The following is a 114,797-nucleotide window of genomic DNA, read 5'->3' as shown; positions in this document are numbered from 1 at the left end:
TGCCGAAGCACGCCGTCGCTTCAACAGCGACAACGCGAGCTGGAAGGGGCTGAGCCCCAAATACCTGGCCAACAAGCAATCCCACGTCGCCCAGCCGGTGGTGAGCAAGCCTGCTCCGGCCAAGCCGGCTGTGGTGGCCAAGAATACACCGCCCAAGGCGGCGCCGATCCCGGCGGCACCCAAGGCAACGGCTCCAGCCCCCGAGGTGAAGGAGACCGCCAAGGCGGCTGTCTCCACCCCCGTGGTGGTGAGCGCTGCTGCGAGCAGCGCCGCCAGCACGGCGCCGGCGCCCCTGCCCGCCACTGCGGTGGGCAAACCCTCTACCGAGATGGCGCTGGCCCTGGAAGATGCCAACGCCCAGCTCGGCCAGGTCACCGAGATGAACCACAGGCTCAAGCTGCGCCTGCAAGCCCTGACCGAAGAGGTGGAGACCCTCAAGGCCCAGTTGCAGGATCAGACCGCCCTGCAAAAAGAGGTGGCGGAACTCAAGGCCAATCCGACGCCTCCCGTGGTGGCGCCGGTGCCCAAACAGAGCTGGCTGATGGAGCTGCTCTCTTCGCCGCTCAATCTCGCCATGATCATCCTGCTGCCGGTACTCCTGGTGCTTGCCCTGGTCACGCTCTGGCTGCGTGCTCGTGCCCGCCGCGAGCTGGAAGAGCAGGAGAAGAGCCTCTCCGAGTCGACCTCCATGGTCATGGGAGACGAGAACAGCGAGTTTGATCAGTTGATGACGGTGGGCATCGCGGATGACGAGCCCCTCCATGGCATGCCGGATCTCAACGAGCCGGAAGTGAGCAGGAAGCAAGATGGTGCCAGTGCTGCCGCCGATGTCATCTTCCGGGATGACGAGACGGCGCTCTCCGCTTTTGATGTGGAGCCTGCGGTGACGACGGCGAACCGGGATCCGGATCTGGTGCCCGAGCTGGATCTGGCCCACGAGGGGGACTTCGATCTGCCCGTGGTGCCGGAACTCGATCTCTCCGACGAGCCCACCTCCTCTGCTCGTGGTCATGACGAGATCATGACCGAGGAAGAGCTGCAGGCCGCCCTGTTTGCCGAGCTGGACGCGGATCTGGAAGCGGATCTGGCCCAGGCCCAGGAGGAGAGCCGCAGCCAGCGTGACGAGACACTGGCCAACTTCGATCTGAGCGATCTAGAGACCGGGTTTGGCGAGCCGACCGACGATGAGCTTGCCGCCAAGGCGCCGCACATCGACGAGACGGGGTTTGGCAAGGACGATGTGGACGACATGCTGGCCGAGCTCGGGCTGGAGCCCACCAAGCCGGCGGCGTCCGAGTGGGATCCCAGCGAGCTGGCCCTGGCTGACTTCGAGGATGCCTTCGCCGAGGTGGAGTCCCATCAGGGGGAGGTGAAACCCCGCGAGCAGGTGCAAGACAGCGACTTCGTTGAAATCGACAAGCTGCTGGCCGATGCCGATGCCAGCAGCACGGAGCAGGAACCCTATCAGGGCTTCTCCCTGGATGTGGGGCTGGACGGTTTCCCCGAGGTGCTGCCGGAGTCCAACGGCTTTGATGTGGATGCCGATGACGGCGGGGTGGGGGCCAAGCTGGATCTGGCCCGGGCTTACCTCGAGATCGACGACAAGGAGAGCGCCCGCGAGCTGCTGGAAGAGGCGGTGGCCCAGGGCAGCGAGCACCAGCGCAGCGAGGCGCAGAAGCTGCTCAAACGCCTGGGCTAGGCAGGCGCTTGTCATCCATGCACCAGAGAGGGCAGCCCACGGGCTGCCCTCTCTCTTTGGGGGCCACGCACCGCGGCCTCGCCCGGTCTGGGACTTTTGAGCCCAAGCGCGTATAATCCGCCCCGTTTCTTTCACTGCATCCTTTCATCAGAAGACACCGTTACCCATGCGAATTGCCCTTGGTATTGAATATGACGGCAGCCGGTACTTCGGCTGGCAGCGCCAGCGCGAAGTGATCAGCGTCCAGGAGGAGCTGGAAAAAGCCCTCAGCCGCATCGCCAACCACCCCGTCTCCATCCAGTGTGCCGGTCGCACCGATGCGGGGGTGCATGCCACTGGCCAGGTGATCCACTTCGATACCGAGTCGAACCGCGCAGAAGGCGCCTGGACCCTGGGGCTCAACTCCAACCTGCCCCCTGACATCGCCGTGCGCTGGGTCAGGGAGGTGGACGAGCATTTCCATGCCCGCTTCAGCGCCACCGCCCGTCGCTACCGTTACGTCATCTACAACCACAACTACCGCCCGGCGATCCTGGGCCAAGGCGTCAGCCACTACCACGAAGCCATCGATGCGACGCTGATGCATCAGGCCGGTCAGAGCCTGCTGGGGGAGCACGACTTCAGCACCTTCCGGGCTGTCGCCTGTCAGTCCAACACCCCCTGGCGCAATGTGACCCACCTGTGTGTCAGCCGTTCCGGCCCCTACATCGTGCTCGACATCAAGGCCAACGCCTTCCTGCATCACATGGTGCGCAACATCACCGGCTCCCTGCTGCTGGTGGGGCAGGGGCTTCAACCGGTGGAGTGGATTGCCGAGGTGCTGGCGGCGAAGGATCGCAACCTGGCGGGCCCGACCGCCAAGGCGGGCGGCCTCTATCTGGTGGATGTGGATTACCCGGCCGAATTCGGGTTGCCCCGGCCGCCTCTCGGTCCGCTGTGGCTGCCGGACTCGGCACCGGGTACGACCAGTTTTTAGTAACTGGGCCCGAAAATTTGTGGTTTAATGATCCGTCGTTTATTGCCATCGAGCCGTTAAGTCATTGAACAATCAAGGCTCGATGTGTTTTGTCAGGCACAAATGCATTAAGGAATTCCATGAGCTGGCTTGAGAAGATCCTTCCCAAGAGCAAGATCACCACACCGCGTCGTCACAACATTCCGGAAGGGGTGTGGACCAAGTGTACTGCTTGCGAACAGGTGCTCTACCGGGCAGAGCTGGAGCGCAATCTCGAAGTGTGCCCCAAGTGTGACCATCATATGCGCATCAGCGCACGTGCCCGTCTCGAGAGCTTCCTCGACGCCGAGGGACGCAGCGAAGTCGCGGCCGAGCTGGAGCCGCAAGACATCCTGAAATTCAAGGATTCCAAGCGCTACAAGGATCGTTTGTCTGCCGCCCAGAAAGAGACGGGCGAGAAGGATGCGCTGGTGGTGATGAAGGGGACCCTCAAGGGGGTACCGGTCGTCGCCTGTTCATTCGAGTTCTCCTTCATCGGGGGCTCCATGTCCTCCGTGGTCGGTGCCCGCTTCGTGCGCGCCGTCGAGGAGAGCATCAAGGAGGGCCGCGGTCTGGTCTGCTTCTCCACCTCCGGTGGTGCGCGGATGCAGGAAGCCCTGTTCTCCCTGATGCAGATGGCGAAGACCAGTGCGGCCCTAGATCGCCTCACCAAGGCGGGCCTGCCCTTCATCTCCGTGCTGACCGACCCCACCATGGGTGGCGTCTCCGCGAGTCTGGCCATGCTGGGTGACATCAACGTAGGCGAACCCAAGGCGTTGATCGGCTTTGCCGGCCCCCGCGTCATCGAGCAGACCGTGCGCGAGAAACTGCCGGAAGGCTTCCAGCGCTCCGAGTTCCTGCTGGAGAAGGGCGCCATCGATCTCATCATCGACAGGCGCGAAATGCGCAACCGTCTGGCCGGTCTGCTGGCCAAGCTGATGAACACTCAGGTTATCGAAGACTGAAGATGAGTTCACACATGCAACAATCCCAAAGCCGGTCGCTGGTCGACTGGCTTTCTTATTTGGAGCAGATCCACCCAGCCAACATCGACATGGGGCTGGAGCGGGTCGGCACGGTTGCCCGCCGCATGGGCCTCACCGAACTGCCGTTCAAGGTGATCACGGTGGCGGGCACCAACGGCAAGGGCTCCTCCTGCGCCATGGCGGCCAGCATCCTGATGGCCGCCGGCTACCGGGTCGGTGTCTACTCCTCCCCCCATCTGCTGCGCTTTACCGAGCGCGTGCGCGTCAATGGCCAGGAGCTGGCCGATGGCGATCACTGCGCGGCCTTTGCCGAGGTAGAAGCCGCCCGGGGCGACATCGCCCTCACCTTCTTCGAGTTCGCCACCCTGGCGGGTCTGTGGCTGTTTCGCCGCGCCGCGCCCGATGTGCTCTTGCTGGAAGTGGGGCTGGGGGGGCGGCTTGATGCCACCAATGTGGTGGAATCGGACGTCGCCCTGATCACCTCCATTGCCCTGGATCACTGCGACTGGCTCGGAGATACCCGGGAGGCGGTGGCGGTGGAGAAGGCTGGCGTCTATCGCAAAGGTAAACCCGCCATCAGCGGGGAGCCCAATCCGCCATCGACCATCGCAAGCGAAGCGGCGCGCCTTGGCGCCTGCCTGCGTCAGGTCGGCATCGATTTTCGTGGTGATGAGCATGGCGTCGACTGGGATTATCACGGCCTGCACCACTGGTCGGGATTGCCCAAACCGGCCCTGCCGCTGATGAATGCGGTCACCGTGCTGGCGGCCCTGGAGTCCCTCGGTTTGCCATTGTCGGAGTCCGCCATCCGCGACGGCCTGGCCAATGTCCGCCTGGCTGGCCGGATGCAGCAGTTGCAAACCTCGCCGCTGGTCATCGTCGACGTGGCCCACAATCCCCACTCTGCCGCCTATCTCGCCAGCCAGTTGCGCCAGCTCCCCGGCAAGGGCAAGCGCCGCGCCGTGGTTGGCATGCTCAAGGACAAGGACATGGCGGGGTCGCTGGCCGAGCTTGACGGTCTGATTGACAAGTGGTTCCTGGCAAGCCTCCACGGCCCGCGCGCGGCCACGGCCGACCAGTTGGCGACGGCCCTTGGCAGCGGCCGGGGCGCGGCGCTCACCTTTGCCTGCGTGGGGGATGCCTACGGCGCCGCCTTGGCCGCATCGAGTCCTGACGATATGGTCATTGTGTTCGGCTCGTTTTACACTGTCGCCGACGTGCTGGCTCTGGGCGCGGTCTGAGCCGTTCGCTCCCCTGGCTCCGTCATCGTGACGACGGGCCGGGTTTTGCACTGGATAATCCCCTTTCAGGCCAAGTGGGTGGCGAGGGACCCGGCTTCGCCAGCCGGCGTGAGGGGAGGCGTTCTTTGCGAAGTGTGCAAGATTGCAATGGATCCTAAGTAACATGGGTGGAAATTAACTTGGCTTCGAAGTTTCAAAACAGATTGGTGGGGACCGTCATCCTGGTCGCCCTGGTGGTCATCTTTCTGCCGGACCTGATGGACGGCAACAAGCTGGAGCAGAAGGACGAGGCCTTCGCCAAGATCCCCCTGCGTCCGGAGCTCGAGCCCGCCAAACCTGCGCTTCAGGTCTCGGCGGCGAGCACCCTGCCGGCCGAGCATCTGGCGAGTCAGCAGCAGGCCTCTGCCGCGACCCAGTGGCAGGTAGAGGAGATTGGCGATACCGTGACCCTGGCCAATCAGGGGGGAGCCAATCCAGCGGGAGCCAGTCAGGCCCCCATCACCCAGCAGCAGCCGGTACAGGCCGTGGCGCAACCCAAGCCCCAGCCCAAACCCGAGCCCAAGCCGGAAGTGATCGCCAAGAAACCGGTGGAGCAGCCCAAACCCAAGCCGGTGCCAACCAAGCCGGTAGAGGTGCAAAAACCGGTGGAGGCCAAGCCACAGGCGGGCCAGATCAAGACCATGGATGATCTCATCGCGAGCAAGATGGCCCAGCCGACTACGGCACCGGCAGCAGCCCCGGCTCAGGGGAGCTGGATCCTGCAGCTTGGCGCCTTCAAGAATGCAGACAGCGTCAATGCCCTGGTGAGCAAGCTGAGGGCGGCGGGCTACTCGGCCCAGACGTCGCCGAGAACTCCGGTGCAGGGGCAGATCAACCGGGTCTTCATCGGGCCGGATGTCTCCAAGGCCAAGTTGCAGGGCATGCAGAGCCGGATCAGCCAGATGACGGGCTTGAGCGGCTCCGTGGTGGCCTACACCCCCTGACAGCATGATGAAATGAAAAGACCGCGCCTCATGGCAACATGGGCGCGGTCTTTTTTTGTGTCCAACACGGGGGAGGCCGTGTGGCTATCGGGCTGCAGAGAAGGCCTAGATGCACTTCACCGGCTTGGGGAGGCCTGCGATCTTGGTGGCTTGCTTGGCGGGGCCTTCCGGGAACAACTTGTAGAGGTAGCGGCTGTTGCCCTTCTCTGGGCCGTACTGCTTTTCCATCGCCTTGACCAGGGCGCGGATGGCGGGGGAGGTGTTGAACTCCAGATAGAAGGCCCGTACGAAACGCACCACTTCCCAGTGCGGATCCTCCAGCACAATCCCCTCTTTCTCGGCCAGCATCAGGGCCAGCGCCTCGCTCCATTGCTCGCTGTGGCGCAGATAGCCCTGGGCATCGGTCTCGATGAGTTGGCCGTTGAACTGCAAATGGTGTGGCTCGGACATGACGCTTCCTCGAAAAGGCTATCTCAATGGGGCGGGCATGGTAGCGCCTTGCGTCCCGTCCGGCAACCGGGGCGGCGCTTGGCGCCTGCCTCGGGCGGGACTGGCCCGGCGGCTATGGCTGGCTAGGTCCGGCCCTGACCTGTCAGCAACTGGCCATCGTTGGCGAGCATCAGCAGTTCGTCTGCCAACTGGCTGATGAGGGTGAGCTGCTGGCTCAGCATCAGTTGCTCCTCGCTGCTCTCCGGAGCGATGGCCGGACAGGCTCCCGCGAGCGGCGTCGGCATCTCCCCCGCCAGGTGACCGGCGGCCTGCTCCAGGGTCTGGCTGATGTGGCGGCTTATCTCCTCCAGCCCCTCGATGGGCTCGAGTTTGTCGCGATGAGCCCCGAGTGCCGAGATATAGGAGAGCAGGGCATGGTTGCGCCAGGTGAGAGTGAAACAGAGATCCAGGAAGCGGCGGCGCTTGCTCGGCTCCACCAGCATGCTCTGCCAGGCCATGGCCAGCTCGCTGTCGGCGAGGTGGGCACACTTGCGGGCAACCCGGTAGTCCAGGGATTCATCCCGTTGGCGATGCAGGCTGGCGAGTACCGCCGAGAGGTACTTCGCATTGGCGGACAGGGAGTTGGCGATAAGGGTTGGCAACCGCTTGTATTGCCAGTCGGGCCAGAGCCAGGCCACCAGGGCGTAGGAGAGCAGGCAGCCGAGCAGGGTATCGAGCAGGCGGGGTCCGAGGATGGCGAAGCCGATGCCATCCAGCAGGTTGAACGCCATCAGCACGTAGAGGGTGATGAAGCAGACGGCGGCGCTGTAGTTGCTGCGCACCTGGGTGAAAAACAGGAAGGCGGCCAGCCCCATGATCCCCAGTTGCAGGTGCAGCTCGGGGAAGAACCAGAGTACGGGCACGCCGATGAGGATACCGGCGAAGGTGCCGAGCATCCGCTGCACCAGACGACGGCGGGTGGCGCTGTAGCTCGGCTGGCAGACGAACAATACGGTGAGCAGGATCCAGTACCCCTTGTCCAGGTGAAACGCCTGCAGAATGCCATAGCCCACTACCAGCCCGAGGGAGAGCCGCAGGGCATGGCGAAACACCATGGAGTTCGGGGTCAGGTGCTGCCTGAGCAATGCCAGCAGGGGCAGGGCGACCGGCTGTGCCAGGGGAGGCAGGCTGGTGGGCGGCGCGGCGGGGTTTTGCAGCTCTTCGGCGCTTTGCAGCAACTGGTTGATGCTGGCCAGGTTGCGACGCAGGAACTTCATCGGTGTCAGCAGGGTCTTGGGGTAGTGCTGCTTGAGGTGGGTGAACTCCAGCTGATCGCCGAGGGCCTCCAGGGTCCAGTGAATGCGTTTGTGGTGGGTGTAGGGCTTGTGCACCAGGATGGCGTAGCCGAGCTGCTGACAGGCGTCGGCAAGCTGTGACAGCACCTCCTGGAAGCCGTCGAGGACGATACCCTGCTTGAGCTCTGCTTCCAGCTTGCTGTAGGGGTAGTGGCTGGAGGTGGCCCGCTCCTGGATCTCCAGGGCAAGCAGGTAGAGGCGCAGCAGGCCCGCGAGCTCGGGGGCAACCCCGTGGCGGCCGGGGGCATGAAGACGGGCATTGAGCGCCGTCTTGGCCTGGTTCAGGGCATTGACCAGGTTGATGTTGAGCTGGGCCAGATTGTGGCGGATGGCCTGGGCGCCGTGTTCGTCGGCCGGGAAGAAGCGGGATTTCTCCTGCAAGTAGCGGGCGAGGGCGAAGTAGCTCTGGGCCAGTTGCTCGTGCAGGGTCTTGTAGGGCAGCAGCCAGAGCCAGACCAGGGACACCAGGCCGTACCAGAGGGCCCCGGCGCACAGGGCCAGCGGCTGATAGAAGAGATCCGGCGCCTTGGCGGCCCCCAGCATGGTGTAGATGGCAATCAGCAGGGAACCGAAGCTGATGGTGGCGTAGCGTTGGCCGAGGGCGCCCACCATGACGAAGATAAAGGTGGAGCCCGCGAGTCCGATGGCAAAGAGCCAGGGAGTGGGGAAGAGATACTGCACGCACAATGAGGCAAACAGGAAGCAGAGCAGGGTCATGGCGAGGTTCTTGACCCGGCCCCAGAGGCTGTCGTCGGTCTCGGCGATGGCGCCGGCCACCACCCCGAGGGAGAGCAGCACGGTGAGCTGGATGTCACCGGTAGCCAGCGCGAAGGCGAGCAGCCCCGCGATGGCGAGCAGGACCTTGAGGGCGAAATAGATGTGGCTGTCTGTCAGCAGCCGGCGCAGCAGGCCGGAGAAATCCATCGGCATGCTAGGCACCACCCTTGAACGAGGTGAAATCGATGTGGCAGTCGGTCAGCAGACGGCGCAATAAACCTGAGAAGTCCATGGGCATGGGATGAAGGCAACCCTTGAGCGAAACGAAAGCGACAGCATAACCCGTCGATAACGAAACGGCCCTGATTTGGATCAGGGCCACTTCGCTTCATATCCTTGATTTGCAACTTATCCTGACAGAAATGGGCGCCAATAAAAACCCCGCCGAAGCGGGGTCTTGTGCATCTTAAGCATCCATCAGTTGCGGCTGCCGCCAAGCAGGCTCAGCAGGCTCAGGAAGATGTTGTAGATGGAGACATACAGGGTGACGGTGGCAGAGATGTAGTTGGTCTCGCCGCCGCGCACGATCTGCTGGGTGGTCAGCAGGATGGCGCCGGAGGAGAAGAGCATGAACATGGCGGACAGGGCCAGGCTCAGGGCGCTCATCTGCAGGAAGATGTTGGCGACCATGGCTACCAGCAGTACCCAGAACCCGACGAACAGCATGCCGCCGAGGAAGGAGAGGTCCCGCTTGGTGGTCAGGGCATAGGCAGACAGGCCGAAGAAGGTGAGCGCAGTACCGCCCAGCGCCGTCATCACGATCTCGCCGCCGCCGTTGTTCATGTACATGTTGATGATGGGGCCGAGGCTATAGCCCAGCAGGCCGGTCAGGGCGAAGGTGAACACCAGCCCCATGCCGTTGTCACGGTTCTTCTCGGTCAGGAACATCAGGCCGTAGACACCGATGAGGAACACGGCCCAGTGCAGGGGCGGCATGTCCATGACGGTCGCTACCCCGGCTACCACGGCTGAGAAGCCAAGAGTGAGGGAGAGCAGCATGTAGGTGTTGCGCAGCACCTTGTTGGTGTCGCGCACGGCACCCTGGGTGCCAGTGTAGATAGAACGGGTATCCATCTTGATGTCCTCTTGATTTCCGGGGTGAAGCGACCAAGTGTGCTTCGTTAACGCATTGTATGCACTGAATGTGTGGATGACGAGCGCTGATTTCAAGCGCCACCCCACCTGCGTGGTGCCTACTATCCCAGAGCAAAGATGTATTGCGCATGAACAAGGAGGCTCAAGGCGTTGCAGAGGGCGCCTGTTCCTGCTCTTTACCCTGTCTGGCGATCCGCGTCGGCGAGAAGCCGAACTGCTTTCTAAACGCCGTGATGAAATTGGCCACATGGTCATAGCCGGCGTGGGCGGCGGCCCCTTGCAGAGAGAGGCTGCGCGCCTCCAGCCTGGCCCGCGCTTCTTGCAGCTTTCGCTGGCGAAGGTAGCGCTGCAGGCTCATGCCCAGCTCTTTTTTTGCGGCCCGCTGCAAGGTGGAGACGCTCATGCCGAGGGTGGCCGCGATCTCGGTCAGGGTCATCTCGTCCACTTTTTCATCCCTGAGCAGCATCTTGAGGCGCGTCGGTTGCTCGTTCTGGCGCTGGCAACAGGGGGAGGCGGCCTGCTGGAGGTTGGTCATCAGGCTCTCCCAGACACTGAGGGCAAAGGCCTTGCGCATCAGCATCTCGGAGGCGTTCTGGCTGCTGGTGAGATTGAGCGCTTCCGCAATCTGTCCAAGCGCCGCGGGCAGGGTCCAGTCGACGCGGCTCAGATGGCGGCTGAAGGTCTGTGCGAAAGCCTTGCGATGCGCCTGTGCCAGGTTGTGGGCGAGCCAGGTGTGGTCCAGGGAGAGGACGATGCTGCGGCTGCGCACCTGGGCTTTGGCCGCCCCCTGCACGATGTCGGGCTCGGTATAGAGGATGGCGGTTGCCACTATGGGGTCGGACTCATGGAAGCGGCACCCCTTGAGCCTGTGAGTGGCGCCATAGGTCATCAGGGCACGGCTCTCGAGAGGAATGGCGATGATCAACTGCGGCGGCAACTCCCGCTCGGTGGCGAAGTCTGCCTTGTGAACGATGTCCTTGTTGTGAAAGCGAAGACCCTCCTGGATCACCAGGTTCTCCACCCTGCCGGTGAAGCGGCCTCGCTGGCGTGCGCTGGTATCCCTTGCCACTGTGTCAGTCATGTGCAATTTGACCATGTCGAAGAGTGAAATGACCACACCGCAAAACTGCGGCGGAAGATGGAGTGATATATTAGCCCCCGGAAAATTAAATGAAAATGATTATCATCTCTATCTTGGGGTCACTCTTACTATGGTTGTCTTGAAGGATAAAGCGCGAAGCCCGCTGGCGCTGGCCATCTCTGCCGCTCTGGCCGTCACCGTTGCCGCCCCGGCAGGGGCACACACACCGGACATCAAGCCGGACGAAACCCTGGTTGTCTATGGCAATCCACTCTACGGGATGTCGCCGTCGGAGGAGACGGGAGGCTATGGGGTCGACTCGGCCACCGTTGGCACCAAGACGCCGGCGGCCCTCAAAGACATCCCCCAGTCGATCACCGTGTTGACCAACGACTACATCGAGGAGCGCAACTTCGTGGCGGTGGACGATCTGGCCAAGTTCACGCCGGGTCTGCGCACCCTGGTCAACGACAGCGGCCGCTCCTCCATCTTCTCCCGCGGCTATGAGTACGACGAAGTGAACCTCAACGGCCTGCCATCGCCCATGCAGAGCAAGTACGGCACCCTGCCATCGCTGGCGGCGGTGGATCGGGTGGAGATCATGCGGGGCCCCTCCGGCCTCTTCAACAGCACCAGCGAGCTGGGGGGCGTGATCAACATGGTGCTCAAGCGTCCGACCGACGCCTTCAAGGGCTCGGTCACGGCGCGCTATGGCAGCTGGGACAGGCATTACCTGGAGGCGGACATGGGGGGCGCACTCAACGACGAGGGTTCCCTGCGCGGCCGCGTCGTGGTGGCCAACGCCGACATCAAGAACCAGGTGGACTACAACAACAACGACAACGGTACCTACTACGGCACCCTGGAGTTCGATCTCTCGGATCGCACCCGCCTCTCCGTCTACGCCCTGCACCAGACCAAGGACATCCTGCCCACCAACGGCCTGCCGGCGTACAAGGACGGCTCCCTGCTCGACATCGGCCGCAGCACCTACCTGGGGTCGGCTGAAGACTTCTTCGACGCCGACACCACGGATGTGGGGGCCTCGCTGCAACACGCCTTTGCCAACGGCGGGGTGGGTCAGGTCTCGGCCCGCTACATGGATCACGACATGCGGCTGGAGCAGACCTTCACCAACGGCCCCGTGGACGCGGCGGGCAACACCGGGCTGATGTTCAACGGCCAGGGAAACCAGCAGAAGAACATGGCCTTCGATGCCAACTACAGTCAGATGTTCGATCTGTTGGGGCACAAGAGCGAGTTTGTGTTGGGCTCCGACTACAAGCGCTACGAGTCGGACATTCAGACCTACACCAACCGCAACCTCGGCAAGATCAATGTGTTCGATTTCGACCCGACCCGGGTCGCCAAGCCGGACTACAGCTACACCAAGAATGACCATGAGGAGCAGTCGGAGCTCGGTCTGTATGGCAAGGTGACCTGGCGTCTGCTGGAGCCGCTGGCGGTGATCACCGGGGCCCGCGTCTCCTGGTACGATCTGGATGCCGTCAGCACGACCCTGAGTTCCGGAGCCCAGAGCGGCGAGTCCGGTACGTTCAACGGCAAGCTCACCCCCTACGCGGGGGCCGTCTATGACCTGAGCGACGAACACGCCTGGTATGCCAGCTACTCCAAGGTGTTCAAGCCCCAGACCAGCCAGGACGAGAGCGGCAACCTGCTCAAGCCCCGGGAGGGCAGCCAGTGGGAGACCGGCATCAAGTCCTCGCTGCGTGACGGCCTGCTCAACACCCGGGCGACCCTCTTCCTGATGAAGGACGACAACATCGCGGCCCAGGCCTACGACGATCAGGGCATCGCCATCACCAACACCTACTGGGCTACCGGCAAGGTGGAGACGCAAGGGGTGGAGCTGGAGGCGAGCGGCTATCTCAGCCAGAACTGGATGGTGATGGCCGGCTATACCTTCACCGACATCGAGGAGAAGGCCGGGGATCACAACCCGAAATTCGACACCATTCCCCGTCACGCCCTCTCCCTCTGGACCGACTACCACCTGGCCGACTGGGTGCAGGGGCTGCACCTCGGGGCCGGGATGACGGCGGTGAGCGACTACGGCTTCAACCAGAAGGGGGTCGAGACCCACCAGGGGGGCTATGCCCTGTTCGATGCGGCGGTGCGTTACGAGATCAACGACAGAATGCAGGCGACCCTGAACCTCTACAACCTGCTCGACCGGGAGTACTTCTACCGGGTCGGCTCCACCAGCACCTTCAACATGTACGGCGAGCCGGCGAACCTGATGGCAGGCTTCACCTACAAGCTGTAACGACCGACGACAGCAGGGCCTGCGGGCCCTGCTACCGTCTCTGTGCGCCGCCCTACGGGGGATCCCCAAGGCTGGCGACACAATCCTGGTTCATCCCATGACAAGACTCATCATCCTGCTGCTCACCATGATCACACTCTCTTCTGCCCAGGCAGACATGCTCCACTACGCACAGCGCTTCACCCACCATTCGGCCCTGCTGGGGGAGACGCGGCAATACAGCGTCTCCCTGCCCCAGGAATATGAACGCGAGCCCGGGGCTCGGTTCCCCGTGCTCTATCTGCTCGACGGGGAGAAGAGCCTGCTGGAGGTTGTCGGCATCACCCGGGCCCTGCGGGCCGGGCTCAATCCGGCTATTCCCCCCCTCATCATCGTCGCGGTCCACAACACCGACCGGATGCGGGATTACACCCCGAGCCACACCATGACCTTGCCAAATGGGGCACCGGCGGGGCCCGGCTATGCCGTGACGGGGGGCGGGCCCCGGTTCCTGCGCTATCTGAGTGAGGAGCTGCGCCCCCTCATCGAGGAGAGGTTTCGGACCCGGGCGCCGGCCCTGCTGGTGGGCCACTCCCTCGGCGGCCTGCTGGCGCTCGATGCACAGGCGCAAGACGGCGGCCAGTTCCAGGGTGTGATCGCCATCGACGCCAGCCTCTGGTTCGATTACCCCCGCAATTACGAGCGCATCGCGTCGGAGTTGACCGGGCCGCTCAAGCACGCCTCCTCGCTGTTTATGGCGGTGGCCAACAACCCCTTCACCCCGGGATTCGGGCGCTCGGCGTTTCACCGGGATCGCCTGCAGCAGTTTGCGCGGCAGGTAGTGGGGGCACCCGGCGCAAACCTGCACGTCACCAGCCGCTACTTCGAGGAGGAGGATCATCACAGCGTCTACCACCCCGCCGTCTATCAGGGACTCCAGTGGCTGTTTCAGGGCTACCGGATGGATCTGGCGCCCGGGCACTTCAGCCGACAGGGGGTGATCGCCCGCTTTGATGCCTTGAACCGCCACCTCGGCAGCGCACTGCGCCCGGAGCTGGGGAGCCTGCGGGACATCAGGGAGAAGGCCGCGCGCTGGCCGCAGATGGCGATCTCCGTGGACGAGGCCGATGCCCTGCTGACCCACTACTACGGGTCGAAGCCGTGAAAAGCCGATATTTTTGTCTGTGTCTGGAATCGTCACAACGGCGCCGGAGACGGGTGTCGGTCCGGCGCCATCCCTGGGTACACTGCCGAAACGAGGGGCGCCGGGTCGGTGCCCCGACAGAGGCAGGGAGTGAGCGATGGCGGTTGCAGGAAAGAGGGGAGGCATGCTGGCTCTGTGGTGCGGCGCACTCCTGATGTCGGGGTGCAGTGGGTTTGCGCCTGCGCCCATTCCCGTCACCTATCTGAGTCAGGATCCACCCCCAGGCAGGCTGCCCCTTGGGGAGACCGCCTATGTGGATGACGGTCGCTGCCCACCAGGGCAGGTCAAGCGGCTCATCGGCGGGGACGCGAAGCACAATGTGCCAAGAAAGGTTGAGTGTGTGGCAAGACCGCAATGATGATGTGATTTTCACAGCCTGAAACATTCAAAAAAGAGCCCTGAGGCAGTCGCCTTGGGGCTCTTTTCGTCTGGCTGGCCTGGTCGGTGTGATGCCGCAGCGGGCTAGAAGGCATTTCCAGGGACCCGCACCCAGCCTTCCATCAGGATGCGGGCGGAGCGGGACATCACCGCCTTGGTGACCGTCCACTGTCCCGCTACCTGCTCTGCCTGGGCTCCGACTCTCAGGGTGCCGGAGGGGTGGCCGAAGCGCACCGCTTCGCGCTCGCCGCCCCCGGCGGCCAGATTGACGAGGGTGCCGGGAATGGCCGCCGCCGTGCCGATGGTCACGGCGCAGGTGCCCATCATGGCGTGGTGCAGCTTGCCCATGGAGAGGGCCCGCACCAGCAGATCGATCTCGCCGGCAATAATCTCCTTGCCGCTGGCGGTGCGGTAATCCTTGGCGGGTGCGACGAAGGCAATTTTCGGGGTGTGCTGGCGAGTGGCCGCCTCTTCGGGGCGCTTGATGAGCCCCATGCGCAGGGCACCGGCAACCCGGATCGCCTCGAAACGGGCGAGCGCTTGCGGGTCTGTGTTGATCGCCTCGCGCAGCTCGGTGCCCTCATAACCAATGTCCTCGGCGTTGACGAACACCGTGGGGATGCCGGCGCTGATCAGGGTGGCTTTCAGTACGCCGCTCTTTACAACAGACGCGGGTACCTCCAGATCGTCCACCAGATTGCCGGTGGGGAAGAGGGCGCCGCCGTCTTCACCCTCGTCGGACGGGTCGAGAAACTCCAGCACGATCTCGGCGGCGGGGAAGGTCACCCCGTCCAGCTCGAAATCGCCTGTCTCCTGCACCTGGCCGTTTGTCACCGGCACGTGGGCGAGGATGGTTTTGCCGATATTGGCCTGCCAGATGCGCACCTCACAGGTGCCGTGCTCCGGGATGCGGGACGGGTCCACCAGGCCGGCGTGGATGGCGAAGGCCCCGGCGCCGGTGGAGAGGTTGCCGCAGTTGCCGCTCCAGTCCACGAATGCCTTGTCGATGGCGACCTGGCCGTAGAGGTAGTCCACATCGTGATCGGGTTGCTGGCTTTTGGAGAGGATCACGCACTTGGCTGTGGAGGAGGTGGCCCCCCCCATGCCGTCCATGTGGGCGCCGTAGGGGTCGGGGCTGCCGATGACCCGCAGGAAGAGGGCATCCCGTGCCGGGCCCGGCTGCTGGCAGCGCTCGGGCAGGTCAGATAAGCGAAAGAAGACCCCCTTGCTGGTGCCGCCACGAAGGTAGGTGGCCGGGATTTTTACTTGTGGTATGTGGGCCATAGAGAGTGTCCTGAAAAGAGTCATAGATCCTGCTCCCTCTGGGAGAAGGTGCCCGAAGGGCGAATGAGGGGGATGTCCCCTCACCCCAACCCTCTCTCAAAGGGAGAGGGTGCTTTATGCCTTCCCCTTTTTCAAAGGGGCGGAGCGGGGTTGCGATTTAGCTTGCGGCCTTTTGCGCAGCTGACGCCAGGAAATCCTGGGCGAAGCGTTGCAGCACGCCACCTGCCTCATAGACCGAGACCTCCTCGGCGGTGTCGAGGCGGCAGGTCATGGGCACCTGGATCACTTCGCCGCTGCGACGGCGGATCACCAGAGTGAGATCGGTGCGCGGCTGGCGCTCCCCCACCACGTCATAGGTCTCGGTGCCATCGAGGCCCAGCGTGAGGCGGGTGGTGCCCGGTTTGAACTCGAGCGGCAGCACCCCCATACCGATGAGGTTGGTGCGGTGAATACGCTCGAAGCCTTCCGCCGCGATCACCTCCACCCCGGCAAGGCGCACCCCCTTGGCCGCCCAGTCCCGGGACGAGCCCTGACCGTAGTCGGCACCGGCCACGATGATGAGGGGCTGCTTGCGTGCCATGTAGGTCTCGATGGCTTCCCACATCCGCATCACTTTGCCATCCGGCTCGACGCGGGCGAGGGACCCCTTCTGCACCACGCCGTTCACCACCGCCATCTCGTTGACCAGCTGGGGGTTGGCGAAGGTGGCGCGCTGGGCGGTCAGGTGATCGCCGCGGTGGGTGGCGTAGGAGTTGAAGTCCTCCTCCGGCAGGCCCATCTTCGCCAGGTATTCCCCCGCCGCGCTGCCGGGCAGGATGGCGTTGGAAGGGGAGAGGTGGTCTGTGGTGATGTTGTCCGGCAACAGCGCCAGGGGCCGCATGCCGCGCAGGGTGCGCTCGCCCGCCAGTGCCCCCTCCCAGTAAGGCGGGCGACGGATATAGGTGCTTTGCGTACGCCAGTCGTACAGGGGCGTCACCTTGGGACCCTGATCCTCTTCCTGGGTGAACATGGGGATATAGACCTGGCGGAACTGGGACGGCTTGACCGACGCCTTGACCACGGCGTCGATCTCTTCATCAGACGGCCAGATGTCTTTGAGGCGAATTTCCTTGCCGTCCATCACCCCCAGCACATCTTTTTCAATGTCGAAGCGGATGGTGCCGGCGATGGCGTAGGCCACCACCAGGGGCGGGGAGGCGAGAAACGCCTGCTTGGCATAGGGATGGATGCGGCCGTCGAAGTTGCGGTTGCCGGACAGCACCGCCGTGGCATAGAGGTCCCGCTCGATGATCTCCTGCTGAATGGTGGGATCCAGGGCACCGGACATGCCGTTGCAGGTGGTGCAGGCAAAGGCCACGACGCCGAAGCCGAGCCGCTCAAGTTCCTCGTCCAGTCCCGCCTCTTTCAAGTAGAGGGCGACTGTCTTGGATCCGGGGGCCAGGGACGACTTGACCCAGGGCTTGCGCACCAGACCGAGCCGGTTGGCGTTGCGGGCCAACAGGCCCGCGGCAATCACGTTGCGCGGGTTGCTGGTGTTGGTGCAACTGGTGATGGCGGCGATGATGACGGCGCCATCGGGCAAGAGGCCGTCCGCCTCCTGGGCGCGAGCCTTGTCCAGATTCACCGCGATACCGCGCTCCGCCAGGGCGGAGACCGGCAGGCGGCGATGGGGGTTGGAGGGGCCCGCCAGGGTGCGCACCACGCTCGACAAGTCAAAGTGCAGCACCCGCTCGTACTGGGCGCTCGCCAGGGCATCGGCCCAGAGGCCGGCCTCCCTGGCATAGGTTTCCACCAGCCTGACCTGCTCGTCGTCACGGCCGGTGAGCTTGAGGTAGTCGAGGGTCTGCTGGTCGATGAAGAACATGGCCGCGGTAGCGCCGTATTCCGGTGCCATGTTGGAGATGGTGGCCCGATCGCCGAGGGTGAGGGCGGCGGCGCCCTCGCCACGAAACTCCAGATAGGCCCCGACTACCTTCTGCTGGCGCAGGAATTCGGTGAGCGACAGCACCAGGTCCGTGGCGGTGATGCCGGGTTGCGGCTTGCCGGAGAGCTCCACGCCGACGATCGAAGGCAGCCGCATCCAGGAGGCGCGCCCCAGCATGACGTTCTCGGCCTCTAACCCACCCACCCCCACCGCGATGACGCCCAGAGCGTCAACGTGGGGGGTGTGGCTGTCGGTGCCGACGCAGGTATCCGGGTAGGCGAGGCCGCGATCGGCGTGGATGACAGGGGACATCTTCTCCAGGTTGATCTGGTGCATGATGCCGTTGCCCGGCGGGATCACCTCGATGTTCTTGAACGCCTGCTTGGTCCAGTCGATGAAGTGGAAACGATCCTCGTTGCGGCGATCCTCGATGGCGCGGTTCTTCTCGAACGCCTGGGGGTCAAAGCCGCCGCACTCAACGGCGAGGGAATGGTCGACGATGAGCTGCACCGGCACCACAGGGTTCACCTGGGCGGGATCGCCACCCTGCTCGGCGATGGCGTCGCGAAGGCCCGCGAGGTCCACCAGGGCGGTCTGCCCCAGGATGTCGTGACACACCACCCGCGCCGGGAACCAGGGAAAGTCGCGATCGCGCTTGCCATGGACTATCTGGCCGAGGCACTCGCCGAGGATGGTCGGATCGCACCGACGCACCAGGTTCTCGGCGTGGACGCGGGCGGTGTAGGAGAGCCTGTCCCAGGCGCCGGGGGCGATGGCGTTGACCGCCTCCCTGGCATCGAAGTAGTCGAGCGCCGTGCCGGGCAGGGGCTTGCGATATTGCGTGTTGATCATCACTTGCGCTCCTGATTCTTCTCGGCGTGCACGCGGGCGGTGTAGTAGAGCCTGTCCCAGGCGCCCGGGGCGATGGCGTCGACCGCCTCCCTGGCGTCGAAGTAGTCGAGCGCCGTGCCGGGCAGGGGCTTGCGATATTGCGTGTTGATCATCACTTGCGCTCCTTGAGCGGCACGAACCTGAGATCCTCCGGGCCGACGTAGTTGGCGCTCGGGCGGATGATCTTGCCGTCGATGCGTTGCTCGATGACGTGGGCCGACCAGCCTGAGGTGCGGGCGATGACGAACAGCGGGGTGAACATGGCGGTGGGCACCCCCATCATGTGGTAGCTGACGGCGCTGAACCAGTCGAGGTTCGGGAACATCTTCTTGACCTCCCACATGGTGGATTCCAGCCGCTCGGCGATATCGAACATCTTGGTGTTGTGCTGCTCCTGGCTGAGTTCGCGCGCCACCTCCTTGATCACCTTGTTGCGGGGATCGGAGACGGTGTAGACCGGGTGGCCGAAGCCGATGACCACTTCTTTTTTCTCGACCCGAGCGCGAATGTCGGCCTCCGCCTCGTCCGGGTTCTCGTAGCGCTTCTGGATCTCGAAGGCCACCTCGTTGGCGCCTCCGTGCTTGGGCCCGCGCAGGGCACCGATGGCCCCCGTGATGCAGGAGAACATGTCCGAGCCGGTACCGGCGATGACGCGGCCGGTGAAGGTGGAGGCGTTGAACTCGTGCTCGGCGTAGAGGATGAGGGAGGTGTGCATGGCGCGAACCCAGGAGTCGCGTGGCTTGTGCCCGTGCAGCAGGTGCAGGAAGTGGCCGCCGATGGAGTCGTCGTCGGTCTCCACATGGATGCGTTTACCGTTGTGACTGAAGTGGTACCAGTAGAGCAACACGGAGCCGAGACAGGCCATCAGCTTGTCGGCGATATCCCGGGCGCCCGGGTGGTTGTGATCGTCCTTCTCCGGCGACAGGCACCCCAGCACGGAGACGGCGGTGCGCATCACGTCCATGGGGTGGGCGGAGGGAGGCAACTGCTCCAGGGCGGTCCTGACCCCGGTGGGCAGGCCGCGCAGGGCCTTGAGCTTGGCCTTGTAGGCGGCGAGCTCCGCCACATTGGGCAGGTGGCCGTGCACCAGCAGGTGGGCTATCTCTTCAAACTCGCAGCTGGTGGCCACGTCCAGGATGTCGTAGCCACGGTAGTGCAGATCGTTGCCGCTGAGGCCCACGGTGCACAGGGCGGTATTGCCGGCGGCGGTGCCGGAAAGGGCGACGGATTTCTTCGGCTTGAAGCCGGTGGTTTCGGGCAGGGCGCTCATCACATGTTTCCTCATTCAGTCCATTGATGCGCCAGCCGCCAGCATAAGGCGGCCGGTCGCCGTCTTATTCCTTGGTCGACAGATCCTGGGTGAACAGCCTGTCCAGGGTCTGCTCGTAGTGGTGGTAACCGAGAAAATCGTAGAGGGACTCCCGGGTCTGCATGGTGTCGACCACGGCGCGCTGGTGGCCGTCGCGGCGAAGCGTCTGATAGACGTTGAGGGCGGCCTGGTTGGCGGCACGGGCGGCGCTCAGGGGGTAGAGCACCATGTCCACGCCATGCAAGGCGAGCGCCTCCTTGTCAAACAGCGCGGTCTTGCCGAACTCGGTCATGTTGGCGAGGATCGGCACCCCGGCCGCCTGCCTGAAGCGATCGTACTGATCCAGCTCGGTGACCGCTTCGGCGAAGATCATGTCGGCGCCCGCCTCCACATAGGCGGCGGTGCGCTCCAGGGCCGAGCCCAGCCCTTCCACCGCCAGGGCGTCGGTGCGGGCCATGATGACGAAACTCTCGTCCTGGCGGGCATCCACCGCGGCCTTGATCCTGTCCACCATCTCGGTGACGCTGACCACGGCCTTGTTGGGCCTGTGGCCGCAACGCTTCTGGGCCACCTGATCTTCCATGTGGACGGCGGCCACACCGCCACGCTCGAAGGCGCGGATGGTGCGGGCGATGTTGAAGGCGCCCCCCCAGCCGGTGTCGATGTCCACCAGGAGTGGCACCTGTGTGGCAGCCGTGATGCGTTCGGCATCGATGAGCACGTCATTCATGGAAGTCATGCCGAGGTCCGGCAGGCCATAGGAGGCGTTCGCTACCCCGGCGCCGGAGAGATAGAGGGCCTGGAAGCCGCTGCGCTCGGCCATCAGCGCCATGTAGGCATTGATGGTGCCGACTATCTGCAGGGGCTTTTCGTTGGCCAGGGCCGTGCGAAAACGCTTGCCGGCCGAGGGGGAGAGGTGGGACATGGTGACTCCTTTCATGGGGTGCGTGTCTGCTGGATGTGTAGGGTGAACGGTATCATCTCACACTACGTTTACGTTAACGTCAATTATGCTTAGGTCCAAGGTCGTATCAAGTGTGCTCTCCCCTGACGGACCCCTGGCAACGCCAGCACCACAGACTCGTTGGAACCATTTTTTGGTGTGATGCATCGTGTGGGAGAGCGGTGAACCTGGGAAAATGCCGAGTGTTTTTTGGCCAAACCTGGGCTTTTGGGGTCAAAATCTTGCGCGGCGTCAAACAGGATGCAAATTGTGTCTCAGCCATCCTCCCCGACTGGGTCTCTGCGTTGCTTGCCCGTAGGCGTTTGGCTACGCTCAGTGGGTGATCAAACAAGGGGTGTGCGCCATGAAGAAAAGCCAGGTTCATCTCATCGACGAAGAGGTGGATTTTCCTGCCAATGAACAGCTGGTCTCCACTACGGACCTGCAGGGTGTGATCACCTACGCCAATGATCACTTCTGCCGGGTAGCGGGGTACAGCCGGGCCGAGCTCATCGGCCAGCACCACAACATGGTTCGCCACCCGGACATGCCCAAGGCCGCCTTTGCTGACCAGCTCAAGCAGGGCAAACCCTGGCGCGGCATGGTGAAAAACCGCTGCAAGGATGGGCGTTACTATTGGGTGGATGCCTATGTCACCCCTATCTTCGAGCAGGGGCGGATCAATGGCTACCAGTCGGTCCGCAGTCGCGCCGCGCCAGAGATGAAAGCCGTGGCCGGGCGCACCTATGCCAGATTGAAGAGCGTGGAGCGGGGGGAGCGAAAGGGCGGATTGAGCCTGCGCCCGATGCGCCACGGGCTGGCCATCATCGGTGTCTTGCTGATGCTGGCAGGGGGGGCCTATCTGATGGGGCCCTGGGGGCCGTTGTTCACCCTGTTGCCTCTCTTGTGGCTGGCCCTGATCTATCGTGACACCCTCATCACTACCCCCCGTTATCTGCGACAGCTCGCGGACGAATATGACAGCCTGACCCGGCTCATCTATTCGGGGGAGGATGCCAGTGCCATTGCAGACTTCCACATCAAGCTGTTGCAGGCCAGGATCCGCACCGTCCTTGGACGAGTGGACGATGCGACCCTCTCCCTGCAGGATCTCGCGGTGCATCTGAAAACAGCCTCCAGCGAGGCGAGCGCCGACATCGCCGAACAGGATGTCCAGACCCAGCAGGTGGCGACGGCCATCACCGAGATGGCGGCGACAGCCCACGAGATTGCCCGCAATATCCTGGAGACGGACAACCAGATAGCCCAGGCCAAGGCGCACTGCCAACACACCGATCAGCAACTGGAAGATACCCAGCACAGGGTGACGGAGCTGGCCACCCAGGCAGAGCATGCCTTCACGGCCGCCGTGGCACTGGCGGAGGAGTCGGACCGCATCGGTGTGCTGATGAGCGAGATCCAGGGCATTGCGGATCAGACCAATCTGCTGGCGCTCAACGCCGCCATCGAGGCGGCGCGGGCAGGGGAGCAGGGGCGAGGCTTTGCGGTGGTGGCGGACGAGGTGCGAACCCTCTCCACGCGCACCCACAAGGCGACCGAACAGATCCAGAGCAGCATAGGCCAGATCCAGCGTACCCTGAACGGCTGGAAGGGCATGATGCAGCAGAACCTGCAACAGACCCAATCCTGCGTGACCCTGACCCGCCAGGGATCAGAGAGCCTGCATCAGGTGTTGGCGGAAATAGAACGGGTGGTGGACCTCTCGGCCCAGATCTCGACGGCGGCAGAGGAGCAACAGGCGGTGGTGGAGGACATCAGCCGCAACGTCAACGCCATCTCCCAGCACTCCCACACCAACAGTAACAAGATGCAGGACATGGACGCCTCGAGCGACATCCTGCTCACCAAGGCTCGCCAGCTCAAATCCCTGGGGCAGACCTTCGGGTAAGAGCGGTCAGACTCATGCAATGCAGGAAGGCCACCCCTGGGGTGGCCTTCCTGTTTATCGGTTTCACGGGGGTATCGGATCTGTGTGCCGGGAGATGAGCAAGTCAGCCGGACTGCTCCGCCAGCGTGATGACGCGGCCACCCTTGTCACAATACATGGCCCTGTCGGCCTGGATGAGCCACTGCTCCGGGCTCCAGTCATGCTGGTAGTGGCTGACGCCGATACTGATGCCCACCTGCATCGGCTGGTCATTGACCACGAAGGGGGCCTGCATGGCCTGGCGGATCACGGCGGTGACCTCCTCTGCCTGACGGATATCGTAGCCCGGCAGCAGCAGGATGAACTCGTCCCCCGCCAAGCGGGCAAAATAGCACTGGTGGCCGATGGCGCCGTGGATCCGTCGGGCCAGCTGGCAGAGGATGGCATCCCCCTGGCTGTGGCCGAAGTTGTCGTTGATGCGCTTGAAGTCATTGAGATCGCAAAACAGCAGGCAGCCCGGATTGTCGCTTTGCACCTGGTGTTTCAACTGCTCCATCAGGCTCAGGCGATTGGGCAGCCCGGTAAGGGGATCGAGGCGGGCCAGTTGCAGTATCTCCTGCTCTCGCTGTTTGCGCAGGGCCACTTCCTGGTTGAGCCGCTTGTTGCTCATCAGAAGATAGAGGGAGAGCAGCAGGATGAGACCACCAACCCCCAGGCTCAGCAGGAACCATGGACGCCAGAAGCTCCACTGTTCTGAGGGAACCTGATAGAGAAAACGGGTCAGGGAGACCGGTTTGGCAAGGAGGCCTATCTCCACCAGCTGCTGCATGATGTGAGCGAAGCGATCCGGATTCATATACCCGATCTCCACATAGAGCGGCTGGATCATCTCCTTGCTCATCTGCAACTCGTATTCCATGTGGGCCTGACTGCGGTTGACGCCATACTCTGTGCGCAGCAGGGCGATGGCTTCCTCGGGGTGGGTGAGGGCATAGCGCCATCCCTTGAGGCTGGCTGCACGAAAACGTGCCACCCGCTCCGGATTGAGCCGCTCCTGTGCCTGGGTGGTGAAGAGAATGTCGCTGTAGAAATCGATGCCGTAGTTGCGAGGGTTGATGACGGACACCGAGATGCCGCGCTCTTCCAGATAGAAGGGCTCATTGCTCAGATAGGCGTTGAAGATGTCTATCCGGCCGGCGATCAGATCGTCGATGTTGACCGAAGTGGGGACCGGGATGAGCTGGCGCTCGTGAAGCCCCTGATAGTAGAGGGTGGCCAGCAGTTCTGCATCCTGATGACCCGGAAACATCATGATCCGTTTGCCACGCATGTCCGCAACGGTGAGAATGCCGCTGTCGCGGCGTGCCAGGAAGATGGAGGGAGAGTGCTGGTAGACGCTGGCCAGCGCCAGCAGCGGCTTGCCCTGGGCGTAGTGGGTCAGCACCTCGGTGTTGCCGACGCCAAAGTCGGCGCGTCCGGCCAGCACCTCCTGAACCGGACTTATTCCCTTGCCACCTGGCCTTATCTCGACATCCAGACCAGCGTCGGCGTAATACCCCTTGGCCTTGGCCATGTGATAGCCCACAAACTGGGGCTGATGCAGCCAGCGCAACTGCAATACCACCTTCTCCGGCAGATCACGTGTCCGTTCACTGGCCTGGAGGGGCGAGAAGCAAGTGATGCCAAGCAACAACAGCCAAAACAGGCATTTTTTCATTCGTGCGATTCTTGTGCTGAGGGTCCATGAAGATGGCCTGCAGGCCTGCATTCAAGTTGTTAACAAATAACATTCTAAAGGGTTATACATGTACCGGATACAATTGCAGCACAAAGATTTCATGGTGATCAACAAGCGTCCGGGCATTGGCATGCACGATGATGCCGGCGAGCCGGGTCTCGTCAATCGGGTCAGAATGGATACCGGTCTTGACCTCTATCCGGTCCATCGACTGGACAAGATGACCTCTGGGCTGGTGCTGCTGGCCCGCACCGCCGAAGCGAATCGCGCCCTCAGCATGGCTTTTGCGGCGCGGGAAGTGAGCAAGCAGTATCTGGCACTCTCCGATCGCAAGCCGAAGAAGAAGCAGGGCTGGGTGAAGGGTGACATGGAGAAAGGGCGAGGCGGCAGCTGGATGCTGAGCCGCACCCAGGATAACCCGGCCATTAGCTGGTTCGACTCCGTTTCGGTGCGCGAGGGGCTGCGCCTTTATCGTATCAAGCCCCGGACCGGCAAGACCCACCAGATCCGGGTGGCCTTGAAGAGCGTGGGAGCCCCCATCCTCGGAGATGAGCGTTACGGCGGCACGGCGGCGGATCGCGGTTATCTGCACGCCTGGCGCCTCGCCTTCACCCTGGCAGGTGAGAGCTTCGATCTCGTTTGTCCGCCCGATGAAGGAGCGCTGTTCCTCCTGCCCGAGTTGCATGCCGCCATCGCAGAGATCACCGAATGAGCGCAGCAACCGCGAGAGTCCCAGCCCACGGCTGGATCCTGGCCGACTTCGATGACACCCTAGCGCCGGATGACAGCCATGCGGGGTTGCTGCGTTTCATCTTGCGCCGCCGTATCTGGCCGCTGCTGCTGTGGCCACTGATGGCGTTCGGTGCCGTGATCTATCTGCTGCCAGGTCAGCGCAGTCGCGGCATTGCACTCATCTGGTGGGCCATCACCCTCGGGCTATCCCCCCTGGCCTGGCGCGCCCTGGTACGGCAGTACAGCCTGACCCGGCCCGGTCTGTATCGGGAGGCGCGAGCCCTCCTGACGGGGGAGGGGCACCGCTGCTGGGTCATCTCCGCCAGTCCCCGCGCCCTGGTCCGTGCCCAGCTCCATCGTCAACTGCCAAGGCTCCCTCACCGCATCATCGGCTCGCGGATGGGTTACCGTTTCGGCGGCCTGGTGCCGCGCTTCTATTGCCATGGCAGGCACAAGCTGCTGCCTGAGCTCCTGACCCTGGAGGCCGCACTCACCCTGAGTGACAGCCTGCACGATCTGCCCCTGCTGGCGTTGGGGGAGCAGGCCTGGCTCATCAACCCCACAAGGACTCGATTGTGGAAGATGAGGGCGGTACTGCCCCATATCGAACCCTGTTATTGGTCGTTGTAAGGCAAAGCTGACAGCCTTGCGGGACGCTAACGAGCGCAGTGCAAGGCTGGGGCTGTGATGTCACATTTCATTTACATTCTTTGGCGCGGATTCCCGCCAAACTATCTGAACGCCGCCCCTTCTCATTCCCTGCGCCCGCCACTCTAATGAAACAAGTTGTTAACAATGCCGTGCGGGCTGCCTGTCGAGCCCTTGCGGCGTGACCCGTTTCGTTATCAGTTCATCGCAAGGAGCGCATCATGACCACCCCTTCTTCCCGTACTCACACCATCAACCCCCTTGGCACCGACGGGTTTGAGTTCGTCGAGTACACGGCGCCGGATCTCAAGGGCATTGCGGCCCTCAAGGCGTTGTTCGTCTCACTGGGCTTTGCCGAAGTGGCCAAGCACAGGCACAAGCAGTGCTGGCTCTATCGCCAGGGGGACATCAACTTCGTGGTCAATGCCGAGCCCCACTCCCAGGCGGAGGAGTTTGCCCGGGCCCATGGTCCGAGCGTGTGCGGCATGGCGTTTCGGGTGAGCGATGCCGGCCGTGCCCAGCAGTACGCCATTGGCCAGGGGGCCAAGCCGTTTGTGGGCAAAATCGGCCCCATGGAACTCAACATCCCCGCCATCTACGGCATCGGCGAGAGTACCCTCTCCTTTGTCGATCGCTATGGCGAGCGCGGCTCCATCTATGACGTGGACTTTATCTTCTACCCCGACTGGCAGGCCCGCATGGCCGAGGTGGACGCAGGGCTCTATGAGATCGACCACCTGACCCACAACGTCCATCGCGGCAATATGAACCTCTGGTCGAATTTCTACGAGCGGATCGGCAACTTCCGGGAAATCCGCTACTTCGACATCGAGGGCAAGCTGACAGGACTGCACTCGCGCGCCATGACGGCCCCTTGCGGCAAAATTCGCATCCCCATCAACGAGTCGGCGGACGACAAGTCCCAGATAGAGGAGTACCTGCGCCAGTACAAGGGGGAGGGGATCCAGCACATCGCGCTCGCCTCTGCCGACATCTATCACACCATCCGCACGCTCAGAGGGCGGGGAACCGGCTTCATGCCGACGCCGGACACCTACTACGAGAAGGTGGACAGCCGGGTCGCGGGTCATCAGGAGGATCTGGCCGCGCTGAAGGCGCTGCGCATCCTCATCGACGGCTCGCCGACGAAGGACGGCATCCTGCTGCAGATCTTCACGGACACCGTCATCGGGCCCGTGTTCTTCGAGATCATCCAGCGCAAGGGCAACGAGGGCTTTGGTGAGGGCAACTTCCAGGCATTGTTCGAATCTATCGAGCTGGATCAGATCCGCCGTGGCGTGCTGGACGGATCCACGCAAGGGGAGGTGAACAGTGCCGCGCAGGGCCAGAAAAACGGAGAACCGAGCGATGCGTAACTGGATAAGCTTCCCCCATCGGGAGGGAACCCACTCCCGCCAGGCCCATGCCGATCTGCCGGAGCAGGCCATCTATGAGCGCGAGCTGGGGCGCTCGGGCTTCTTCGGTCCGGCCACCCACATGCACCACAAGCATGCTCCCACCGACTGGGTCAACTGGGAGGGGCCGCTTCGGCCACGGGCGTTTGACTTGAACGATCTGCAGGAGGAGGTGAGCTCCCTCTCCCCCTGGGTGATGCCGGATATTCTCAGCAACCCCCACTGCCGCTACCGCATCTGGCGCCTGCATGAGCCCATGCCGTTTCTGGTGCGCAACGCCGATGGCGACGAGCTCCTGTTCATTCACGAGGGGAGCGGAGAGTTCTACTGCGACTACGGACACCTCATCTTGAGAGATGGCGACTATGTGGTGATCCCCCGTGGCACCATGTGGCGCATCGAGCCCACCGCGCCCCTCTTCATCCTGATGATAGAGGCGACGGAAGACAGTTATCAGCTGCCGGACAAGGGACTGGTGGGCAATCACGCCATCTTCGATCCGGCGGCCCTGGACGTGCCCGCCATCAACGAGCGCTTCCTTGCCCAGCAGGATGAAAACCCCTGGTCGCTGCAGATCAAGCGCCACGATCAGGTCTCGGTCGTCACCTGGCCGTTCAACCCGCTGGATGCACAAGGGTGGCACGGGGACTTGTGCGTGGTGCGCCTCAACTGGCGGGATATCCGCCCGCTGATGAGCCACCGCTACCACCTGCCTCCCTCGGCCCACACCACCTTCGTGGCGAGCCGGTTCGTGGTCTGCACCTTCGTGCCGCGTCCCATCGAGAGTGACCCAGGCGCCCTGCGGGTGCCCTTCTACCACAGCAACGACGACTTCGACGAAGTGCTATTCTACCACGCCGGGGACTTCTTCAGCCGGGACAACATCAAGCGGGGCATGGTCACCTTCCACCCTGCCGGCTTCACCCATGGTCCCCATCCCAAGGCCTTTGCGGCAGGGCAGGCCCATGCCAAGACCTTCACCGACGAGGTGGCGGTGATGCTCGACACCCGGGATGCCCTGGCCGTCGGCCCGATCTGCGAAGGGGTCGAACACCCCGGTTATGTCACCAGCTGGCAGCGTCCAGAGACGCTCGGCAAATAAGGAATTCGATATGAAACTGGCAACCCTGAACAATGGCAAGCGCGACGGCGCCCTGGTGGTGGTGAGCCGCGATCTGGCGCGCGCCGTCCATGTGACGACCATCGCCCCGACCCTGCAGTCGGCCCTCGACCAGTGGGGAGAAGTGGCGCCGCAATTGGCGAAGGTTTATCAGCGACTCAACGAGGGCGCCTGCCCCGACGCCTTCCCCTTCGATGAGGAGGCGTGCCTCTCCCCGCTGCCCCGCGCCTACCAGTGGATTGACGGCAGTGCCTACGTCAATCACGTGGAGCTGGTGCGCAAGGCGCGCGGCGCCGACATGCCAGAAAGCTTCTGGCACGATCCCCTGATGTATCAGGGAGGCTCTGACAGCTTCCTGCCGCCCCGTGGCCCCATCGTGATGGGCTCCGAGGAGTGGGGGATCGACTTCGAGTCGGAAGTCGCCGTCATCACCGACGACGTGCCCATGGGCACCCGTTCGCAGGGGGCGGCGAGCCACATCAAGCTCTTGATGCTGGTCAACGACGTGAGCCTGCGCAACCTCATTCCCGGGGAGCTTGCCAAGGGCTTTGGCTTCTTCCAGTCCAAGCCCTCCAGCAGCTTCTCGCCGGTGGCTATCACCCCGGACGAGCTGGGGGATGACTGGCGCGATGGCAAGGTCCACCTGCCCCTGGTGACCCACCTCAACGGCGCCCTGTTCGGGCAACCCGACGCCGGGGTGGACATGACCTTCAACTTTGATGAGCTGATTGCCCATGCCGCCAAGACAAGGCCGCTTGGGGCGGGTTGCATCATCGGCTCGGGCACCGTCTCCAACTACGACAGAAGCCGGGGATCCTCCTGCCTTGCCGAGCGGCGGATGCTGGAAATTATCGAGTCAGGTCAAGCCACTACACCCTTTCTGCGCTTTGGTGATACAGTGTCCATCGCGATGCAGGATCGCAACGGGATGAGTCTGTTTGGCACCATTTTGCAGCGGGTCACGCAAGCAACGGCCGAGCGGGCGAGCTAGGAGAGCCCGACCCCTGGAGGGGCGGGCGACACGGCAGGTGGCAGACACCTGCCACCACAGGGACACACTATGCTGCAGTTGTTTGGATATTGGCGCTCATCGGCCAGCTTTCGCGTGCGTTTGGTACTGCAACTCAAGGGGCTCGATTATGAGCAGCACCCGGTCAACTTGCGGCAGGGTGAGCAGAAGGAGAAGGCCTACCGCCGGGTCAATCCCCAGGGACTGGTGCCGTTTCTCGTGGACGATGACGTGCATCTGGGTCAGTCGGTGGCCATCATGGAGTACCTCGACGAGACCTATCCCGCCTACCCCCTGATGCCCTCCGCGCCCATCGAACGTGCCCGGGTGCGCCAGATAGTCAACATGATCGCCTGTGACACCCACCCCCTCAACAACCTGCGCGTGCTGCACTACCTGGAGCAGGAGTTGGGGCAGAGCAAGATGGCGCGGGATGCCTGGTATCGCCACTGGATAGACGAGACCTTCACCGCGCTGGAGCAGCTTCTCATGACCACCGCCGGCATCTATTGCGTGGGCAACGAGGTCACCCTGGCGGACTGCATGCTGGTGCCCCAGGTCTACAACGCCCGCCGCTTCGACATGACCCTGGATGACTACCCCACCATTGCGCGCATCGTCGCCAACTGCGAGCAGTTGCAGGCCTTTATCAAGGCGGCCCCCGCCAATCAGCCGGATGCCCAGCCCTGAAGCTGTGCAGACCGGGCCAGCGCGTTGGCCCGGTCTGCCATCTCTTTCCTTGCCCGGGTTATCTTGCTCGCCTCAGGGCGTGCCATTGGCCCCATAGCGTCGAAACCCCGGCCGCTCTTTCAGTCGCTGGTAGTAGTCGTCCACGGCGGGTAGCGACGGGCGATCATAGGGCGTCTCCAGCCAGCGGTTGACTGACAGCCCGATGGGAATGTCTGCCAGCGAGAAGTGCGGACCGGCCACATATCCTCCGGTTGTTTGAAGCTGTCTCTCCAGGATCTCCATGCAGTGAGACCACTGCAGGCAAGCTGCGTGAAGGGCCTGATGGTCTTGATGCTGGGGGGAGCGCCTCACCAGCGACAGGAAGGCGTAGCGCCAGGCGCTGTTCAAGTCCGATGCCTGCCAGTCAATCCATTGATCGACCCGAGCCCTGGCTCTCGCCTCGGCGGGATAGAGTGCATTGGCACCATGGCGCGTCGCCAGGTAGCGGATGATGGTGTTCGACTCCCACAGCGTAAAATCCTCATCCTGAATGACGGGCACCATGGCATTGGGGTTGAGCGCCAGAAACGCCGGGGTGTCCGTGGGTTTGAAGCCGGATCCCCACTCCTCCAGCTCGAACGGGAGGGTCAGCTCAGCACAGGTCCACAGTACCTTGCGCACATTGATTGACGACGCCTTGCCCAGTATTCGCAACATCTTTTTCGTCCTTGTCCGGGGTGATGGATGGCCTGTTTGTCGCAGACATGCCACTTCCCTGTTTGCGCTTCCATCAAGGCCCTGTACTGTCACTGACCGTGCGGGGCCCTGTTTGATTGACTGGCGAGTCAGCCGTGGGTGGTCCTGGGCTGGAAATAGGCGATAAATTTGCCGAGTTTCTCCCCGTCGTAACTCTTCCCCTTCTCCAGCAGCCCGGTGTTGAAGGACTCGAGCAGCCTGCCTTTGGCATCCAGCACGTAGAAGTGGGGGACCCCCAGATACTCGGGATAGTCTTTCAGGAAGGATTCATTCTTGTTCTGCTCGCTGACGTTCACCTTGACCACCACGAAGGTGCGGTTGAGCTGGCCGGCGAGATCGGGTTCCCGGTCCAGAAAGCGGTTCATCTCCTGGCACCAACTGCACCATTCGCCCCCCACCAGCAACAGGACTTTCTTGCCCTCGGCACTGGCCTTGGCGGTAGCGGCGGCGAGATCGCGGGCCGGATCCCGCGTCTCGTCATAACCCTGGCTGTAATCGGGCAGGCTCTGACTCCAGAGGTGGTCGCCCGCGCAGGCGGCGCCATTGAAAAGGAGGGTGCCCAGTATCAGGGGCAGTAACAGTCGTTTCATGGTCTCTTCCTTGTGTCGTTATCTTTGCTTCCAGGCGCAGACAATGTGACACGAGGCGTTTCCTGCGCCAAGCCGCAAACAGGGAAGGGGAAGGCAAAAAGCGGCAATGGAATGGCAGAAAACAACAAAGCCCCTCGAGAGGGGCTTTGTATTCAGGTCAGGGGCGATCAGTAACCCTGCTGGTGGACGTCCATCACGGCGCGACCGGAGGGATCGGCCATCTCCTTGAACTTGGCATCCCATTCGAGCGCGGTCGGGGTGGAGCAGGCGACCGACTTGCCGTAGGGCACGGTGCGGGCGGCGGACTCCAGCGGGAAGTGCTCGTCGAAGATGGCGCGGTAGTAGTACGCCTCCTTGGTGAGCGGGGTGTTGACGGGGAAGCGGAAGGCGGCCGCCTCGAACATCTGATCCGTCACCTCTTCCTCGACCATGGTTTTCAGGCTGTCAATCCAGGAGTAGCCTACGCCGTCGGAGAACTGCTCCTTCTGGCGCCACGCCACTTCGTGGGGGAGCAGATCCTCGAAGGCTTCCCGCAGGATGTGCTTCTCGATCTTGCCCTTGCCGCACATCTTGTCGGCGGGATTGAGGCGCATCGCCACGTCCATGAACTCCTTGTCGAGGAAGGGCACGCGGCCTTCCACGCCCCAGGCGGCCATGGACTTGTTGGCCCGCAGGCAGTCATAGAGGTGCAGGGAGGCGAGCTTGCGCACGTTCTCTTCGTGGAACTCGCGGGCGTTGGGGGCCTTGTGGAAGTAGAGGTAGCCGCCGAACAGCTCGTCGGAGCCTTCGCCGGAGAGCACCATCTTGATCCCCATCGCCTTGATGTAGCGGGCCATCAGATACATGGGCGTGGAGGCGCGGATGGTGGTGACGTCATAGGTCTCGAGGTGATAGATGACGTCCCGCAGGGCATCCAGCCCTTCCTGCACGGTGAAGTGGATCTGGTGGTGGATGGTGCCGAGGTGATCGGCCACCTTGCGGGCGGCAGCGAGATCCGGCGACCCTTCCAGGCCGACGGCGAAGGAGTGCAGCTGGGGCCACCAGGCTTCGCTCTTGCCATCGTCTTCCACCCGGCGGGCGGCATAGAGCTTGGTGATGGCGGAGATGACGGACGAATCCAGACCACCGGAGAGCAGCACGCCGTAGGGCACGTCGCACATCAGCTGGCGCTTGACCGCCGCTTCCAGGGCCGCTTTGAGCTCGGCCTTGTCGCTGACGTTGTGCTCGACCGGCGCGTACTCCATCCAGTCCCGTTTATACCACTGTTTAAGCTCGCCATCCTTGCTCCACAGGTAGTGTCCCGGCGGGAAGGTCTCGACGCTCTTGCAGACCGGCACCAGGGCCTTCATCTCGGAGGCGACATAGAAGTTGCCGTGTTCGTCGCGGCCGGTATAGAGGGGGATGATCCCCATGTGGTCGCGACCAATCAGGTAGGCATCCTGCTCGGCGTCATAGAGGATGAAGGCGAAGATGCCGTTCAGATCGTCCAGGAACGCCGGGCCCTTCTCCTTGTAGAGGGCCAGCAGCACTTCACAGTCGGAGTGGGTCTGGAACTGGAAGTCGACCTTGAGGTTCTTCTCCAGCTCCTTGTGGTTGTAGATCTCGCCGTTGACGGCCAATACGTGCGTGCGCTCGGGATTGTAGAGAGGCTGTGCGCCGTTGCCCGGATCGACGATGGCCAGGCGCTCGTGCACCAGGATGGCCTTGTCGGAGCTGTAGACGCCGGACCAGTCAGGCCCGCGGTGACGCAGTCGCTTGGACATCTCCAGGGCCGATTTGCGCAGGGCAGTGGCGTCGGTCTTGATGTCCAGAATGCCGAAAATAGAACACATTGGCGGTAATCCTCTTGATTTTTATATGAGCCCCCCACGTTTGGGCTCGAAATTCCATTTACATTCCTCGCCAATCACAATGCCTAGCGGAAAACCCTTTTGCAAGCGGGAAAACCGCAGAAAATCATGCCGTAAGCGTCAAGTTGCGCAGGGGATGGCGGCCGTCCGGCCGCCTGAAGAGAGAGGGTCAGGGTTGACGTGCGCGTCAACTCGCGTCGGGTTCGAAGATCACATAGAGCTTGCGACAAGGGGTGAGGGTCTCCCACTGCCCGACAAAACCGGCGGGAATGACGAACTGAACCCCCGGTTTGAGGTGCAGCCGGCCGCCCTGCTCGTCGTGGATCACCGCCTCCCCTTCCAGCATCTGGCAGTATTCGTGTTCGGTATAGTGAACGGCCCAGCAGCCCGGCTCGCAAGCCCAGAAGCCCACGTGAAACTGCTGGCTCGGGTCGGAGTAGTGGTTCCATGCCGTCTGGCTCGGCGTCCCGGCCCTGATGCGCTCGGGGGCCGGCATCAGCGGGGTGGGGGAGACAGTGTGTTTGTCCAGCAGGATCCAGTCGTTCAGGCTCTTCATGGTGCGTCCTTGAGTGGCGAAGGAGCATCCTGCTCCCGTTTAGTTTGTTTAACGATTTTGCGCTTACGTTAAACGAAACGGGCCCCCTTTGCCAAGGGGGCCCGTGCAGGCTGAAGGCTACCGGAAGGGCGGCACCCGGGATCAGACGATGTCGATGTCCACCACGGAGTCAAAGATGTGGTTCGGTCGAAACGGCATGCGGTCGATGTCCGCCACCTTGCTCACCCCGGAGAGCACCAGCACCGTCTCGAGACCGGCCTGGAAGCCTGCCAGGATGTCGGTGCGCAGGTTGTCGCCGATGATGATGGTGTCGTCGGAGTGGGCCTCCATCCGGTTGAGGGCCGCGCGAATGATCCAGGCGCTCGGCTTGCCGACATAGAAGGGCTTCTTGCCGGTCATCCGCTCGATGGGGGCGCACAGGGCGCCGCAGGCCGGGTACATCAGGGGGCCGTGGGTGTCGGGGTTGGTGGCGATGAAGCGGGCCCCCTGATCCACGAACTTGGCGCCCTGCTGCATCATGGTCCAGTTGTAGTTGCGGGTCTCCCCCACCACCACGAAGTCCGGGTCGATATCGGTGATGGTGAAGCCGGCCTTGTAGAGCTCGTGGGTCAGGGCCCCTTCGCCAATCACATAGGCCTTCTTACCATCCTGGCGCTTGAGAAAGTCGGCGGTGCCCATGGCGGAGGTGTAGAAGCACTCCTCGGGCACCTCTATTCCGGCGGAGCGGAAGCGGTTTTGCAGATCTTTCTGGGTCTGGGCCGGGTAGTTGGTGAGGAACAGGAGCTTGCTGCCCTGCTCCAGCAGGCGGTGGACGAAGCGGTCGGCGCCGGGAATGAGATCGTTGTTGTGCAGGATGACGCCGTCAATGTCACAGATGACGTTTTTCTTCATGAAATCTCCTTGTAGGGCGCAAGAGCGGGGACAGGGCATCCCTCTGTTTGTCTCTTCAATCGGTTATGGTTTTTGTGCCGCCATTATAAGGCCCTTTGATGACAAGTCTCCCTCGGTGGGCCAGATGGGTGCACAATGAAGGCGAAGGGAGGGCGCCGCCCCGGTGGTGCCCGCACGGAGTCTGACGATGGAGCCGTCATCATGGAGCACTTTATTGCCGACTTGCCCAAGCTGGAACTGCACCTGCATATCGAGGGGACCCTCGAACCCGAGCTGATGTTCGCCCTCGGTCAGCGCAACGGGGTGGCGCTGCCCTGGCCCGATGTCGACAGCCTGCGCGCCGCCTATGAGTTCGACGGCCTGCAATCCTTCCTCGATCTCTACTACCTCGGCGCCAGCGTGCTCATCCACGAACAGGATTTCTTCGACCTCACCTGGGCCTATCTCGAGCGCTGCGTTGCCGATCACGTGGTGCACGTGGAGATCTTCTTCGACCCCCAGACCCACACCGCCCGCGGCGTGCCCTTTGCCACCGTGTTGGGGGGCATCGAGCGGGCGTTGCAGGCTGGGGAAGCAGCCTTTGGCATCAGCTGGCGGCTCATCATGAGCTTCCTGCGCCACCTGAGTGAAGAGGCGGCATTCGCCACCCTGGCAGAGGCCACGCCGCACCTGGCGCGCCTGCACGGGGTCGGCCTCGATTCGGGGGAGCAGGGCAACCCGCCCAGCAAGTTCGCCCGGGTCTTCGCTCGCTGCCGCGAGCTGGGGCTGCCGGTGGTGGCCCACGCGGGGGAGGAGGGGCCGGCTGACTACATCTGGCAGGCGATCCGGGAGCTCGGAGTGCAACGCATCGATCACGGGGTGCGCTGCGTCGAGGATCCCGCGCTGCTGAGCTATCTTGCCGACACCCGGCTGCCCCTCACCGTCTGCCCCCTCTCCAACGTGCGGCTCAGGGTGTTTGACCAGATGGCCCAGCACAATGTGCTGAGGCTGCTGGAGCAGGGGCTCTGCGTCACCGTGAACTCCGACGATCCCGCCTATTTCGGGGGATACCTGGGGGCCAACTTCCAGGCCCTGGCCGACGGGCTTGGCGCCAGCCAGGAGCAGCTGTGCCGCCTCAGTCTCAATGCCGTGGAGGCGAGCTGGCTGAGCCTCGCGGACAAGGTGCGTCTGACCCGGGACATTCGCCTCCATGCCGCCCTGCACGGGGTGAGCCTGCACTGAGCAGGCCGCCTTGCACACCTTGAATGGAGGAGGCCCGCCATGGCGGGCCTCTTTGTGCCATCGTTGGGCGGGTATCAATCCACTCTCACCAGATACTTTTCCCCTTGTCCCTCCTGCTTGACGCGAGTGAGAAGGGAGGGCAGGGCGTCGAAGTCGCCCACCACCAGCGGCGGCAGGGTCAGCTCGCCGCTCGCCATCTGCGCCATCATGGCGACACCGGCCGCCACCAGACGGCTCCACTGTTTGTCCGAGCCAAAGGCGTGCTGGGCGCCGAGGGCAATCTCGTGCAATGAGTGGCAATGGCTAAAGGCGGGCAGCGGGTTGCGCGCGATGCGCCCGAGCACAGTCACCATGTGGCCGTAATAGCCAAGGGCAGGCAGCAAGGCTTCTGCCTGCTGGCTGGAGACCAGATCGATGATCCCCTCGAAGGGTTCACCGCCGTTGGCGGCCTGCAACTGGGCCAGCCAGTCGGGATCCCGATAGTCCGCCACCCCCTGCACGCCTAGCTGTTTGAGCCACTGGTGATGGCGCGGGCTGGCGCTGGCAAAGACGCGGGCCCCCTTCTGGAGGGCAAGTTGCACCGCGAAGCGGCCGACACTGCTGCCAGCCCCAGTGATGAGCAGGGCCTCCCCGTGCAGGTGAGGCAGCTTGGCCAGTGCCTGCCAGGCGGTGAGGCCGGGGCAGGGGAGCGCGGCGGCCGCCTCGTCGCTCAGGGCATCGGGCACCGGCATCAGGGCGCGAGCCGGCACCAGGGTGTGGCGGGCAAAGCTGCCGCCGTGGCGCAGGTCGGTGTGATAGGCGACCCGGGTGCCGGGGCGCAGGTGGGTGACATTGGCCCCCAGTGCCACCAGGGTGCCCATGCCATCGACGCCAGGCACATGGCCTGGCTGCCAGTGGGGATGACCCTGTTCGATGAGTTTCCAGTCCACCGGATTGAAGGCGATGATCCGGTTGGCTATGAGGACCTCGTCGGGCCCGGGGGTGGGGAGCGCTTGCCGGGTGAGGGTGAGCTGGTCCGGTTCGCCGGGGGCGTGCCAGCACCAGGCCTGGGTATGGGTCATGGTGACTCCTTGGATGAGAGGGGTGGGTGCCTTGATTGACTCACATGGCGTAACAATGCCTTGAACTGCTGTTGCACTGGCAAGACAACAAGGCGAGCCCCCTGTTGGAGGGCCCGCCCGGGAAGAGGTTCGGCGCCAGCCGCCTTATGCCCGCTCTGCCCCATAGACGGGGTAGTCCGTCAGCCCTTTCTCGCCGCCGCCAAACAGGGTGGCGGGATCATGGGGGGCGAACGGATGGCCGTGGCGCAGGCGGTTCGGCAAGTCGGGGTTGGCCACGAAGGGGCGACCGAAGCCAATCATGTCGGCCCAGCCCGCCTCGATGGCGGCGCGGGCGCGCTCCCCATCGTATTTGCCGGCGTAGATGAGGGTGTTGGGGAAGGCGTCGCGCAGCCCCTGCTTGAAGCTCTCCGCCATCAGGGGGGCGTCGTCCCAGTCCGCTTCGGCGACGTGCAGATAGACCACGCCGAGCTGGCCCAGCAAGCGCGCGGCGGCCAGATAGGTCTCCTGGGGGTTGGCATCCACGGTGCCGTTGAGGGTGGTGAGTGGCGCAAGGCGTACCCCGACCCGGTCGGGACCGATCTCGTCACAGACCGCCTCGGTCACCTCTTTCAGGAAGCGCAGCCGGTTTTCGAGCGAACCGCCATAGCCGTCGGTGCGGGTATTGGACTCGGAGTCGAGGAACTGGTTGATGAGGTAGCCGTTGGCGGCGTGCAACTCGATGCCGTCAAAGCCCGCCTCCATGGCGTTGCGGGCAGCCTGGCGAAACTGCCCCACCACGGCGTCGATGTCGGCCTGGGTCATGGCGCGCGGGGTGACGGTCTCCACAAACCCCGGGGCATCGCTGCCGTTGTCGACGAATACCTTCACTCCCTTGGCCTGGATGGCGGAGGAGGAGAGGGGCTGGGCGCCGCCGATGTTGTCAGGATGGGTGACCCGGCCCACGTGCCAGAGCTGGGCGAACATGATGCCCCCCTCGGCGTGGACGGCATTGGTTACCTGCTTCCAGCCTGCCACCTGCTCGGCGCTGTGGATGCCCGGCGTCCAGGCGTAGCCCTTGCCCAGGGGATCTATCTGGGTGCCTTCGCTGATGATGAGGCCGGCCCCGGCACGCTGGGCGTAGTAGGTCGCCATCATGGCGTTGGCCACGTCCCCGGGCTGGCTGGCGCGGGAGCGGGTCATGGGGGGCATGACGATGCGGTTGGCAAGGTGCAGCTGGCCGAGGCGAAGGGGGCAGAACAGGGGATCGTGGTGCATGATGGATTCCTCAATCTTTGGGAGTGAGGTGACTCTAGAGGGGATTGTTATTGTGAAAAAGAGGGGGTATTGCAGAAGAGAATTGCCGTTATCGCAGCAATGGCCCGGGAGGGGCCTGGTTCGCGCCAGAAAAAAGAGGGCCAAGGGCCCTCTCTTGCTGTGATTGCCGCCGATGATCAAGGGGAGAGTGGGGTAACCCGTACTCGCTCGATGCGCCGCTCGCTCACGGCCATGACCTCGAAGCGGAACTGGCCGAGGTGCAACTGCTGACCGACGTCTGGCAGGCTGCCGAAGTGGGAGAGCAACATGCCCGCCAGGGTCACGTACTCGTCGCTCTCGCTCACCAGACCGTCGCAGTTCAGGGCCTGCTCCACCTGATGGATGTTGGTGGTGCCGTGGATGAGCCAGTGCTCGCCCTCGCGCACCACATCGGGGGTCTCGTCCTCGTCCGGCAGTTCGCCGACGATGGCCTCCAGCAGATCGTGGTTGGTGACCAGTCCCTGGATGACGCCAAACTCGTCCGCCACTAGGATGAGGCTGCCCCTGGCCTGGCGCAGCTCCGCCAGCAGCCGGATCACGTTGATGGTCTGGGGCACGATGACGGGCTCGTTCTGTCTGGCAAGTGCTGCCAGGGACTGCCCCTCGTTGAGGGCAAACAGCAGATCCCGTGCCTTGACCACCCCGATGATCTCGTCCAGCTTCCCGTCACAGACCGGGAACAGGCTGTGGGGGGCCCGTTGCAGCAGGGCGCGGATCTCGTCCTCGCTGTCGCTCACGTCGATCCACTCCATCTCGGAGCGCGGGGTCATGATGGTGCGAATGGAACGCTCGGCCAGCGACAGCACGCCGCTCACCATGTAACGCTCCTCTTCACCGAAACCGGGGGGCAGGGGCTGAGCCTGCACCTCTTCTTCGTCCTCCTGCGGGTGGGCTGAGCGCTTGTTCCCCCCCATCAGCTTGAAGATGGCGGCGGTGGTGCGCTCGCGCAGGGGCTGGCGAGCCTCATGGAGCAGGGCACTGCGCTGGGCGAGCTGGTTGAAGAACTCGATGAGCACCGAGAAGCCGATGGCCGCGTAGAGGTAGCCCTTCGGAATGTGGAAGCCGAAGCCCTCCGCCACCAGGCTGAAGCCGATCATCAAGAGGAAGCTCAGGCAGAGCACCACCACAGTGGGGTGGGCGTTGACGAAGCGGGTCAGGGGCTTGGAGGCGAGCACCATCACTACCATGGCGATGGTCACGGCCGCCATCATGACGCCGAGGTGATCCACCATGCCGACGGCGGTGATGATGGAGTCCAGGGAGAAGACCGCATCCAGCACCAGGATCTGGGCGATCACCACCCCGAACCCGGCATAGACGCCGGTGCCGCCTTGCTCCTCGGGCTTGGCCTCGAGTCGCTCATGCAGCTCGGAGGTGGCCTTGAACAGCAGGAAGAGGCCGCCTCCCATCAGGATGAGATCCCGACCGGAGAAGGGGTGATCCCAGATGTGCAGCAGAGGAGCCGTGAGGGTGACCAGCCATGACATGATGGTGAGCAGTCCCAGGCGCATCAGCAGGGCCAGGGAGAGACCGATGATGCGCGCCTTGTCCCGCTGGGCGGGGGGCAGTTTTTTCACCAGGATGGCGATGAAGACCAGGTTGTCTATCCCGAGAACGATTTCCAGGATGATCAGGGTAAGCAGACCGACCCAGATTGACGGGTCCAGCAAGAATTCCATGTGATTGACCTCAATGAAGACAGATGCAGTGAATCGTGGTCACGGCGTGGCCGTGGTGACGGAGACGATCGCTTCAGAGGCGTTGGTTGAGCAGGTACAGATAGGCTTTGATGGGAAAAGACGAAGGGCTACTTCGGGGATTGTCCATGATGGGCAATAAAACCTCGGGTCAAAAGTGAGCCCTGATGATAACGACTCGCCGCCATTTGGCAAGGGGGCTGTCAGGGGGGACGCGACGAAGGGATTGCCGACGGGGGAGGCAAGGGAAAGGGGCATTGATGCGCAGCCAAGTTTGACTGGAGATAAAAGAGCGACACATTGACACGATCACAAATATAGGTGCTGAACAAGGAAAATAAACGATCTGATACCAACAACCGGATTCATCAGGCTCATATATATCCATTATTTTTGTAATAATTTGTTTCAGGGGGAAATATTGCGGCTGTGTCATGGGAGAAAGAAGGAATAGAGGGGGTTATGGTGTTTGATATGGAGTTATTATTCTAAATTTAACTTGTTCGCCACCAACTAATTCACATTAATCATATATTCAGCGTATAAAAAGCAAGGAGGCCCAGGCCTCCTCGTTTGCGCTCACACGGGTTGTTTCAGGGGACGTTAACCCTGGTCGTCAGGTCAATTGCCGGTATAGGCCGCGCCCTGAACATGCCCCTTCTTGTCGCTTAGACAGGACCAGGGGGCATCGGCACCCGGCACCTTGATGGTCACGCCCACCCCTGCCTCGGAGTCCATCACATCGGTCACCTGCAACTTGCTCTGGGCCACCTTGGTCTTGGCGGAGACCGCTTGCAGGCAGGCTTTCTCGGCGAGGCTGCCCTTGTGGGCAGGGGCTGAGGCAGTGGCTGCAGCAGGGGCCGCAGAGGAGCCTGGCTGGCAGGTACCCGAGCCTTTCTTGCTGGTGTAGGAGACATCGTACTGGCCCCCGGTGTTGCTGATGGAGAGGGTGACGCCGGCGCCCTTGGCCTCGTAGAACTCCTCGCTGTACTTCTTGAGTTTGGCCTCCTTGCCATTGATATAGACGGGGCCACCTTCATCGCTGTGCATCTGGATTTGACCCGGGCACTCATAATTCAACTGGGGAATGGCGGCGCTCGCCGCACCCGCCATGGCCAGGGTTATGGCAGCGATCAGTACTTTCTTCATGGACATTACCTCAACTGTTTAATGATACGAGATTTATTATTTTATTTTTCCGGTTAACAACAATTCCATTGCCAGGCAGGAAATAGCCTTCATCCCTGATCGGAATAAATAGCGGCGGTACTTTATTTTAGCAACGAATTTTTATTATTTTTCCCTGGGATGAAAGTGAATATTGATCCGGAAGGGGTGGTAAACGTTTTCTCCTGACGGGTTGAACGGGACAGGGGGAAGGCGCGAGGAGTGAGGGGGTAAGCAGGATGGGGCCTCGACAGAGGAGGGAACTTGGCGGCGGTTGCGCCGGGAGTCATGACGCGGGGCGACTGGGCCCCGCGTTGCAGCGCAATGACGAGCGCCGGATCAGAGCCAGCGTTTCTCGCGGGTGAAGCAGACCGACAGCCAGGCGTCTCCCAGGGTGTCGCCGAGGCGGGACCAGAGCTCCTGGCGCAGGGCATCCTGGCGCTCGACGGGCCACTCCTGGCCGGGGGCCACCAGGATGTTGAGCTCGAGATCGAAGCGGCGGCCGCTTTTCGCCAGGTGGCTGTAGCATTCGATGCCATGGCGCTGGCGCAGGGCCTCGATCTCGTGTTCGACTCGCTGCTTGACCTCTCCCTTGGGGGCGATCTTCAGCACCTCCCGCAGGTTGCGACCGAGCACCTTGATGGGAATGAGGGTGGCGCACAGGGCCAGCAGGGAGACCAGCATGGGGTCTATGTAGCGGTTGTAGTGGCCGTAACCCAGGGTATCGAGCCCGATGGCGACCAGAAAGCCGATGAGCAGGGTGGCGCTGAGCAGGGTATCCACCAGCCACTCCTTGGAGTCCACCCGCACCAGCTCGGAGTTGACCCGCTCGGCCACGTCGGCCTCGATGAGATAGAGGATGCTGCAGAAGAAGGTGGAGACGACGGCATAGATGAGGGCGTGGCCGAGATCGATCTCCCGTCCGCCCGCCAGCAGGGAGGTGATGCCGCCATAGAGGGCACCGAGGCAGAGCAGCAGAATGATGGCGCCGTTGATGACGTTGGCGATGGGTTCGAAATGGGCGTAGCCGTATTGGAAACGGGCGTCGGAGGGGCGGGTAACCAGGTAGGCGGTGATGAGCCCAAGGCCCGTCATGCCCATGCTGAACAGGGTGAAGATGCCGTCCAGCATGATGGCGTTGGAACCGACGAACAGACCATAGCCGATCCCGAAAATGGCAAAGGTGATGCAACCAAACAGCGACAGGGTCAGCGCCTGTTTTTCGGTGCGAATAAGCGTACTGATAACATGGCTGTAGTGAGCCATAAAAGTCCTCCTTTCAAATGGTGAAGATTGCGCGCGCAAGCGGTTTTCTAGCTGATATACTGCCCGCTCACATGTGAGCGGACTGGTTCGGACACCCGCAAAGAGGCAGGCCCGAACGGTCGTTGTCGCCGGAATGCCGGCATCAAGCAAAGGATGGGAACAAGGATTCATGATCCCGAGACTCGATTACCAGGACAGTTTGTCACCTACAACCCTGCAGTTTCTTGAGTTGCTGGCGCGATCAGCATTTCGTGGTGATATCGAAAAGTCTTATGCAAGCCGGTTGGCGATGGCGACGGATAACAGCGTCTATCAGGTCGTACCTCAGGCGGTTCTCTATCCGCGCAGCGCGGATGACATAGCGGTGATGCTCAAGCTGGCCCAGGGGCCCGAGTACGCAACCTTGAGTTTCTTCCCTCGCGGCGGCGGTACCGGCACCAATGGCCAATCCTTGGGCGGCGGCATTATCGTCGATCTCTCGCGCCATATGAACCAGATCATGGAAATTAATCTGGAAGAGGGCTGGGTGCGGGCCCAGGCCGGGGTGGTCAAAGACCAGCTCAACGCCTATTTGAAGCCCCACGGCTACTTCTTCTCGCCGGATCTCTCCACCTCCAACCGGGCCACCCTGGGAGGCATGGTCAACACCGATGCCTCGGGGCAGGGGTCGCTGGTGTACGGCAAGACCTCGGATCATGTGCTCGGCCTCAAGGCCGTGCTGGAAAACGGCGATCTCATGGCGACCGAGCCGGTGACCGGTCAGCGTCTGGCGGACAAGCTGGCCCTCGAGAACCGGGAGGGGGAGATCTATCGCACCCTCTATCGCATCGGCCGCGAGCGGCGCGCCGACATCGAGGCCACCTTCCCCAAGCTCAACCGCTTTCTGACCGGTTACGATCTCAAGCACCTCTATCAGCCCGATACCGACACTCTGGATGTGAGCCGGGTGCTGTGCGGCTCGGAAGGCTCCTTGGGTTTTATCACCGAAGCCAGGCTCAACATCACCCCCATCCCGCGCTACCGCACGCTCGTCAACGTCAAGTACGACAGCTTCCCCTCCGCGCTCAGAAACGCCCCCTTTATGGTACAGGCCCACGCCCTGTCGGTGGAGACGGTGGACTCCCGGGTGCTGGGACTGGCTCGCGCCGACATCATCTGGCACTCGGTGAAGGATCTCATCCAGGATGTGCCCGGCAAGGATCTGCAGGGGCTCAACATCGTCGAGTTTGCCGACACCGACGAGGATGCGCACAAGGCCAAGGTGGCGGAGCTGTGCCGGCGCATCGACGGCCTGCTGGCGCGTGGTGAAGCCGGGGTCATTGGCTATCAGGTGTGCGACCACCTGCCGAGCATCGAGACCATCTATGGCATGCGCAAGAAGTCGGTGGGGCTGCTCGGCAACGCCGAGGGGCGCAAGAAGCCGGTGGCCTTCACCGAAGACACCGCCGTGCCGCCGGAATCCCTGGCGGACTTCATCATGGAGTTTCGCGCCCTGCTGGACGCTCACGGCCTTGACTACGGCATGTTCGGCCACGTCGATGCCGGGGTGCTGCACGTGCGCCCGGCGCTGGACTTGTGCGATCCCGAGCAGGAGGTGCTGCTGCGGCGCATCTCCGATCAGGTGGTGGCGCTCACCGCCAAATACGGCGGCCTGATGTGGGGGGAGCACGGCAAGGGCTTTCGCTCCGAATACAGCCCCGCCTTCTTCGGCGAGCTGTGGGAAGAGCTGCAACGGGTCAAGGGGGCGTTCGACCCGGCCAACCGCATCAACCCGGGCAAGATCTGCATGCCTTATGGCAGCGGCGCTTCGCTTGTCTCGGTGGACGGGCCCAAGCGCGGCAAGTTCGACCGCCAGATCCCGATTGCCGTGCGCGAGAGCTATACACGGGCGCTGGATTGCAACGGCAACGGTCTGTGTTTCACCTTCGAGACCGACTCCCCCATGTGCCCCTCGGTCAAGATCAGCCGCGACCGCCGTCACTCCCCCAAGGGGCGGGCTGGCCTGATGCGTGAATGGCTGCGCCAGTTGTCGGAGCAGGGCTTCGATCCCCTTGCCGAAGAGGTGGCGCTGCAAAGCGGGGGTCTACGCTTCAAGCAGATCGTCGACAAGTTCCGCAATACGGTGGCCCGCGCCCGGGGCGAGTATGACTTCTCCCATGAGGTGATGGAGGCGATGGAGGGGTGCCTTGCGTGCAAGGCATGCACCAGCCAGTGCCCCATCAAGGTGGATGTGCCCACCTTCCGCGCCCGCTTCATGCAGCTCTATCACAGCCGATATCTGCGCGGCCCCAAGGATTATTTCGTGGGCACGGTAGAAAGCTATGCGCCCCTGCTGGCCAAGGCCCCCAAGCTGGTCAACTTCTTCCTCGAAAAAGAGTGGGCCCAGAAGGCGACCGAGAAGAGCATCGGCATGGTGGATGTGCCGCTGCTCTCCGTGCCGACCCTGGCCGAGGAGCTGCGGGATCACCGCGCCCGCTATTTCGATCTGCCGGGCCTCGAGGCCATGAGCCCCGAGCAGCGCCAAAAAGTGGTGCTCATCGTGCAGGATCCCTTCACCAGCTACTACGACGCCCCCGTGGTGCGTGACCTAGTGAAGCTGGCCAGCAAGCTGGGCTATCAGCCCTACCTGCTGCCGTTCAAACCCAACGGCAAGCCTCAGCACGTGAAGGGATTCCTGCGCGCCTTCGCCCGCACTGCTGCCAGCAGCGCCCAGTTCCTCAACAAGGTGGCGGCCCTCGGCATCCCCATGGTGGGGGTCGACCCCTCTCTGGTGCTCTGCTACCGGGACGAGTACGTGAAGGCGCTCGGCCCCGCCCGCGGCGATTTCCAGGTGCTGCTGCCCCAGGAGTGGCTGCTCTCCCTGCCTGCCGAGGCGCTGCCGCTGCGGGAAGAGGCTGGCACCGACCCCTGGTATCTGTTTGCCCACTGCACCGAGAAGACCGCCAAGCCCACCACCCACGGTGACTGGAGCACCCTGTTCGGCCGCTTCGGTGCGCGTTTGCAGCCGGTGTCGGTGGGTTGCTGCGGCATGGCGGGCACCTATGGTCACGACGCCAAACAGGTGGAGAACTCCAAGGGGATCTACGGTCTGAGCTGGGCCGAGCCTCTTGAACGCCTGCCCAAGGCTCGCTGCCTGGCCACCGGATATTCGTGCCGCAGCCAGGTCAAGCGGATGGAGGGGGAGAAGCTCAAGCACCCGCTGCAGGCCTTGCTGGAACTGCTCTGATGCTCCACTTTCCCAAGGGATTCCGGGTGCCAAAGGCCTTTCGGCACCCGCATTTTCTGTTGCTCCCCACCACGCCGTCCCAGGCCGTGGTGGAGTTTGTCGCCATCCTGCGCGAGCGGGATCAGCTCCATCAGCTGTTTCGCCCGAACGATGTGTGGCCCTCCGCCAATTTCAGCCTGAGTCAGCACGAGGCCGACTTGGAGTGGCAGCACGCCGAGTTTCTGGCCAAGCGCTCCTTTGCCTATGGCCTCTGGAGCCCGGACAGGGAGCCCCGCTTCTGGGGCGGGGTTTACCTCTATCCGTCTGTGCTGCCGGAGGTGCAGGTGGAGCTCTTCTTCTGGAAGGTGGCCGAGGCGCCGCTCACTGACAGCGAACTCGAAGCCGAACTGCGCACCTGGCTCGGCAAGGTATGGCGCTGGTCCGAGCCGCGCCTGCCGGGGCGGGACGGCCCCTGGGCCGAGTGGCCAGGGGTGACCTATCCCTGGTGAGGGTCAATCTCGATGCAAGATGCCCCGGCGTGGGCATCTTTTTTTTTGCGCCTTTTTCGCCGACACTGCTGGTTTGCCGCTACAGCGCAGCGATAACCCGTTGATCACGCAAGGAGTCCGCTCACCATGAGTCAAGAAAGCAGCCCCATCTGGCGCAAACCCATGAGCCTGGAGGGGCTCAACGCCAGCTCCCGCAACACCCTGATGGCCCACCTCGACATCGTCTACAGCGCCTTTGGCCCCGACTGGCTGGAGGCCACCATGCCGGTGGATCACCGTACCCATCAACCGCTCGGGATGCTGCACGGCGGCGCCTCCGTGGTGCTGGCGGAAACGCTGGGATCGCTTGCGGCCAACATGGCGGTGGGAGCGGAGAGCTACTGCGTGGGGCTGGAGGTCAATGCCAACCACCTACGGGCCAAGCGGGAAGGGGTGGTGACGGGGCGCTGCGCGCCGCTGCATCTGGGGGCGACGACTCAGGTGTGGCAGATCGAGATTCGCGATGAACGTGGTCGTTTATTGTGCACCAGCCGATTGACCATGGCGGTGCTCAAGCACAAGCGGGACAAGGACTCTGGCGAAGCGTGATCCGCAATAACGCATCATGAGTGAAAAATAAGCAAGCCATAGTCACGAGATCCCTCTATAATTGCCAACGTCTTGAGACACCTATCACATTTTTCAAGACAGCAGAACAAAGTGGCGCTATAATCGCCGCCTTTTTGCTATTCCGCGGTGTTAGCCGCCTGCCTTAATCTGGAAGAATCTATGTCTGATACCGAACAACTGCCCCTTTTTAGTGAGCTTGGACTGGCCGCGCCCGTATTGAAAGCGCTGCAGGACGTGGGCTATGAGCGCCCGTCTCCCATCCAGGCCGCAGCAATTCCCCACCTGATGGCGGGACACGATCTGCTGGGGCAGGCACAAACCGGTACAGGGAAGACCGCTGCTTTTGCCTTGCCTCTGTTGTCTCGTCTGGAAGCTGGTAACCGCAACACTCAGATCCTGGTGCTGGCCCCGACCCGCGAGCTGGCCCTGCAGGTGGCAGAGGCGTGCCAACGCTATGCCCACCACATGCCCGATTTCCACGTGCTGCCCATCTACGGCGGCGCTTCCTACGAAACCCAGACCCGCGCTCTGCGCCGTGGTGCTCAGGTTGTCGTGGGTACCCCGGGCCGCGTGATGGACCTGATCCGTCGCAAGAACCTGGACCTCTCCGGTCTGAAAGCCCTGGTGCTGGACGAAGCGGATGAAATGCTGCGCATGGGCTTCATCGACGACGTGGACTGGATCATGGATCAGTGCCCGGCCGGTCGTCAGGTTGCCCTGTTCTCTGCCACCATGCCGGAGCAGATCCGTCGTGTTGCCCAGAAGCACCTGAAGCAGCCCAAAGAGATCAAGATCGCCTCCAAGACCGCGACCGCCACCACCATTCGTCAGCGTTACTGGCAGGTGACCGGTCTGCACAAGCTGGACGCCATGACCCGTCTGCTGGAAGTGGAATCCTACGAAGCCCTGCTGGTGTTCGTGCGTACCAAGAACGCCGCCGAAGAGCTGGCAGGCAAGCTGGCTGCCCGTGGTCACGCCTGTGAAGCGCTGCACGGTGACATCCCGCAGAAGCTGCGTGAGCGTACCGTTGACAAGCTGCGTCAAGGCCAGCTGGACATTCTGATCGCCACCGACGTGGTCGCCCGCGGTCTGGACGTTGAGCGCATCACCCACGTAGTGAACTACGACATTCCCTACGACACCGAATCCTATGTTCACCGTATCGGCCGTACCGGCCGTGCCGGTCGCAAGGGTGAAGCCATCCTGTTCGTGGCGCCGCGCGAGCGTCGCATGCTGCGTGCCATCGAGCACGCTACCCGTCAGGCCATCGAACCGATGAAGATGCCGAGCACCGAGGACATCAACCAGCACCGTCTGGCCAAGTTCAAGGAGCGCATCCGCGAAACCATGATGGGTGAAGAGCTCGAGATCTACCACAACCTGGTGAACGAGCTGATCGAAGAAGATTCTGCCGATCCGCTGGAGCTGGCTGCTGCACTGGCCAAGCTGGTACAGGGCGACCAACCGCTGCTGCTGGATGACTCCATTCCGGATCCGGTGTTCAACGCTGGCAACGATCGCGGTGGCTTCGAGCGTCGTGAGTTCAACGATCGTGGCGGTCGTGACTTCGGTGACCGTGGCGATCGTCCGGCCCGTCGCATGCCGTCCCTCGAACCGCGTCCGCTGAAAGACAACCCGGACGTGGAGATGGAGCGTTACCGTGTCGACGTGGGCGCCCATCACGGCGTCAAGCCGGGCCAGATCGTGGGTGCCATCGCCAACGAAGCGAACATCGAGAGCCGCTTCATCGGCAACATCGACATCGCCGATGACTTCTCCACCGTCGATCTGCCCAAGGGCATGAGCGCCGAGGTGCTGGAAGTGATCAAGAAGGCCCGTGTCTGTCAGCGTCCGCTGCAGATCACCCGTTACACCGAAGTGCCGGCCGGCGGCAACACTGCTCCCCGTCCGCCCCGTGGTGATCGTCCGTTCCGTGGCGACCGTCCTTTCAACAAGGATCGCCGTCCCCAGGGTGACCGTCCCTTCAACAAGGATCGCCGTGAAGGCGGTTTCGACAAGGGTCGCAAATTCGGTGGCAACAAGCGCCGCGACAGCTAAACCCTGACTGCACTGATGAGAAGGCCGCTCCATGGAGCGGCCTTTTTTGTGTCTGTTTTTCAGATGCGTAGCGAAGACTGTCACCTTTCTCCGGCCGTGGCGGGCACCCGGTTTGATGAGGAGCCAGTGAAAGAAAAATGGTGCAATCCATTTGCCTGGGGGTGGCGCCTGGTGTCATTCTTTGGGAAGCGATTGGGTACTTTTGGAAGGCGCAGAGATAGTTGCTGGTTGCAAACGACTGCGACTTTGGTCTGAAGGTGCATTCTGTTGTTTGCATATGAGTCAGCAGAGTGAGATGAATAAATAAACCGTATGACAGGGAGGTGCGTGATGGGCAAGTGGCTTGGCAAGGTGTTGCTGATATCTGGATGGCTCGTGTCGGGTATGGTGTTGGCGGAGGAGCCCTTCTTCAGAATTGCGGGGGCGGGGTGCTGCAATGGCAAGGGGGAGGTGGTGCTGACCCGTACCGAGTTTGAGGCCTTGCCGCAGACGGAAGTTAAGACGGGGACGCCCTGGACCGAGGGGGAGCACCTCTATCGCGGGGTGTTGCTGCGGGACCTGGTCAGGATCTACGGTCTCAAGAGCCAGGAGGTCAAGGCCCTCGCGGTCAATGAATACTGGGCCGCACTGCCGCTGGAAGACGGGGAGAAGTACCCGGTGCTGGTGGCCGAGAAGCAGGATGGCAAGGCTCTGACCCTGCGCAACAAGGGGCCGCTCTGGGTCATTTATCCCCTCACCGACCATCCCGAACTCAACAAGGAGCTCTATCACAGCCGGATGGTGTGGCAGCTGACGGCGCTGGAGAGCAAATAAGATGCTGCGCGGCAAGTTCTTGAGCCTGATCCTGATGGTGACCACCTTTTTGGGGGTGACCCTCTGGTCGGTCTGGAACTATGACCGCGCGTTCAATGCGGTGACGCGCTACACCCAGCTCTCCGCCTGGGCACTGGCCCAGCTCGAGCTGGAGATCCACGCCTTCGAGGAGGGCTTGCAGCTCTATCGTGCCGGTGCCGCCAGCCGGGAGGAGATGAACAAGCGCTTTGACATTGCCTGGAACCGGCTCGATGTCTTCCTGCACGGGGAGGAGGCAAAGTCGGTCAGGGCCCGATTCGGTGCGGACAAGGCGGTCGGCAAGATCCTCGCTCTCTTCGAACGCTATGAGCAGGATGTGGTGCAAGGGGAGCCGAATTCCCCTGCACTCAAGATGTTCACGGCCGCGCTCGATGACGAGATGCGCGGGGTGCGGGACGTGATGGTGAAAAACTTCACCGGGCCTTCTGCCATCGCCCAGCGCGAGCTGCTCAACGAGTCGAAAACCCAGAACTTCTTCATCCTGGGATTTCTGATGTTGGCGACCATGGTGATGTTGATGGTGCTGTTTCGCGAAGTGCGTCGCCAGCATTTTCTGGCGTGGAACGACCCTCTCACCCGTCTCCCTAACCGGGCGGCGCTCATCAAGCACCTCCAGCAGTGGACCAGCCATCCCGGTCGGCGCAGCAGCATCACCGTCTGCCTCATGGATCTGGGGCATTTCAGGGAGGTCAATGACAGTCTGGGTTACGAAGTGGGGGACGCCTTGCTCAAACGGCTTGCGGCGCGGATCAAGGCCGCCTCTGGCCAGGGGATCTTCGTTGCCCGTACCGGCAGTGACGAGTTCACCCTCATCATCACCGGCACCATGCCCACCTATCTGCGCTTCCCGTTTCTGGAGCAACTGCGCAGCGAGCTGGCGGATCTGGTGTTTGCTGCCGATCCGGCGCACCGGGTGCGGGTCTTCATGGGCACCAGCCAGTACGTGAAACCGGATCATTCACCGGAAGAGATGCTGTTGTTTGCCGATATCGCCCTCGACAGCGCCAAGCGCAAACGGCTGAATCGCAATGTGCTCTTCTCCAGCAGCATGTATCAGCACTATCAGCGCAAACGCCGGCTGTCGACCGAGCTGCGGGAGCTTATCCACTGCCCGCAATGCCCGCAACTGGCCCTTTACTATCAGCCCATCGTGCGCGGCCAGAGTGTAGTGAGGCTGGGGGCGGAGGCGCTGATCCGCTGGCATCATCCGGAATATGGCTTTATTGCCCCCCTCGACATCATCTCGCTGGCAGAAGAGAACGGGTTGGGTGAGGCGCTGGGGGGCTGGATCATCCGGCGCATGCAGATCGACCTGTCCGGCTTCCCGAAGGAGGTACTAGAACCGCTCGAGATCTCCATCAACCTCTCCAACTCCATGTTCAACATGGGGTTGGCCAGGGAGATTGAAGAGAAGATGGAAGATGGACCGTTGGGGCTGCACCAGTTGATAGTGGAGCTGACCGAAACCATCGCCCTTGATGACATCGCCCTGAGCAAGCAGATCATTCACTCCCTGCGCCAGATTGGGGTGCGGGTGGCCCTCGATGACTTCGGGACCGGCTGGTCCTCGTTCTCTTACCTGCGTGAACTCTATTTCGACAAGCTCAAGATAGACAGATCCTTTATCACCGCGATCGACAGTGACACCCGGCAGGCGCTCTTCGTCGAGACCATCACCACCCTCTCTCATCAGTTGGGGGTGCGTGTCGTGGCAGAAGGGGTGGAAAACAGCGATGAGCTCAAGGCGGTGCTCACCATAGGGGTGGATGAGATCCAGGGTTATTTCTACTCGCGTCCCTTGCCGCTGCCGGAGTTCATGCAGTTCTGTCACCGCTATTTCGCCCACAGCGCCGCCATTCAGGAAGTGGCACTGGGCTAGCCTTGGGGCAATCGAGCTCCTGTAGCCTTGTCTTCGAGTCCCTCTGTTCGATTGTTCCTGGTTGATATTTCATCCCGACACCTTTCTCCCATGGCAGGACCGCCCATGACGTGGCTTTATTGTGCCTCCTGCCAGAACGAGGGTGCGAGAGGGCATGCCCGGTGCTACCTTGTGCCACGAACAGTGCCACAGGGCAGAGGAGCCATAAATGGATCGCTTGGGGGTGATGGAGGTGTTCGTGCTGGCGGTGGAGACCGGCTCGTTTTCGGCGGTGTCCCGCCGACTGGGGATGGGGCAACCCACGGTTTCCAGATTGATTGCCCAGCTTGAGGCGCACCTTGGCAGCCGCCTGTTGCTGCGTTCGACCCGGGGGCTGGCGCCCACCGAGGCCGGAGAGGCCTACTATCTGCGGGCGAGAGAGATCCTGGCCCAGGTCCACGAGGCCGATGCCATGGTGCAGCAATGCCGGGCGGGCCTGAGCGGGCGTCTGCGGGTGAGCGCTCCCGTCACCTTCGCCCGCCTGCATATCATTCCCCATCTTGCCGGTTTTCTGGCGGCTCACCCGGGACTGGATCTGGAGATCCTGCTGGATGACGGCAATGTGGATCTCATTTCGGCGGGCATCGAGGTGGCTCTGCGGATCGGCAAACAGGCCGACTCGTCGCTGGTCGCCCGCTGTCTCGCTCGAAGCGACATGCGGGTGCTGGCGACGCCGGCCTATCTGGCCGCCAAAGGAGAGCCTGAGACCCCTCAGGCCCTGCAACAGCATGACCTGGTGCTTTACAGTCCACGGCCCGGAATGGGGCAGCAGTGGCGATTTCGCCGTGGCGTCGAGGAGAGGGTGGTTTCCGGAGAAGGCAGGCTGACGGTCTCGGCGGCCGAGGGCATGCGCGCCGCCGTGCTGGCAGGACTGGGGCTCGGTATCGCCTCGGAGTGGATGTTTACCCCCGAGCTTGCCCGCGGCGAGGTGGTGGCGGTGCTGCCCGAGTGGCAACTGCCCATGCAGGAGCTCTGGACCCTGCTCCCGGCAGGTCGCCAGCCTGGTGCCAAGGCGAGCGCCTTTCTGGCATTCGTGACCGGCCTGCCCGGCGTGGGGCATACGCCAGCGGAATAACTGTTATGGTCCCCACCGCTCTACTGGTGGCGACGCTCCCCGGGTAGGCTGTGCGCATGGGGCCCGTATCCTGGCGGGAGCCCTTCTAACACGAGGAGAAGATCATGAGTACATCGCCTTCTGCCGGAGGGGCCGCAACCCCCGGCCCCTCCCTGCTCTTCGCCATGGCCCTGTCATGCGGCCTGGCAGTTGCCAACATCTACTACAACCAGCCCATGCTGGCGGTGATGGCGCAGGACTTTCCCGGGCACTCGGGCATGCCATTGATCGCCATGCTGACCCAGCTCGGCTATGCCATGGGTCTGCTTTTGCTGGTGCCGCTTGGCGATGTGGTCGAGCGCCGCTGGCTCATTCCGGGGCAGTTTGCATTGATCGCGCTGGCTTCCCTGCTGGCGGCCACGGCCACGAGTGCCACCACCTTGATGCTGGCCTCCGTCCTGCTCGGCATCGGGGCCACGGCGGCCCAGCAGATAGTTCCGGTGGCGGCGACCCTGGCAGATCCTGCCCGCCGTGGTGCCGTGGTCGGCAGCGTGATGAGCGGCCTGCTGGCCGGGATACTGCTCAGCCGCACCGTCGCCGGCCTGGTCACCGCCTATGGCAGTTGGCGCGCCATGTTCTGGCTGGCCATTCCCCTGGCCTTGTCGGGGGCCCTGCTGATGGCCAGGATGATACCGTCCGGATTGCCGCGCTCTCCCCTCGGTTATGGCCGTCTGCTTCACTCTCTGGTCGGTCTGTGGCGCGAGGAGCCAGCCCTACGCCGCGCGACCCTGACCCAGGCCTTGCTGTTTGCCTCCTTCAGCGCCTTCTGGACCGTGCTGGCGTTCTACCTGGCCGAACCTGCCTATGGGTTGGGGGCCGACATGGCGGGTCTGTTCGGCGTCATCGGGGTGGCTGGGGTGGTGGCGGCTCCTTTGGCAGGCCGGATGGCGGATCGGTTGGGGGCCAGACCAGTGGTATTGGCCGGTGCCGTGTTGGTGGTGCTTGCCTGGATCTGCTTCGAGCTGTGGCTCTCTCTGGCCGGGCTGGCGTGCGGGGTCATCTTGCTGGATCTCGGAGTGCAGAGCGCACTCATCGCCCATCAGCAGCGCATCTATGGTCTGAGACCTGAGGCCAGGGGGCGCATCAATACCCTCTTCATGACCGGCATGTTCCTGGGGGGAACCCTCGGCTCCAGCCTGGGGATGCTGGTCTGGCAACAGGGACACTGGATCGGGGTGGGAGCAGCCGGCATGGGGTTGGCCCTGGTGGCCTGTCTCTGCGCCCTGGCCAGCAGGCGGGGGCTGCAACCGGCCATCTGAGGCATGTGCAAGACAAGAAAGGCGACCTCGGGGTCGCCTTTTGTCTGTCTGCTCGGGATGGTCTCAGAGCACCATGGCGGCAATCCAGCCGAAGATCACCAGGGGGATGTTGTAGTGGATGAAGGTTGGCACCACGCTGTCCCAGATGTGGTCGTGCTGACCGTCGGCATTGAGGCCCGATGTGGGGCCGAGCGTCGAGTCGGAGGCGGGGGAACCCGCGTCCCCCAGCGCGCCCGCGGTGCCCACCAGGGCGATGGTCGCCATGGGCGAGAAGCCGAGGTGGATGCACAGGGGCACATAGATGGTGGCGATGATGGGCACGGTGGAGAAGGAGGAGCCGATCCCCATGGTGATGAGCAGGCCCACCAGCAGCATCAGGAAGGCCGCCAGTCCTTTGTGACCTGCCATCATGCTGGAGACGGACTGCACCAGACTCTCCACCCCGTGGGTCTCCTTCATGACGGCGGCGAAGCCTGCGGCCGAGATCATGATAAAGCCGATGAGGGACATCATGCGCACACCCTGGGTGAAGGCATCCTGGCTCTCGCGGAATTTGATGACGCCGCCGCAGGTGAAGATGATGAAGCCTGCGAGCGCCCCCAGCACGATGCTGTTGGTCATCAGTTGCAGACCGAGTGCCACGGCGATGGCCAGCAGGGCGACCCAGATGTGGTTGAGATTGAGCTCGACCGTCTCGGGTTCGGCGGCCAGGATCTTCTCCAGATCATACTGACGCGGCTTGCGGTAGCTGAAGAAGACGGCGATGAGCAGGCCGAGGAACATGCCGAATACCGGGATGGCCATCGCCAGGGGCAACTGGCTGAATTCCACCGGTACGCCGTTGTCGACGAGATTCTTGGCCAGGATGTTGTTCAGGAAGATGCCGCCAAAGCCCACCGGCAGCAGCATGTAGGTAGCGGTCAGGCCGAAGGTGATGACGCAGGCCACCTGACGGCGGTCGATCTGCATCTGGGCCATGACATGCAGCAGCGGCGGGATTAGGATGGGAATGAAGGCGATGTGCACCGGGATCAGGTTCTGGGAGGAGATGGAGACCGCGAGCACCGAGGTGAGCAGCAGGCTCTTGACCCAGAGAATGCGGGTGCTGCTGGCATCCTTGCCGAGCTGGTTGATGACCTTGCGGGCCAGCAGATCGGTGATGCCGGAGCGGGAGATGGCTACCGCGAACGCCCCCAGCATGGCGTAGGAGAGGGCGATTTCTGCACCGCCGCCCAGGCCGCCGGTGAAGGTGCTGAGGGTCTGCTCGAGGGAGAGTCCGCCGAGCAGGCCACCCACGATGGCACCGATGGCGAGGGAGACCACCACATTGATCCGCAGCAGGCTGAGCACCAGCATCAGCGCCACCGCGATAACAACAGGATTCATTTGATTTCCTTATGGATTGTGTTGCTGTCAGTCGTGTGAAAGCCAGCTAGTTTGCGAAAAACAGGCTAAATGTCGAGAAAAAAATCGGCAGATCCCGGCCAAGGGACGCATCTTCTGCTGGCGGTGAACGGGAACCGGGAAAATGGCCCTTATTCCTTGCCCAGACAGGTCCCCTCATGCAGACAGGCTGCCATGGGCAGCCTGTCTGGGCAGGGGCTGGGAGTGTTCAGCCCTCGTCTTCGGTGTCCGTCGTTTCATCCGGGTTGGCCAGAGGCCAGCCTCCCAGGCTCTTCCAGCGATTGACGATGTGGCAGAAGAGCTCTGTGGTGCGCTCGGTGTCGTAGAGGGCCGAGTGGGCCTCTTTGTTGTCAAAGGGGATATTGGCGCTCTGACAGGCCTTGGCCAGCACCGTCTGCCCCAGGGCAAGACCCGAGAGGGCGGCGGTGTCGAAGGTGGCGAAGGGGTGGAACGGATTGCGCTTGAGGCCGGCCCGCTCGGCGGCGGCCATCACGAAGCCGTGGTCGAAGGTGGCGTTGTGGGCCACTATGATGGCGCGACCACAATCCTGCTCCTTCATGCCCTTGCGCACCCCCTTGAAGATCTCGGTGAGTGCTTCCTTCTCGTCCACCGCGCCCCGCAGCGGGTTGAAGGGGTCGATGCCGGTGAACTCCAGCGCCGCTTTCTCCAGATTGGCGCCCTCAAAGGGCTGGACATGAAAATGGAAGATCTGGTCAGGGACGAGCCAGCCCTGCTCATCCATCTTGAGGGTGTGGGCGGCTATTTCCAGCAGGGCATCGGTCTTGGCATTGAATCCGGCGGTTTCAACATCGATGACGACGGGGTAAAAGCCGCGAAAACGGCCCTTGAGGGTGTGAACGGCGTCGGTCATGGTATCTCGGTCGGCGTGAAAGGAGGCGGCATTATGGCAAAAAAGCGTGCCCTTGTCCCTTATCTGCCGCCATGGGACGGCAAGAGGGCCATTTTGAAACACCTGTGCTTATAATGGGCGACGTCAACCATGGAGGGAGAGGACGATGAAGAAGCTGGGATTGGCACACAAGATGATGTTGGTGGTCTGTCTGCCGCTGTTGGCCCTGCTGTTTTTCTCCGGCCGGTACGTCTATGAACGTTATCGGGTCGAACAGGAGATGAGCGGCGCCCTGGTCGCGCTGGCGGTGGTGAAGGAGGCGGCGCAGCTGGCCCATGAGCTGCAACGGGAGCGCGGCATGTCGGCCGGCTTCCTCGGCTCTGGCGGCAACAAGTTTCGCGATGCGCTGCCTGCCCAGCGCAAGGTGGTGGACAGCCTGTTGCAGCGTTTTCATCAGGATCCTGCCTTGCTGGCGCTGACCGAGGTGCAGCAGGGAGTGGCCGGACTCACTGCCATGCGTGAGCGGGTCAGCGCCCTGGGGGTCGAGGTGGCGGAACAGGTCGGCTTCTATACCCGCCTCGTGACCGCCTTGCTGGCGGTGGTGGACAAGATAAGCGTCGACAGCATGGATGCCACCATCGCCCTGCAGACCAATGCCTACGCCGCCTTCCTGCAGAGCAAGGAGCGTGCGGGGCTGGAGCGGGCGACGCTCAGCAACGTCTTTGGCCGTGACAGCTTCACGCCAGCGCTGTTGCAGCAGTTCATCTCCCTGCTGGCGGCCCAGAATACCTATCTCGAACGTTTCCAGGCGGTGGCGAGTCCCGCCCAGCGCCAGTTGCTGGCCGACAGCCTGGCCTCGCCAGTGGTGAGCAAGGTAGCCGCCATGGAGAAGCTGGCGCTCGACAAGGCGGCCAGCGGCGGCTTCGGGGTGGATGCCGAGGCCTGGTTTGCCTTGAGTACCGACAAGATAGGCCTGCTCAAGGAGATAGAAGACAGCCTCTATCAGCAGCTCTTCGAGCGGGTTGAACAGATGCGGGTCGGGAGTGCCAGTGACTTCTGGTGGGGGGCGGCTGGCGTGTTGCTGTGCATCGTCCTGACCACCTTCGTCTGCTGGCGGGTAGTGCGGGATCTGCATCTGGGCTTCATGGCCCTGCACCAGACCTTCAAGCGCCTGGTGCAGGAGAACGACCTGACCGTGCGGGTCGACTGGCGATCCGGGGATGAGCTGGGGGCCCTGGCGCGGGATCTGAACCATTTCCTCGGGCACCTGGAGAGTTTGCTGCTGGCTGTGCGCCACTCCTGTGACGTGCTGATACGCAGCGCCGCCAGCTCGGCCGAGGTCATTGCCGAGGTGAATGCCGGCGTAGTCAGGGGATGCGGGCAGGTGGATCTGGTGGCGACTGCCGCCACCGAGATGGCATCGACTGTGGCGGAGATTGCCCGCAACGCCACCCAGACCTCCCAGGCGACTCAGCAGGCCATCGGCCGGGCGAAGCAGGGTGACAAGGAGGTGGATCAGACCATCCACACTATCCAGCAGGTCGCGGGTACCCTGAGTGATACCCAGCAACTGGTGGACAGCCTGCATCGGGATACCGAGTCGGTGGGCGAAGCGCTCAACCTCATCAAGCAGATCTCGGACAGAACCAACCTGCTGGCCCTCAATGCCGCCATCGAGGCGGCCCGTGCCGGTGAATCCGGGCGCGGCTTTGCAGTGGTGGCCGACGAGGTGAGAGCACTTGCCTCCCGTACCCAGCAGGCGGCGGATGACATAGAGCGGATGCTGGGCCGCTTGCGCCAGGGGGCCAACGAGGCGGTGGCTGCCATGCACACGGGGACCGAACAGGCGGGTCTGAGCGTGACGGAGGCCAAACGGGCGGGGAGCGAGCTGACCGACATCGTCAACGAGGTGCGCAAGGTGAGCGACATGACGGCCCAGGTGGCCACCGCCACCGAGGAGCAGCGTTACGTGACCGACGACATCCAGCAAAACGTGATGACCATCCGTGACGTGTATGAGGCCCATCGCCAGCACTCCCATACCCTGCAACAACACAGTGCCGAACTGGATGCCCTGGCCCGGGATCTGGCGGGACGCATCGCCAGCTTCAAGCTGATGGCCCCTTCTTCCCCCCACTGAGCGTTTTGACCTAAAGCTTGTCCTGCCGCTGCCGATAGATAATTCGAGATAGTGTGGAGGACAAGCCGTTGAATGCTTGGGTGTTGGGGTTGATCAGCATATCAGTGAGTATGCAGTTGCAGGCGGGCGTGACCGAATTTGGCGCCGGTCTGGATCAATCCGTCTGGCGCCTGACCTCTGATACCCAGGTGGAGTGCAGGCTGGAGCATCCTATTCCCCGCTGGGGAACCGGGGCCTTTGTCAGCCGGGCCGGGCGCAAGATCAATCTGGATTTCGAGCTCAAGGGGCAGCGACCCCAGGCGCGTACCCAGACAGTGAGCCTCGGGATCATGCCCCCCAGCTGGCGTCCCGGGGTGGCCGGGCGACAGATCAGCCAGTTGCAGTTCTATCAGCAGTTTGACGGCCTGGTGGCGGGGCAGACCGCCTGGACCATGCTGGACGAGCTGGAAGGAGGGCGTATGCCGACTTTCCAGTATCGCGACTGGTATCGTCAGGACAGGCCGGTGCGGGTATCGCTCTCGTCGGTCAATTTCAGGGTCAAGTACCAGGCGTTCATGGACTGCCTGAGTGGCTTGCTGCCCTACAGCTTCAACGACATCGCCTTCAGCGTGCTCTCCTATGACAAGAACAGCGATCAGTTGTCACCGGCCTCCAAGCGGCGGCTGGCGATGATCGGTGATTATGTGAAGGCAGACAAGAGCATCGATGTGGTGGTGATCGACGCCTACAGCGACAGCTATGGCGGCCGCTGGCCAAACCAGAAGCTCTCCGAGAAGCGGGCGGATGCCATCAAGCAGGTGTTTGTGGATCTCGGCATCGAGGAGGGCAAGATCTCGGTGGAAGGGCACGGTGAGAAACAGCACGTGGCCTCCAACGAAACGGAAGCTGGCCGAGCCAAGAACCGCCGGGTGGTGATCAACATGGGACGCAACGACACTATCTGATCCCGCTGAGTCATCGAGAGGGGCGGGATTTTCGCTGTAGTCAGGAATAAAAAATGCCAGTCGGCGAACCGACTGGCATTTTTTTCGCGGGTATCCGGGATTACTTGGCCAGGGATTCCGGCAGGTTTTCGCGGATCTTGCCGAGCATCTCTTTCAGCACGCGGGGGTTGGCCACCACGATGTTGCCGGAGTTTTCGTAGTTGTGACCACCGACGAAGTCGGTGACGATGGCGCCGGCTTCTTTGGCCAGCAGCTCACCGGCGGCGGTGTCCCAGGGCTTGAGGCCGATTTCCCAGAAACCGTCGACGCGGCCAGCGGCCACATAGGCGAGATCCAGCGAGGCGGAGCCAGCACGACGGATGTCTGCACACTCGATGAACATGCTCTGGAACATCTTCAGGTAGGGTTCGATGTGGTGCTTCTGCTTGAACGGGAACCCGGTGGCCAGGATGGTGCCGGAGAGCTCTTTGGCCTTGCCGACACGAATACGGTAGCCGTTCAGCTGGGCGCCGCTGCCACGGGTGGCAGTGAACAGCTCGTCACGGATGGGATCGTAGACAACGGCTTGTTCGGTCTTACCCTTGACGCGCAGAGCGATGGAAACGGCAAAGTGCGGAATGCCTTTGACCAGGTTGGTCGTGCCATCCAGTGGGTCGATGATCCATTGGTAGTCCGGATTGGTACCGGCAATCTCGCCAGACTCTTCAGCAACGATGCTGTGTTCCGGGTAAGATTTTTTGATGGTGTGAATGATGGCCGCTTCGGCGTCACGGTCAACGTTGGTCACGAAGTCATTGCTGCCTTTCTGGATAACCTCGATGTTCTCGGGTTGAGAAAAGGCTTTTACTACTACTTGACCGGCGTTGCGCGCAGCGCGCACGGCGATATTCAGCATCGGATGCATAGGTTCACCACTGGATGTTAAAGAACGGGGGATAAAAGGACGCGACATCTTACCAAGATATTCGGGAATAGCAACTGCTATGCCCTCATTCGGTCAGGGTGGTGACTGACAGATCTGACGGCTCCAATAAAGACCTGTAATCAACTAGTCTTATCGCGACAGCCGGATAACAGGCTGTGGTGAGCATAGGGATATGAGCCATGAATCTGTCATTAGTCAGTCAGAAACCGTCGTCGCCGACGACTCTGGGTGTGTTGGCCGCACTGCGTGCCGCCAGCGAAGAGAGCGATTATGTCACCGAGGTCCGGGTGGCGCAGCCCCAGCAGTGGCAACCGTCGAAGGACGAAGCGGCGATCCTGCTGCTGGAAGAAGAGGGGGCTGCCTGGCCTGTTCCGCTCTGGCCAGCAGGAGGCAGTGCACTGGGATTGCCGGTGCTTCCCCTGTTGGTGCATCGACAGTATGAACATGCTCCACAGGGGCCGGATGTCCGGGATCCGCATTTTTATTTTGTCTCCAACGGCATTCTGCTGGATGAGGCCGAACTGGCGGATCCTGCCTGCAGCCTGGCGCTGCAAAGCAAGTTTGAATCCTATTTCCCGCTGCTTTCCCGTCTTATCTTGCTGCGCCAGCGCCAACCAGGGGTACTGAGCAGCTAATCATCTCCCCCTCGATGCGGGCTGTTCAAGCGGCACAATATTTGTCATAACTGACCGACATTGTGCCGCTTTGCTATGGCCTGCGCAGCGGCTCACTGTGTGTTCGTCGACGGAGGTGACATGAAGGTTTATGAGCTGAGGCGAGCCCCCAATGCCCGTCGGGTCAGAATGTTTCTGGCGGAGAAGGGGATCGAGATGGAATATCAACAGGTCGATCTGGGGGCGGGGGAAAACCTGGCGCCCGCCTTTTTGACCAAGAACCCGGCCGGGCGCATTCCTGTGCTGGAACTCGATGACGGAACCTGTCTGAGTGAAACCCTGGCCATCTGCCGCTATTTTGAAGAGCTTCACCCCGAACCGAACCTGTTTGGCTGCACCGCGCTGGAGCGCGCCACCATAGAGATGTGGAGTCGCTTCATCGAGTTCAACCTCTGGTTGCCGATCGGTATGGCGTTTCGTCATATCACCGGTTTTTACAAAGACCGGGAGCGGGTCTTCCCCGAATGGGGGGAGGAGTGCAAGCAACAGGCTCAGATCTGGTTTGACAAGCTCGATGCCCGTCTTGCCGAAGTGCCCTATATTGCGGGGGAACGCTTCACCATCGCCGACATTCTTGCCCTCTGTACCATTGATTTTGGCAAGGTGGTCGGCCTGCGCATCACCCCCGAACAGCCCCATTTGCAGGACTGGCATGACCGGGTGAGTGCCCGGTCCAGCGCCCAGGCCTGATCCTTTCCCCTGAACGTTCAAGGAGTCCAAGATGATAGAGTTGTACACTGCCGCCACGCCCAACGGGTTCAAGGTGTCGATCGCCCTCGAAGAGCTGGGGCTGCCCTACAAGGTCATTCCCCTTGATTTCTCGACCATGGAGCAGAAGAAGCCCGAGTTCCTGGCCATCAACCCCAATGGCCGCATCCCGGCCATCGTCGATCGGGACAATGGTGACTTCGCGGTGTTCGAGTCCGGCGCCATCCTTATCTATCTGGCGGAAAAAACCGGCAAGTTGCTGCCGCAGGATCCCAAGCGTCGCTCCCAGGCCATCCAGTGGCTGATGTTCCAGATGGGGGGCGTCGGTCCCATGATGGGGCAGGCCAACGTCTTCTATCGCTATTTCCCCGAGAAGATCCCGGCCGCCATCGAGCGTTACCAGAAGGAGGGGCGACGCCTGTTCGAGGTGCTCGACGGTCATCTGGCACACCATGAGTATCTGGCGGACGAGTACAGCATCGCCGACATCGCTACCTGGCCCTGGGTGCGCATCCACGACTGGAGTGGTATCTCCATCGAGGGGTTGGTGCATTTGCAGGCCTGGATGGCACGCATGGAAGCCAGGCCCGCCTGCCAGAAGGGCATCACCATTCCACCGCGTAATGAGAGCCCCGAGGATCAGGTCAAGCGGGTGCAGCAGATGGTGACTCGCTGACGCCATCATGATGGCCCTGACGGGCCATCTTTTTTATTCCCCTTTGACTCCCCGTTGTTTGACGATCTGCATCGCAGTCGCTTTTTGTCTTTCAAATAAGCCATTTATCAAAAATCAAAAGTCATTCTTCCTGATTAATTGTTATGTTATAACGCCATCTCTTTGGTTGATGAACATGAAGCTTGGATGGAAAGGATGACAAAAAAATGCACCGCAGCCGGGTGGTTCGCCCTGGCTCTGATGGCAGGAACGACTGCAGCCGACGGCAAACCGCTTGCCATGGTGGGGCCTTGGGAGATCCACAGTGTCGACCCCGCCAGCAACGGGGTCTTCTTTACTCGCATGCAGGTGGTGGAGACCCTGGTAGATGTCGATAGGAAAGGCAATCTGCAACCCGGGCTTGCCAGTGAGTGGTCGCGTAGCGATGACGGTCTGCAGTGGCGATTCACATTGCGCCCCGGGGCCCGTTTTCACGATGGCAGCGAGGTGAGCGCCGAGCATGCCGCTTTTGCCCTGCAACAGGCCTGGCGCAAGCCCGGCGTGATGACCAGCGCTCCCATTGCGTCCATCGGATCTGGAGATGGCGTCTTGAAGGTCACCCTGAGCGAACCCTTCGCCTCCCTGCCGGCCGTGCTGGCCCACCCCAGCACCCAGATCCTGGCGAAGGCCGCCTACGATGCCAAGGGGGAGGTAACTCAGGTGATAGGCTCTGGCCCCTACCGCATCACCCGCCTGCAACAACCCCAGCGGATAGAGACTGTGCGTTTCGACGGCTGGCAGGGGGCCAGGCCCGCAATCGAGGAGGTCAGCTACCTGACGGTGGGGCGTGCAGAGAGCCGCACCCTGATGGCCGAGAGCGGTCAGGCCGACATCGCCTGGGGGCTGGATCCGGTCAGCATCCGCCGCTTGCAGCAGGCGTCACGGGTCTCCATCGCCTCGGTCACCCTGCCACGGACCATCCAGCTCAAGCTCAATGGCGCCGATCCCCGTCTGAGCGATCCGGTGGTGCGCCGTGCCCTGAGTCTCGCCATCGATCGTCGTGGTATGGCAGCCGCCCTGCTGCGGGATCCCGAGATGGCGGCAACCCAGCTCTTTCCTCCCACTCTGGGGGAGTGGCACCAGCTCGGGTTGACGCCGCTTGCCTATGACGTCAAGGCGGCCCGGGCGGCCTTCGCGGCGGCAGGCTGGCAGCCGGGGGAGGACGGTGTGCTGCGCAAGGGGGAAGAGCGCTTCGCCCTGACCCTGCGTACCTTCCCTGACCGTCCGGAGCTGCCGCTTCTCGCCACGGCACTGCAGGCGCAGTGGAAGGCGGTGGGGGTGGATCTCAAGGTGGCGGTGGGCAACTCGAGCGAGATCCCGGCGGGCCATCAGGACGGCTCGCTCCAGCTTGGTCTCTACGCCCGCAATTATGCCCTGGTACCGGATCCCCTGGTCACGTTGCTGGGGGACTTGGCCCCTGCCGGTGCGGACTGGGGGGTGATGAACTGGCACTCCCCGGCCATGACGCAAACACTGACCCGCCTTGCCACGCAAGCCTTGTCGCCCACAAACGCCGCTGCGGCTCGCCGGGAGATAGCCACGACACTGCAACAGGAGTTGCCGCTCCTGCCCATCGCCTGGTACCGCCAGAGCGCGGCGGTCAGTCGGGGGCTGGAGGGGTTTGAACTCGATCCCCAGGAGCGCAGCTATGGCCTGGACAAGTTGACATGGAGCGCACGATGACAGCGACACCCTTGTCTCGCGTCATGGGGATACTGGGTCAGCGTCTGGTGCAGGCGCTGGTGGTTGCCCTGCTGGTGGCCGGACTCTGTTTTCTGATGGTGCAGTCCCTGCCCGGAGACATCGCCTTTCGCATCGCGGCGGGTCGTTATGGCTATGACTATGTCACCGCCGAGGCGGCCAACGCGGTGCGCAGCGAGCTGGGGCTGGCCGGCTCGGCCCTTGCCCGTTTTGGCGACTGGCTGTGGGCCTTGCTGCAAGGGGATCTCGGCAGCTCCCTGGTGACGGGCGCACCGGTCGCCGCCGACGTGGGTCATCACCTGGGCGCCACCCTGACGCTCGCGAGCGCCTCCGTGGTGCTGGCGCTGGTGGTGGCGCTGCCGCTTGGCAGCCTGAGTGCGCTGCGCCCGGGGGGATGGTGTGATCGCCTGACCCTGGGCTGGAGCGTGCTGATGCGTGCGTTGCCCCCCTTCTTGCTCGGCCTGGTGCTCATGGTGATGCTCTCGGTGGAGCTGGGCTGGGTCAGTGCGGCAGGGCACGGGGAGGGGAGCAACCTGCTGCTGCCCGCCCTGACCCTGGGATTGGGGCTCTCCGGCGTGCTCTCCCGGGTGGTGCGTGAAAGCGTGCTCACCGTGGTGCAGTCCGGTTATTACCGATTTGCCCTCACCAAGGGGCTTTCGCCGGCCCGGGTTTTCTGGCGCCACGGTCTGCGCAACACCGGGGTCAGCATCATCGCCTACACCAGCGTGCAACTGGTGCTGCTCATCGAGGGGGTCGTGGTGGTCGAGAGCCTGTTTGCCTGGCCCGGGATCGGCCATGCGCTGGTGCACGCCATCTTCTGGCGCGACATCCCCATGGTTCAGGGGACCGTGCTGGTGCTGGCGGTGCTCTTCGTGCTGCTCAATACCCTCACCGATCTGCTTTGTCTTGCCATTGACCCCCGTGGTCCCAAGGAGTCCTGATCATGTCGTTGTCTGTCAAAACGGGGCTGGGCCTGCTCCTGCTGGTGGTGTTGTTTGCCCTGCTGGGCCCCGTGCTCTGGCCCGATCCGGCGGCTCAGGATCTGGCACAGTTTCTGGCTGATCCCTCCTGGCAGGAGCCCCTCGGGCGGGATCAGATGGGGCGCAGCCTGATGGCGCGCCTCGCGGCGGCGACCCGGCTCTCCCTGCTGCTGGGACTGCTGTGCGTCATCACGGCGGCGCTGTTGGGGTCATTGCTGGGCTGGCTCTCGGCCTGGCGCGGCGGCTGGGTCGACGGTCTGCTGCGCAGCCTGGCCGACGGCGTGCTGGCCCTGCCAGGCCTGTTGCTGGTGCTGCTCTTCTCCGCCATGGCCCAGGGTGGCTTTGCCATCCTCTATCTCGGCTTGGCCATGGCCCAGTGGGTGGAGTATTACCGGGTGGTGCGTGCCCGCAGCCGGGGGCTGCTCGCCTCGCCCCAGGTGGAGGCGTCCCGTCTGCTGGGATTCGGCCATGCCCATGTGGTGCGGCGCCATCTCTGGCCCGAGCTCGCCCCCCAGTTGCTCACCATGATGGCCTTCGGCCTAGCGGGTGCCATTCTAACCCTCTCTACCCTGGGCTTTGTCGGAGTGGGCATTCAGCCGCCAACGCCGGAGCTGGGGCTGATGATGACGGAGGCGCTGCCCCACTATCAGGAGGCTCCCCGTCTGCTACTGGCCCCCATTCTTGTCATGGGGCTGATGTTGCTGGCCCTGGTGCTGCTTCATCAGACGCGCGGCCTTGACATGCCATCTTCACAAGGAGCCACCTCATGACGGCCATTCATATCAAGGGGTTGCAGGTCGATGATGGCCAGAAAACCCTGTTGCAGGCGCTGGATTTCACCATTCATCCCGGCACCGCCCTGACCCTGATCGGGGAGAGCGGTTCGGGCAAATCCCTGTTGGCTCATGCCCTGATGGGCACGTTGCCAGCCCCCCTGACAGGCCGGGGCGAGATGGTGTCGGGTGGCCGCCATCACAACCTGGCCGACACGCCTCGCCTGCGCACTCTCTGGGGGCGGGAGCTGGCGATGCTGCCCCAGGAGCCGGTGCTGGCGCTGGATCCCACCATGGGGTTGCTTGCCCAGGTGGAGGAAGGGTGGCTGCCAGGCGGCAAGGAGGCCCGATCGCGGGCCCGTGCCGCCCTCGAGCGGCTTGGACTGGCCGGGCGGGAGGGCGCCTTTGTACACCAGCTCTCGGGAGGCATGGCTCAGCGCGCGGCCTTTGCCGCCGCCACCCTGGGGGAGGCCCGTCTGCTGGTGGCTGACGAGCCCACCAAGGGGCTCGACAGCCGGGCCGCAGCCAGGCTGGGTGCCTTGTTGCTGGGCTACCTGGCCCGTGGACGCCATCTGCTGACCATCACTCATGATCTCTCCCTGGCTCGCGCATTGGGGGGCTGGGTGCTGGTGGTCAAGGGAGGAGAGATCGTGGAGCAGGGGCCCGCCGAGCGTGTGCTGCACACGCCATCCCATGCCTATACCCGGGCCCTGCTGGCGGCGGAGCCCTCCGCCTGGCCCGAGGCGGCCGTCCCTCCTACCGGTGACTGGCTCATCCGCGGAAAGGGGCTTGCCATGGGATATGGGGCTCAACCCCTGTTCACGGGGCTGGACCTTGCCCTGGCGCAAGGGGAGCGAATGGCCATCATGGCGCCGAGCGGCGCGGGCAAGAGCACCCTCGGCAACGTGCTGCTGGGTCTGCAACGCCCCCTGCAAGGGGAGGTGCTGCGACGGGAAGGGGTAGCTCCCTGCCGCTGGCAGAAGCTCTATCAGGATCCGGTGCAGGCCTTTGCCAGCCGGGTACGCCTCGCCACCCAGTTCGATGATGTGCTGCGTCTGCACAGGCTGCCTCGCCATCGGCTTGTCGACTATCTGGCCCGGTTGGGGCTGGATGAACGGCTGTTGACGCGCCTGCCAAACCAGGTCTCGGGAGGGGAGCTGCAGCGGCTGTCGCTTATCCGGGCCCTGTTGCTGCGCCCCGTGCTGCTGTTCGCCGATGAGCCCACGTCCCGGCTCGATCCCCTGAGCCAGCAACAGACCATCGCCTGTCTGCTGGAGGAACTGGGAGAGATAGGCTGCGCCCTGCTGCTGGTGACCCATGACGAAGGGCTGGTCGGCAAGGTTGCTCCTCGTTGTCTGAGACTGGGGGAGGCGGGTACCCCCATGTTCGAAGGCGCGTCGGCCGAGGTGAGAAGAGTGGGGTAAAGAGGGGACAGGATGAATCCTTCCCCCATGATGAGATGACAGTGACGGGGCCTTGGGCCCCGTCGCATTAGAAAAACTTGGGTAAGCAGATTATAAAGTTTCGTTCGTTTTTTGTGATATGAATCACTAAGATTGTCGTAAGCCAGAGAGCGTCCTGCTGCTGGCGGGTGCGGGTCCTCCGCCTTGTTCCTCTTCAACGACCTTTGTCAGACACCTCCTGCAGATCCCTGCCCGGAGGGTGGCGGCTTTTTGATTTTTTTCGGACGACAGTATGTATCGGCACAGCTTCTATCCCCTGTTTTTCCTGACCATTCTGATGGTCGCCGTGGGTCAGATGACCCAGACCCTTTATGTGCCCTCCATTCCCATGATGGCGGGGGACTTCCATGTGGCCTCCGGCCAACTGCAGGCGGTGATGGCCTGCTACCTCATTCCCTACGGCCTCTCCCAGTTCGTTTATGGCCCCTTGTCGGATCGCATCGGTCGTCGCCCTGTGCTCATCATCGGCATGATGATCTTCCTGGTCGGCACCCTCACCATCCAGCTGATCCCGAGCTTCACCGCCTTGCTGGCGGGCAGCCTTATCCAGGGGCTGGGCACCGGGGCAGGGGGCGCCATGAGCCGGACCGTGATGCGCGACCGTTACAGTGGCGCCGAGCTCAACCGTGCCAACAGCCTGGTGAGCATGGGGGTCATCTTCTCCCCTCTGCTGGCACCTGTGCTGGGCGGCTGGCTCACCGAGCTGTTCAACTGGCGTGCCGGCTACTGGTTCCTGTTCGGTTTTGGTGCCCTGACCACCCTGGCGTTGCTGGCCTGGTTTGGCGAGACGCTGCCAGCATCCGCCCGCCAGCATTCGCTGCGGGTGGGCGCCGCCTATCGTCATGTGCTCGGCAACCCGCGCTTTCAGGGCAACCTGCTCTGTCTGATGGCCACCTTTGCCGGCCTCGCGGTGTTCGAGGCGGCGGCCGGGGTGTTGCTGGGGGACGTGCTCAAGCTGAGTGCCCGCACCGTCAGCGTGCTGTTCGTGCTGCCGCTGCCCGGTTATCTGTTCGGCGCCTGGCTTTCCGCCAGACTGAGTTTTCGCCTGAGCCAGGGCAAGCTGATGCGCCTTGGCATCGCCTTCCTGGCCCTGGGGTCGCTCATCATCCTGGTACCCGGGCTGCTCGGCATGGTGAGCGCTGCCTCCCTCGTGGGCGGGGCTGCGGTCTACTTCATTGGCAGCGGCATTCTCTATCCGACCGCCACCTCCTGTGCCATCGAGCCCTTCCCGGGCCAGGCGGGTACCGCGGGAGCCGTGCTCGGGGGCATGCAGAATCTGGGGGCTGGCGTGGTAACCCTGCTGGCCGCCAGCTTCCCGATGACGGGGCAGGTGACCCTGGGGGCCATCATGACGGTGATGGTGCTGATCGTGGCCTTGAGCTTTGTGTGGCTGCGCCACAACGGCGCGCCCCACGAGCAGATGGCCGTCTGACACGGCCAAGAGCCCGCTCCGTTGGCGGGCTTTTTACTGCCTCCTGCCGGGTGGCGAGACGCCGCAGGCGAGTGGAAGGGGGTTGCCGCGCAGGCAAAGAAAAAGCCCGTCGTGATGACGGGCTTTTTTGGGTAGGTACCCCGGAGATGCCGTTGCCGGTTTGGGCCCTTGAACCGTCGGTTCAAGGCGGAGATCTAATCTGGCCGCAGGCTTCTCGGTCGGGCCGAGCATGCTCAATAGCCAGAAGGCAGACCCCCTGTTTGGTATGAATATCGGCTCGGGGACTTGAACCGGCTGACAAACACTCCAGGGAATTTCAAAACTCGGTGCGATTAGGGCTGTTGCGCCTCTTCGCTGGATTCACCGTATTGTCCGTGCTCGATCAAGGCGGCTTCGATGGTGCGTTGCAGCATCTTGATCCGCTTGTCCATGGTCTCAGAGTATTGGTGGTTTTTCTCTTTTTCAAGGCAGAGCTCATGACAGAAATTGAGCGCTGCCATGACGGCCAGCTGTTCGTTGCTGGAGACCTTGGAACGTTGACGAAGCTCGATGAGCTTGTCGGTCAGCTGGTCGGCGGCCTGGCGCAGGGCATCTTGTTGTCCCAAGGGACAGGACACCTTGTAGGGACGTCCCAGAATGACGATTTCTACGGCCTCTATGCTCATGCCTTCCTCAATACGGCGGGGCTGATTTCCGCCTTTATCCACGTGGACAACTGGGCGGGACTATATAGCGCAGATGCAGAAGTTTCAAGGCCTTGCTGGCTCTGGCTGGGGGAGAATGCTAGGATCTCGGCCATAAATTCTGCATATTTGCCTGAACTTTGAGCGGATCCTAGATGAGCAAAACAACCCCCCTGAAATACGCCGCCGTGGCGGACCTGATGGCACAGCACGACCTCATGGCGACGGCCGTCGAGGCCCATGGCGTGATCTGCGGCCTGGTGTGCGGTGGCGTGGCCCTGGACGACAAAAGCTGGCAGCCCCATTTCAATGATCTGATCAACGACGGTTTCGGTCTGCCGGCACCGGTGCGCCAGGTGATGACCGACCTCTATCACGAGGTGATCGAGAGCCTGATGGCACAAAAGGGCGTCGAGCTGCTGCTGCCAAGCGACGAGGCGCCGCTCGATGAGCGCATCGACTCGCTGGTGGACTGGTCCCAGGCCTTCCTGGCCGGCTTTGGCGTGGTCCAACAGGAGCTCTCCAAGGCATCCGAAGAGCTGCAGGAGATGATTCAGGACATCGCCAGCATCACCCAGGTCTCTGCCGAGTTCGATCAGGAAGATGAAGAGAACGAAGCCTCCTTCCTGGTGCTTTACGAACACGTGCGCCTCGGGGTCATGATGGCGTTCGAGGAGTTTGGCAAGCGCCCGGCTGCACCGAGCATGCCGCCGACCCTGCACTGATCTGCCCGCCCACCGGGTCAATGAAAGAGCGCATCACGGCGCTCTTTCTGTTTTACAAGGGGCGAGAGCAGGGGAGGCACTCTGCTAACCCATGGTGCCAAAGCGGTTTTTTGCCCGTGGCTTCGCATCCCGTCCGCCACCTTTGTGGTAGGATTGGCCCACGTTTTTTCGCCTATGCCCTCTTCTCATGTCTCAATCTGATCTGGTTCACGTCGACGTGGCTATCGTCGGCGGTGGTATGAGCGGTGCCGTGCTGGCCTTCTCCCTTGCCGCCCTGAAAGGACAGGATGGCGCCCCCCTGCAGATCCTGCTGCTGGAGGCCAGTGCGCCCGAGCTCAATGCTCATCCCGGTTTCGATGCCCGTGCCATCGCGCTTTCCGCCGGTACCTGCGAGGCGCTGGCCCGTCACGGCCTCTGGCCGCACCTGGTACCCCACTGCTCCCCCATCACCCATATCCATGTGTCGGATCGGGGCCACTGTGGCCAGACCCGGCTGTCGGCGGCGGAGTATGGTCTACCCGCCCTCGGTCAGGTGATCGAGCTGTCGGCGGCGGGCATCGTGCTGCAAGAGGCGATCGCCGCCTGCCCGCAGATCCGTATGTTGTGCCCGGCCAGGCTTGAGGCCATCGACCCCGACGAGGCGGGAGTGACGCTCGCCCTGGAGGGCGGCGCGCGCTACCGCACCCGGCTGCTGGTGGCGGCCGACGGGGGCCACTCCTTCGTGCGCCAGCATTTCAAGATGCCGGTCAGTCGCCACGATTATGGCCAGAGCGCCATCATCGCCACCGTCAAGACCGCCGAGGATCCCGCCGGACGGGCCTTCGAGCGCTTCACCGATGGAGGGCCGCTGGCCCTGCTGCCCATGCAGGACGGCCTCTCTTCTCTGGTGTGGAGCGTGCCGCGGGACGAGGCACAGGGGCTGCTTGCACTGGATGACGCCGCCTTTCTCGCCCGTCTGCAGCAGGCTTTTGGCTGGCGCCTCGGGCGCATCGAGCGTACCGGCGTGCGCCACCTCTATCCGCTGGTGCTGACGGTGGCCGACTACCCGCTGGCCCAGCGCACCGTGCTGGTGGGTAACGCCGCCCACCTGCTGCACCCCATCGCCGGTCAGGGGTTCAACCTCGGCATGCGGGATCTGGACGTGCTGACCCGGACCCTGGCCCGTGCGCTCGCGGCGGGGGAAGACATCGGCGGCTTTGAGGTGCTAAGCGGCTACTGGCAGCAGCGGCGGGACGATCAGGCCCAGACCGTCTGGCTCACGTCCTCCCTGGCCCAGCTCTTCTCAAACCATCACGCTCCCCTGGTGGTGGGCCGCAATCTGGCGCTCTCCCTGATGGGCAGAGTGCCCTGGCTCAAGGCACCGCTCGCCTCCCGCACCCTGGGATTCGTGGGCGAGGTGTGCGGCCAATAAGCGCTGTCGCCCCGGCGGCAAAGACGATTTCGAGCAAGAGGCACGCCTGTGGGCGTCGCCTCGCAGATCCTGGCGACCCGCCCGGAAAGGACACAAGAGAATGCAGATGCAAGATGTGGATGTGGTGATCGTGGGGGGGGGCATGGTGGGCCTGGGGCTCGCTGCCGCCCTCAAGAACCGGGCGATCAAGGTGGCCATCGTGGAAGGCCGGCTGCCCGATGCAACGCTCGGTGAGACGCCGGACAACAGGGTCAGTGCCCTGAGCCTCGCGAGTCAGCACATCCTGCAAGGGGTCGGCGCCTGGGACGGCATAGTGGCGCGCCGCCTGCAGCCCTACGAGAAGATGCAGGTGTGGGAGCAGGACAGTTTCGGCCACATCGATTTCGATGCTGCCAGCCTGCGTCAGGGGGCCCTTGGCCACATCGTCGAGAACCGGGTGATCCAGCTTGCGCTGCTGGACGCCATCGCGGGGGCCAGCAATATCCAGATGCTGACCCCGGCCCGGGCCACCAGCCTGCAGTGCGGGCCAGCGGGCGCCCTGCTGCTGCTGGAAGATGGCCAGGCCCTCTCGGCCAAGCTGGTGGTGGCCGCCGACGGCGCCCACTCCTGGGTGCGCCGTCAGGCCGATATCCCGCTCACCAGCTGGGATTACGGTCATCACGCCCTGGTGGCGACGGTGCGTTGTGCCGAGCCCCATGAGGCGGTGGCGCGCCAGATCTTCACCCCCCAGGGGCCGCTCGCCTTCCTGCCCCTGTGGCAGCCCGACCTCTGCTCTATCGTGTGGTCTGTGCCCGCGGCCCGCGCCGAGGCGCTCTGCGCCCTGGATGACGACGGCTTCAACCGCCAGCTCACCGCCGCCTTTGATGGGCGCCTCGGGCTGTGCAAGGTGGAGGGGGCTCGCAGCGCCATTCCGCTCACCGCCCGCTACGCCCGCGACTTTGCCCGCGAGCGCCTGGTGCTGGTGGGGGATGCGGCCCACACCATCCACCCGCTGGCGGGGCAGGGGGTGAATCTGGGCTTGCTGGATGCCGCCGCCCTGGCGGAGCAGATCCTCATTCATCACGGCAAGGGCGCGGACATCGGCCTGCTCGCCAACCTGCGGGGCTACGAGCGCTGGCGCAAGAGCGAGGCGGCGCGCATGCTGGCGGCCATGGAGGGGCTCAAGCGACTGTTTGCGGGCAGCAACCCCCTCAAGAAGCTGGTGCGCGGGGTGGGGCTTCGCGCCGTCGACGGTCTTGGCCCCCTCAAGCAGGGCATGATCCGGGCCGCCATGGGGCTGGATGGGGAGCTGCCCACCCTGGCCAAGGGTGAAAAAATCTAATCTTACCCCGGGGTTTTAACAAAAAAACTAATCTGACAGGGCGAGATGACCCTTTGGGGGGTCAGCCTTTAATGTTGGCGAGAAGCGAAACGTTTTTCTGTAAATTGTGACGGGACGGTAAAAATCAACATTAAATCCCGCAATGGCGCGGTTTTGGCTGTTTTTATCACTGTTTTTGCCTTAGTGTCTGGTGTCAGTGAGTCGGGTGAGGATTAGTTTTTTTTGAGCGGTGCCCCGGCACGCTTGTCATATAATCCGCTCCGTTCAAGGAATCACTCCTGCCCGCCCGGGCGGGAACGAGCACAGAGCTTGTGGTCCGTAGTTCCCGACGAGCCGGGGCGGATTGCGAGTGTTGTCGCGAACGCTTAAGGAAACACAGCGATGATCCAGACTACTGTATTGCATCCGAAACACCTGGAAGCGGGTGCCAAGATGGTGGACTTCCACGGTTGGGAGATGCCCATCAACTACGGTTCCCAGTTGGAAGAGCACCATGTGGTGCGCACCGATGCAGGCATGTTCGATGTCTCCCACATGACCATCGTCGATTTGACCGGCGAGCGGGTCAAAGCCTTCCTGCAACACCTGCTGGCCAACGACGTGGCCAAACTCACCGTCCCCGGCAAGGCCCTCTACAGCGGCATGCTCAATCCGGAAGGCGGCGTCATCGATGACCTCATCACCTACTTCCTGACCGATACCTTCTACCGCCTGGTGGTGAACTCCGCTACCCGCGAGAAGGATCTGGCCTGGATCCGCCATCACGCCATCGACTTTGCCGTGAGCGTGACCGAGCGCCCCGAGCTTGCCATGATCGCGGTGCAGGGCCCCCACGCCAAGGCCAAGGCGGCCAAGGTGTTCACCCCCGAGCAGAATGCGGCGGTCGAAGGGATGAAGCCCTTCTTCGGTGTGCAGGCCGGGGATCTCTTCATCGCCACCACCGGCTACACCGGCGAAGATGGCTACGAGATTGTGGTTCCCCAAGAGAAGGCGTGCGATCTGTGGCAGGCCCTGCTGGACAACGGCGTGGCCCCTTGCGGCCTGGGTGCCCGTGATACCCTGCGCCTGGAAGCGGGCATGAACCTCTACGGTCAGGACATGGACGAGTCAATCTCTCCGCTTGCCGCCAACATGGCCTGGACCCTGGCCTGGGAGCCTGCCTCCCGCCAATTCATCGGCCGCGCCGCCCTGGAAGCCCAGAAGGCCGCCGGCAACCAGCCCAAGCTGGTGGGTCTGGTGATGGAAGAAAAGGGCGTGCTGCGTGCCGGCATGCCGGTCACTTTCACCAGCGAGAGCGGCGAAACACGGGAAGGGGTGATCACCTCCGGCTCCTTCTCGCCCACCCTGGGTTACAGCATTGCCCTGGCGCGGGTGCCCCGCGATATCGGCGAACAGGCCCAGGTGGAGATCCGCAAGAAGCAGGTCACCGTGAAAGTCACCAAGCCGGCCTTCGTGCGCAACGGCCAGCCGCTGGTGTAATCATTGATTGCGGCGAGGGTTGACCTTCGCCGCCCCATTTTTGTTGAAGCGATCCAAGAGCATAAAGGAAGCACAAATGAGCCATATCCCGAGCGAACTGAAATATGCCACCTCCCACGAGTGGGTCCGTGTTGAAGCCAACGGCGAAGCCGTGGTCGGCATCACCGAGCACGCCCAGGATCTGCTGGGGGACATGGTGTTCGTCGATCTGCCGGAAGTGGGCAAGCAGGTGAGCGCCGGTGAAGATTGCGCCGTGGCGGAGTCCGTCAAGGCCGCCTCCGACATCTACAGCCCGGTGAGCGGCGAGATCCTGGCCGTCAACGAAGAGCTGGAAGGCAGCCCCGAGCTGGTCAACTCCGACCCCTACGGCGCCGGCTGGCTGTTCCGCATCAAGCTGGACGACGCGGGCGAGCTCGCCAACCTGCTGGATGCCGAAGGCTACCAGAACGTGGTGGACGAAGAGTAATGCCCCCGGGCCCTGCCAACACAGCAGGGCCCACTTGTATGACTGCCATCCTGCGGCCATGGCGGTTGCAGGAAAGGCGCAGCCTTTGCGCCTTCGGGATGCCCTTGCCGCATTCCCCGTCTGCCCGCGGCGGACACAGAACATGAGTGGAGCCGGTATCGACCGGCTACAGGAACATCAGGTCTTGGTTATCAGGATGTCATGCCAGGACCTATTACCAGGAAATAGGGAAATGACCCAGTCACTGTTTGAACTCGAGCAAAAAACCGATTTCATCCGCCGTCACATCGGCCCGGGTGAGGAAGAACTGCGGGCCCTGCTCGCCACCGTGGGTGCCGAGAGCCTGGACGATCTGATTGAGCAGACGGTCCCCGCCGCCATCCGTCGTCCGGGGCCGCTTGGTATCGGCGCCCCCATGACCGAAGTGGAGGCCCTGGCCAAGCTCAAGGGCTATGCGGCCAAGAACCAGATCGCCAAGAGCTACATCGGCATGGGCTACCACGACACCCACGTGCCCCACGTCATCCTGCGCAACGTGCTGGAAAACCCGGGCTGGTACACCGCCTACACCCCCTATCAGCCCGAGCTGGCCCAGGGCCGTCTCGAAGCCCTGCTCAACTTCCAGCAGCTCACCCTGGATCTCACCGGCATGGATCTGGCGAGCGCCTCCCTGCTCGATGAAGCCACCGCCGCCGCCGAAGCCATGGCGCTGGCCAAGCGCATGGCCAAATCCAAATCCAACCTCTTCTTCGTGGCCGACGACGTTCACCCCCAGGTGATCGACGTGGTCAAGGAGCGCGCGGTCCACTTCGGTTTCGATGTGGTGGTCGGCCCTGCGGGCGAGGCCGTGAGCGAAGAGGTGTTCGGTGCCATGTTCCAGTACCCGGGGACCACCGGCAATGTGGCCGATCTGCGTTCCCTCATTGCCGCCGTCCAGGCCCAGAAGGGGCTGGCCTGCGTCGGGACCGACATGCTCTCCCTGCTGCTGCTCAAATCCCCGGGTGAACTGGGTGCCGACGTGGTGTTCGGCAGTGCCCAGCGCTTCGGTGTGCCCATGGGTTACGGTGGCCCCCACGCCGCCTTCTTCGCCACCCGCGACGCCTACAAGCGCTCCATGCCGGGTCGCATCATCGGCGTCTCCAAGGATGCCCGTGGCAAGAGCGCCCTGCGCATGGCCATGCAGACCCGCGAGCAGCACATCCGCCGCGAGAAGGCCAACTCCAACATCTGTACCGCCCAGGTGCTGCTGGCCAACATGGCGAGCTTCTACGCCGTCTACCACGGCCCGGTGGGGCTGAAAACCATCGCCTCCCGCGTGCACCGTCTGACCACCATCCTGGCGCTCGGCCTCACTGCCAAGGGCGTGACTCTCAAGCACGGAAGCTGGTTCGATACCCTCACAGTACTGACGTCGGACAAAGCTGCACTCATTGCCAAGGCCGAAGGGCTCGGCATCAACCTGCGCGCGGATCTGGACGGTGCGGTCGGTGTGTCCCTCTCTGAAACCACCACCCGAGGCGATGTGGCCGAGCTGTTCGACCTGTTCCTTGGGGGGGGTCACGGCCTCGATGTGGAGGCCCTCGACCAGGCCGCCCAGACGCATCAGGCGATCCCGCAGGATCTGCTGCGCACCGACGCCGTGCTGACCCACGAGGTATTCAACAAGTACCACTCCGAGACCGAGATGCTGCGCTACATCCACCGTCTCGAAGCGAAAGATCTGGCCCTGAACTACGCCATGATCTCCCTGGGCTCCTGCACCATGAAGCTCAACGCCACCGCCGAGATGATCCCGGTGACCTGGCCTGAATTTGGCAAGCTGCACCCCTTCGCGCCGCTCAAGCAGACTCAAGGCTACCAGCTGCTGCTGGCAGATCTGGAAGACTGGCTGGTGAAGGTGACCGGCTACGATGCGGTCTGCATGCAGCCCAACTCCGGCGCTCAGGGCGAATACGCGGGCCTCTTGGCCATCAAGAAGTACCACGAGTCTCGCGGCGAGGGGCATCGCGATGTCTGCCTCATCCCGGCCTCTGCCCACGGTACCAACCCGGCTTCCGCCCAGATGGCGGGCCTCAAGGTCATCGTCACCGCCTGTGACAAGGCTGGCAACGTGGATCTGGACGACCTGCGCGCCAAGGCCGCCGAGGTCGGAGACCAGCTCTCCTGCCTGATGGTGACCTACCCCTCCACCCACGGGGTGTACGAGGAGACCATCAAGGAGGTGTGCGACATCGTTCACCAGTATGGTGGTCAGGTGTACCTCGACGGCGCCAACATGAACGCGCAGGTCGGGCTGACGGCGCCAGGCTTTATCGGCGCGGACGTCTCTCACCTCAACCTGCACAAGACCTTCGCCATTCCTCATGGCGGTGGCGGTCCGGGCATGGGCCCCATCGGCGTGAAGAAACACTTGGCACCGTTTGTGGCCGGTCACGCCGTGGTCAAGACCGACAAGGAGAGCCGTGACAACGGCGCCGTGTCTGCCGCTCCGTTCGGTTCGGCCAGCATTTTGCCCATCAGCTGGATGTACATCGCCATGCTGGGGGACGAGGGGCTCAAGAAATCCACCCAGGTCGCCATCCTCAACGCCAACTACCTGGCCAAGAAGCTCGGCGAGTCCTTCCCCGTGCTCTATACAGGTCGCAACGGCCGGGTGGCCCACGAGTGCATTCTGGACATCCGCCCGCTCAAAGAAGCCAGTGGCATCAGCGAGATGGACGTGGCCAAGCGGTTGATGGACTACGGCTTCCACGCGCCGACCATGAGCTTCCCGGTGGCGGGCACCCTGATGGTCGAGCCGACCGAATCCGAATCCAAGCGCGAGCTGGATCGCTTCGTGGAAGCCATGACCGCCATCCGCGCCGAGATTGCCCGGGTGCAGGACGGTCACTGGAGCCTTGCCGACAACCCCCTGGTCCATGCGCCGCACACCCAGGACGACGTGATGGATGCAGAGTGGAACCGTGGCTACAGCCGCGCCGAGGCGGTCTTCCCATCCGACGCGGTGCGCGCCAGCAAGCTTTGGCCGTCGGTCAACCGTATCGACGACGTCTATGGCGATCGCAATCTGTTCTGCTCCTGCGTACCCACCGAGGATTACGCCAAGTAATCGCGGCGCCGTGAAGAGCTGACAGCCAATATGCACAAGGCCACCCCCAGGGGTGGCCTTGTTGTGTGCGGCGCCCGTGCGAACGGGCTACTCGCCCCGGCGCGCCGCCTCGATGGTGGCAATGTCAATCTTGTCCATCTGCATCATGGCCTCGAAGGCGCGTCTCGCTGCCTCGGGGTCGGGATCGCTTATCGCCTCGATGAGGACCTGAGGGGTGATCTGCCAGGAGATGCCCCACTTGTCCTGACACCAGCCGCACTCGCTCGCCTGACCGCCATGGTCGATGATGGCGTGCCAGTAGCGATCCGTCTCGGCCTGGTCCTGGGTGGCCACCTGAAACGAGAACGCCCAGTTGTGGCGGACCCCGGGCCCGCCGTTGAGGCCGAGGCAGGGGATCCCCATCACCCTGAACTCGACCGTCAGCACGTCCCCTTTCTTGCCGGCGGGATAGTCGGCCGGGGCCCGGTGTACGGCACCGACGGCGGAGTCGGGGAAGAGGCTGGCGTAAAACCGTGCCGCCTCCTCGGCATCCCCGTCATACCAGAGGCAAATCCTGTTCTTGACTGGTCTCATTGTGTCGCAGCTCCATCCTGGTGTTTGTCCTTCGACGCCTGTGAGCGGGCGCCCCGATGGGTATCCTGCCGCCCGCAGCGCTTGCTGCTTCGCTGGGTGACAAGCCAGCCTGTACGCCGTTTGCCACCCGCTTGGGGCTTGCATGATGAGGTCAAGTGTAGTGGCATGGGGATCCTGGTCACCAGGCCGGGAGCTGGCATGAAGGCCGCATCAAGAGAGGAGTCTGCCATGGACAGTACCCAGCGATTCTCGACCCGGGTCGAAGCCTATGTGAAATATCGACCCGGTTATCCCGCCGCCATGCTGGATTTTCTGGCAAGGGAGCTGGCCATGGGGCCAGAGGCCCAGGTGGCGGACATCGGCGCGGGCACCGGCATCCTGACCGCCCTGCTGGCCCCCCGGGTCGCGCGGGTCTGGGCGGTGGAGCCCAATGACGATATGCGGGCTGCCGCCAAACGGCTGCTTGCTCAGGTGGGGAACATCGGCTGGCTGCACGGCAGTGCGGAAGCCACGGGCCTGCCCACGGGGGCGATGGATCTGGTGACGGTCGCCCAGGCGTTTCACTGGTTCGATCGCGCGGCTTTTCGGCAGGAGTGCCAGCGGCTGCTCAAGCCCGGTGGCCAGGTCGCCCTCATCTGGAATGACAGGCTGACGAACACCCCGTTTCTCAAGGCCTATGAAGAGGGGCTGCACGCCTACTCGGGGGATTACGAGGAGGTCAATCATCGCAACCTCGGTGAGGCGGATTTTCGCGCCTTCTTCACCGGGGAGTACCGGCTCGATCGCTTCGAGAACAGCCAGCTATTCGATCTTGACGGGGTGCTTGGACGGCTCAACTCCTCCTCCTATGCGCCTGTGGCGGGCACGCCGGCCCACGACCAGATGACGGCGCTCGTTCGCCGCGAGTTTGCTCGCCACGCCGTTGACGGCAAGATAGCCTTCAACTATTGCACTCTGGTCTACAGTGGCCGGGTGTAGCCCCGTTCAGCGCTGACATCCGCAGTGAAAAGGCCCCCGCCAGTGATGGCGAGGGCCTTGTTTCATTTTGGCGGTCTGTATCCGGGCGATGCGAAAGAGACCGTCGCGCGGCGAAGGGGCGGTATCAGCCCTGATCGATGCTGAGAATGGCCATGGCCTTGGCCAGGGTATCGACCGATTCCTGATGCTTGCCCGCGTTGTGCAGGGTCTCTCCGTCCGCCCTCAACTGCTTCACCTCGGCCAGTTGCTCGGCACTGAGGGCGGGGCCTGCGGCCAGGGCGTCGTCTATCTTCTTCATGTCCATGGGGCAGTGGAAGGCGAGGGCGCTGCCGCAAAAGAGCAGGGCGGCCAACAACAGCATGAGTCTCATCTTTCGGATCTCCATGTGGGGTTCCCGTCAAGCATAGCCCCGCAGGGGGAGGGCATTCGGGTTGAAGGGGGCGGGAGGCAGGGGCTACCATGACCCTTTTATTGCGAGGAGGCTCCATGGCACTGACAAGGTTGCTGTCCCCCCTGACCAGTCTGGTGATCTTCATTCTGGGTCACGGTCTGTTCAATACCCTGCTGACGGTGCGTCTCTCCGCCGAGCAGGTGTCCGCCCAGGCCATCGGTCTGGTGTCGGCTGCCTATTTCGGCGGCCTGGTGCTGGGGACCTTCATCAATGCCCGCCTCATCACCCGGGTGGGGCATATCCGGGCCTATGCGGCTTATGCCTCCCTGCTCTGTTTTCTGTTTCTGCTGCACGGCATGGTGGTGGAGCCTGTCACCTGGGCGGCGCTGCGGCTGATCGGGGGGTTTGCCACCGGCGGCCTGTTCGTGGTGCTGGAGTCCTGGATGCTGGTCTCAAGCACCCCGGCGAACCGGGGGCGGTTGATGTCCCTCTACATGATCCTGCTGTACGGCTCACTCGCCCTGGGCCAGCTGCAGCTCAAGCAGGTGGACCCCATGGTGCTGACGCCGTTCGCCCTGTGCGCCATGGCGGCGACTCTCTCCGTGGTGCCTCTGGCTCTCTCCCGAGTGGCGACGCCGGCCATGGTGGCACCCCAGCCGGTGGGAATGCTGGAGCTGGTGCGCCTCACTCCGGCGGGAATGGGCAGCAGCTTTACCTCGGGCCTCATCCTCGGGGCCATCTATGGGCTGTTGCCGCTCTATTTCACCGACAGCGGTGCCTCCCTCTCCCAGGTGGCGGACATGATGGCGCTGGTGATCCTGGGGGGGATGTGTCTGCAATATCCTATCGGACGTGCATCTGATCGTTACGACAGACGGTTGGTGATCCTGCTGCTCTGCGCCCTGCTGACCCTGATCGCGTTGTGGATGGTGCTGCTGCCGGAGCCCTGGCGTGAGCCAGTCGAGGGGACTCTTGTCTTCCTGCTGGGGGGCATGGCGTTCTCCATCTATCCCTTGAGCCTCAGCCATGCCTGCGATGAACTGCGCCCGGATCAGGTGCTGGGGGCAAACCAGGGGTTGCTGCTTGCCTACAGCCTGGGGGCCATGACGGGTCCGCTGCTGGCCCCCTTTACCATGGCAACGTTCGGACCACAGGGGCTGTTCGTCTACTTTGCCCTGTGCGGTCTGCTGCTGTCGGCCTATCTCGGCTGGCGCAGGCGTAAGCGAGCCCCCATTCCGCTGACGGAGCATCAGGTTTTCATACCTGTGCCCCCCAACACCCCCATGACGGCGGAGCTGGAGCCAAGAACGGATCTGGAAGGGGAGGCAGTGCCGGCGAGCTATGCCGTGCCTGATGCAGAAGAGAGAGCGGTGAGTGAAGAGGGGCAGGAGAGGGACGCGCCGCAGGGGCGCTGAAGGCTGGCGACCCAACGACAGGGATAAAAAAACCGACTCCAGGGAGTCGGTTTTTTGTTGGGCGGTTATCAGGCGGTCACGGCATCGGCCTGGGTAGCTTGTGCTTCCGGCGCCGGGTTGCGAATGAGGTAATCAAACGCACCCAGGGCGGCGGTAGCACCTGCCCCCATGGAGATGATGATCTGCTTGAACGGTACCGTGGTGGCATCCCCTGCGGCATAGACGCCGGGCAGGGAGGTGGCACCCTTGGTGTCGATCTCGATTTCGCCAAAGCGGGTCAGGGCCACTTCGCTCCCCTTGAGGAACTCGGTGTTCGGCACCAGACCGATCTGGACGAAGATGCCGGCCACCGCCAGATGCTTGATCTCGCCGGTAGTGCGATCTTCGTAGTCCATGCCCACCACCTTGCTGCCGTCGCCGATCACTTCGGTGGTGCGGGCGCTCATGATGATGTCGATATTGCCCATGGAACGGGCCTTCTTCTGCAGCACATCGTCGGCACGCAGAGTATCGGCGAACTCCACCACGGTGACGTGCTCGACGATGCCGGCCAGATCGATGGCAGCCTCGATGCCGGAGTTGCCGCCACCGATCACCGCCACGCGCTTGCCCTTGAAGAAGGGGCCGTCACAGTGGGGGCAGTAGGCCACACCCTTGGTACGGTACTCGAGTTCACCCGGCACGTTCAGGTCGCGCCAGCGGGCACCGGTCGCCAGGATCACGGCGCGGCTCTTCAAGGTGGCACCGGAGGCGAGGTCCACGTTGACGTAACCATCCTTGCTGATGGCGGCGGCGCGCTGCTCGGTGATCACTTCCACGCCGTACTGCTTCACGTGCTGCTCCAGGCTGGCGGCCAGCTTGGGGCCCTCGGTGTAGGGCACGGAGATGAAGTTCTCGATGCCGACGGTGTCCATCACCTGGCCACCGAAACGTTCGGCGACAATGGCGGTGCGAATGCCTTTGCGGGCGGCATAGATGGCCGCGGCGGCGCCGGCTGGGCCACCGCCCACCACCAGCACGTCATAAGGCGCTTTTTCGCTCAGCTCTTGCGCCTTGCGCTCGGCAGCGCCGGTGTCGAGTTTGGCAACGATCTCTTCCAGCGAGATGCGGCCCTGGCTGAACGGCTGACCGTTCAGGTAGACGTTCGGGACCGCCATGATTTGACGCTCGTTCACCTCATCCTGGAACAGGGCACCGTCGATCATGGTGTGGGTGATGCCGGGGTTCAGGGTGGACATCAGGTTCAGGGCCTGTACCACGTCCGGACAGTTGTGGCAGGAGAGTGAAATATAGGTCTCGAAGTGGAACTCGCCCTTGAGGTTCTTCACCTGCTCCAGCACGGCCGGATCGGCCTTGGAGGGGTGACCGCCGCTTTGCAGCAGGGCGAGCACCAGGGAGGTGAATTCATGACCCATGGGAATGCCGGCAAAGTGCACGCGCGGGGCCTGGCCCTGGGGCGCGATGCTCATGGAAGGCTTGCGGGTATTGGTGCCATCGGTCAGGGAAATTTTGGGGGACATCTCGGCAATCTCGCTGGCCAATGCCAGGAGTTCGGCGGATTTGTCGCTGTCATTGCCGGACACGCTGATCTCGATGGGATTGACGATGTACTGCAAGTAACCGTTGAGTTGTTGTTTGAGGTTGGTATCTAACATGGTCGAATTCCTTCTTGCTGAATGCGGGTCGGCACGATGACCGGATACAGAAAACAGAGGTCCACACAGCAGACCGGCGCATTTTCTGAGGGCCGTAAACAAGACCGGCCCTTGAACGGGCCGGTCTTCAGAGCGGGGAGGCTTAGATTTTGCCTACCAGATCCAGGGACGGGGCCAGGGTGGCGTCGCCTTCTTTCCACTTGGCCGGGCACACTTCACCCGGGTGGGAAGCAACGTACTGGGCAGCCTTGACCTTGCGCAGCAGTTCCAGTGCGTCACGGCCGATGCCGCCAGCGTTGATTTCAACGATCTGGATGACCCCTTGCGGGTCGATGACGAAGGTACCGCGGTCAGCCAGGCCAGCTTCTTCGATCATCACGCCGAAGTTGCGGGTGATGGTGCCGGTGGGGTCGCCGATCATCGGGTACTGGATCTTCTGGATGGTGTCAGAAGTGTCGTGCCAGGCCTTGTGGGTGAAGTGGGTGTCGGTGGAGACGGCGTAGATCTCGACGCCCAGCTTCTGGAATTCGGCGTAGTTGTCGGCCAGGTCGCCCAGCTCGGTCGGGCAGACGAAGGTGAAATCAGCCGGGTAGAAGAACACCACGGACCACTTGCCTTTCAGGTCAGCGTCAGACACCTGAACGAATTTGCCATTGTGGTAGGCGGTGGCGTTGAACGGCTTGATTTCAGTGTTGATGTAGGTAGACATGTATTTGCTCCTTGGTGATGTACATATGCCTGTCTGGTGTTGAAGAGTCGTGCCAGACGAGGCGCTTAACTTTCGATGGAGTCATCATAGTGACTTTTTCTAATCGGTCAAAGCCACAATTTTGAATCACATAAATCTATTTATTAGATAGACCATCACAACTGTACCTAACATGAATATCTCAGGCCTTCGGAGATAACTCATTGTCGAAGTTCAATTTCTGTCCTGCATGTCACATTTTCAAGGGCTGGGCCGGATTTGTTTTCATTGCGTGAGCAGAGAAGGGGGCAGACGAGGCGGCGCAGTAGAAAAAAGAGGGATAAAAAAATCCCGGCGCAGTCGCACAGACAGGGCCGGGTCATCAAACAAGGAATGGCGATAAATATGCTTTACAGCAAAGACTAACTACGGGGTGTGCAAACTTGCAGACATATGAAGAGAAGATGGCGGGTGCACAATCCTCATCTCCTCTTCGGCAACCATTGCATAGTGGGCATCATAGTGTGATGAATGTCACAACGCAAGTTTTGTGGTGTAATTTTACAGTCAAATTGAAAGTGTTTCACTTAAATAGCCGTTAAATTAGGCTTAAAACGCTTTTATTGTAATTTTATTACAGAATTTTAAGATCAAAAGTCGGTTGGGGGCTCCTGCTCCTCCATCAGCTCCAGCAGATTGATGGCCACGGCGATGAAGTCCGACTCGGTGACGATGCCAACCAGCTTGCGCCCCTTGAGTACCGGCAGACAGCCATATTTGTGGCGCTGCAGATACAGGGCCGCCTCCTTGATGCCGGCGTGGGGATCCACGCTCGCCACCTGACGAGTCATGATCTCGTCGAGCTGGACGCTGTCGGTGAACTCCGCCTCCCGCTCGGGGTTGATCAGCAGCAGCTTGGATTCACGGGTGGCCAGGATGTCCGAGAGGGTGACCAGACCAAGCAGATGCTGGTGTTCATCGACGATGGGAACGTGACGGATCCGCTCCTGCTGCATCAGCTCCATCGCCTGCTTGACGCTGTTTTCCGGACCCAGGGTAAAGGGGTGTTCAGTCATGATCTCGGAGAGGGTCATCATGGTGGGCCTCCTTGTGTGTCTGCTTCCACCCTAGCCCAGCCCCCGTCGCCAGAACATGATCGGGGTCAATACAAAACCTTAAAGGTTTTTTAACGGGCCCAGCCTCACAAAATGGCCCGCTATCCCTTGTCTTCCTTGGGTTTTTAGTCTTTTGGGTTGCCTTGGAAGAGGGGGATAACTAGACTAGCCGCCGATTCCCCCGAGGTGAAAGATGCAAGTATCCGATTTTCATTTTGATCTGCCAGACGAGCTGATTGCCCGCTATCCCATGGCGGAGCGTACCGCTAGCCGCCTGCTGCAGCTCGATGGTCAAACCGGCGCCCTGCGCCACGGTCATTTTGTCGATGTGCTTGACCAGCTCAACCCCGGCGATCTGCTGGTGTTCAACAATACCCGTGTCATTCCGGCCCGCATGTTTGGCCAGAAGGCCAGCGGCGGCAAGCTGGAGGTGTTGGTGGAGCGCATTCTGGACGAGCACAGCGTGCTGGCGCACGTCCGCTCGTCCAAGTCCCCCAAGCCAGGTACCCGCCTCCTTCTGGATGGCGGTGCCGACGGCGTGCCCGTCGAGGCCGAGATGCGTGCCCGTCACGACGCTCTGTTCGAGATCCACTTCCTGGACCCGCGCCCTGTGCTGACCATTCTGGATGCCATCGGCCATATGCCGCTGCCTCCCTATATCGACCGTCCCGACGAGGATGCCGACAAGGAGCGCTACCAGACCGTCTACAACCAGAAGCCGGGTGCCGTGGCGGCGCCGACCGCCGGTCTGCACTTCGACGAGCCGCTGCTCGAGCAGATCCGTGCCAAGGGCGTGGAGATGGCCTTCGTGACCCTGCACGTGGGGGCGGGCACCTTCCAGCCGGTGCGCGTCGACAAGATTGAAGATCACCACATGCACTCGGAATACGCCGAAGTGCCCCAGGAGGTGGTGGATGCCATCGCGGCGACCCGCGCCCGCGGCGGTCGGGTGGTTGCGGTGGGGACCACGTCGGTGCGATCCCTCGAGAGTGCGGCCAAGGCGACCCTGGCCCAGGGCAAGCCGCTGGCGCCCTTCTTCAATGACACCGACATCTTCATCTTCCCCGGTTACGAGTTCCAGGTGGTCGATGCCATGATCACCAACTTCCACCTGCCCGAATCCACCCTGATCATGCTGGTCAGCGCCTTTGCCGGCTATGACAACGTGATGGCCGCCTATCAGGCCGCCGTGGCGGGACAGTACCGTTTCTTCAGCTACGGGGACGCCATGTTCGTCACCCGTCGCCGGGTGCAGGGTTAAGCCTTGCCCTTCAGAAGTCGTTCAGGCTCTGCTTGTCAGTATGCCGGCCGGCTTCATATTACCGGGCCCCTCGGGCCCTTTGTTGTCAGACTGTTTCTCTGACTGAATAGAGGTAGCAATGAAATTTGAATTGAAAACCACCGATGGGCGTGCCCGTCGCGGTCAACTGGTGTTCGAGCGTGGCGTGGTCCAGACCCCGGCCTTCATGCCGGTCGGCACCTACGGCACCGTCAAGGGGATGACACCGGAAGAGGTGCGTGAGACCGGTGCCCAGATCCTGCTTGGCAACACCTTCCACCTCTGGCTGCGCCCGGGTCAGGAAGTGATGCGCGCCCACGGCGATCTGCACGACTTCATGAACTGGCAGGGGCCCATCCTGACCGACTCCGGTGGTTTCCAGGTGTTCAGTCTGGGGCACATCCGCAAGATCACCGAGGAGGGGGTGCACTTCCGTCATCCCATCAACGGCGAGAAGATCTTCCTCGACCCCGAGAAGTCCATGGAGATCCAGTACGATCTGGGTTCCGACATCGTGATGATCTTCGACGAGTGCACCCCGTACCCGGCCACTTACGAGGAAGCGCGCAAGTCCATGGAGATGTCCCTGCGCTGGGCCAAGCGTTCCCGTGACAAGTTCGATGCACTCGGCAACAAGAACGCCCTGTTCGGCATCATCCAGGGTTCTGTCTACGAACCGCTGCGGGATGTGTCGCTGGACGGTCTCCTTGAGATCGGCTTCGACGGTTACGCGGTCGGCGGTCTTGCCGTGGGTGAGCCCAAAGAGGACATGCATCGCATCCTTGACCATGTCTGCCCGAAAATTCCGGCCGACAAGCCGCGCTACCTGATGGGGGTGGGCAAGCCGGAGGATCTGGTGGAAGGGGTGCGCCGCGGTATCGACATGTTCGACTGCGTGATGCCGACCCGCAACGCCCGCAACGGTCATCTCTTTACCACCGATGGCGTGGTCAAGATCCGCAACGCCAAGTACCGGGAAGACACCAGCACCCTGGATGCGGACTGCGATTGCTACACCTGCAAGAACTACACCCGTAGCTATCTGTACCATCTGGACAAGTGCAACGAGATCCTCGGTGCCCGTCTGAATACCATCCACAACCTGCGTTATTACCAGCGCGTGATGCAGGGTTTGCGGGACGCGATCGAGCAGGGTAAATTAGACGACTTTGTAACTGAGTTTTACCGTCGGCAAGGGAAGCCTGTGCCTCCACTGGCTGAAAATGACGTGAAATAACAACGACATATAAGTTAGTATTCAAATCTACATCAATAAGAGGTTGTTAAATGAGCATTATCTCCAAGGCGTATGCAGAAGGCGCGGCTCCGGCAGCACAGGGTGGTGGCATGGAAATGATCATCATGCTGGCCGTGTTCGGTCTCATCTTCTACTTCATGATCTACCGTCCCCAGGCCAAGCGTGCCAAGGAGCATCGCAATCTGATGAGCTCCCTCTCCAAGGGCGACGAAGTGCTCACTTCCGGTGGCCTGGTCGGCAAGATCGCCAAGGTTTCCGCCGACAGCGACTACATTGTGCTGGCCCTGAACGATCAGACCCAGGTCACCATCAAGCGTGACTTCGTCTCTGCCGTTCTGCCCAAGGGTTCTATCCAGTCCCTCTAATCTCCCGAGGAGCACAGCGTGTTAAATCGCTATCCGCTGTGGAAATACCTGATGGTGATCGTCGTGATCGCCATCGGTTTTCTATATGCAGCCCCCAATCTTTACGGCGAAGACCCGGCCTTGCAGGTCTCTGCCAGCCGTGGTGCCGAAGTCAAACTAGAAACCCTCGATCAGGTGAAGGAAACCCTCGACGAGGCGAAGATCCCGGTCAAGCATGCGGCGTTCGAGCACGGCTTCATCCTGATCCGTTTCAACAACACCGAAGACCAGCTCAAGGCGCGCGACATCGTGGCCAACAAGCTGGGCGACAATTTCATCACCGCCCTCAACCTGGCACCGTCGACCCCCGCCTGGCTTGAGGCCATCGGCGCGGCGCCCCTGAAGCTCGGTCTTGACCTGCGGGGCGGTGTGCACTTCCTGATGGAAGTGGACATGGCCGAAGCGCTGGCCAAGCAGCAGGAACAGATGGTGCAGGATTTCCGCGCCGAGCTGCGCACCCAGAAGATCCGCTACTCCGGTGTACGCCGGGTCGGGGATCAGGTGCAGGTGGTCTTCCGTGACGAGGCCGATCAGGCCAAGGCACTCTCCTTCCTGCGTCGCCAGAATGCGGATCTTGTCTTCACCACCGACCAGAAAGGGGATGACTTCATCCTGCTGGCCAGTCTGAGCGAAGCCAAGGTCAAAGAGGTGAAGAAGTATGCCCTCGAGCAGAACATCACCATCATCCGCAACCGGGTGAACGAACTGGGTGTGGCCGAGCCGTTGGTCCAGCAGCAGGGCGGCGAGCGTATCATCGTCGAGCTGCCGGGGATCCAGGACACCGCCCGTGCCAAGGAGATCCTGGGGGCCACCGCGACCCTGGAGTTCCACATGGTCGATGAGGCTGCCGATATCCAGGCCGCTGCCGCAGGCCGCGTGCCGCCGAGCTCCAAGGTCTACAACGATCGCAACGGTCGTCCCGTGGTACTGCAAAAGCGCGTGATCCTGACCGGTGACCACATCGTGGGTGCCCAGTCCGGTTTCGATGAATACAGCCGTCCCCAGGTCAACATCAAGCTCGATGGTCAGGGTGGCAACAAGATGGCCAACTTTACCAAGGACAACGTTGGCAAGGGCATGGCGACCGTCTTCATCGAGTACAAGCCGGTGGGGCAGCCTGGTCCGGACGGCAAGCGCAAGTTCCGCAAGCAGGAGGAGGTGATCAACGTCGCCACCATCCAGTCTCGCCTGGGTAGCCAGTTCCGCATCACCGGGATCGACAACGCCAACGAAGCCCACAACCTGGCGCTGCTGCTGCGTGCCGGTGCCCTGATTGCCCCCATCCAGATCGTCGAAGAGCGCACCATAGGCCCGAGCCTGGGTCAGCAGAACATCGACAGCGGGATGGAAGCCATCGGCTGGGCCATGCTGGTGATCGTGCTCTTCATGGGGATCTACTACCGTGCCTTCGGCTGGGTGGCCAATCTGGCGCTGACCATGAACCTGGTGCTCATCGTCGGTATCATGTCGATGATCCCGGGGGCCACCATGACCCTGCCGGGCATCGCCGGTATCGTGTTGACGCTGGGGATGGCGGTGGATGCGAACGTGCTGATCTACGAGCGTATTCGTGAAGAGATCCGCAATGGTCGCGGGGTGCAGCAAGCCATTCACCTGGGCTTTGATCGCGCCTTCTCCACCATCGCCGACTCCAACATCACCTCGCTCATCACCTGCGTGATCCTGTTCGGTATCGGTACCGGTGCCATCAAGGGCTTCGCCCTGACCCTCGGGATCGGCCTGACGGCGTCCATGTTCACTGCCATCACGGTATCCCGCGCCATCATCAACCTGGCCTGGGGTGGACGGCGCATCGACAAGCTGCCGATCTAAGGAAGAGACATGTTTCAAATTCTACATTTTGAAAAGCCCATCCCCTTCATGCGTTTCGCCAAGCTGGGTATGGTCCTCTCTGCTCTGGTAACGGTGCTCGCCCTCTACGTTCTGTACGATCGTGGCCTGAACTGGGGGCTGGACTTCACCGGCGGTACCACCATCGAGGTGGGGTTCCAGCAGTCGGTGAGCCTGGACAAGATGCACGAGGCGCTGGATCAGCAGAAGATTGACGGGGCGACCCTGCAGTTCTTCGGCTCCAGCCGTGATGTGCTGGTGCGCATGGCCCCCCAAGAGGGCGTCAAGGTCGAGCAGCAGGGCAACGAGGTCCTGGCGGCCGCCAAGCTGGTCGACGAGAGCGCCGTGCTCAAGCGTGTCGAGTTCGTCGGTCCCTCCGTGGGTGACGAGCTGGCCACCGACGGTGCCCTGGCCATGCTGGCCTCCATCATCTGTATCCTGATCTACGTGGCGGTGCGCTTCGAGTGGCGTCTGGCCACGGGGGGCATCCTCTCCCTGGCTCACGACGTGATCATCACCCTCGGCATCTTCGCCTACTTCCAGTACGAGTTCGACCTGACCGTGCTGGCGGCGCTGATGACGCTGGTGGGGTACTCCCTGAACGACACCATCGTCGTGTTCGACCGGGTGCGGGAGAATTTCCGCAAGGTACGCCGTGGGGACACCGCGGAGATCATGGATCTCTCCATGACCGAGACCCTGAGCCGGACCATCATCACCTCGGGGTTGACCTTCGTGGTGGTGGTGGCGCTGCTGCTCAAAGGCGGGCCTCTGATCCACGGTTTCTCCATCGCCATGGTGATCGGGGTGGCCTTCGGGACCTACTCCTCCATCTATGTGGCGAGCGCCTCAGCCATGTTCCTCGGGATCAAGCGGGAGCACATGCTGCCGACCCAGGTGGAAAAAGAGGGCGCGGATCAGCAAGAGATCCTGCCGTAACAGACAAGGGCGCCGCAAGGCGCCCTTTCTCTTGTGGCCGGGGTGAGTCATGATGCTCCCCACAACCCAGCATCCATTACCCAAAGCAAGGAGCAAGCCCATGCAACACAATCCCCGTTTTCTGGCCCTGGTAGAGGTCATCCGCCCGCAGGTGCAGGAAACCGATGTGCACCAGATCAAGCGCTGGCAGGATGAGGGCCGAGCATTTCATCTGATCGACGTGCGCGAAGAGAGCGAGTGGGCCAGGGGCCATCTGCCGGGGGCCACCTATCTCGGGCGCGGGGTGATAGAGCGTGACATCGAGACCCGGTATCCGGATCCCGACACCGAACTCTACCTCTATTGTGGTGGGGGATTTCGCTCCATCCTGGTGGCGGATAACCTGCAGAAGATGGGTTATTCCCGGGTCGTCAGCGTCGATGGAGGCTTTCGCGGCTGGAGCGATGCCGGATACCCTGTCGAATCCTGATTTATTTGAGGGAGAGGGGCTGCGCCACATGACAAACGGCCCCGTGATCTTTACCATATGCGGGGTCAAGCGTAAGCGTCGGAGTGTTCATTGAACGTCAGGATAGGGATTGGATACCTCACGGGTATCCTGTTGTTGCTCCCCTTGTGGGGTTGCAGCAGTAGCAGTCAGGTAAAAGCGCCTCAAGTTCCCAAGCCGCAACCCGCTTCACTGGTATTGGCGACCCCCTTGCAGGTCTCCTACCAGAGCGAGTTGGCGTTGGCGCGACTCGGGCAGATGCTCAGTGAAATGGAATTGACGACCGAACAGCGGGCAGAACTCTTCTATGAGCGTGCCGTGGTGTTTGACCGGGTGGGCTTGCGTTCCCTGGCGCGACTCGACTTCAACCGCGCCCTGCGGGAGAAGCCGGATTTTGCCGAGGCCTACAACTTCATCGGTGTCTATCTGGTTCAACAGCAGAACTACGACGAGGCCTATGAGGCGTTCGACTCCGCTCTGGAGCTCGCCCCGGATTACGACTACGCCTATCTCAACCGGGGAATCGCGCTCTATTACGGCAATCGCCCCGAGCTTGCCGCGGCGGATATGAAGCGCTTCTACGAGGCGCAACCAGAAGACCCTTATCGGGTGATCTGGCTCTATCTGGCCGAGCAGAAGCTCAACGGACCGGCGGCCATGAGCCGGATGCGCGAGCGGCTCAACAAATATGACGACGACGCCTGGAACTGGGATCTGGTGCGCCTCTATACGGGCGACATCAATGCCACCCAGTTGATGAGCAACGTGGTGAAAGGGGTCAAGGACAACAGGGAGCTCGCCGAGCGCCTGTGCGAGACCTACTTCTACCTCGGCAAGTTCGAGCTGGCCAAGGGTAACCGCAAGGAAGCCATCAGCTACTTCAAGCTGGCGCTGGCCAACAACGTCTATGACTTCATCGAGCATCGCTATGCCTTGCTGGAGCTGGAACTGATGGCGCGCAAGCCCCAGCCACCCGGAGCCCAGGGCAAGAGCGGCAAAGCGTGACTAAACGGGTTTGAACCCCATGAAAAAGGCCTCTTGACGAGGCCTTTTTGCTGTCTGGTGACACGGGTTGTACCGCTACTCCACCAGGCTCATGCCGGGGATCTGGCGCCAGTAACCGTTGCAGTCCCGCTCCTGCTGCAGGGGCAGGGGGGCCATCCCCTGTTCGTTGGCCTTGAAGCGCTCCAGCATCGTCAGGGTCTCCATGCCTTCGGGCGAGAGGCGCACCACATCCACCAGCCCCTCCATCCCCTTGAGCTCGTTGCCCAGGTTGTAGCAGTAACCGGACTGAGTCTGGATGCCGTTGAGGTTGAACACCTTCTGCCCCTCGCGGCTGCTGGCAAGTCGGCCGGTGGGGTAGTGGATGCAGGCCAGTTCGCAGTTGTCCTTGGGCCGGTCGAGGGAGCGGGCGGTGAAGCAGCGTGCCGAGTAGGCGAGCGGCAGATGACCATAGGCGAACACCTCCACCTCGAACTGCTGGCGCTCCCTGCCCAGATCCTGATTGAGCTGCATCAGCCAGTCGCGGGAGAGCTCCACCGGCATCACCCAGCGCTGCATTCCCTGTTTGAGCAGCATGCGCAGCACGTCGGCGTTGTAGGCGTTGATGGCGGGGCCGCAGACGAACGGCAGCCCGGCTTCACTGGCGAGCTGGACGGCCCCCAGATCGTTGGCCTCGATCATCAGCGCGCCGTTGTCGACCAGCCGCTTGACCTCCTTGAGCTCGGAGGGGGCAGAGATCAGCGCCAGCGTGGAGAGCACCGCCTGCCTGCCGGAGCCCGCCACCTGACGGGCGAGGGCAATCCAGTCATCCACTTTCAGTTCGCGCCGCTTGCTGCAGACGGTTTCCCCCAGATAGACGATGTCGGCCTGGCTGGCGGCGGCCGCCTGATAGAAGGCCTGGGTGTCGGCCTTGGGCCAGTAGAAGAGCAGGGGGCCGAGAGAGAATTTCATGAACAGGGCTCCTTATTGCCACTGGCGATGATAGGCACCGAGGGTGGTCTGGCTCCCCTCGGAGACGCGGGCGAGCTGGGCATCCCACTCAGCCTTGACTTGATAGGCCTCGGGGTTGGCCTGATAGGCGTCGATGGCGGCGCGCCAGACCCGGGTCACCTGCTCCACATAGGCGGGGCTGCGCTGGCGCCCCTCGATCTTGACCGACTGGATGCCGGTCTGGAACAGCTCGGGCAACAGGCCGAGGGTGTTGAGGCTGGTGGGCTCCTCCAGCGCGTGATAGGTCTGGCCATCCACCTCGAAGCGGCCCTTGCACAGGGTCGGGTAGCCGGCATTTTCCCCCGGGCCGTAACGATCGATCAGCACCTCGTTGAGGCGGGATTCGAGGCCGCTCGGGGTCTCCTCCCAGCGTACGAACTTGGCCGGTGAGCAGGCGCCGACGGTGTTGGGGCTCTCGCCGGTCATGTAGGAGGAGAGGTAGCAGCGCCCCTCCGCCATGATGCAGAGGCTGCCGAAGGCGAACACCTCAAGGCCGACGTCGGTCTCGCGGGCCAGCTGCCTGACCTGATGCATGGAGAGCACCCTCGGCAGCACCACCCGGCCGACGTTGAAGTGCTGCTGGTAGAAGCGGATGGCAGCGGCGTTGGTGGCGCTGGCCTGGACCGAGACATGCAGCTCCATGTCGGGATGGCGGCGGCTGGCATAATCGAGCACGGCGAGATCGGCGATGATCAGGGCATCGGCACCGAGCGCCACCCCTTTGTCCACGGCCTGCTTCCAACGGGCATCGGAGCCCGGGTGGGCAAAGGTATTGATGGCGATGTGCAGCTTGCGGCCATGCTGGTGGACATAGTCAACCGCTCTTTCCAGCTTGCTGTCGGTGAAGTTGAGCCCGGCGAAATGGCGGGCGTTGGTGTCATCCTTGAAGCCGATGTAGACCGCATCGGCCCCGTTATCCACGGCTGTCTTCAGTGCCGGCAGGCTGCCTGCCGGGCAGAGTAATTCCATCGGGTACGCTCCGAGAGGGCAAAAATGCAAAGTGGCCCGATTGTATTCATGCTTGCCCTCCCGCTTTTTGACCTGAGGCAGCTTTAGGTGGCTTTACCCTTCTTGAGGTAAGTGGACACAAGTTTGATTTTCAACAGGATCTTGCCGAAGGGGCTGTGCTTGAATGCGCAAAAAACTGGGAGTTTATCGTGTTTCAACATCTGCAACGTCGCCTGGTCGAACAGGCACCCCGTCTCTTGCGCCACCCCCTCAAGCTGGTGCCCTTCCCGCTGCAACAAAACCTGATGGAGGCCCTGCTGGGCAGGGTGTTCCGGGAGGCCATCGAAGAGGGGGAATTTGCGTTTCTTGCGGGCAAGTGGCTGAAAGTGGAAGTCAGCGATCTGGGGCTATGCTGGTTTATCAGCGAGCGGGAGGGAAAACTGGTGGTGGCAAGGAAGTGTGAGCACGCCGATGTCTGTTTCAGCGGCAATAGCCAGGATCTTGTTCTGATCGCCGGGCGCCGTGAAGACCCGGATTCCCTCTTCTTCCAGCGCCGGCTGAAGATAGAGGGGGATACCGAGTTGGGCCTGGAGGTGAAAAATCTGATGGACAGCCTGGATCTGGACGGGCTGGGATTGATGAAATACCCCTTGATGGATCTGGCGACCTTTATCGAGCGGGCCCGCGAGACGCACGTGCCCACTGCCGCGACAATGAGCTGAGCCGTTTTCTTGCCCGAGTGCTGCGGAACAGGTGAACTTGAGCCGCAGTACCCCACTGTCAGCGTGACCACGCAGGGTGGGGATGTATCATCTGCCTGTTTGTGCAGAAATGCCTGGTCGGAAGCGGTGCCAAAATAGCGATTGGTTATGTTACAATTGCGCGCCATTTTTGACTGAAGATTGACTGGGCATGTTGGATCAGATTCGTATCGTGTTGGTAAACACCTCTCACACCGGCAACATGGGATCCGCGGCGCGGGCCATGAAGACCATGGGGCTGACTCAACTGGTGCTGGTCGATCCCCAGGCCCAGCCTGATGAGGAGGCCGTCGCCCTGGCGGCGGGGGCCAGCGATATCCTGGCTCGCGCCCGAATCGTGCCGACCCTGGACGAGGCCATTGCCGACTGTGGTCTGGTCATCGGCACCAGTGCCCGTTCCCGGACCTTGAGCTGGCCCATGCTGGATCCCCGTGAAGCGGGCGAGAAGCTGGTTGCCGAGGGCATGGAGCACCCGGTCGCGCTGGTGTTTGGCCGTGAACGCGCCGGCCTCACCAATGACGAACTGCAAAAATGCCACTTCCATGTGGCCATTCCCGCCAATCCAGAATACAGCTCCCTCAATCTGGCCATGGCAGTGCAGACCCTTTGTTACGAGGTGCGGATGCGCTGGCTGGAAGTACAGAACCAGGAGCATTCGGCCCCGGAGGATGAGCGGGTCGAGTACCCCAGCGCCCAGCAACTGGAAGGGTTTTATCAGCATCTGGAGCAGACGCTGCAAAAGACGGGGTTCATTGCCGATGACCATCCAGGCCATGTGATGAGCAAACTGCGTCGTCTGTTCAATCGGGCCAGACCCGAAGCGGTGGAGTTGAACATCCTGCGGGGCATTCTCACCTCTGTCCAGAAGTCCAGGGCACAGGATTAATCCCGACTGATTTACTCAAGCATATACTTGACTGATTTAGTCGGGTATGTGACCATATGCCACATATTGATTGGTTCGCAAACGGTAAGGCATATGAGACTGACCTCAAAAGGACGTTACGCGGTGACAGCCATGCTCGACGTGGCGTTGCATGCAGAGCAGGGGCCTGTGCCCCTGGCTGATATTTCAGAGCGCCAGGGCATCTCCTTGTCCTATCTGGAACAACTGTTTGCCCGTCTGCGCAAGCATGGTCTGGTGAGCAGCGTACGTGGTCCCGGTGGCGGCTATCGCCTCGGTCTGGCCCCTGGCGAGATCTCGGTCGGTCAGGTGATCACCGCGGTCGATGAATCGGTCGATGCGACCAAGTGCCTCGGCAAAGGGGGCTGCCACGGTGGTACCCAGTGCCTGACCCACTCTTTGTGGCGGGATCTGAGCGAGCGCATCTCCAGCTTCTTGGGGGATATCACCCTGGCCGAGCTGGTTGGTCAGGCCGATGTGCGCCGTATCGCCGGCAAGCAAGATGAACAAATGAAGACCGTGTTGTCCCTGGTTGATCGGGCCGAACGCGGTGATGTGAGCTTGAAAGTCCAACTATAAACGTGCTTTCCACGACGAGTCGCTGTGTGACCCCGTCGTAACGGAGAAAAAGATGAAACTGCCTATTTACCTTGATTATTCGGCAACCTGTCCGGTGGACCCGCGTGTCGCAGAAAAAATGATGCAGTGCCTCACCATGGACGGCCTGTTCGGCAACCCAGCCTCCCGTTCCCACCGTTTCGGCTGGCAGGCCGAAGAGGCGGTGGATCTGGCCCGTAATCAAGTGGCAGAGCTGATCGGCGCGGACCCGCGCGAGATCGTCTTTACCTCCGGTGCGACCGAGTCCAACAACCTGGCCATCAAGGGCATCGCCCATTTCTACGCCGGCAAGGGCAAGCACATCGTCACCTCCAAGACCGAGCACAAAGCCGTGCTGGATACCTGCCGCCAACTTGAGCGGGAAGGCTATGAGGTGACCTACCTCGAGCCCATGCCCAATGGCCTGTTCACTCTAGAGCAGATCGAAGGCGCCCTGCGTGATGACACCATCCTGGTCAGCATCATGCACGCCAACAACGAGATCGGGGTGGTGCAAGACATTGCTGCCATCGGCGAGCTGTGCCGTTCCCGCAAGATCCTGCTGCACGTGGACGCCGTCCAGAGCGTGGGCAAGATCCCGGTCGACGTGGAAGCGCTCAAGGTTGATCTGCTCTCCATGTCCGCCCACAAGGTATACGGCCCGAAAGGCATTGGCGCCCTGTATGTGCGCCGCAAGCCCCGTGTTCGTCTGGAAGCCCAAATGCACGGCGGTGGCCACGAGCGCGGCATGCGCTCCGGTACCCTGGCAACCCACCAGATCGTCGGCATGGGGGAAGCCTTCCGCATCGCCAAGGAAGAGATGGCGAGCGAGAGCCAGCACATCATGGCCCTGCGCCAGCGTCTGTGGGATGGCATCAAGAACATCGAAGAAGTCTATATCAACGGGGATCTGGATCAGCGTGTACCGGGTAACCTGAACGTCAGCTTCGCCTATGTGGAAGGGGAGTCCCTCATCATGGCACTGAAGGATCTGGCGGTCTCTTCCGGTTCTGCCTGTACCTCGGCCAGCCTGGAACCTTCCTACGTGCTGCGCGCCCTGGGTCTGAACGACGAGCTGGCACACAGCTCCATCCGTTTCAGCATCGGTCGCTTCACCACCGAAGAAGAGATCGACTACGCAATCAAGCTCATCTGCGACTCCATCGGTCGTCTGCGCGAGATGTCCCCCCTGTGGGAGATGTTCAAGGATGGCGTCGATCTGAACACGGTCGAATGGGCACATCACTGATCCTTGCCAGCATGGCAAGGGTCTGGTGAACAACGGAATTAGCAGGAGTTAGATATGGCTTACAGTGAAAAAGTAATCGACCACTACGAGAATCCCCGCAACGTCGGTGGTTTTGACAAGAACGATCCCAGCGTCGCCACCGGCATGGTCGGTGCACCGGCCTGTGGTGACGTCATGAAGCTGCAACTGAAGATCAGCGACGATGGCATCATCGAAGATGCCAAGTTCAAGACCTACGGCTGTGGTTCCGCCATCGCCTCCAGCTCCCTGGTGACCGAGTGGGTCAAGGGCAAGACCCTGGACGAAGCGGCCGGTATCAAGAACACCGACATCGCCGAAGAGCTGGCGCTGCCGCCGGTGAAGATCCACTGCTCCATTCTGGCGGAGGATGCCATCAAGGCCGCCATCGCCGATTACAAGCAGAAGAAAGGTCTTTAAGGTCCGGAGAGCAGTATGGCCATAACCATGACAGATGCCGCAGCGGCGCGGGTTTCCTCCTTCATGATCAACCGGGGCAAGGGTATCGGCCTGCGCCTCGGCGTCAAGACGACCGGCTGTTCTGGCCTTGCCTATGTGCTCGAGTTCGTGGATGAGCTGGCTGCCGAGGATCAGGTGTTCGAGCAGAAAGGCGTCAAGATCATCGTGGATGCCAAGAGCCTGATCCACCTGGATGGCACCGAGCTGGACTTCGTGAAGGAAGGCCTCAACGAGGGCTTCCAGTTCAACAACCCGAATGCCAAGGGCGAATGTGGTTGTGGCGAAAGCTTCAGCGTGTAAGTGGTTCGATTGACCGATCGCCCATGTTTGCAACGCCTCGCAGCCACAAGGGTGAGCCCTGTTGCGGCGAGTCTCTTGTGATCAACACCTTGCTCATCAACACAGTGGTGTGGACGCCAGTCCATGCCACTGCTTTCAAGTTCAAGACGAGTGTGGTTGCACTCCCAGCGCTATTGTCTGAGGACGAAGGATGAATCATTTCGAGCTGTTCGGGCTGGCTGAGGGCTTCGAGCTCGATACTCGCCAACTGGCTGACACCTATCGTCAGCTGCAGACCCAGTTCCATCCCGATCGTTTTGCGACTGCCCCCGAGCGGGAGCAGCTTGCTGCCGTGCAGCGTGCTGCCCAGATCAACGATGCGTTTACTACCCTCAAGGCCCCCTTGCGCCGAGCCGAGTACCTGCTCTCCTTGCGGGGCACCGATATTCGCGGCGAGCAGCAGACACTGCAAGATCCTGCCTTTCTGATGCAACAGCTGGAGTGGCGAGAGCGGCTGGCTGATCTCAAGGGCGATGCCGACCCTGAGGGGGCCATCAAGGATTTTCGCCAGGAGATCAGGCATGATCACCAGGCGTTGATGCAACGGCTGACCGACTCTCTCACCAGGGGTGAGGATCTGCAGGCGGCGGATTGCGTTCGCAAGCTCAAATTTGTCGACAAGCTCCTCGAGGAGCTGGAACGATTCGAAGACTCGCTGTTCGAGTCTTGACCCTCTAACGCAGGAATTGTGATTACCCATGGCATTACTGCAAATTGCCGAGCCAGGCCAGAGCGCCGCACCTCACCAGCATAAACGTGCCGTCGGCATCGATCTTGGCACCACCAACTCCTTGGTCGCCGCCGTGCGCAGCGGCCAGGCCGACACCCTCTGTGACGAGCAGGGGCGTGATCTGCTGCCTTCCGTGGTCCATTACCAGGCCGATACCATCCGGGTTGGCTTCGATGCCAAGCGTGAGGCGGCCCTCGATCCCCACAACACCATCGTCTCGGTCAAGCGGATGATGGGCAAGGCGCTGGCCGACATCGATACCCGCCAGCAGCCTTACGAGTTCGTGGCTACCGAGACGGGCATGCCCCAGTTGCGGACCCGCCAGGGGCTGGTCAATCCGGTGCAGGTCTCGGCCGAGATCCTGAAAAAACTGGCCGAGCGCGGTGCCGCGTCCCTCGGGGGAGATCTCGACGGCGTGGTCATCACGGTGCCCGCCTATTTTGACGATGCCCAGCGTCAGGGTACCAAGGACGCGGCCAGACTGGCCGGTCTGCACGTACTGCGGTTGCTCAACGAACCCACGGCGGCCGCCATCGCCTATGGCCTCGACTCAGGCCAGGAAGGGGTGATCGCCGTCTATGACCTGGGTGGCGGAACCTTCGATATCTCCATCCTGCGCCTGCATCGCGGGGTGTTTGAGGTGATGGCCACCGGTGGCGACTCGGCACTCGGTGGTGACGATTTCGACCATCTGCTGGCGGACTGGCTCAAAGAGCAAGCCGGGTTGTCCGGTCAGCTCGATGCCCGTACCCAGCGCGAGTTGCTGGATGCGGCGGCCAGCATCAAGCACGGCCTCACCGATGCCGATGCCGTTGTCTGCGCCTTTGCCGGCTGGCAGGGTACCGTCACCCGCAGCCAGTTTGACGAGCTGATCCAGCCCCTGGTCAAACGCACCCTGCAGGCCTGTCGGCGCGCCCTGCGCGATGCGGGTCTCGAGCAGGAAGAGGTACTGGAAGTGGTGATGGTCGGCGGCTCGACCCGGGTGCCGCTGGTGCGCGAGCGGGTGGGCGAGTTCTTCGGCCGCACGCCATTGACCAGCATCGACCCCGACAAGGTGGTGGCCATCGGTGCCGCCATCCAGGCCGACATCCTGGTGGGCAACAAGCCTGATGCCGAGATGCTGCTGCTGGACGTCATCCCGCTTTCCTTAGGGTTAGAGACCATGGGCGGCCTTGCCGAGAAGGTGATCCCGCGCAATACCACCATTCCGGTGGCCCGCGCCCAGGAGTTCACCACCTTCAAGGATGGCCAGACCGCGATGGCGATCCACGTGGTGCAGGGGGAGCGCGAGCTGGTGGCGGATTGCCGCTCCCTGGCCCGCTTCACCCTGACCGGCATTCCGCCCATGGCGGCCGGCGCCGCCCATATTCGCGTCACCTTCCAGGTGGATGCGGACGGTCTGCTGTCGGTCAGCGCCATGGAGAAATCCTCCGGCGTGCAGGCCGAGATCCAGGTCAAGCCCTCCTACGGGCTGGGTGAGGATGACATCCTCAACATGCTGAGCGCCTCCATCGCCAATGCCCAGCAGGACATGGACGCCCGCATGCTGGCGGAGCAGCAGGTCGAGGCCGACCGGGTGGTTGAGAGCCTCAACGCCGCCCTGGCCGCCGATGGCGAGGCGTTGCTGAGCCCCACCGAGCGGGCCGAGCTGGATGCCGCCATCGCCCATCTGCTGACTATGCGCAGCACGGGCACCACCAATCAGATCAAAGAGGCCATCGAGGCGGCGGACGCTGCCAGTGGCGAATTTGCAGCCCGCCGGATGGATGCCTCCATCCGCAAGGTACTGACCGGACAAAACGTCAACAAGGTGTGATATGCCAAAACTGATTATTCTGCCCCATCCCGAGCTCTGTCCGGACGGCGCGGCCCTCGAAGGTGCGACCGGTGAAACCATTCTGGATATCGCGCTGCGCAACGGCATCGAGATCGAGCACGCTTGCGAGAAGTCCTGTGCTTGTACTACCTGCCATTGCGTGGTGCGGGAAGGGTTCGACTCCCTCGAGCCGAGCGACGAGCTGGAAGACGACATGCTGGACAAGGCGTGGGGGCTGGAGCCGGAATCCCGTCTCAGCTGCCAGGCCAGACTGGCGGATGAGGATCTGGTGGTGGAACTGCCCAAGTACACCCTGAATCTGGCGTCCGAGCGCCACTGATGACCCCTTAATTACACATGAGTGAATTGCGCGTGCAGCATCTCATGGTGCAGTAATGATATGGTGAAGGCCGTGACCCTTGAGGGAGCGGCCTTTTTTGTGCCCGTGATTTCCCTATTCGTTGATGAAAGTGCCAATAAAAAGGAAGCAAGAGAACATGGCTGACATGATGAACGTAAGGTTGTCGTCCCAGGCTGCCGCCGCCCACTGGGGCGAGGGTGCCCTGCTCAGTTTCAACGGCGACGAGGCCCATCTCCATCTGGCCGCTGGCCAGGAGAAGGAGGCGCTGCGCGCCATCCAGCGCGGGGCCAGACGCCTCGAGTCGAGCGGCATCAAGCGCGTCAAACTGGTGGGTGAGGGCTGGAATGGGGAGCGTCGCTACGCCTTTGCCCAGGGCTTCTATGCCGCCAAGGGGGATCGCGAGCTCGATTTCGGCGAGCAGAGCGATCAGGAGGCTGCCGAGCTGGCTGCTTTGCTCAAAGCGACCCGCTGGGTGCGCGAGGTGACCAACGGCTGCCCGGAAGCCATCTACCCCATGAGCCTGGCGGAGTCCGCTCTGCTGCTCATTCGCAGCCTCGGCGGTGACAAGGTGACCGCCCGCATCACCGCTGGCGAAGCCTTGCGTGAATCGGGTCATATCGGGGTCTGGTCGGTGGGCCGTGGCAGCGAGCGCGAGCCGGTGCTGCTGGAGCTCGACTACAACCCGACCGGGGATGCCAACGCCCCTGTGGTCGCGGCGCTGGTGGGCAAGGGGATCACCTTCGATTCCGGCGGCTACTCCATGAAGTCCTCCGACAACATGCTGCCGATGAAGTCCGACATGGGCGGCGCCGCCATGGTGACCGGCGCCCTGGCGCTGGCCATCAGCCGTGGCCTGAACAAGCGGGTCAAGCTCATCCTCTGCTGCGCCGAGAACCTGGTCTCCGGCCACGCCTTCAAGCTCGGCGACATCCTCACTTATCGCAACGGCATCTCGGTCGAGATCCAGAATACCGACGCGGAAGGTCGCCTGGTGCTGGCAGACGGCCTGCTGGCCGCCAGCGAAAGCGGGGCTGCCTACATCCTCGACGCTGCTACCCTGACCGGCGCCGCCAAGACCGCGCTGGGCCGCGACTACAATGCCGTGTTTGCCCTCGATGAGGCGGAGCAGGTGCGCGCGCTGGCTGCCGCCAACGCTGAAAACGAGAAGGCCTGGCCGCTGCCGCTCGAACCCTGGCACGCAGGCCAGCTCACCTCGGCCTTTGCCGAGCTGGGTAATGTGGCGTCCGCAGAAGGTACTGCCGGCGCCACCACGGCAGCGGCGTTCCTGTCGCGCTTCGTCCGTGACGAAGGCAAGGGCTGGGTGCACCTGGACCTGGCCGCTTCCTATCAGAAGTCGGGCAATGAGCTCTGGGCGACCGGGGCCAAGGGCCATGGTCTTCGCACGATTGCCCGCTGGCTGCAGGAGGTGTGCGCATGAACGTCTGGTTGAGCCGAGAGTTTGCACCGGCCGAGTGGGGGGAGGGGGCGCTGCTCTCCCACCGTGCCGACGGCATGGTGATCCATCTGGTGAGCGCCACTCCCTTGCTGGATATCCAGCAGGCGGCGCGGCGCCTGTGTAGCCAGGGGATCCAGCAGGTTGTCCTGGCTGGCCACTGGGAGCGCGAGCAGCAGTGGGCCTTTGCCCAGGGGCTGCAGACGCCCAAGGCGGAAGTGGGGTTGCAGTGGGCCACTTCGTCCGAGGAGGACAGGGAGGAGCTGGAGGCTCGCTGGCTGTGCGGGCGCTGGGTGCGGGAGATGACCAACGCCACCCCGGAGCAGCTGGGGCCGCTGGAGCTGGCGGTCGAAGCCGCCGCCTTCCTCACCGAGCTGGCACCGGACCGGATCAGCCATCGCATCCTCAAGGGAGAGGCGCTGCAACAGGCGGGCTGGGTCGGTCTCTATCAAGTGGGTCGTGGCAGTGACCGCGAGCCCGTGATGCTGGAGCTGGATTTCAATCCGGGCAAGGATCCCAAGGCGCCGGTAGCGGCCGCCCTGGTGGGCAAGGGGATCACCTTCGATTCCGGCGGCTACTCCATGAAAACCTCCCAGGGCATGCTGACCATGAAACACGACATGGGCGGTGCCGCCATCGTCACCGGCGCGCTGGCGCTGGCCATTCTGCGTGGCCTCGACAAGCGGGTGAAGCTCATCCTCTGCTGCGCCGAGAACCTGGTATCCGGCCATGCCTACAAGCTGGGTGACATCCTCACCTACAAGAACGGCACCACGGTGGAGGTGGTCAATACCGACGCCGAAGGGCGTCTGATCCTGGCCGACGGCTTGCAACTGGCCGGCGAGTCTGGTGCGCCGCTCATCATCGACGCCGCCACCCTCACCGGGGCGGCCGTGATGGCGCTGGGGGGGCGTTACAACGCCCTGTTTGGACTGGACAAGGGGCTGGTGAGCCGCGCCATGGCCTATTCGGATGCGGAGCAGGAGCCAGCATGGCCGCTGCCGCTGGAGCCCTGGCATCGCCAGCAGTGCCCGTCCCACTATGCCGACACCGCCAACAGCCGCCCCGTGCCGGGCGGCGGACCGGGGGGAGCCTCCAATGCGGCAGGCTTCCTCTCCCGCTTTGTCCCTGATGAGGGAAGAGGCTGGCTGCATGTCGATCTCGCCGCCTGCTTCAGCGAGAACGGCGACAGTCTGTGGGCGCCCGGGGCCAATACCCTGGGGATGCGCACCATCGCCCATACCCTGATGGCGGAGGCGCGCTGAGTCAGTGAACGGCATCACAAGGGCACCTCAGGGGGCCCTTTCCAGTGCTGCTTTGCTGAGCAATTGATACGGTTTTGAGGCATTAGCATGCCGATCGTGCGCAAGCGCACATTTTTTCTCTCTACCCTGGCACAAGATGAGTCACCATGTTGTTTCAAGGATTCTTTTGTTTAACAAAAAGTTGATTTTTTGTGTGTTATTTCGTTTTTTGTTTACGTATAATCGCCGCCGAACATGGATTCCTACAATAAAACTCTGTAGTTAAGGAAAGAACTCAATGGCTATCGAACGTACCTTCTCCATCGTCAAGCCGGATGCGGTCAGCAAGAACCTGATTGGTGCCATTTACAGCCGCTTCGAAAGCGCCGGACTGAAAGTGGTTGCTGCCAAGATGCTGCACCTGACCAGCGAACAGGCCGCCGGTTTCTACGCCGAGCACCAGGGCAAGCCGTTTTATGATGGTCTGGTCGGCTTCATGACCTCTGGCCCCGTCATGGTACAGGTGCTGGAAGGTGAAGACGCCATCCGTCGTCACCGTGAAATCATGGGCGCCACCAACCCGAAAGAGGCCCTGGCCGGCACCCTGCGCGCCTGCTACGCCGAGAGCATCGATCGCAACGCCGTCCACGGCTCCGATGCCCCGGCCTCTGCCGCCCGTGAAATTGCCTACTTCTTCTCCGACGACGAGATCTGCCCGCGCGGCTGATGTTGTCTGCTGGTGACCAAGGGAGCTTCGGCTCCCTTTTGTTTTTTGGTCATCCTGCCAATATCCACTTATTCTCCAGGTGGAAAGCCAGACCCATTATTTGTACAATGCCGCCCCCTGACGTAGGTCAGCCGATAATTTATGAAGTGTGTGAGCTGAGGCCCCTGATGAGCGAAACAAAAACCAACCTGCTGGATCTCGACCGGGATGCCATGCGTGCCTTCTTCGTCGAGTTGGGCGAGAAGCCGTTCCGGGCAGATCAGATAATGAAGTGGATCTATCACTTCGGTTGTGATGATTTCGATCAGATGAGCAACGTCAACAAGGCGCTGCGCGAGCGGCTCAAGGCGATTGCCGAGATCCGTGCCCCCGAGATCAGCCGTGAACAGCGCTCCGCCGATGGCACCATCAAATGGGCGCTGCAGGTGGGCGATCAGGAGGTGGAGACCGTCTACATTCCGGAAGCGGACCGCGCTACCCTGTGCGTCTCCTCCCAGGTGGGCTGCGCCCTGGCGTGCACCTTTTGCTCCACCGCCCAGCAAGGGTTCAACCGCAACCTGAAAGTCTCCGAGATCATCGGCCAGGTGTGGCGTGCCGCCAAAGTGGTGGGTGGCAAGCGCCCCATCACCAACGTGGTGATGATGGGCATGGGTGAGCCGCTGCTCAACCTCGCCAACGTGGTACCGGCCATGAAGCTGATGATGGATGACTTCGGCTTCAGCATCTCCAAGCGCCGCGTCACTCTCTCCACCTCCGGTGTGGTGCCGGCGCTGGACATGCTGGGCGACCAGATCGATGTTGCCCTGGCCATCTCCCTGCATGCGCCGAACGATGCGCTTCGCTCCGAGATCATGCCGATCAACGACAAGTACAACATCGAAGCCTTCCTTGCCGGGGTACGTCGCTATCTGGCCAAGTCCAACGCCAACGGAGGCCGGGTGACCGTGGAGTATGTGCTGCTCGACCACATCAACGACGACATGCAGCATGCCCATGAGCTGGCCAAGGTCCTCAAGGAAACCCCTTGCAAGATCAACCTGATCCCGTTCAACCCCTTCCCGGGCAACCCGTTTGGCAAGCCGAGCAACAGCCGTATCGACCGTTTCTCCAAGGTGCTGATGGAATACGGCCTGACCGTCATCGTGCGCAAAACCCGTGGTGACGACATTGACGCCGCCTGTGGGCAGTTGGTGGGGGAGGTGATCGACCGCACCAAGCGCACCATGAAAAATCGGATGCAACAGGATGGGATTTCCGTCAAAATGGTTTAACTCCTAAGCCATTGTATAGACAGGAAATGGATATCCGTACATTGATCGTAGTGGCAGCGCTCTGTGCGCTGCCAGGCTGTGTCACAGAGACCACTTACGCTGGCCAGAATTCGACCCAGCGTGAAGTGGGTCCCGACCTCAAGGCCGCCGCCCAGACTCGTCTCGATCTGGGTATCCAGTATCTGCGCCAGGGCAATGCCGAGCAGGCCAAATTCAATCTCGACCGCGCCCTTCAGTACGATCCCAACAATCCTCAGGTCTACATCGGTTTTGCCTATTTCTATCAGCAGGTGTCGGATTTCAAGGCCGCCGAGGCGAGCTACAAGAAAGCGCTGGCCATGGATCCGTCCAATGCTGACGCGATGAACAACTATGGCGCCTTCCTCTGCAACCGTGGCCGCTTCGACGAAGCGGAAAAGGCGTTCTTGCAGGCCGTCAGCCAGCCCGATTACGTGAAGATCGCCGATACCTACGAGAATGCGGCGCTCTGCTCGATGCAAAATCACAGAAATGACAAGGCTGGCGAGTATTATCGTCTGGCCTTGGGGTATAATCCCCGCAATCCTAGGTTATTGCTGGACATGGCCGAGCTTTCCATGAAAGATGGCAAGCTTCCTGATGTCCAGTCTTACCTCGTGCGCTTTGCCGACGTGGCAGAGGAGAACGAGGAGAGCCTCTGGCTCCGGCTGCGGCTGGCCCAGGCCATGGACAAACCGGCATTACTTCACCAATTCGGGACTGAGCTGGTAAGGCAATATCCCACTTCGCAACAAGCCAAGCGTTACTTAGCCAATGACTACTGAACAGCCACACGATTTCCAAGACGACTCCCAGGCAGTTGGCCCAGGCCAGCTGCTGCGCAATGCCCGTGAACAGCTCGGCTGGACCCGGGAACAGGTTGCGTCCCGCATTCACCTTCGTCTGACCCTGATCGCCGCCATCGAAGCGGATACCTATGACAAGCACACGTCCCATACCTTCATTCGTGGCTATCTGCGGGCCTATGCCAAGCTCGTGGGCATCCCCGAGGAGACCATCCTCGCCGCCTACGAAAAGCTGGGACTGACTCCCCCCGACAACATCGACATGCAGAGCTTCTCCCGTCGCTCCCGCCAGCAGGCCAATGACAGCCGGCTCAAGGTGGTGACCTGGTTGGTGATTCTGGTGCTGATCGGGCTCTCCGTCGCCTGGTGGTGGCAGAGCACGGCGCGCCGCTCTGCCGGTGACGACGCCTTGGCGGCGACCGAGATGAGCGCGACCGTCAATACGCCGGAAGCGAATGTTGCCCCCGCCGTGGAGGTCGCCGAGCCCGTGCTGCCCGCAGCGTCCGATGCCGTGTCCACCCAGGTTGTGGTGAGCGGTGCCACCGCGACCCTGCCTGTGGTCGCTACGGATGCCAGCGCAGCCGTCCCGACGGACGTTTCCGGCGCGGTCTCGACTGCCGAGAGCACGACCACCGAGCCCGCCAAGGCGCCCCAGCTCAAGATGAGCTTCACCGCCGATTGCTGGCTGGACGTCAAGGATGCCAACGGCAAGACCCTGTTCAGCGGTCTGAAGAAGGCGAACGACGAACTGGTACTGGAAGGACCCGAGCCACTCAGATTCATCATTGGCGCGCCCATGGCGGTCAATCTCGAATATCAGGGCAAGTCCTTCGACATGAGCCGTTACAACAACGGCCGGACTGCCCGCTTCTCACTGCCGCAGGAGTAATCAGTCCGCCATGTCTGTTCACGAAAAGCCCGCACACGAATCACCCATCGTTCGTCGCAAATCCAGACAGATCATGGTCGGCAACGTGCCGGTTGGGGGCGATGCCCCCATCACGGTACAGACCATGACCAACACCAAGACCACGGACGTGGCCGCTACCGTCGAGCAGATCCAGCGGATCGAGCGGGTCGGCGCCGACATCGTCCGGGTCTCCGTCCCCACCATGGAGGCGGCGGAAGCGTTCAAGCTCATCAAGCAGCAGACCCGCATCCCCATCGTGGCCGACATCCACTTCGACTACCGCATCGCCCTCAAAGTGGCCGAATACGGGGCCGATTGCCTGCGCATCAACCCGGGCAACATCGGCAACGAGGAGCGGGTGCGTGCGGTGGTGGATTGCGCCCGTCACTACAACATCCCCATCCGCATCGGCGTCAACGGCGGTTCCCTTGAGCGTGATCTCCAGGAGAAATACGGCGAGCCGACCCCAGAGGCGCTGCTGGAGTCCGCCATGCGCCACGTGGATTACCTGGATCGCCTCGACTTCCAGAACTTCAAGGTGAGCGTCAAGGCGTCCGATGTCTTCCTGGCGGTCGGTGCCTATCGCCTGCTGGCCAAGCAGATCGATCAACCCCTGCATCTGGGCATCACGGAAGCGGGCGGTTTTCGCGCCGGCGCGGTCAAGTCCGCCATTGGCCTTGGCATGTTGCTGAGCGAAGGGATTGGCGACACCCTGCGCATCTCCCTGGCCGCCGATCCGGTGGAAGAGGTGAAGGTGGGCTTCGACATCCTCAAATCCCTGCGCATCCGTTCCCGCGGCATCAACTTCATCGCCTGTCCCTCCTGCTCCCGTCAGGAGTTCGACGTCATCGGCACGGTCAATGCCCTGGAAGAGCGGCTCGAAGACATCATCACCCCGATGGATGTCTCCATCATCGGCTGTGTGGTGAACGGTCCGGGGGAGGCGCTGGTCTCAGATCTCGGCCTTGCGGGCGCCGCCAACAAGAGTGCCTTCTACGAGGGGGGCCAGCGGGTCGACCGGCTCGACAACAAGGATTTGATCCCGACTCTGGAGCGTCGCATCCGTGCCCGGGCTGCCATGCTGGATCCGGCCAACCAGATCCAGGTGGACAAAGGTTGAACGATGACGGGGCCACCTGGGGTGGCCCCGGCTTTAGGTTGTTGATTTTACATCCCGCATCCGGGCTCCCGATTTTACCTCGGGGTCGAAAATCCCTATAATGCGGCCAAATTTTACCTCTTTTTCTCGAGTATCAACGTGGCAAAACAGATCCAAGCTATTCGCGGTATGAATGATTGCCTGCCGGAGCAGAGCCCGGTATGGCAGAAAGTAGAACAGATCCTGCGCCAGGTCGTGGCCAGCTATGGCTACAGCGAAGTGCGCATGCCCATCGTCGAGCAGACCCATCTGTTCAAGCGTGCCATCGGTGAAGTGACCGACGTGGTCGAAAAAGAGATGTACACCTTTGAAGACCGCAACGGCGACAGCCTGAGCCTGCGTCCGGAAGGGACCGCCAGTTGCGTGCGTGCCGGCATCGAGCACGGTCTGCTTTACAACCAGGAACGCCGGATGTGGTACATGGGCCCCATGTTCCGCCACGAGCGTCCCCAGAAAGGTCGCTATCGCCAGTTCCATCAGTTCGGGGTCGAGCTGTTCGGCATCAACGGGCCGGACATCGATGCCGAGCTCATCATGCTGACCCACCGCCTGTGGCGCCTGTTCGGCATCAGCGATCACGTGACCCTGCAGCTCAACACCCTCGGCCAGAGCAACGAACGTGCCGCCTATCGCGATGCCCTGGTCGCCTATCTGGAACAGTACAAGAGCGAGCTGGACGAAGAGAGCCAGCGCCGCATGTACAGCAACCCTTTGCGGGTGCTCGACTCCAAGGACGAGAAAGTGCAGGCCATCCTGGCGGGTGCCCCCCGTCTGTTCGATCACCTGGGCGAAGAGAGCCTGGCTCACTTCGAAGGGCTCAAGCGCCTGCTCACGGCGGCCGGCATCCAGTTCGAGGTGAACGAGCGTCTGGTGCGCGGCCTCGACTACTACAACCTGACCGTGTTTGAGTGGGTGACCAACAGCCTGGGGGCCCAGGGCACCGTCTGTGCCGGTGGTCGCTACGACGGCCTGGTGGAGCAGCTCGGTGGCCAGCCGACCCCGGCAGTGGGCTTTGCCATGGGCATGGAGCGTCTGGTGCTGATGCTTGAAACCCTCGAACTCAATGCTGACATCCGCCCGGCGGTGGATGTCTATCTCTGCATGGTGGGTGAGGGGACCGAGCAGGCTGGCTTCGCCCTGGCAGAGCGCCTGCGCGATGCCCTGCCGGACTTGCGCCTCATGAGCCACTGCGGCGGCGGCAACTTCAAGAAACAACTCAAGCGTGCCGACAAGAGCGGCGCGGCCATTGCCCTGATCCTTGGGGAGACCGAGGTGCAAAGCGGGGAGATCACCATCAAATATCTGCGTGGCCAGGCCGAGCAACAGACCGTCTCGGTCGATGCCGCCATCGCCCTGCTGGCAGCGAAAGGAGAGTAAGCTGTGGAAGTGTATACCACTGAAGAACAACAGGTTGAGGTCATCAAGAACTGGTGGAAAGAGAACGGTACCTCGGTGATCGCCGGGACCGTGATCGGTCTGGTCGGCCTCTTTGGCTGGCGCTACTACAACGAGATGCAGCAGAACAACCAGGAAGCCGCCTCCCAGGCTTACAACGAGATGACCGCCCAGCTCGCCAAGGGGGACGACGCCGCCCTGGAGCAGGCAAAGAGCTTCATTACCGCTCACAAGGGTGACGCCTATGCCGAGCTGGCCGCTCTGCAACTGGCCGCGGCTGCCGTCAAGGCGGGCAAGCTGGATCTGGCTGCCGAGCAGCTGACCCAGGTGGCCGCCAGTGGCGACGACAGCATCAAGCCCATCGCCGCCCTGCGTCTGGCACGGGTCCTGAGCGATCAGGGCAAGGCTGACGAGGCCCTGGCCCAGCTTGGCAAGATCAACAACGACGCCTTCAAGGCCCAGGTGGCGGAAGTGCGCGGCGACATCCTGCAAAAGCAGGGCAAGGCCGAAGAAGCGCGCGATGCCTATCAGGCGGCGGCGGATGCCGGCGGCCTGCAGAGCAGCGCCGAACTCAAGCTGAAGATGGATGATCTGGCGCTGCCAGCCGTCACTGCGGGCGAGGCTCCGGATGCGTAATCTGTACAAGCGAATGGCGCTGGGGGTGGCTGTCTCCTTCGCCTTGCAGGGCTGCTCCCTGTTCAGTTCGGAAGAAGATCTCAACCCCATGGCACCCCTGCCCAAGGTCGAGTCCGCGTTCACTGCCGATACCGCATGGTCCTCCTCGGTCGGGGATGGCATCGGCGACTTCTACTCCCAGCTCAAGCCGGTGGTGGAAGAGGACCGCATCTATGCAGCGGCCCGCGATGGCGATGTGACCGCCTTCGAGCGCGAGAGCGGCAAGGAGCTGTGGAGCGTGGATCTGGCAGATCTGCCCATCAACGCCGACAAGCGCAGTGCCCGTCTCTCCGGTGGTCTGGTCTCTCGCTACGGCAAGTTGTTCCTCGGGTCCGAAAACGGGGTGGTCTACGCCCTGAACGAGGCCAACGGCGAAGTGCTGTGGCAGACCACGGTTCCTGGGGAAGTGGTGGCGAGCCCCGCCGTCGAGGATGGCCGCGTGGTGGTGCTGACCACCTCCGGTCGCCTGGTGGCGCTCGATACCGACGAAGGCAAGCTGCAGTGGACCCTGTCCGAAGAGCAGCCGCCCCTGACCCTGCGCAGTGCCGGCGCCCCCATCATCACCAACGGTGCCGTCATCTATGGCCGCGCCGATGGCAAGGTGGGCATCGCCCTGCTGAGCAACGGCCAGCCTGTGCGTCAATCCAAGGTGGCTGACCCGCGCGGCGCCACCGAACTGGATCGGATGGTAGACGTCGATGCCAGCCCGCTGATTGCCGGTGATGAGCTCTACGCCATCGCCTACAACGGCCAGTTGATGGCGCGCAAGCTGATGAGCGGCGACGAAGTGTGGAAGCGCAAGTATTCCGGTTATCGCGACATGGCGGTGACCGGCAATGCCATCGTGCTGACCGACAGCCGCAGCCATCTGTTTGCGGTCGATCGTCGCAACGGTCTCGAGCTGTGGTCCAACACCCAGCTGGAAAACCGCACCGTGACCGCCCCCGTCATCCTGGGTGACTATGTGGTGGTCGGCGATGTGGAAGGTTACCTGTATTGGCTGGACCGTACCGACGGGACCATCAAGGCCATGCAGCAGCTCGACAGCAGTGGTCTCTATGCCGCTCCGCTGGTGGAGGGTGACACCCTGTATGTGCAGAGCCGTGACGGCAAGTTGTACGCCCTCAAGCGTCCTTGATCGTCCGATAATGTGAATATCCGGCTCCTGGTCTTCGGACCCGGAGCCTTTGTCGTCTTGAGAATGAGGCTTTTATGACTCCTGTAGTTGCCCTGGTGGGCCGCCCCAACGTGGGGAAATCCACCCTGTTTAACCGCCTGACCCGTACCCGGGATGCCCTGGTTGCCGACTTCCCCGGCCTGACCCGGGACCGCAAATATGGCCAGGCGAAGCTGGGCGAGCTGGAATTTATCGTGGTCGATACCGGCGGTATCGATGGCACCGAGGAGGGGATCGAGCTGAAGATGGCCGAGCAGTCCCTGCTGGCCATCGAAGAGGCCGATGTGGTGCTCTTCATGGTGGATGCCCGTGCCGGTCTCACCGCGGCGGATCAGGCCATCGCCGAGCACCTGCGCAAGACCCACAAGAAGGTGTTTCTGGTGGCCAACAAGACCGACGGCATCGACGGTGACTCCGCGGTGTCCGAGTTCTACGGTCTGGCCCTGGGCGAGGTCTACCAGATGGCGGCCGCCCACGGCCGTGGCGTACTGAGCCTGCTGGAGCTGGCCCTGGCCCCCCACCTCGAGACCCTGGTCGGCTCTGCCACCGAGGCACAAGAGGAAGAGGAGCTGGAGGAGTTCGACGAAGAGGCCCTGCTGCGCATGGTGGCTGCCGGTGAGCTCGACACCCGGGAAGACACCAAGGAGACGCCGTTCGCCGACCTGCCCATCAAATTTGCTATCGTCGGTCGTCCCAACGTCGGCAAGTCGACCCTGACCAACCGCATGCTGGGTGAAGATCGGGTCATCGTCTACGACATGCCGGGTACCACCCGCGACTCCGTCTACATCCCCATGGAGCGCGACGATCAGAAATACGTGGTCATCGACACCGCCGGCGTGCGTCGCCGTGGCAAGGTGCACGAGACGGTGGAGAAGTTCTCCGTCATCAAGACGCTCAAGGCGATTGAAGATGCCAACGTCTGCCTGCTGGTCATTGACGCTCGGGAGACCATCACGGATCAGGACTTGAGCATCCTCGGCTTCGTGCTCAACAGCGGCCGCTCCGTGGTACTGGTGGTCAACAAGTGGGACGGCCTGGATCAGAAGGTGAAAGAGGACGTCAAGAACGAGCTGGACAGACGTCTGGGCTTCATCGACTTCGCCCGGGTGCACTTCATCTCCGCCCTGCACGGCAGTGGCGTCGGTCACCTGTTCGAATCCATCAACGAGGCTTACGAGTCCGCGACTCGCCGCACCAGCACCGCCATGCTGACCCGCATCATGCAGATGGCCCAGGAAGATCACCAGCCGCCCATGGTGAACGGTCGCCGGGTCAAGCTGAAGTATGCCCACGCCGGTGGCTACAACCCGCCGCGCATCGTGATCCACGGCAACCAGTTGAATGACCTGCCGGACTCCTACAAGCGCTACCTCATCAACTACTTCCGCAAGTCGTTGAAGATCATGGGAACGCCGATCCGGGTGGAGTTCCAGGAGTCGGTCAACCCGTTCGAGGGCAAGAAGAACACCCTGACCCTGAGCCAGGAACGCCAGCGCAAGCGCCTGCTCAAGGCCAAAGCGAAGAAATAAAGCCCTGCGGCTGCCCTTACCGGCAGCCGTTTTTCTTGGTGGCCCTCCTCAGGGCAGACAAACCGGGGGAGGAGCTGCGAGTGATGCCGGTGCACAGTGACGTAAAGAGGAGTCGAGAAGAGAATGAACACGCTGACCTGCCCTGCCTGTCAGGGCGAACTGGACAGCCGCAGCCAGGAGACGACGTGTGGCCAGTGTCAGGCCCGTTATCGCATCCGGACCCTGTGTCCTGCCTGCGGGCAGGAGCTGGAGCGGCTTCGGGCTTGCGGCGCGGTGGATTATTTTTGCAACCACTGCAACACCCTGGTCTCCAAGCGCACCGTTCTGTTTGAAGCGCAGCCTGACAAGGCATAAAAAAGGCGCTGTCCCAATTATGTGTTGGAAGGCTAATCTGGAAGTAGGTCATCACCGCGAGGACCTTCATCATGGATACGCCAGCCTTCCAACACCTGTTGTCCCTCTTTCCATTACTTACTCTGCGTCAGCGCCGTGTCGCTCAGCATGAGCTCGCCGCTCCACACCCGATTACGTCCCTCCATGCCCAGTTACCCACATGCTGCGGCTGTCCCCACTGCCAGGCGGATGCCACCCAGCTGGCCCCCTGGGGCTGGAGCCGTGGGCTGCGTCGTTACCGTTGTAAGCAGTGTCGGCGAACCAGCTCCCTCCTCACCAAGACGCCTTTGGCCAGATTACGTAAGGCTGAGCATTGGGAGGACTACGCCCAGACTCTCATCGACGGGCTCACTGTCCGCCAGGCCGCCGTCCGCTGCGGTGTTTGCAAGAACACCGCCTTCTTGTGGCGTCACCGCTTCCTGAAGGCGATGGCAAACCACCAGGCAACACGGGAAGAAGGCATTGTGGAAGTGGATGAAACCTTCTTCCTCGAATCGTTCAAGGGGCAGCGAGGGTTGCCTCGTCCGGCAAGACATCGTGGCGGGAAAGGGCGTACCCGGGGGACCGGGCGGGATTACATCCCGGTGATGGTGGTGCAGGACAGGGCGGGCCATCAAGCCGACTTTCAGCTGGAAAGGCTGGATGCGCAGACGGTGAAAGCGGTGTTGCAGCCACTCATCGCGCCCGATGCAGTGCTCTGCAGTGATGGTGCAGGGGTGTATGCCAGTTTCAGCCAAGCGCGGGGCATAACACATCAGGTGGTGTACAACCGTCGAGGTGAGCGAGTCATTGGGGCATACCACATCCAGCATGTGAACGGATATCACCGGCGGTTGAAGGAGTGGATGGAACGATTCCATGGAGTCGCAACCCACTACCTGAGGAATTATCTGGGCTGGCGCAGGATGCTGGAACGTTACGGCAGGGAGGTAAATACCAAGATGTGTTTGCATGAGGCGCTAGGGCACCCGATGCAACACGTAATTGGGACATAGCC

Annotated in this window: 102 protein-coding genes and 1 other RNA gene (1 of these 103 running past the window's edge); 71 read left to right on the top strand and 32 right to left on the bottom strand. The window is 62.4% G+C overall.

Translation table 11 applies throughout. The features are described from left to right. The 5 genes from AB5Y50_RS04025 to dedD form a co-directional block, all read left to right on the top strand. A protein-coding gene (locus tag AB5Y50_RS04025; RefSeq protein ID WP_223915826.1) for a FimV/HubP family polar landmark protein crosses the window boundary here: on the top strand, positions 1-1,699 show its 3' portion. 428 nt of this gene lie to the left of the window's left edge; only the last 1,699 of its 2,127 coding nucleotides appear in the window; its start codon lies beyond the left edge, outside the window; the stop codon is at positions 1,697-1,699. A 166-nt stretch (positions 1,700-1,865) separates the two neighbouring features. Next, positions 1,866-2,675, top strand: a complete 810-nt coding sequence (gene truA, locus AB5Y50_RS04020; protein WP_041214976.1) for a tRNA pseudouridine(38-40) synthase TruA — start codon at positions 1,866-1,868, stop codon at positions 2,673-2,675. A gap of 119 nt (positions 2,676-2,794) precedes the next feature. Beyond that, on the top strand, positions 2,795-3,658 hold the full coding sequence (gene accD / locus AB5Y50_RS04015) for an acetyl-CoA carboxylase, carboxyltransferase subunit beta (RefSeq protein ID WP_010675139.1): 864 nt from the start codon (positions 2,795-2,797) through the stop codon (positions 3,656-3,658). A 2-nt stretch (positions 3,659-3,660) separates the two neighbouring features. Continuing rightward, positions 3,661-4,920 (top strand): bifunctional tetrahydrofolate synthase/dihydrofolate synthase, encoded by a 1,260-nt coding sequence (gene folC, locus AB5Y50_RS04010; RefSeq protein WP_052814565.1) that lies wholly within the window; start codon positions 3,661-3,663, stop codon positions 4,918-4,920. A 179-nt stretch (positions 4,921-5,099) separates the two neighbouring features. Continuing rightward, complete coding sequence (dedD, locus tag AB5Y50_RS04005; protein WP_368162416.1) at positions 5,100-5,903, top strand: cell division protein DedD; 804 nt, start codon at positions 5,100-5,102, stop codon at positions 5,901-5,903. Positions 5,904-6,008: 105 nt separating this feature from the next. Here the strand turns inward: dedD and AB5Y50_RS04000 are convergent, their stop codons facing one another. From AB5Y50_RS04000 to AB5Y50_RS03985, 4 genes are all read right to left on the bottom strand, one after another. Further along, positions 6,009-6,353, bottom strand: coding sequence for a TusE/DsrC/DsvC family sulfur relay protein (locus tag AB5Y50_RS04000; protein WP_052814563.1), 345 nt, complete (start codon positions 6,351-6,353; stop codon positions 6,009-6,011). A 122-nt stretch (positions 6,354-6,475) separates the two neighbouring features. Further along, positions 6,476-8,617, bottom strand: a complete 2,142-nt coding sequence (gene yccS / locus AB5Y50_RS03995) for a YccS family putative transporter (protein ID WP_270829967.1) — start codon at positions 8,615-8,617, stop codon at positions 6,476-6,478. Positions 8,618-8,881: 264 nt separating this feature from the next. Continuing rightward, complete coding sequence (locus AB5Y50_RS03990; RefSeq protein ID WP_368162415.1) at positions 8,882-9,538, bottom strand: Bax inhibitor-1/YccA family protein; 657 nt, start codon at positions 9,536-9,538, stop codon at positions 8,882-8,884. A gap of 163 nt (positions 9,539-9,701) precedes the next feature. After that, positions 9,702-10,640, bottom strand: coding sequence for an AraC family transcriptional regulator (locus AB5Y50_RS03985; RefSeq protein ID WP_202395052.1), 939 nt, complete (start codon positions 10,638-10,640; stop codon positions 9,702-9,704). A gap of 139 nt (positions 10,641-10,779) precedes the next feature. Between AB5Y50_RS03985 and AB5Y50_RS03980 the strand changes: the two genes are divergently transcribed. From AB5Y50_RS03980 to AB5Y50_RS03970, 3 genes are all read left to right on the top strand, one after another. After that, positions 10,780-12,927 carry a TonB-dependent siderophore receptor gene (locus AB5Y50_RS03980; RefSeq protein ID WP_368162414.1) on the top strand — a complete coding sequence of 716 codons (2,148 nt, stop codon included), beginning with the start codon at positions 10,780-10,782 and terminating at the stop codon, positions 12,925-12,927. A gap of 97 nt (positions 12,928-13,024) precedes the next feature. Then, entirely contained in the window at positions 13,025-14,071 is a 1,047-nt protein-coding gene (locus tag AB5Y50_RS03975) for an alpha/beta hydrolase (RefSeq protein WP_043155111.1), read from the top strand. Positions 14,072-14,207: 136 nt separating this feature from the next. Beyond that, positions 14,208-14,468 carry a DUF6719 family protein gene (locus AB5Y50_RS03970; protein ID WP_039038793.1) on the top strand — a complete coding sequence of 87 codons (261 nt, stop codon included), beginning with the start codon at positions 14,208-14,210 and terminating at the stop codon, positions 14,466-14,468. 104 nt (positions 14,469-14,572) lie between these two features. On the opposite strand, the gene prpF is transcribed toward AB5Y50_RS03970, so the two are convergent. The 5 genes from prpF to prpB all read right to left on the bottom strand — a co-directional run bounded on the left by prpF (position 14,573) and on the right by prpB (position 20,821). Further along, positions 14,573-15,772, bottom strand: a complete 1,200-nt coding sequence (gene prpF / locus AB5Y50_RS03965) for a 2-methylaconitate cis-trans isomerase PrpF (protein WP_368162413.1) — start codon at positions 15,770-15,772, stop codon at positions 14,573-14,575. 157 nt (positions 15,773-15,929) lie between these two features. Further along, the gene (acnD, locus tag AB5Y50_RS03960; RefSeq protein ID WP_270829963.1) at positions 15,930-18,548 is read right to left on the bottom strand and encodes a Fe/S-dependent 2-methylisocitrate dehydratase AcnD; all 2,619 of its coding nucleotides are present in this window, start codon (positions 18,546-18,548) and stop codon (positions 15,930-15,932) included. Next, positions 18,548-18,700, bottom strand: a complete 153-nt coding sequence (locus AB5Y50_RS03955) for a hypothetical protein (RefSeq protein ID WP_158656061.1) — start codon at positions 18,698-18,700, stop codon at positions 18,548-18,550. The genes acnD and AB5Y50_RS03955 overlap by 1 nt, the downstream gene beginning before the upstream one ends. Further along, positions 18,700-19,857 (bottom strand): 2-methylcitrate synthase, encoded by a 1,158-nt coding sequence (gene prpC / locus AB5Y50_RS03950; RefSeq protein WP_368162412.1) that lies wholly within the window; start codon positions 19,855-19,857, stop codon positions 18,700-18,702. Before prpC ends, AB5Y50_RS03955 begins: the two co-directional genes overlap by 1 nt. Positions 19,858-19,921: 64 nt before the next feature. Further along, the gene (gene prpB, locus AB5Y50_RS03945; protein ID WP_128296690.1) at positions 19,922-20,821 is read right to left on the bottom strand and encodes a methylisocitrate lyase; all 900 of its coding nucleotides are present in this window, start codon (positions 20,819-20,821) and stop codon (positions 19,922-19,924) included. A gap of 382 nt (positions 20,822-21,203) precedes the next feature. On the opposite strand from prpB, the gene AB5Y50_RS03940 reads away from it, so the two are divergent. Then, positions 21,204-22,748 (top strand): methyl-accepting chemotaxis protein, encoded by a 1,545-nt coding sequence (locus AB5Y50_RS03940; RefSeq protein WP_368162411.1) that lies wholly within the window; start codon positions 21,204-21,206, stop codon positions 22,746-22,748. A gap of 103 nt (positions 22,749-22,851) precedes the next feature. Here AB5Y50_RS03940 and AB5Y50_RS03935 read toward each other — a convergent pair whose 3' ends face one another. Continuing rightward, a complete protein-coding gene (locus tag AB5Y50_RS03935; protein WP_368162410.1) occupies positions 22,852-24,444 on the bottom strand; it encodes an ABC transporter substrate-binding protein in 1,593 nt (530 codons plus the stop codon). Positions 24,445-24,532: 88 nt separating this feature from the next. On the opposite strand from AB5Y50_RS03935, the gene AB5Y50_RS03930 reads away from it, so the two are divergent. The 6 genes from AB5Y50_RS03930 to maiA all read left to right on the top strand — a co-directional run bounded on the left by AB5Y50_RS03930 (position 24,533) and on the right by maiA (position 30,079). Continuing rightward, on the top strand, positions 24,533-25,177 hold the full coding sequence (locus AB5Y50_RS03930; RefSeq protein WP_029314720.1) for a TIGR01621 family pseudouridine synthase: 645 nt from the start codon (positions 24,533-24,535) through the stop codon (positions 25,175-25,177). Then, positions 25,174-25,827, top strand: coding sequence for an HAD family hydrolase (locus tag AB5Y50_RS03925; protein WP_010675124.1), 654 nt, complete (start codon positions 25,174-25,176; stop codon positions 25,825-25,827). Before AB5Y50_RS03930 ends, AB5Y50_RS03925 begins: the two co-directional genes overlap by 4 nt. A 239-nt stretch (positions 25,828-26,066) precedes the next feature. Beyond that, the gene (hppD, locus tag AB5Y50_RS03920) at positions 26,067-27,221 is read left to right on the top strand and encodes a 4-hydroxyphenylpyruvate dioxygenase (RefSeq protein ID WP_010675123.1); all 1,155 of its coding nucleotides are present in this window, start codon (positions 26,067-26,069) and stop codon (positions 27,219-27,221) included. Continuing rightward, a complete protein-coding gene (locus AB5Y50_RS03915; protein ID WP_010675122.1) occupies positions 27,214-28,362 on the top strand; it encodes a homogentisate 1,2-dioxygenase in 1,149 nt (382 codons plus the stop codon). The genes hppD and AB5Y50_RS03915 overlap by 8 nt, the downstream gene beginning before the upstream one ends. Positions 28,363-28,372: 10 nt before the next feature. Continuing rightward, a complete protein-coding gene (locus tag AB5Y50_RS03910; protein WP_010675121.1) occupies positions 28,373-29,371 on the top strand; it encodes a fumarylacetoacetate hydrolase family protein in 999 nt (332 codons plus the stop codon). A 69-nt stretch (positions 29,372-29,440) separates the two neighbouring features. Beyond that, positions 29,441-30,079, top strand: a complete 639-nt coding sequence (maiA, locus tag AB5Y50_RS03905) for a maleylacetoacetate isomerase (protein ID WP_010675120.1) — start codon at positions 29,441-29,443, stop codon at positions 30,077-30,079. Positions 30,080-30,151: 72 nt separating this feature from the next. Here the strand turns inward: maiA and AB5Y50_RS03900 are convergent, their stop codons facing one another. The 5 genes from AB5Y50_RS03900 to AB5Y50_RS03880 all read right to left on the bottom strand — a co-directional run bounded on the left by AB5Y50_RS03900 (position 30,152) and on the right by AB5Y50_RS03880 (position 34,701). Beyond that, a complete protein-coding gene (locus AB5Y50_RS03900; RefSeq protein ID WP_010675119.1) occupies positions 30,152-30,775 on the bottom strand; it encodes a glutathione S-transferase family protein in 624 nt (207 codons plus the stop codon). A gap of 128 nt (positions 30,776-30,903) precedes the next feature. Further along, positions 30,904-31,404, bottom strand: a complete 501-nt coding sequence (locus tag AB5Y50_RS03895; RefSeq protein ID WP_010675118.1) for a thioredoxin family protein — start codon at positions 31,402-31,404, stop codon at positions 30,904-30,906. 167 nt (positions 31,405-31,571) lie between these two features. Continuing rightward, on the bottom strand, positions 31,572-33,236 hold the full coding sequence (gene asnB, locus AB5Y50_RS03890; protein WP_368162409.1) for an asparagine synthase B: 1,665 nt from the start codon (positions 33,234-33,236) through the stop codon (positions 31,572-31,574). A gap of 205 nt (positions 33,237-33,441) precedes the next feature. Next, positions 33,442-33,810, bottom strand: a complete 369-nt coding sequence (locus AB5Y50_RS03885; RefSeq protein ID WP_010675116.1) for a cupin domain-containing protein — start codon at positions 33,808-33,810, stop codon at positions 33,442-33,444. Positions 33,811-33,951: 141 nt separating this feature from the next. Further along, the gene (locus tag AB5Y50_RS03880; RefSeq protein ID WP_010675115.1) at positions 33,952-34,701 is read right to left on the bottom strand and encodes an HAD-IIA family hydrolase; all 750 of its coding nucleotides are present in this window, start codon (positions 34,699-34,701) and stop codon (positions 33,952-33,954) included. Between the two features lie 201 nt (positions 34,702-34,902). Between AB5Y50_RS03880 and AB5Y50_RS03875 the strand changes: the two genes are divergently transcribed. Next, positions 34,903-35,922: an adenosine deaminase gene (locus tag AB5Y50_RS03875; RefSeq protein WP_010675114.1), complete on the top strand. Its 1,020-nt coding sequence runs from the start codon at positions 34,903-34,905 to the stop codon at positions 35,920-35,922. A 74-nt stretch (positions 35,923-35,996) separates the two neighbouring features. Here AB5Y50_RS03875 and AB5Y50_RS03870 read toward each other — a convergent pair whose 3' ends face one another. From AB5Y50_RS03870 to AB5Y50_RS03850, 5 genes are all read right to left on the bottom strand, one after another. Continuing rightward, entirely contained in the window at positions 35,997-36,983 is a 987-nt protein-coding gene (locus AB5Y50_RS03870) for a zinc-binding dehydrogenase (protein ID WP_010675113.1), read from the bottom strand. A 144-nt stretch (positions 36,984-37,127) separates the two neighbouring features. After that, a complete protein-coding gene (locus AB5Y50_RS03865; RefSeq protein WP_010675112.1) occupies positions 37,128-38,237 on the bottom strand; it encodes an alkene reductase in 1,110 nt (369 codons plus the stop codon). A 176-nt stretch (positions 38,238-38,413) separates the two neighbouring features. Next, positions 38,414-39,955 carry a TerC family protein gene (locus AB5Y50_RS03860; protein WP_010675110.1) on the bottom strand — a complete coding sequence of 514 codons (1,542 nt, stop codon included), beginning with the start codon at positions 39,953-39,955 and terminating at the stop codon, positions 38,414-38,416. Between the two features lie 639 nt (positions 39,956-40,594). After that, positions 40,595-41,122: a hypothetical protein gene (locus AB5Y50_RS03855; protein WP_041201638.1), complete on the bottom strand. Its 528-nt coding sequence runs from the start codon at positions 41,120-41,122 to the stop codon at positions 40,595-40,597. 357 nt (positions 41,123-41,479) lie between these two features. Beyond that, positions 41,480-42,406: a cation diffusion facilitator family transporter gene (locus AB5Y50_RS03850; RefSeq protein WP_010675108.1), complete on the bottom strand. Its 927-nt coding sequence runs from the start codon at positions 42,404-42,406 to the stop codon at positions 41,480-41,482. A 169-nt stretch (positions 42,407-42,575) separates the two neighbouring features. Here AB5Y50_RS03850 and AB5Y50_RS03845 point away from each other — a divergent pair, with 169 nt between their 5' ends. From AB5Y50_RS03845 to AB5Y50_RS03810, 8 genes are all read left to right on the top strand, one after another. Continuing rightward, positions 42,576-45,632, top strand: a complete 3,057-nt coding sequence (locus AB5Y50_RS03845; RefSeq protein WP_010675107.1) for an FAD-binding and (Fe-S)-binding domain-containing protein — start codon at positions 42,576-42,578, stop codon at positions 45,630-45,632. Next, positions 45,632-46,120: a hypothetical protein gene (locus tag AB5Y50_RS03840; RefSeq protein WP_010675106.1), complete on the top strand. Its 489-nt coding sequence runs from the start codon at positions 45,632-45,634 to the stop codon at positions 46,118-46,120. Before AB5Y50_RS03845 ends, AB5Y50_RS03840 begins: the two co-directional genes overlap by 1 nt. A gap of 126 nt (positions 46,121-46,246) precedes the next feature. Next, on the top strand, positions 46,247-46,708 hold the full coding sequence (locus tag AB5Y50_RS03835) for a hotdog fold thioesterase (RefSeq protein WP_010675105.1): 462 nt from the start codon (positions 46,247-46,249) through the stop codon (positions 46,706-46,708). Between the two features lie 180 nt (positions 46,709-46,888). Next, positions 46,889-48,787, top strand: coding sequence for a DEAD/DEAH box helicase (locus tag AB5Y50_RS03830; protein ID WP_029314717.1), 1,899 nt, complete (start codon positions 46,889-46,891; stop codon positions 48,785-48,787). Between the two features lie 330 nt (positions 48,788-49,117). After that, complete coding sequence (locus AB5Y50_RS03825) at positions 49,118-49,600, top strand: molybdopterin-binding oxidoreductase (protein ID WP_010675103.1); 483 nt, start codon at positions 49,118-49,120, stop codon at positions 49,598-49,600. 1 nt (position 49,601) lies between these two features. Continuing rightward, positions 49,602-51,518 carry a bifunctional diguanylate cyclase/phosphodiesterase gene (locus AB5Y50_RS03820; protein ID WP_010675102.1) on the top strand — a complete coding sequence of 639 codons (1,917 nt, stop codon included), beginning with the start codon at positions 49,602-49,604 and terminating at the stop codon, positions 51,516-51,518. A gap of 208 nt (positions 51,519-51,726) precedes the next feature. Beyond that, positions 51,727-52,632 (top strand): LysR family transcriptional regulator, encoded by a 906-nt coding sequence (locus tag AB5Y50_RS03815; protein WP_223930463.1) that lies wholly within the window; start codon positions 51,727-51,729, stop codon positions 52,630-52,632. A 104-nt stretch (positions 52,633-52,736) separates the two neighbouring features. Beyond that, complete coding sequence (locus AB5Y50_RS03810) at positions 52,737-53,930, top strand: MFS transporter (protein WP_171865226.1); 1,194 nt, start codon at positions 52,737-52,739, stop codon at positions 53,928-53,930. Between the two features lie 63 nt (positions 53,931-53,993). Here the strand turns inward: AB5Y50_RS03810 and AB5Y50_RS03805 are convergent, their stop codons facing one another. Then, positions 53,994-55,316 carry a Na+/H+ antiporter family protein gene (locus AB5Y50_RS03805; RefSeq protein ID WP_039038758.1) on the bottom strand — a complete coding sequence of 441 codons (1,323 nt, stop codon included), beginning with the start codon at positions 55,314-55,316 and terminating at the stop codon, positions 53,994-53,996. Positions 55,317-55,542: 226 nt separating this feature from the next. After that, on the bottom strand, positions 55,543-56,205 hold the full coding sequence (rnt, locus tag AB5Y50_RS03800) for a ribonuclease T (protein ID WP_010675098.1): 663 nt from the start codon (positions 56,203-56,205) through the stop codon (positions 55,543-55,545). 145 nt (positions 56,206-56,350) lie between these two features. On the opposite strand from rnt, the gene AB5Y50_RS03795 reads away from it, so the two are divergent. Beyond that, entirely contained in the window at positions 56,351-58,324 is a 1,974-nt protein-coding gene (locus AB5Y50_RS03795; RefSeq protein ID WP_223930462.1) for a methyl-accepting chemotaxis protein, read from the top strand. 68 nt (positions 58,325-58,392) lie between these two features. Next, positions 58,393-59,268 (top strand): OmpA family protein, encoded by an 876-nt coding sequence (locus tag AB5Y50_RS03790; RefSeq protein WP_223930461.1) that lies wholly within the window; start codon positions 58,393-58,395, stop codon positions 59,266-59,268. Between the two features lie 100 nt (positions 59,269-59,368). On the opposite strand, the gene suhB is transcribed toward AB5Y50_RS03790, so the two are convergent. Next, a complete protein-coding gene (gene suhB / locus AB5Y50_RS03785) occupies positions 59,369-60,172 on the bottom strand; it encodes an inositol-1-monophosphatase (RefSeq protein WP_010675095.1) in 804 nt (267 codons plus the stop codon). A 200-nt stretch (positions 60,173-60,372) separates the two neighbouring features. On the opposite strand from suhB, the gene AB5Y50_RS03780 reads away from it, so the two are divergent. The 8 genes from AB5Y50_RS03780 to emrD all read left to right on the top strand — a co-directional run bounded on the left by AB5Y50_RS03780 (position 60,373) and on the right by emrD (position 68,639). Continuing rightward, complete coding sequence (locus tag AB5Y50_RS03780) at positions 60,373-60,828, top strand: hypothetical protein (RefSeq protein ID WP_029314712.1); 456 nt, start codon at positions 60,373-60,375, stop codon at positions 60,826-60,828. A gap of 120 nt (positions 60,829-60,948) precedes the next feature. Further along, positions 60,949-61,557 (top strand): glutathione S-transferase family protein, encoded by a 609-nt coding sequence (locus tag AB5Y50_RS03775; RefSeq protein ID WP_010675093.1) that lies wholly within the window; start codon positions 60,949-60,951, stop codon positions 61,555-61,557. A gap of 31 nt (positions 61,558-61,588) precedes the next feature. After that, positions 61,589-62,251, top strand: a complete 663-nt coding sequence (locus AB5Y50_RS03770; protein ID WP_319882419.1) for a glutathione S-transferase N-terminal domain-containing protein — start codon at positions 61,589-61,591, stop codon at positions 62,249-62,251. A gap of 195 nt (positions 62,252-62,446) precedes the next feature. Then, a complete protein-coding gene (locus AB5Y50_RS03765) occupies positions 62,447-63,973 on the top strand; it encodes an ABC transporter substrate-binding protein (RefSeq protein WP_010675091.1) in 1,527 nt (508 codons plus the stop codon). Then, positions 63,970-64,932: an ABC transporter permease gene (locus AB5Y50_RS03760; protein WP_029314710.1), complete on the top strand. Its 963-nt coding sequence runs from the start codon at positions 63,970-63,972 to the stop codon at positions 64,930-64,932. Before AB5Y50_RS03765 ends, AB5Y50_RS03760 begins: the two co-directional genes overlap by 4 nt. 2 nt (positions 64,933-64,934) lie before the next feature. After that, positions 64,935-65,741 (top strand): ABC transporter permease, encoded by an 807-nt coding sequence (locus AB5Y50_RS03755; protein ID WP_010675089.1) that lies wholly within the window; start codon positions 64,935-64,937, stop codon positions 65,739-65,741. After that, the gene (locus tag AB5Y50_RS03750) at positions 65,738-67,168 is read left to right on the top strand and encodes an ABC transporter ATP-binding protein (RefSeq protein WP_043154919.1); all 1,431 of its coding nucleotides are present in this window, start codon (positions 65,738-65,740) and stop codon (positions 67,166-67,168) included. Before AB5Y50_RS03755 ends, AB5Y50_RS03750 begins: the two co-directional genes overlap by 4 nt. 271 nt (positions 67,169-67,439) lie before the next feature. After that, positions 67,440-68,639 (top strand): multidrug efflux MFS transporter EmrD, encoded by a 1,200-nt coding sequence (gene emrD, locus AB5Y50_RS03745; protein WP_010675087.1) that lies wholly within the window; start codon positions 67,440-67,442, stop codon positions 68,637-68,639. 133 nt (positions 68,640-68,772) lie between these two features. On the opposite strand, the gene ssrS is transcribed toward emrD, so the two are convergent. Next, positions 68,773-68,955, bottom strand: a non-coding RNA gene (gene ssrS / locus AB5Y50_RS03740) — 6S RNA. 16 nt (positions 68,956-68,971) lie between these two features. Then, positions 68,972-69,304 carry a cell division protein ZapA gene (zapA, locus tag AB5Y50_RS03735; RefSeq protein ID WP_010675086.1) on the bottom strand — a complete coding sequence of 111 codons (333 nt, stop codon included), beginning with the start codon at positions 69,302-69,304 and terminating at the stop codon, positions 68,972-68,974. A 173-nt stretch (positions 69,305-69,477) separates the two neighbouring features. Here zapA and AB5Y50_RS03730 point away from each other — a divergent pair, with 173 nt between their 5' ends. The 6 genes from AB5Y50_RS03730 to gcvP all read left to right on the top strand — a co-directional run bounded on the left by AB5Y50_RS03730 (position 69,478) and on the right by gcvP (position 77,833). Then, positions 69,478-70,047 (top strand): UPF0149 family protein, encoded by a 570-nt coding sequence (locus AB5Y50_RS03730; RefSeq protein ID WP_010675085.1) that lies wholly within the window; start codon positions 69,478-69,480, stop codon positions 70,045-70,047. Between the two features lie 187 nt (positions 70,048-70,234). Beyond that, positions 70,235-71,458, top strand: coding sequence for a 2-octaprenyl-6-methoxyphenyl hydroxylase (ubiH, locus tag AB5Y50_RS03725; RefSeq protein WP_029314704.1), 1,224 nt, complete (start codon positions 70,235-70,237; stop codon positions 71,456-71,458). 100 nt (positions 71,459-71,558) lie between these two features. Beyond that, positions 71,559-72,779: an FAD-dependent 2-octaprenylphenol hydroxylase gene (locus AB5Y50_RS03720; RefSeq protein WP_010675083.1), complete on the top strand. Its 1,221-nt coding sequence runs from the start codon at positions 71,559-71,561 to the stop codon at positions 72,777-72,779. A gap of 381 nt (positions 72,780-73,160) precedes the next feature. Beyond that, positions 73,161-74,258 (top strand): glycine cleavage system aminomethyltransferase GcvT, encoded by a 1,098-nt coding sequence (gcvT, locus tag AB5Y50_RS03715; RefSeq protein ID WP_010675082.1) that lies wholly within the window; start codon positions 73,161-73,163, stop codon positions 74,256-74,258. 76 nt (positions 74,259-74,334) lie between these two features. Further along, a complete protein-coding gene (gene gcvH, locus AB5Y50_RS03710; protein WP_010675081.1) occupies positions 74,335-74,724 on the top strand; it encodes a glycine cleavage system protein GcvH in 390 nt (129 codons plus the stop codon). A gap of 232 nt (positions 74,725-74,956) precedes the next feature. Next, entirely contained in the window at positions 74,957-77,833 is a 2,877-nt protein-coding gene (gcvP, locus tag AB5Y50_RS03705) for an aminomethyl-transferring glycine dehydrogenase (RefSeq protein WP_010675080.1), read from the top strand. An 87-nt stretch (positions 77,834-77,920) separates the two neighbouring features. Here gcvP and AB5Y50_RS03700 read toward each other — a convergent pair whose 3' ends face one another. After that, positions 77,921-78,406: a VOC family protein gene (locus AB5Y50_RS03700; protein ID WP_223930459.1), complete on the bottom strand. Its 486-nt coding sequence runs from the start codon at positions 78,404-78,406 to the stop codon at positions 77,921-77,923. Between the two features lie 228 nt (positions 78,407-78,634). Between AB5Y50_RS03700 and AB5Y50_RS03695 the strand changes: the two genes are divergently transcribed. Continuing rightward, positions 78,635-79,384: a class I SAM-dependent methyltransferase gene (locus AB5Y50_RS03695; RefSeq protein WP_010675078.1), complete on the top strand. Its 750-nt coding sequence runs from the start codon at positions 78,635-78,637 to the stop codon at positions 79,382-79,384. 124 nt (positions 79,385-79,508) lie between these two features. Here AB5Y50_RS03695 and AB5Y50_RS03690 read toward each other — a convergent pair whose 3' ends face one another. After that, entirely contained in the window at positions 79,509-79,754 is a 246-nt protein-coding gene (locus tag AB5Y50_RS03690) for a hypothetical protein (protein WP_041201636.1), read from the bottom strand. 116 nt (positions 79,755-79,870) lie between these two features. On the opposite strand from AB5Y50_RS03690, the gene AB5Y50_RS03685 reads away from it, so the two are divergent. After that, the gene (locus tag AB5Y50_RS03685) at positions 79,871-81,190 is read left to right on the top strand and encodes an MFS transporter (protein ID WP_043154769.1); all 1,320 of its coding nucleotides are present in this window, start codon (positions 79,871-79,873) and stop codon (positions 81,188-81,190) included. A gap of 68 nt (positions 81,191-81,258) precedes the next feature. Here the strand turns inward: AB5Y50_RS03685 and ahpF are convergent, their stop codons facing one another. The 3 genes from ahpF to AB5Y50_RS03670 form a co-directional block, all read right to left on the bottom strand. Then, positions 81,259-82,845 (bottom strand): alkyl hydroperoxide reductase subunit F, encoded by a 1,587-nt coding sequence (ahpF, locus tag AB5Y50_RS03680; RefSeq protein ID WP_010675075.1) that lies wholly within the window; start codon positions 82,843-82,845, stop codon positions 81,259-81,261. Between the two features lie 142 nt (positions 82,846-82,987). Continuing rightward, a complete protein-coding gene (gene ahpC, locus AB5Y50_RS03675; protein ID WP_010675074.1) occupies positions 82,988-83,554 on the bottom strand; it encodes an alkyl hydroperoxide reductase subunit C in 567 nt (188 codons plus the stop codon). 629 nt (positions 83,555-84,183) lie between these two features. Beyond that, on the bottom strand, positions 84,184-84,630 hold the full coding sequence (locus AB5Y50_RS03670; protein ID WP_010675073.1) for a CBS domain-containing protein: 447 nt from the start codon (positions 84,628-84,630) through the stop codon (positions 84,184-84,186). A gap of 211 nt (positions 84,631-84,841) precedes the next feature. On the opposite strand from AB5Y50_RS03670, the gene queA reads away from it, so the two are divergent. From queA to nlpI, 7 genes are all read left to right on the top strand, one after another. Next, positions 84,842-85,909 (top strand): tRNA preQ1(34) S-adenosylmethionine ribosyltransferase-isomerase QueA, encoded by a 1,068-nt coding sequence (gene queA, locus AB5Y50_RS03665; RefSeq protein ID WP_010675072.1) that lies wholly within the window; start codon positions 84,842-84,844, stop codon positions 85,907-85,909. A 118-nt stretch (positions 85,910-86,027) separates the two neighbouring features. Continuing rightward, positions 86,028-87,164 carry a tRNA guanosine(34) transglycosylase Tgt gene (gene tgt / locus AB5Y50_RS03660; protein ID WP_010675071.1) on the top strand — a complete coding sequence of 379 codons (1,137 nt, stop codon included), beginning with the start codon at positions 86,028-86,030 and terminating at the stop codon, positions 87,162-87,164. A 50-nt stretch (positions 87,165-87,214) separates the two neighbouring features. Next, a complete protein-coding gene (gene yajC, locus AB5Y50_RS03655) occupies positions 87,215-87,550 on the top strand; it encodes a preprotein translocase subunit YajC (RefSeq protein WP_010675070.1) in 336 nt (111 codons plus the stop codon). A gap of 18 nt (positions 87,551-87,568) precedes the next feature. Continuing rightward, positions 87,569-89,422 carry a protein translocase subunit SecD gene (gene secD / locus AB5Y50_RS03650; RefSeq protein WP_029314697.1) on the top strand — a complete coding sequence of 618 codons (1,854 nt, stop codon included), beginning with the start codon at positions 87,569-87,571 and terminating at the stop codon, positions 89,420-89,422. A gap of 9 nt (positions 89,423-89,431) precedes the next feature. After that, a complete protein-coding gene (gene secF, locus AB5Y50_RS03645) occupies positions 89,432-90,379 on the top strand; it encodes a protein translocase subunit SecF (protein ID WP_010675068.1) in 948 nt (315 codons plus the stop codon). A gap of 100 nt (positions 90,380-90,479) precedes the next feature. After that, the gene (locus AB5Y50_RS03640) at positions 90,480-90,848 is read left to right on the top strand and encodes a rhodanese-like domain-containing protein (RefSeq protein ID WP_010675067.1); all 369 of its coding nucleotides are present in this window, start codon (positions 90,480-90,482) and stop codon (positions 90,846-90,848) included. 90 nt (positions 90,849-90,938) lie between these two features. Continuing rightward, positions 90,939-91,871, top strand: a complete 933-nt coding sequence (gene nlpI, locus AB5Y50_RS03635; protein WP_280520777.1) for a lipoprotein NlpI — start codon at positions 90,939-90,941, stop codon at positions 91,869-91,871. A gap of 75 nt (positions 91,872-91,946) precedes the next feature. On the opposite strand, the gene AB5Y50_RS03630 is transcribed toward nlpI, so the two are convergent. Together AB5Y50_RS03630 and AB5Y50_RS03625 are read right to left on the bottom strand one after the other, a co-directional pair. Beyond that, on the bottom strand, positions 91,947-92,819 hold the full coding sequence (locus tag AB5Y50_RS03630) for a U32 family peptidase (RefSeq protein WP_010675065.1): 873 nt from the start codon (positions 92,817-92,819) through the stop codon (positions 91,947-91,949). Between the two features lie 12 nt (positions 92,820-92,831). After that, on the bottom strand, positions 92,832-93,827 hold the full coding sequence (locus tag AB5Y50_RS03625; protein ID WP_010675064.1) for a peptidase U32 family protein: 996 nt from the start codon (positions 93,825-93,827) through the stop codon (positions 92,832-92,834). Between the two features lie 188 nt (positions 93,828-94,015). Between AB5Y50_RS03625 and AB5Y50_RS03620 the strand changes: the two genes are divergently transcribed. The 22 genes from AB5Y50_RS03620 to AB5Y50_RS03515 all read left to right on the top strand — a co-directional run bounded on the left by AB5Y50_RS03620 (position 94,016) and on the right by AB5Y50_RS03515 (position 114,795). Beyond that, positions 94,016-94,528: an SCP2 domain-containing protein gene (locus tag AB5Y50_RS03620; protein WP_029314693.1), complete on the top strand. Its 513-nt coding sequence runs from the start codon at positions 94,016-94,018 to the stop codon at positions 94,526-94,528. Between the two features lie 190 nt (positions 94,529-94,718). Continuing rightward, complete coding sequence (gene trmJ, locus AB5Y50_RS03615) at positions 94,719-95,453, top strand: tRNA (cytosine(32)/uridine(32)-2'-O)-methyltransferase TrmJ (protein ID WP_010675062.1); 735 nt, start codon at positions 94,719-94,721, stop codon at positions 95,451-95,453. 93 nt (positions 95,454-95,546) lie between these two features. Continuing rightward, positions 95,547-96,050, top strand: a complete 504-nt coding sequence (gene iscR, locus AB5Y50_RS03610) for a Fe-S cluster assembly transcriptional regulator IscR (protein ID WP_025327241.1) — start codon at positions 95,547-95,549, stop codon at positions 96,048-96,050. A 52-nt stretch (positions 96,051-96,102) separates the two neighbouring features. Then, positions 96,103-97,317, top strand: coding sequence for an IscS subfamily cysteine desulfurase (locus AB5Y50_RS03605; protein WP_010675060.1), 1,215 nt, complete (start codon positions 96,103-96,105; stop codon positions 97,315-97,317). Between the two features lie 54 nt (positions 97,318-97,371). Continuing rightward, the gene (gene iscU / locus AB5Y50_RS03600) at positions 97,372-97,755 is read left to right on the top strand and encodes a Fe-S cluster assembly scaffold IscU (protein ID WP_010675059.1); all 384 of its coding nucleotides are present in this window, start codon (positions 97,372-97,374) and stop codon (positions 97,753-97,755) included. 15 nt (positions 97,756-97,770) lie between these two features. Then, complete coding sequence (iscA, locus tag AB5Y50_RS03595; protein ID WP_010675058.1) at positions 97,771-98,094, top strand: iron-sulfur cluster assembly protein IscA; 324 nt, start codon at positions 97,771-97,773, stop codon at positions 98,092-98,094. A gap of 190 nt (positions 98,095-98,284) precedes the next feature. Next, positions 98,285-98,803, top strand: coding sequence for a co-chaperone HscB (gene hscB, locus AB5Y50_RS03590; RefSeq protein ID WP_010675057.1), 519 nt, complete (start codon positions 98,285-98,287; stop codon positions 98,801-98,803). A 28-nt stretch (positions 98,804-98,831) separates the two neighbouring features. Further along, a complete protein-coding gene (gene hscA, locus AB5Y50_RS03585; RefSeq protein WP_010675056.1) occupies positions 98,832-100,679 on the top strand; it encodes a Fe-S protein assembly chaperone HscA in 1,848 nt (615 codons plus the stop codon). A gap of 1 nt (position 100,680) precedes the next feature. After that, positions 100,681-101,019, top strand: a complete 339-nt coding sequence (gene fdx, locus AB5Y50_RS03580) for an ISC system 2Fe-2S type ferredoxin (RefSeq protein ID WP_005299781.1) — start codon at positions 100,681-100,683, stop codon at positions 101,017-101,019. 157 nt (positions 101,020-101,176) lie between these two features. Then, entirely contained in the window at positions 101,177-102,478 is a 1,302-nt protein-coding gene (pepB, locus tag AB5Y50_RS03575) for an aminopeptidase PepB (RefSeq protein ID WP_010675055.1), read from the top strand. Further along, the gene (gene pepB / locus AB5Y50_RS03570) at positions 102,475-103,758 is read left to right on the top strand and encodes an aminopeptidase PepB (RefSeq protein WP_010675054.1); all 1,284 of its coding nucleotides are present in this window, start codon (positions 102,475-102,477) and stop codon (positions 103,756-103,758) included. The genes pepB (AB5Y50_RS03575) and pepB (AB5Y50_RS03570) overlap by 4 nt, the downstream gene beginning before the upstream one ends. Before the next feature lie 277 nt (positions 103,759-104,035). Beyond that, positions 104,036-104,464, top strand: coding sequence for a nucleoside-diphosphate kinase (ndk, locus tag AB5Y50_RS03565; RefSeq protein WP_010675053.1), 429 nt, complete (start codon positions 104,036-104,038; stop codon positions 104,462-104,464). A gap of 167 nt (positions 104,465-104,631) precedes the next feature. Next, positions 104,632-105,735: a bifunctional tRNA (adenosine(37)-C2)-methyltransferase TrmG/ribosomal RNA large subunit methyltransferase RlmN gene (locus tag AB5Y50_RS03560; protein WP_010675052.1), complete on the top strand. Its 1,104-nt coding sequence runs from the start codon at positions 104,632-104,634 to the stop codon at positions 105,733-105,735. Positions 105,736-105,746: 11 nt separating this feature from the next. Beyond that, positions 105,747-106,538, top strand: coding sequence for a PilW family type IVa pilus biogenesis/stability lipoprotein TapF (gene tapF, locus AB5Y50_RS03555; protein WP_080560523.1), 792 nt, complete (start codon positions 105,747-105,749; stop codon positions 106,536-106,538). Further along, complete coding sequence (locus tag AB5Y50_RS03550) at positions 106,528-107,448, top strand: RodZ domain-containing protein (protein WP_010675050.1); 921 nt, start codon at positions 106,528-106,530, stop codon at positions 107,446-107,448. Before tapF ends, AB5Y50_RS03550 begins: the two co-directional genes overlap by 11 nt. A gap of 10 nt (positions 107,449-107,458) precedes the next feature. Next, positions 107,459-108,589 carry a flavodoxin-dependent (E)-4-hydroxy-3-methylbut-2-enyl-diphosphate synthase gene (gene ispG, locus AB5Y50_RS03545; RefSeq protein ID WP_010675049.1) on the top strand — a complete coding sequence of 377 codons (1,131 nt, stop codon included), beginning with the start codon at positions 107,459-107,461 and terminating at the stop codon, positions 108,587-108,589. Positions 108,590-108,727: 138 nt separating this feature from the next. Continuing rightward, positions 108,728-110,005 carry a histidine--tRNA ligase gene (gene hisS / locus AB5Y50_RS03540; protein ID WP_010675048.1) on the top strand — a complete coding sequence of 426 codons (1,278 nt, stop codon included), beginning with the start codon at positions 108,728-108,730 and terminating at the stop codon, positions 110,003-110,005. A gap of 3 nt (positions 110,006-110,008) precedes the next feature. Further along, positions 110,009-110,659 carry a tetratricopeptide repeat protein gene (locus AB5Y50_RS03535; RefSeq protein ID WP_010675047.1) on the top strand — a complete coding sequence of 217 codons (651 nt, stop codon included), beginning with the start codon at positions 110,009-110,011 and terminating at the stop codon, positions 110,657-110,659. Continuing rightward, entirely contained in the window at positions 110,652-111,836 is a 1,185-nt protein-coding gene (bamB, locus tag AB5Y50_RS03530; RefSeq protein ID WP_029314685.1) for an outer membrane protein assembly factor BamB, read from the top strand. The genes AB5Y50_RS03535 and bamB overlap by 8 nt, the downstream gene beginning before the upstream one ends. Before the next feature lie 74 nt (positions 111,837-111,910). After that, a complete protein-coding gene (der, locus tag AB5Y50_RS03525; protein ID WP_010675045.1) occupies positions 111,911-113,407 on the top strand; it encodes a ribosome biogenesis GTPase Der in 1,497 nt (498 codons plus the stop codon). Between the two features lie 123 nt (positions 113,408-113,530). Continuing rightward, positions 113,531-113,761, top strand: a complete 231-nt coding sequence (locus tag AB5Y50_RS03520; RefSeq protein WP_010675044.1) for a zinc ribbon domain-containing protein — start codon at positions 113,531-113,533, stop codon at positions 113,759-113,761. A gap of 71 nt (positions 113,762-113,832) precedes the next feature. Continuing rightward, on the top strand, positions 113,833-114,795 hold the full coding sequence (locus AB5Y50_RS03515) for an IS1595 family transposase (protein WP_319882837.1): 963 nt from the start codon (positions 113,833-113,835) through the stop codon (positions 114,793-114,795). The last annotated feature ends 2 nt before the right edge of the window (positions 114,796-114,797 follow it).

Source organism: Aeromonas sp. s6, from assembly GCF_040907815.1.
GTDB lineage: Bacteria > Pseudomonadota > Gammaproteobacteria > Enterobacterales > Aeromonadaceae > Aeromonas > Aeromonas caviae.
The sequence above is the reverse complement of the archived record's forward strand: the minus strand, read 5'-3'. Positions and strand labels throughout refer to the sequence as shown.

Coding starts and splice junctions, on each gene's coding strand:
- truA (WP_041214976.1), top strand. CDS start 1,866: ATGCGAATTGCCCTTGGTATTGAATATGACGGCAGCCGGTACTTCGGC.
- accD (WP_010675139.1), top strand. CDS start 2,795: ATGAGCTGGCTTGAGAAGATCCTTCCCAAGAGCAAGATCACCACACCG.
- folC (WP_052814565.1), top strand. CDS start 3,661: ATGAGTTCACACATGCAACAATCCCAAAGCCGGTCGCTGGTCGACTGG.
- AB5Y50_RS04000 (WP_052814563.1), bottom strand. CDS start 6,353: ATGTCCGAGCCACACCATTTGCAGTTCAACGGCCAACTCATCGAGACC.
- yccS (WP_270829967.1), bottom strand. CDS start 8,617: ATGCCGATGGATTTCTCCGGCCTGCTGCGCCGGCTGCTGACAGACAGC.
- AB5Y50_RS03990 (WP_368162415.1), bottom strand. CDS start 9,538: ATGGATACCCGTTCTATCTACACTGGCACCCAGGGTGCCGTGCGCGAC.
- AB5Y50_RS03985 (WP_202395052.1), bottom strand. CDS start 10,640: ATGACTGACACAGTGGCAAGGGATACCAGCGCACGCCAGCGAGGCCGC.
- AB5Y50_RS03975 (WP_043155111.1), top strand. CDS start 13,025: ATGACAAGACTCATCATCCTGCTGCTCACCATGATCACACTCTCTTCT.
- AB5Y50_RS03970 (WP_039038793.1), top strand. CDS start 14,208: ATGGCGGTTGCAGGAAAGAGGGGAGGCATGCTGGCTCTGTGGTGCGGC.
- prpF (WP_368162413.1), bottom strand. CDS start 15,772: ATGGCCCACATACCACAAGTAAAAATCCCGGCCACCTACCTTCGTGGC.
- acnD (WP_270829963.1), bottom strand. CDS start 18,548: ATGATCAACACGCAATATCGCAAGCCCCTGCCCGGCACGGCGCTCGAC.
- AB5Y50_RS03955 (WP_158656061.1), bottom strand. CDS start 18,700: ATGATCAACACGCAATATCGCAAGCCCCTGCCCGGCACGGCGCTCGAC.
- prpC (WP_368162412.1), bottom strand. CDS start 19,857: ATGAGCGCCCTGCCCGAAACCACCGGCTTCAAGCCGAAGAAATCCGTC.
- prpB (WP_128296690.1), bottom strand. CDS start 20,821: ATGTCCCACCTCTCCCCCTCGGCCGGCAAGCGTTTTCGCACGGCCCTG.
- AB5Y50_RS03940 (WP_368162411.1), top strand. CDS start 21,204: ATGAAGAAAAGCCAGGTTCATCTCATCGACGAAGAGGTGGATTTTCCT.
- AB5Y50_RS03935 (WP_368162410.1), bottom strand. CDS start 24,444: ATGAAAAAATGCCTGTTTTGGCTGTTGTTGCTTGGCATCACTTGCTTC.
- AB5Y50_RS03930 (WP_029314720.1), top strand. CDS start 24,533: ATGTACCGGATACAATTGCAGCACAAAGATTTCATGGTGATCAACAAG.
- AB5Y50_RS03925 (WP_010675124.1), top strand. CDS start 25,174: ATGAGCGCAGCAACCGCGAGAGTCCCAGCCCACGGCTGGATCCTGGCC.
- hppD (WP_010675123.1), top strand. CDS start 26,067: ATGACCACCCCTTCTTCCCGTACTCACACCATCAACCCCCTTGGCACC.
- AB5Y50_RS03915 (WP_010675122.1), top strand. CDS start 27,214: ATGCGTAACTGGATAAGCTTCCCCCATCGGGAGGGAACCCACTCCCGC.
- AB5Y50_RS03910 (WP_010675121.1), top strand. CDS start 28,373: ATGAAACTGGCAACCCTGAACAATGGCAAGCGCGACGGCGCCCTGGTG.
- maiA (WP_010675120.1), top strand. CDS start 29,441: ATGCTGCAGTTGTTTGGATATTGGCGCTCATCGGCCAGCTTTCGCGTG.
- AB5Y50_RS03900 (WP_010675119.1), bottom strand. CDS start 30,775: ATGTTGCGAATACTGGGCAAGGCGTCGTCAATCAATGTGCGCAAGGTA.
- AB5Y50_RS03895 (WP_010675118.1), bottom strand. CDS start 31,404: ATGAAACGACTGTTACTGCCCCTGATACTGGGCACCCTCCTTTTCAAT.
- asnB (WP_368162409.1), bottom strand. CDS start 33,236: ATGTGTTCTATTTTCGGCATTCTGGACATCAAGACCGACGCCACTGCC.
- AB5Y50_RS03885 (WP_010675116.1), bottom strand. CDS start 33,810: ATGAAGAGCCTGAACGACTGGATCCTGCTGGACAAACACACTGTCTCC.
- AB5Y50_RS03880 (WP_010675115.1), bottom strand. CDS start 34,701: ATGAAGAAAAACGTCATCTGTGACATTGACGGCGTCATCCTGCACAAC.
- AB5Y50_RS03875 (WP_010675114.1), top strand. CDS start 34,903: ATGGAGCACTTTATTGCCGACTTGCCCAAGCTGGAACTGCACCTGCAT.
- AB5Y50_RS03870 (WP_010675113.1), bottom strand. CDS start 36,983: ATGACCCATACCCAGGCCTGGTGCTGGCACGCCCCCGGCGAACCGGAC.
- AB5Y50_RS03865 (WP_010675112.1), bottom strand. CDS start 38,237: ATGCACCACGATCCCCTGTTCTGCCCCCTTCGCCTCGGCCAGCTGCAC.
- AB5Y50_RS03860 (WP_010675110.1), bottom strand. CDS start 39,955: ATGGAATTCTTGCTGGACCCGTCAATCTGGGTCGGTCTGCTTACCCTG.
- AB5Y50_RS03855 (WP_041201638.1), bottom strand. CDS start 41,122: ATGAAGAAAGTACTGATCGCTGCCATAACCCTGGCCATGGCGGGTGCG.
- AB5Y50_RS03850 (WP_010675108.1), bottom strand. CDS start 42,406: ATGGCTCACTACAGCCATGTTATCAGTACGCTTATTCGCACCGAAAAA.
- AB5Y50_RS03845 (WP_010675107.1), top strand. CDS start 42,576: ATGATCCCGAGACTCGATTACCAGGACAGTTTGTCACCTACAACCCTG.
- AB5Y50_RS03840 (WP_010675106.1), top strand. CDS start 45,632: ATGCTCCACTTTCCCAAGGGATTCCGGGTGCCAAAGGCCTTTCGGCAC.
- AB5Y50_RS03835 (WP_010675105.1), top strand. CDS start 46,247: ATGAGTCAAGAAAGCAGCCCCATCTGGCGCAAACCCATGAGCCTGGAG.
- AB5Y50_RS03830 (WP_029314717.1), top strand. CDS start 46,889: ATGTCTGATACCGAACAACTGCCCCTTTTTAGTGAGCTTGGACTGGCC.
- AB5Y50_RS03825 (WP_010675103.1), top strand. CDS start 49,118: ATGGGCAAGTGGCTTGGCAAGGTGTTGCTGATATCTGGATGGCTCGTG.
- AB5Y50_RS03820 (WP_010675102.1), top strand. CDS start 49,602: ATGCTGCGCGGCAAGTTCTTGAGCCTGATCCTGATGGTGACCACCTTT.
- AB5Y50_RS03815 (WP_223930463.1), top strand. CDS start 51,727: ATGGATCGCTTGGGGGTGATGGAGGTGTTCGTGCTGGCGGTGGAGACC.
- AB5Y50_RS03810 (WP_171865226.1), top strand. CDS start 52,737: ATGAGTACATCGCCTTCTGCCGGAGGGGCCGCAACCCCCGGCCCCTCC.
- AB5Y50_RS03805 (WP_039038758.1), bottom strand. CDS start 55,316: ATGAATCCTGTTGTTATCGCGGTGGCGCTGATGCTGGTGCTCAGCCTG.
- rnt (WP_010675098.1), bottom strand. CDS start 56,205: ATGACCGACGCCGTTCACACCCTCAAGGGCCGTTTTCGCGGCTTTTAC.
- AB5Y50_RS03795 (WP_223930462.1), top strand. CDS start 56,351: ATGAAGAAGCTGGGATTGGCACACAAGATGATGTTGGTGGTCTGTCTG.
- suhB (WP_010675095.1), bottom strand. CDS start 60,172: ATGCATCCGATGCTGAATATCGCCGTGCGCGCTGCGCGCAACGCCGGT.
- AB5Y50_RS03780 (WP_029314712.1), top strand. CDS start 60,373: ATGAATCTGTCATTAGTCAGTCAGAAACCGTCGTCGCCGACGACTCTG.
- AB5Y50_RS03775 (WP_010675093.1), top strand. CDS start 60,949: ATGAAGGTTTATGAGCTGAGGCGAGCCCCCAATGCCCGTCGGGTCAGA.
- AB5Y50_RS03770 (WP_319882419.1), top strand. CDS start 61,589: ATGATAGAGTTGTACACTGCCGCCACGCCCAACGGGTTCAAGGTGTCG.
- AB5Y50_RS03765 (WP_010675091.1), top strand. CDS start 62,447: ATGACAAAAAAATGCACCGCAGCCGGGTGGTTCGCCCTGGCTCTGATG.
- AB5Y50_RS03760 (WP_029314710.1), top strand. CDS start 63,970: ATGACAGCGACACCCTTGTCTCGCGTCATGGGGATACTGGGTCAGCGT.
- AB5Y50_RS03755 (WP_010675089.1), top strand. CDS start 64,935: ATGTCGTTGTCTGTCAAAACGGGGCTGGGCCTGCTCCTGCTGGTGGTG.
- AB5Y50_RS03750 (WP_043154919.1), top strand. CDS start 65,738: ATGACGGCCATTCATATCAAGGGGTTGCAGGTCGATGATGGCCAGAAA.
- emrD (WP_010675087.1), top strand. CDS start 67,440: ATGTATCGGCACAGCTTCTATCCCCTGTTTTTCCTGACCATTCTGATG.
- zapA (WP_010675086.1), bottom strand. CDS start 69,304: ATGAGCATAGAGGCCGTAGAAATCGTCATTCTGGGACGTCCCTACAAG.
- AB5Y50_RS03730 (WP_010675085.1), top strand. CDS start 69,478: ATGAGCAAAACAACCCCCCTGAAATACGCCGCCGTGGCGGACCTGATG.
- ubiH (WP_029314704.1), top strand. CDS start 70,235: ATGTCTCAATCTGATCTGGTTCACGTCGACGTGGCTATCGTCGGCGGT.
- AB5Y50_RS03720 (WP_010675083.1), top strand. CDS start 71,559: ATGCAGATGCAAGATGTGGATGTGGTGATCGTGGGGGGGGGCATGGTG.
- gcvT (WP_010675082.1), top strand. CDS start 73,161: ATGATCCAGACTACTGTATTGCATCCGAAACACCTGGAAGCGGGTGCC.
- gcvH (WP_010675081.1), top strand. CDS start 74,335: ATGAGCCATATCCCGAGCGAACTGAAATATGCCACCTCCCACGAGTGG.
- gcvP (WP_010675080.1), top strand. CDS start 74,957: ATGACCCAGTCACTGTTTGAACTCGAGCAAAAAACCGATTTCATCCGC.
- AB5Y50_RS03700 (WP_223930459.1), bottom strand. CDS start 78,406: ATGAGACCAGTCAAGAACAGGATTTGCCTCTGGTATGACGGGGATGCC.
- AB5Y50_RS03695 (WP_010675078.1), top strand. CDS start 78,635: ATGGACAGTACCCAGCGATTCTCGACCCGGGTCGAAGCCTATGTGAAA.
- AB5Y50_RS03690 (WP_041201636.1), bottom strand. CDS start 79,754: ATGAGACTCATGCTGTTGTTGGCCGCCCTGCTCTTTTGCGGCAGCGCC.
- AB5Y50_RS03685 (WP_043154769.1), top strand. CDS start 79,871: ATGGCACTGACAAGGTTGCTGTCCCCCCTGACCAGTCTGGTGATCTTC.
- ahpF (WP_010675075.1), bottom strand. CDS start 82,845: ATGTTAGATACCAACCTCAAACAACAACTCAACGGTTACTTGCAGTAC.
- ahpC (WP_010675074.1), bottom strand. CDS start 83,554: ATGTCTACCTACATCAACACTGAAATCAAGCCGTTCAACGCCACCGCC.
- AB5Y50_RS03670 (WP_010675073.1), bottom strand. CDS start 84,630: ATGATGACCCTCTCCGAGATCATGACTGAACACCCCTTTACCCTGGGT.
- queA (WP_010675072.1), top strand. CDS start 84,842: ATGCAAGTATCCGATTTTCATTTTGATCTGCCAGACGAGCTGATTGCC.
- tgt (WP_010675071.1), top strand. CDS start 86,028: ATGAAATTTGAATTGAAAACCACCGATGGGCGTGCCCGTCGCGGTCAA.
- yajC (WP_010675070.1), top strand. CDS start 87,215: ATGAGCATTATCTCCAAGGCGTATGCAGAAGGCGCGGCTCCGGCAGCA.
- secF (WP_010675068.1), top strand. CDS start 89,432: ATGTTTCAAATTCTACATTTTGAAAAGCCCATCCCCTTCATGCGTTTC.
- AB5Y50_RS03640 (WP_010675067.1), top strand. CDS start 90,480: ATGCAACACAATCCCCGTTTTCTGGCCCTGGTAGAGGTCATCCGCCCG.
- AB5Y50_RS03630 (WP_010675065.1), bottom strand. CDS start 92,819: ATGAAATTCTCTCTCGGCCCCCTGCTCTTCTACTGGCCCAAGGCCGAC.
- AB5Y50_RS03625 (WP_010675064.1), bottom strand. CDS start 93,827: ATGGAATTACTCTGCCCGGCAGGCAGCCTGCCGGCACTGAAGACAGCC.
- trmJ (WP_010675062.1), top strand. CDS start 94,719: ATGTTGGATCAGATTCGTATCGTGTTGGTAAACACCTCTCACACCGGC.
- iscR (WP_025327241.1), top strand. CDS start 95,547: ATGAGACTGACCTCAAAAGGACGTTACGCGGTGACAGCCATGCTCGAC.
- AB5Y50_RS03605 (WP_010675060.1), top strand. CDS start 96,103: ATGAAACTGCCTATTTACCTTGATTATTCGGCAACCTGTCCGGTGGAC.
- iscU (WP_010675059.1), top strand. CDS start 97,372: ATGGCTTACAGTGAAAAAGTAATCGACCACTACGAGAATCCCCGCAAC.
- iscA (WP_010675058.1), top strand. CDS start 97,771: ATGGCCATAACCATGACAGATGCCGCAGCGGCGCGGGTTTCCTCCTTC.
- hscB (WP_010675057.1), top strand. CDS start 98,285: ATGAATCATTTCGAGCTGTTCGGGCTGGCTGAGGGCTTCGAGCTCGAT.
- hscA (WP_010675056.1), top strand. CDS start 98,832: ATGGCATTACTGCAAATTGCCGAGCCAGGCCAGAGCGCCGCACCTCAC.
- fdx (WP_005299781.1), top strand. CDS start 100,681: ATGCCAAAACTGATTATTCTGCCCCATCCCGAGCTCTGTCCGGACGGC.
- pepB (WP_010675055.1), top strand. CDS start 101,177: ATGGCTGACATGATGAACGTAAGGTTGTCGTCCCAGGCTGCCGCCGCC.
- pepB (WP_010675054.1), top strand. CDS start 102,475: ATGAACGTCTGGTTGAGCCGAGAGTTTGCACCGGCCGAGTGGGGGGAG.
- ndk (WP_010675053.1), top strand. CDS start 104,036: ATGGCTATCGAACGTACCTTCTCCATCGTCAAGCCGGATGCGGTCAGC.
- AB5Y50_RS03560 (WP_010675052.1), top strand. CDS start 104,632: ATGAGCGAAACAAAAACCAACCTGCTGGATCTCGACCGGGATGCCATG.
- AB5Y50_RS03550 (WP_010675050.1), top strand. CDS start 106,528: ATGACTACTGAACAGCCACACGATTTCCAAGACGACTCCCAGGCAGTT.
- ispG (WP_010675049.1), top strand. CDS start 107,459: ATGTCTGTTCACGAAAAGCCCGCACACGAATCACCCATCGTTCGTCGC.
- bamB (WP_029314685.1), top strand. CDS start 110,652: ATGCGTAATCTGTACAAGCGAATGGCGCTGGGGGTGGCTGTCTCCTTC.
- der (WP_010675045.1), top strand. CDS start 111,911: ATGACTCCTGTAGTTGCCCTGGTGGGCCGCCCCAACGTGGGGAAATCC.
- AB5Y50_RS03520 (WP_010675044.1), top strand. CDS start 113,531: ATGAACACGCTGACCTGCCCTGCCTGTCAGGGCGAACTGGACAGCCGC.
- AB5Y50_RS03515 (WP_319882837.1), top strand. CDS start 113,833: ATGGATACGCCAGCCTTCCAACACCTGTTGTCCCTCTTTCCATTACTT.